Origin of the sequence: Lentzea sp. NPDC058436, from assembly GCF_042721515.1 — a bacterium.
Classification (GTDB): domain Bacteria; phylum Actinomycetota; class Actinomycetes; order Mycobacteriales; family Pseudonocardiaceae; genus Lentzea.
In genome coordinates this window covers 1-109,282 of sequence record NZ_JBHXLF010000020.1, presented here as the reverse complement: position 1 = coordinate 109,282, position 109,282 = coordinate 1, and the positions used below count along the sequence as shown (strand labels likewise).

General features: G+C 69.2%; 124 protein-coding genes and 2 tRNA genes (1 of these 126 cut by a window edge). 50 read left to right on the top strand and 76 right to left on the bottom strand.

Annotation, left to right across the window (positions count from 1 at the left end; genetic code table 11):
* Positions 1–267 carry the final stretch of an SAM-dependent methyltransferase gene (locus ACFWN2_RS38705; protein WP_382435534.1) on the top strand. It extends 537 nt beyond the left edge of the window, so the window shows 267 of its 804 coding nt (coding positions 538–804); the start codon falls outside the window, past its left edge; it ends in the stop codon at positions 265–267.
* 55 nt (positions 268–322) lie between these two features.
* A complete protein-coding gene (locus tag ACFWN2_RS38700; RefSeq protein WP_382435533.1) occupies positions 323–2,296 on the top strand; it encodes a putative bifunctional diguanylate cyclase/phosphodiesterase in 1,974 nt (657 codons plus the stop codon).
* Here the strand turns inward: ACFWN2_RS38700 and ACFWN2_RS38695 are convergent.
* The 6 genes from ACFWN2_RS38695 to ACFWN2_RS38670 all read right to left on the bottom strand — a co-directional run bounded on the left by ACFWN2_RS38695 (position 2,262) and on the right by ACFWN2_RS38670 (position 8,537).
* A complete protein-coding gene (locus ACFWN2_RS38695; protein ID WP_382435532.1) occupies positions 2,262–3,620 on the bottom strand; it encodes an NAD(P)(+) transhydrogenase (Re/Si-specific) subunit beta in 1,359 nt (452 codons plus the stop codon). The genes ACFWN2_RS38700 and ACFWN2_RS38695 overlap by 35 nt on opposite strands.
* A complete protein-coding gene (locus tag ACFWN2_RS38690) occupies positions 3,617–3,883 on the bottom strand; it encodes an NAD(P) transhydrogenase subunit alpha (RefSeq protein WP_053737731.1) in 267 nt (88 codons plus the stop codon). The genes ACFWN2_RS38695 and ACFWN2_RS38690 overlap by 4 nt, the downstream gene beginning before the upstream one ends.
* The gene (locus ACFWN2_RS38685) at positions 3,880–4,977 is read right to left on the bottom strand and encodes an NAD(P) transhydrogenase subunit alpha (RefSeq protein ID WP_382435531.1); all 1,098 of its coding nucleotides are present in this window, start codon (positions 4,975–4,977) and stop codon (positions 3,880–3,882) included. Before ACFWN2_RS38685 ends, ACFWN2_RS38690 begins: the two co-directional genes overlap by 4 nt.
* A 39-nt stretch (positions 4,978–5,016) precedes the next feature.
* Entirely contained in the window at positions 5,017–6,078 is a 1,062-nt protein-coding gene (locus ACFWN2_RS38680) for an APC family permease (protein WP_382435556.1), read from the bottom strand.
* 30 nt (positions 6,079–6,108) lie between these two features.
* Positions 6,109–7,284, bottom strand: coding sequence for a nitric oxide synthase oxygenase (locus ACFWN2_RS38675; RefSeq protein WP_382435530.1), 1,176 nt, complete (start codon positions 7,282–7,284; stop codon positions 6,109–6,111).
* A 182-nt stretch (positions 7,285–7,466) separates the two neighbouring features.
* Positions 7,467–8,537: an FAD-dependent monooxygenase gene (locus ACFWN2_RS38670; protein WP_382435529.1), complete on the bottom strand. Its 1,071-nt coding sequence runs from the start codon at positions 8,535–8,537 to the stop codon at positions 7,467–7,469.
* Positions 8,538–8,608: 71 nt separating this feature from the next.
* Here ACFWN2_RS38670 and ACFWN2_RS38665 point away from each other — a divergent pair, with 71 nt between their 5' ends.
* The 4 genes from ACFWN2_RS38665 (at position 8,609) to ACFWN2_RS38650 (ending at position 12,241) form a co-directional block, all read left to right on the top strand.
* Positions 8,609–9,145, top strand: coding sequence for a TetR/AcrR family transcriptional regulator (locus tag ACFWN2_RS38665; protein ID WP_382435528.1), 537 nt, complete (start codon positions 8,609–8,611; stop codon positions 9,143–9,145).
* Between the two features lie 125 nt (positions 9,146–9,270).
* Positions 9,271–10,848, top strand: a complete 1,578-nt coding sequence (locus ACFWN2_RS38660; protein WP_382435527.1) for an ABC-F family ATP-binding cassette domain-containing protein — start codon at positions 9,271–9,273, stop codon at positions 10,846–10,848.
* On the top strand, positions 10,845–12,053 hold the full coding sequence (locus tag ACFWN2_RS38655; protein ID WP_382435526.1) for a cytochrome P450: 1,209 nt from the start codon (positions 10,845–10,847) through the stop codon (positions 12,051–12,053). Before ACFWN2_RS38660 ends, ACFWN2_RS38655 begins: the two co-directional genes overlap by 4 nt.
* Entirely contained in the window at positions 12,050–12,241 is a 192-nt protein-coding gene (locus tag ACFWN2_RS38650) for a ferredoxin (RefSeq protein ID WP_382435525.1), read from the top strand. The genes ACFWN2_RS38655 and ACFWN2_RS38650 overlap by 4 nt, the downstream gene beginning before the upstream one ends.
* Before the next feature lie 53 nt (positions 12,242–12,294).
* On the opposite strand, the gene ACFWN2_RS38645 is transcribed toward ACFWN2_RS38650, so the two are convergent.
* Positions 12,295–15,222 (bottom strand): BTAD domain-containing putative transcriptional regulator, encoded by a 2,928-nt coding sequence (locus ACFWN2_RS38645; RefSeq protein ID WP_382435524.1) that lies wholly within the window; start codon positions 15,220–15,222, stop codon positions 12,295–12,297.
* A 73-nt stretch (positions 15,223–15,295) separates the two neighbouring features.
* Between ACFWN2_RS38645 and ACFWN2_RS38640 the strand changes: the two genes are divergently transcribed.
* Positions 15,296–15,733, top strand: coding sequence for a hypothetical protein (locus ACFWN2_RS38640; protein ID WP_382435523.1), 438 nt, complete (start codon positions 15,296–15,298; stop codon positions 15,731–15,733).
* A 109-nt stretch (positions 15,734–15,842) separates the two neighbouring features.
* Here the strand turns inward: ACFWN2_RS38640 and ACFWN2_RS38635 are convergent, their stop codons facing one another.
* From ACFWN2_RS38635 to ACFWN2_RS38610, 6 genes are all read right to left on the bottom strand, one after another.
* Positions 15,843–16,802 (bottom strand): transcriptional regulator, encoded by a 960-nt coding sequence (locus ACFWN2_RS38635; RefSeq protein WP_382435522.1) that lies wholly within the window; start codon positions 16,800–16,802, stop codon positions 15,843–15,845.
* A gap of 276 nt (positions 16,803–17,078) precedes the next feature.
* Positions 17,079–17,273 (bottom strand): ferredoxin, encoded by a 195-nt coding sequence (locus tag ACFWN2_RS38630; RefSeq protein WP_382435521.1) that lies wholly within the window; start codon positions 17,271–17,273, stop codon positions 17,079–17,081.
* A gap of 1 nt (position 17,274) precedes the next feature.
* The gene (locus tag ACFWN2_RS38625) at positions 17,275–18,468 is read right to left on the bottom strand and encodes a cytochrome P450 (RefSeq protein WP_382435520.1); all 1,194 of its coding nucleotides are present in this window, start codon (positions 18,466–18,468) and stop codon (positions 17,275–17,277) included.
* 77 nt (positions 18,469–18,545) lie between these two features.
* Positions 18,546–19,109, bottom strand: coding sequence for a TetR/AcrR family transcriptional regulator (locus ACFWN2_RS38620; protein WP_382435519.1), 564 nt, complete (start codon positions 19,107–19,109; stop codon positions 18,546–18,548).
* A 16-nt stretch (positions 19,110–19,125) separates the two neighbouring features.
* Positions 19,126–21,009 (bottom strand): bifunctional polysaccharide deacetylase/glycosyltransferase family 2 protein, encoded by a 1,884-nt coding sequence (locus ACFWN2_RS38615; protein WP_382435518.1) that lies wholly within the window; start codon positions 21,007–21,009, stop codon positions 19,126–19,128.
* Positions 21,010–21,091: 82 nt separating this feature from the next.
* A complete protein-coding gene (locus ACFWN2_RS38610; protein WP_382435517.1) occupies positions 21,092–21,511 on the bottom strand; it encodes a DUF6542 domain-containing protein in 420 nt (139 codons plus the stop codon).
* A gap of 33 nt (positions 21,512–21,544) precedes the next feature.
* Between ACFWN2_RS38610 and ACFWN2_RS38605 the strand changes: the two genes are divergently transcribed.
* Positions 21,545–22,603: an LCP family protein gene (locus ACFWN2_RS38605; RefSeq protein ID WP_382435516.1), complete on the top strand. Its 1,059-nt coding sequence runs from the start codon at positions 21,545–21,547 to the stop codon at positions 22,601–22,603.
* A 7-nt stretch (positions 22,604–22,610) separates the two neighbouring features.
* On the opposite strand, the gene ACFWN2_RS38600 is transcribed toward ACFWN2_RS38605, so the two are convergent.
* A complete protein-coding gene (locus ACFWN2_RS38600) occupies positions 22,611–24,842 on the bottom strand; it encodes an ATP-binding protein (protein WP_382435515.1) in 2,232 nt (743 codons plus the stop codon).
* 190 nt (positions 24,843–25,032) lie between these two features.
* On the opposite strand from ACFWN2_RS38600, the gene ACFWN2_RS38595 reads away from it, so the two are divergent.
* On the top strand, positions 25,033–25,809 hold the full coding sequence (locus ACFWN2_RS38595) for a hypothetical protein (RefSeq protein ID WP_382435514.1): 777 nt from the start codon (positions 25,033–25,035) through the stop codon (positions 25,807–25,809).
* A 15-nt stretch (positions 25,810–25,824) separates the two neighbouring features.
* On the opposite strand, the gene ACFWN2_RS38590 is transcribed toward ACFWN2_RS38595, so the two are convergent.
* Positions 25,825–26,184, bottom strand: coding sequence for a hypothetical protein (locus ACFWN2_RS38590; RefSeq protein ID WP_382435513.1), 360 nt, complete (start codon positions 26,182–26,184; stop codon positions 25,825–25,827).
* 155 nt (positions 26,185–26,339) lie between these two features.
* Here ACFWN2_RS38590 and ACFWN2_RS38585 point away from each other — a divergent pair, with 155 nt between their 5' ends.
* From ACFWN2_RS38585 to ACFWN2_RS38570, 4 genes are all read left to right on the top strand, one after another.
* Complete coding sequence (locus ACFWN2_RS38585; protein WP_382435512.1) at positions 26,340–27,212, top strand: hypothetical protein; 873 nt, start codon at positions 26,340–26,342, stop codon at positions 27,210–27,212.
* 80 nt (positions 27,213–27,292) lie between these two features.
* Positions 27,293–27,655: a hypothetical protein gene (locus ACFWN2_RS38580; RefSeq protein WP_382435511.1), complete on the top strand. Its 363-nt coding sequence runs from the start codon at positions 27,293–27,295 to the stop codon at positions 27,653–27,655.
* A gap of 132 nt (positions 27,656–27,787) precedes the next feature.
* On the top strand, positions 27,788–28,459 hold the full coding sequence (locus tag ACFWN2_RS38575; protein ID WP_382435510.1) for a response regulator transcription factor: 672 nt from the start codon (positions 27,788–27,790) through the stop codon (positions 28,457–28,459).
* Positions 28,456–29,751, top strand: coding sequence for a histidine kinase dimerization/phospho-acceptor domain-containing protein (locus ACFWN2_RS38570; RefSeq protein WP_382435509.1), 1,296 nt, complete (start codon positions 28,456–28,458; stop codon positions 29,749–29,751). The genes ACFWN2_RS38575 and ACFWN2_RS38570 overlap by 4 nt, the downstream gene beginning before the upstream one ends.
* 36 nt (positions 29,752–29,787) lie before the next feature.
* On the opposite strand, the gene ACFWN2_RS38565 is transcribed toward ACFWN2_RS38570, so the two are convergent.
* Both ACFWN2_RS38565 and ACFWN2_RS38560 read right to left on the bottom strand, forming a co-directional pair.
* Entirely contained in the window at positions 29,788–30,648 is an 861-nt protein-coding gene (locus ACFWN2_RS38565) for an exodeoxyribonuclease III (protein ID WP_382435508.1), read from the bottom strand.
* A 24-nt stretch (positions 30,649–30,672) separates the two neighbouring features.
* Complete coding sequence (locus ACFWN2_RS38560) at positions 30,673–31,815, bottom strand: MFS transporter (protein ID WP_382435507.1); 1,143 nt, start codon at positions 31,813–31,815, stop codon at positions 30,673–30,675.
* A 48-nt stretch (positions 31,816–31,863) separates the two neighbouring features.
* Between ACFWN2_RS38560 and ACFWN2_RS38555 the strand changes: the two genes are divergently transcribed.
* Complete coding sequence (locus tag ACFWN2_RS38555; protein ID WP_382435506.1) at positions 31,864–32,595, top strand: AraC family transcriptional regulator; 732 nt, start codon at positions 31,864–31,866, stop codon at positions 32,593–32,595.
* Here ACFWN2_RS38555 and ACFWN2_RS38550 read toward each other — a convergent pair.
* Entirely contained in the window at positions 32,592–33,287 is a 696-nt protein-coding gene (locus ACFWN2_RS38550) for an SDR family NAD(P)-dependent oxidoreductase (RefSeq protein ID WP_382435505.1), read from the bottom strand. The genes ACFWN2_RS38555 and ACFWN2_RS38550 overlap by 4 nt on opposite strands.
* A gap of 111 nt (positions 33,288–33,398) precedes the next feature.
* On the opposite strand from ACFWN2_RS38550, the gene ACFWN2_RS38545 reads away from it, so the two are divergent.
* Positions 33,399–33,953 (top strand): TetR/AcrR family transcriptional regulator, encoded by a 555-nt coding sequence (locus ACFWN2_RS38545; protein ID WP_382435504.1) that lies wholly within the window; start codon positions 33,399–33,401, stop codon positions 33,951–33,953.
* Positions 33,954–34,355: 402 nt separating this feature from the next.
* On the opposite strand, the gene ACFWN2_RS38540 is transcribed toward ACFWN2_RS38545, so the two are convergent.
* Entirely contained in the window at positions 34,356–35,087 is a 732-nt protein-coding gene (locus ACFWN2_RS38540) for a hypothetical protein (RefSeq protein ID WP_382435503.1), read from the bottom strand.
* A 174-nt stretch (positions 35,088–35,261) separates the two neighbouring features.
* Here ACFWN2_RS38540 and ACFWN2_RS38535 point away from each other — a divergent pair, with 174 nt between their 5' ends.
* Positions 35,262–35,951 (top strand): hypothetical protein, encoded by a 690-nt coding sequence (locus ACFWN2_RS38535; RefSeq protein WP_382435502.1) that lies wholly within the window; start codon positions 35,262–35,264, stop codon positions 35,949–35,951.
* Positions 35,952–35,974: 23 nt separating this feature from the next.
* On the opposite strand, the gene ACFWN2_RS38530 is transcribed toward ACFWN2_RS38535, so the two are convergent.
* Positions 35,975–36,052 (bottom strand) — tRNA-Ile (locus ACFWN2_RS38530).
* A 108-nt stretch (positions 36,053–36,160) separates the two neighbouring features.
* On the opposite strand from ACFWN2_RS38530, the gene ACFWN2_RS38525 reads away from it, so the two are divergent.
* A complete protein-coding gene (locus ACFWN2_RS38525; protein WP_382435501.1) occupies positions 36,161–36,622 on the top strand; it encodes a GNAT family N-acetyltransferase in 462 nt (153 codons plus the stop codon).
* Here the strand turns inward: ACFWN2_RS38525 and ACFWN2_RS38520 are convergent.
* Together ACFWN2_RS38520 and ACFWN2_RS38515 are read right to left on the bottom strand one after the other, a co-directional pair.
* Entirely contained in the window at positions 36,577–37,437 is an 861-nt protein-coding gene (locus ACFWN2_RS38520; protein WP_382435500.1) for an oxygenase MpaB family protein, read from the bottom strand. The genes ACFWN2_RS38525 and ACFWN2_RS38520 overlap by 46 nt on opposite strands.
* A gap of 96 nt (positions 37,438–37,533) precedes the next feature.
* Positions 37,534–37,609 (bottom strand) — tRNA-Asn (locus tag ACFWN2_RS38515).
* A 142-nt stretch (positions 37,610–37,751) separates the two neighbouring features.
* Between ACFWN2_RS38515 and ACFWN2_RS38510 the strand changes: the two genes are divergently transcribed.
* Positions 37,752–38,033 (top strand): hypothetical protein, encoded by a 282-nt coding sequence (locus ACFWN2_RS38510; protein ID WP_382435499.1) that lies wholly within the window; start codon positions 37,752–37,754, stop codon positions 38,031–38,033.
* A 6-nt stretch (positions 38,034–38,039) separates the two neighbouring features.
* Here ACFWN2_RS38510 and ACFWN2_RS38505 read toward each other — a convergent pair whose 3' ends face one another.
* The 3 genes from ACFWN2_RS38505 to dnaG are packed head-to-tail and all read right to left on the bottom strand — an operon-like array spanning position 38,040 to position 41,195.
* The gene (locus ACFWN2_RS38505; protein WP_382435498.1) at positions 38,040–38,780 is read right to left on the bottom strand and encodes a trans-aconitate 2-methyltransferase; all 741 of its coding nucleotides are present in this window, start codon (positions 38,778–38,780) and stop codon (positions 38,040–38,042) included.
* A 25-nt stretch (positions 38,781–38,805) separates the two neighbouring features.
* Positions 38,806–39,306, bottom strand: a complete 501-nt coding sequence (locus tag ACFWN2_RS38500) for a hypothetical protein (protein WP_382435497.1) — start codon at positions 39,304–39,306, stop codon at positions 38,806–38,808.
* Positions 39,306–41,195 (bottom strand): DNA primase, encoded by a 1,890-nt coding sequence (dnaG, locus tag ACFWN2_RS38495; RefSeq protein WP_382435496.1) that lies wholly within the window; start codon positions 41,193–41,195, stop codon positions 39,306–39,308. Before dnaG ends, ACFWN2_RS38500 begins: the two co-directional genes overlap by 1 nt.
* A 35-nt stretch (positions 41,196–41,230) precedes the next feature.
* On the opposite strand from dnaG, the gene ACFWN2_RS38490 reads away from it, so the two are divergent.
* A complete protein-coding gene (locus ACFWN2_RS38490; RefSeq protein ID WP_382435495.1) occupies positions 41,231–42,091 on the top strand; it encodes a sigma-70 family RNA polymerase sigma factor in 861 nt (286 codons plus the stop codon).
* Between the two features lie 3 nt (positions 42,092–42,094).
* Here the strand turns inward: ACFWN2_RS38490 and ACFWN2_RS38485 are convergent, their stop codons facing one another.
* Both ACFWN2_RS38485 and ACFWN2_RS38480 read right to left on the bottom strand, forming a co-directional pair.
* Positions 42,095–42,907, bottom strand: coding sequence for a class I SAM-dependent methyltransferase (locus ACFWN2_RS38485; RefSeq protein ID WP_382435494.1), 813 nt, complete (start codon positions 42,905–42,907; stop codon positions 42,095–42,097).
* A 4-nt stretch (positions 42,908–42,911) separates the two neighbouring features.
* A complete protein-coding gene (locus tag ACFWN2_RS38480; protein ID WP_382435493.1) occupies positions 42,912–43,469 on the bottom strand; it encodes a carboxymuconolactone decarboxylase family protein in 558 nt (185 codons plus the stop codon).
* An 82-nt stretch (positions 43,470–43,551) separates the two neighbouring features.
* On the opposite strand from ACFWN2_RS38480, the gene ACFWN2_RS38475 reads away from it, so the two are divergent.
* A complete protein-coding gene (locus ACFWN2_RS38475; RefSeq protein ID WP_157512840.1) occupies positions 43,552–43,728 on the top strand; it encodes a hypothetical protein in 177 nt (58 codons plus the stop codon).
* Here ACFWN2_RS38475 and ACFWN2_RS38470 read toward each other — a convergent pair.
* The 4 genes from ACFWN2_RS38470 to ACFWN2_RS38455 form a co-directional block, all read right to left on the bottom strand.
* Complete coding sequence (locus tag ACFWN2_RS38470) at positions 43,725–44,243, bottom strand: Scr1 family TA system antitoxin-like transcriptional regulator (RefSeq protein WP_382435492.1); 519 nt, start codon at positions 44,241–44,243, stop codon at positions 43,725–43,727. The two genes, ACFWN2_RS38475 and ACFWN2_RS38470, sit on opposite strands and share 4 nt — an antisense overlap.
* 69 nt (positions 44,244–44,312) lie before the next feature.
* Entirely contained in the window at positions 44,313–45,320 is a 1,008-nt protein-coding gene (locus ACFWN2_RS38465; protein WP_382435491.1) for a serpin family protein, read from the bottom strand.
* A 238-nt stretch (positions 45,321–45,558) separates the two neighbouring features.
* Positions 45,559–46,797: a deoxyguanosinetriphosphate triphosphohydrolase gene (locus tag ACFWN2_RS38460; RefSeq protein WP_382435490.1), complete on the bottom strand. Its 1,239-nt coding sequence runs from the start codon at positions 46,795–46,797 to the stop codon at positions 45,559–45,561.
* Positions 46,797–47,462: a YdcF family protein gene (locus ACFWN2_RS38455; RefSeq protein WP_382435489.1), complete on the bottom strand. Its 666-nt coding sequence runs from the start codon at positions 47,460–47,462 to the stop codon at positions 46,797–46,799. Before ACFWN2_RS38455 ends, ACFWN2_RS38460 begins: the two co-directional genes overlap by 1 nt.
* Positions 47,463–47,522: 60 nt before the next feature.
* Between ACFWN2_RS38455 and ACFWN2_RS38450 the strand changes: the two genes are divergently transcribed.
* Positions 47,523–48,254, top strand: a complete 732-nt coding sequence (locus ACFWN2_RS38450; protein WP_382435488.1) for a Type 1 glutamine amidotransferase-like domain-containing protein — start codon at positions 47,523–47,525, stop codon at positions 48,252–48,254.
* Positions 48,255–48,477: 223 nt separating this feature from the next.
* Positions 48,478–49,158, top strand: a complete 681-nt coding sequence (locus ACFWN2_RS38445; protein ID WP_382435487.1) for a serine hydrolase — start codon at positions 48,478–48,480, stop codon at positions 49,156–49,158.
* On the opposite strand, the gene ACFWN2_RS38440 is transcribed toward ACFWN2_RS38445, so the two are convergent.
* From ACFWN2_RS38440 to ACFWN2_RS38415, 6 genes are all read right to left on the bottom strand, one after another.
* Entirely contained in the window at positions 49,103–49,963 is an 861-nt protein-coding gene (locus ACFWN2_RS38440) for a hypothetical protein (protein WP_382435486.1), read from the bottom strand. The two genes, ACFWN2_RS38445 and ACFWN2_RS38440, sit on opposite strands and share 56 nt — an antisense overlap.
* Positions 49,964–49,999: 36 nt before the next feature.
* Complete coding sequence (locus ACFWN2_RS38435) at positions 50,000–50,503, bottom strand: hypothetical protein (protein ID WP_382435485.1); 504 nt, start codon at positions 50,501–50,503, stop codon at positions 50,000–50,002.
* Entirely contained in the window at positions 50,503–51,270 is a 768-nt protein-coding gene (locus ACFWN2_RS38430; RefSeq protein ID WP_382435484.1) for a hypothetical protein, read from the bottom strand. Before ACFWN2_RS38430 ends, ACFWN2_RS38435 begins: the two co-directional genes overlap by 1 nt.
* Entirely contained in the window at positions 51,267–51,590 is a 324-nt protein-coding gene (locus tag ACFWN2_RS38425; RefSeq protein ID WP_382435483.1) for a hypothetical protein, read from the bottom strand. The genes ACFWN2_RS38430 and ACFWN2_RS38425 overlap by 4 nt, the downstream gene beginning before the upstream one ends.
* Positions 51,587–52,285 carry a hypothetical protein gene (locus tag ACFWN2_RS38420; RefSeq protein ID WP_382435482.1) on the bottom strand — a complete coding sequence of 233 codons (699 nt, stop codon included), beginning with the start codon at positions 52,283–52,285 and terminating at the stop codon, positions 51,587–51,589. Before ACFWN2_RS38420 ends, ACFWN2_RS38425 begins: the two co-directional genes overlap by 4 nt.
* Positions 52,286–52,361: 76 nt before the next feature.
* Entirely contained in the window at positions 52,362–53,747 is a 1,386-nt protein-coding gene (locus ACFWN2_RS38415; RefSeq protein ID WP_382435555.1) for a glycine--tRNA ligase, read from the bottom strand.
* Positions 53,748–53,840: 93 nt separating this feature from the next.
* Here ACFWN2_RS38415 and ACFWN2_RS38410 point away from each other — a divergent pair, with 93 nt between their 5' ends.
* Positions 53,841–54,515, top strand: a complete 675-nt coding sequence (locus ACFWN2_RS38410) for a tetratricopeptide repeat protein (RefSeq protein WP_382435481.1) — start codon at positions 53,841–53,843, stop codon at positions 54,513–54,515.
* On the opposite strand, the gene ACFWN2_RS38405 is transcribed toward ACFWN2_RS38410, so the two are convergent.
* Positions 54,499–54,876, bottom strand: a complete 378-nt coding sequence (locus ACFWN2_RS38405) for an antibiotic biosynthesis monooxygenase family protein (RefSeq protein ID WP_382435480.1) — start codon at positions 54,874–54,876, stop codon at positions 54,499–54,501. The two genes, ACFWN2_RS38410 and ACFWN2_RS38405, sit on opposite strands and share 17 nt — an antisense overlap.
* Before the next feature lie 17 nt (positions 54,877–54,893).
* Here ACFWN2_RS38405 and ACFWN2_RS38400 point away from each other — a divergent pair, with 17 nt between their 5' ends.
* Genes ACFWN2_RS38400 through ACFWN2_RS38390 form a run of 3 tightly spaced genes read left to right on the top strand, consistent with a single transcriptional unit; the run spans position 54,894 to position 55,929 of the window.
* Positions 54,894–55,172, top strand: coding sequence for a hypothetical protein (locus ACFWN2_RS38400; RefSeq protein ID WP_382435479.1), 279 nt, complete (start codon positions 54,894–54,896; stop codon positions 55,170–55,172).
* An 11-nt stretch (positions 55,173–55,183) separates the two neighbouring features.
* Positions 55,184–55,534, top strand: coding sequence for an ArsR/SmtB family transcription factor (locus ACFWN2_RS38395; protein ID WP_382435478.1), 351 nt, complete (start codon positions 55,184–55,186; stop codon positions 55,532–55,534).
* Positions 55,531–55,929, top strand: a complete 399-nt coding sequence (locus ACFWN2_RS38390) for a Fur family transcriptional regulator (RefSeq protein ID WP_382435477.1) — start codon at positions 55,531–55,533, stop codon at positions 55,927–55,929. Before ACFWN2_RS38395 ends, ACFWN2_RS38390 begins: the two co-directional genes overlap by 4 nt.
* On the opposite strand, the gene ACFWN2_RS38385 is transcribed toward ACFWN2_RS38390, so the two are convergent.
* The 11 genes from ACFWN2_RS38385 to ACFWN2_RS38335 all read right to left on the bottom strand — a co-directional run bounded on the left by ACFWN2_RS38385 (position 55,930) and on the right by ACFWN2_RS38335 (position 64,412).
* Positions 55,930–56,634, bottom strand: coding sequence for a TIGR03943 family putative permease subunit (locus tag ACFWN2_RS38385; RefSeq protein WP_382435476.1), 705 nt, complete (start codon positions 56,632–56,634; stop codon positions 55,930–55,932).
* Entirely contained in the window at positions 56,631–57,641 is a 1,011-nt protein-coding gene (locus ACFWN2_RS38380) for a permease (RefSeq protein ID WP_382435475.1), read from the bottom strand. The genes ACFWN2_RS38385 and ACFWN2_RS38380 overlap by 4 nt, the downstream gene beginning before the upstream one ends.
* A complete protein-coding gene (locus ACFWN2_RS38375) occupies positions 57,638–58,063 on the bottom strand; it encodes a hypothetical protein (RefSeq protein ID WP_382435474.1) in 426 nt (141 codons plus the stop codon). The genes ACFWN2_RS38380 and ACFWN2_RS38375 overlap by 4 nt, the downstream gene beginning before the upstream one ends.
* A 23-nt stretch (positions 58,064–58,086) precedes the next feature.
* Positions 58,087–58,488, bottom strand: coding sequence for a YbjN domain-containing protein (locus ACFWN2_RS38370; RefSeq protein ID WP_382435473.1), 402 nt, complete (start codon positions 58,486–58,488; stop codon positions 58,087–58,089).
* Positions 58,485–59,309 carry an isoprenyl transferase gene (locus ACFWN2_RS38365; RefSeq protein ID WP_382435472.1) on the bottom strand — a complete coding sequence of 275 codons (825 nt, stop codon included), beginning with the start codon at positions 59,307–59,309 and terminating at the stop codon, positions 58,485–58,487. The genes ACFWN2_RS38370 and ACFWN2_RS38365 overlap by 4 nt, the downstream gene beginning before the upstream one ends.
* Positions 59,310–59,356: 47 nt before the next feature.
* Positions 59,357–60,109, bottom strand: a complete 753-nt coding sequence (gene recO / locus ACFWN2_RS38360; protein ID WP_382435471.1) for a DNA repair protein RecO — start codon at positions 60,107–60,109, stop codon at positions 59,357–59,359.
* A gap of 163 nt (positions 60,110–60,272) precedes the next feature.
* Positions 60,273–61,169, bottom strand: coding sequence for a GTPase Era (gene era / locus ACFWN2_RS38355; RefSeq protein ID WP_382435470.1), 897 nt, complete (start codon positions 61,167–61,169; stop codon positions 60,273–60,275).
* 23 nt (positions 61,170–61,192) lie between these two features.
* Positions 61,193–61,525, bottom strand: coding sequence for a cytidine deaminase (locus ACFWN2_RS38350; RefSeq protein ID WP_382435469.1), 333 nt, complete (start codon positions 61,523–61,525; stop codon positions 61,193–61,195).
* A complete protein-coding gene (locus tag ACFWN2_RS38345; protein WP_382435468.1) occupies positions 61,518–62,807 on the bottom strand; it encodes a hemolysin family protein in 1,290 nt (429 codons plus the stop codon). Before ACFWN2_RS38345 ends, ACFWN2_RS38350 begins: the two co-directional genes overlap by 8 nt.
* A gap of 4 nt (positions 62,808–62,811) precedes the next feature.
* On the bottom strand, positions 62,812–63,357 hold the full coding sequence (gene ybeY / locus ACFWN2_RS38340; protein WP_382435467.1) for an rRNA maturation RNase YbeY: 546 nt from the start codon (positions 63,355–63,357) through the stop codon (positions 62,812–62,814).
* Positions 63,358–63,362: 5 nt separating this feature from the next.
* Positions 63,363–64,412: a PhoH family protein gene (locus ACFWN2_RS38335; protein WP_382435466.1), complete on the bottom strand. Its 1,050-nt coding sequence runs from the start codon at positions 64,410–64,412 to the stop codon at positions 63,363–63,365.
* Between the two features lie 145 nt (positions 64,413–64,557).
* On the opposite strand from ACFWN2_RS38335, the gene ACFWN2_RS38330 reads away from it, so the two are divergent.
* Both ACFWN2_RS38330 and ACFWN2_RS38325 read left to right on the top strand, forming a co-directional pair.
* Positions 64,558–65,307, top strand: coding sequence for a GNAT family N-acetyltransferase (locus tag ACFWN2_RS38330; RefSeq protein WP_382435465.1), 750 nt, complete (start codon positions 64,558–64,560; stop codon positions 65,305–65,307).
* 14 nt (positions 65,308–65,321) lie between these two features.
* Positions 65,322–66,104: a GNAT family N-acetyltransferase gene (locus tag ACFWN2_RS38325; RefSeq protein ID WP_382435464.1), complete on the top strand. Its 783-nt coding sequence runs from the start codon at positions 65,322–65,324 to the stop codon at positions 66,102–66,104.
* Positions 66,105–66,142: 38 nt separating this feature from the next.
* Here the strand turns inward: ACFWN2_RS38325 and ACFWN2_RS38320 are convergent, their stop codons facing one another.
* The 6 genes from ACFWN2_RS38320 to hrcA form a co-directional block, all read right to left on the bottom strand.
* On the bottom strand, positions 66,143–66,460 hold the full coding sequence (locus ACFWN2_RS38320; protein WP_382435463.1) for a histidine triad nucleotide-binding protein: 318 nt from the start codon (positions 66,458–66,460) through the stop codon (positions 66,143–66,145).
* An 8-nt stretch (positions 66,461–66,468) separates the two neighbouring features.
* Positions 66,469–67,059, bottom strand: a complete 591-nt coding sequence (locus ACFWN2_RS38315; protein ID WP_382435462.1) for a TetR/AcrR family transcriptional regulator — start codon at positions 67,057–67,059, stop codon at positions 66,469–66,471.
* A gap of 9 nt (positions 67,060–67,068) precedes the next feature.
* The gene (locus ACFWN2_RS38310) at positions 67,069–67,725 is read right to left on the bottom strand and encodes an alpha/beta hydrolase (RefSeq protein WP_382435461.1); all 657 of its coding nucleotides are present in this window, start codon (positions 67,723–67,725) and stop codon (positions 67,069–67,071) included.
* Between the two features lie 684 nt (positions 67,726–68,409).
* Positions 68,410–69,141, bottom strand: coding sequence for a 16S rRNA (uracil(1498)-N(3))-methyltransferase (locus tag ACFWN2_RS38305; protein WP_382435460.1), 732 nt, complete (start codon positions 69,139–69,141; stop codon positions 68,410–68,412).
* Entirely contained in the window at positions 69,138–70,286 is a 1,149-nt protein-coding gene (gene dnaJ, locus ACFWN2_RS38300; protein ID WP_382435554.1) for a molecular chaperone DnaJ, read from the bottom strand. Before dnaJ ends, ACFWN2_RS38305 begins: the two co-directional genes overlap by 4 nt.
* Positions 70,287–70,329: 43 nt before the next feature.
* Positions 70,330–71,352, bottom strand: coding sequence for a heat-inducible transcriptional repressor HrcA (gene hrcA, locus ACFWN2_RS38295; protein ID WP_382435459.1), 1,023 nt, complete (start codon positions 71,350–71,352; stop codon positions 70,330–70,332).
* A gap of 124 nt (positions 71,353–71,476) precedes the next feature.
* Here hrcA and ACFWN2_RS38290 point away from each other — a divergent pair, with 124 nt between their 5' ends.
* Positions 71,477–71,692, top strand: a complete 216-nt coding sequence (locus tag ACFWN2_RS38290; protein WP_382435458.1) for a hypothetical protein — start codon at positions 71,477–71,479, stop codon at positions 71,690–71,692.
* Between the two features lies 1 nt (position 71,693).
* Here ACFWN2_RS38290 and hemW read toward each other — a convergent pair whose 3' ends face one another.
* Positions 71,694–72,902, bottom strand: a complete 1,209-nt coding sequence (gene hemW / locus ACFWN2_RS38285) for a radical SAM family heme chaperone HemW (RefSeq protein ID WP_382435457.1) — start codon at positions 72,900–72,902, stop codon at positions 71,694–71,696.
* 369 nt (positions 72,903–73,271) lie between these two features.
* Between hemW and ACFWN2_RS38280 the strand changes: the two genes are divergently transcribed.
* The 12 genes from ACFWN2_RS38280 (at position 73,272) to ACFWN2_RS38225 (ending at position 83,106) form a co-directional block, all read left to right on the top strand.
* Positions 73,272–74,951: a nitrite/sulfite reductase gene (locus ACFWN2_RS38280; RefSeq protein WP_382435456.1), complete on the top strand. Its 1,680-nt coding sequence runs from the start codon at positions 73,272–73,274 to the stop codon at positions 74,949–74,951.
* Positions 74,948–75,106 (top strand): hypothetical protein, encoded by a 159-nt coding sequence (locus ACFWN2_RS38275; protein ID WP_030472080.1) that lies wholly within the window; start codon positions 74,948–74,950, stop codon positions 75,104–75,106. The genes ACFWN2_RS38280 and ACFWN2_RS38275 overlap by 4 nt, the downstream gene beginning before the upstream one ends.
* Entirely contained in the window at positions 75,103–75,798 is a 696-nt protein-coding gene (locus ACFWN2_RS38270) for a phosphoadenylyl-sulfate reductase (protein WP_382435455.1), read from the top strand. The genes ACFWN2_RS38275 and ACFWN2_RS38270 overlap by 4 nt, the downstream gene beginning before the upstream one ends.
* On the top strand, positions 75,795–76,694 hold the full coding sequence (gene cysD, locus ACFWN2_RS38265; protein WP_382435454.1) for a sulfate adenylyltransferase subunit CysD: 900 nt from the start codon (positions 75,795–75,797) through the stop codon (positions 76,692–76,694). The genes ACFWN2_RS38270 and cysD overlap by 4 nt, the downstream gene beginning before the upstream one ends.
* Entirely contained in the window at positions 76,695–78,038 is a 1,344-nt protein-coding gene (locus ACFWN2_RS38260; RefSeq protein WP_382435453.1) for a sulfate adenylyltransferase subunit 1, read from the top strand.
* Positions 78,039–78,052: 14 nt separating this feature from the next.
* Positions 78,053–79,102, top strand: a complete 1,050-nt coding sequence (locus tag ACFWN2_RS38255; protein ID WP_382435452.1) for an ABC transporter substrate-binding protein — start codon at positions 78,053–78,055, stop codon at positions 79,100–79,102.
* A gap of 28 nt (positions 79,103–79,130) precedes the next feature.
* Complete coding sequence (locus tag ACFWN2_RS38250) at positions 79,131–79,907, top strand: ABC transporter ATP-binding protein (protein WP_382435451.1); 777 nt, start codon at positions 79,131–79,133, stop codon at positions 79,905–79,907.
* A complete protein-coding gene (locus tag ACFWN2_RS38245) occupies positions 79,891–80,763 on the top strand; it encodes an ABC transporter permease (RefSeq protein ID WP_382435450.1) in 873 nt (290 codons plus the stop codon). Before ACFWN2_RS38250 ends, ACFWN2_RS38245 begins: the two co-directional genes overlap by 17 nt.
* Positions 80,760–81,455, top strand: a complete 696-nt coding sequence (locus tag ACFWN2_RS38240) for a sirohydrochlorin chelatase (RefSeq protein ID WP_382435449.1) — start codon at positions 80,760–80,762, stop codon at positions 81,453–81,455. The genes ACFWN2_RS38245 and ACFWN2_RS38240 overlap by 4 nt, the downstream gene beginning before the upstream one ends.
* Before the next feature lie 63 nt (positions 81,456–81,518).
* Positions 81,519–81,974 (top strand): hypothetical protein, encoded by a 456-nt coding sequence (locus ACFWN2_RS38235; RefSeq protein WP_382435448.1) that lies wholly within the window; start codon positions 81,519–81,521, stop codon positions 81,972–81,974.
* An 18-nt stretch (positions 81,975–81,992) separates the two neighbouring features.
* The gene (locus ACFWN2_RS38230; RefSeq protein ID WP_382435447.1) at positions 81,993–82,226 is read left to right on the top strand and encodes a hypothetical protein; all 234 of its coding nucleotides are present in this window, start codon (positions 81,993–81,995) and stop codon (positions 82,224–82,226) included.
* Positions 82,227–82,491: 265 nt separating this feature from the next.
* Positions 82,492–83,106 carry a cyclase gene (locus ACFWN2_RS38225; protein WP_382435446.1) on the top strand — a complete coding sequence of 205 codons (615 nt, stop codon included), beginning with the start codon at positions 82,492–82,494 and terminating at the stop codon, positions 83,104–83,106.
* Between the two features lie 29 nt (positions 83,107–83,135).
* On the opposite strand, the gene ACFWN2_RS38220 is transcribed toward ACFWN2_RS38225, so the two are convergent.
* Both ACFWN2_RS38220 and ACFWN2_RS38215 read right to left on the bottom strand, forming a co-directional pair.
* Entirely contained in the window at positions 83,136–83,570 is a 435-nt protein-coding gene (locus ACFWN2_RS38220; protein WP_382435445.1) for a MarR family winged helix-turn-helix transcriptional regulator, read from the bottom strand.
* Positions 83,557–84,171: a DJ-1/PfpI family protein gene (locus ACFWN2_RS38215; RefSeq protein ID WP_382435444.1), complete on the bottom strand. Its 615-nt coding sequence runs from the start codon at positions 84,169–84,171 to the stop codon at positions 83,557–83,559. The genes ACFWN2_RS38220 and ACFWN2_RS38215 overlap by 14 nt, the downstream gene beginning before the upstream one ends.
* A gap of 62 nt (positions 84,172–84,233) precedes the next feature.
* Between ACFWN2_RS38215 and ACFWN2_RS38210 the strand changes: the two genes are divergently transcribed.
* Complete coding sequence (locus ACFWN2_RS38210) at positions 84,234–85,004, top strand: enoyl-CoA hydratase family protein (RefSeq protein WP_382435443.1); 771 nt, start codon at positions 84,234–84,236, stop codon at positions 85,002–85,004.
* Between the two features lie 12 nt (positions 85,005–85,016).
* On the opposite strand, the gene ACFWN2_RS38205 is transcribed toward ACFWN2_RS38210, so the two are convergent.
* Genes ACFWN2_RS38205 through ACFWN2_RS38190 form a run of 4 tightly spaced genes read right to left on the bottom strand, consistent with a single transcriptional unit; the run spans position 85,017 to position 86,407 of the window.
* Complete coding sequence (locus ACFWN2_RS38205; protein ID WP_382435442.1) at positions 85,017–85,433, bottom strand: hypothetical protein; 417 nt, start codon at positions 85,431–85,433, stop codon at positions 85,017–85,019.
* Between the two features lie 43 nt (positions 85,434–85,476).
* Positions 85,477–85,740, bottom strand: a complete 264-nt coding sequence (locus ACFWN2_RS38200; protein ID WP_382435441.1) for a barstar family protein — start codon at positions 85,738–85,740, stop codon at positions 85,477–85,479.
* Positions 85,737–86,192: a ribonuclease domain-containing protein gene (locus tag ACFWN2_RS38195; RefSeq protein ID WP_382435440.1), complete on the bottom strand. Its 456-nt coding sequence runs from the start codon at positions 86,190–86,192 to the stop codon at positions 85,737–85,739. Before ACFWN2_RS38195 ends, ACFWN2_RS38200 begins: the two co-directional genes overlap by 4 nt.
* The gene (locus ACFWN2_RS38190) at positions 86,189–86,407 is read right to left on the bottom strand and encodes a hypothetical protein (protein ID WP_089922297.1); all 219 of its coding nucleotides are present in this window, start codon (positions 86,405–86,407) and stop codon (positions 86,189–86,191) included. Before ACFWN2_RS38190 ends, ACFWN2_RS38195 begins: the two co-directional genes overlap by 4 nt.
* 70 nt (positions 86,408–86,477) lie before the next feature.
* Between ACFWN2_RS38190 and ACFWN2_RS38185 the strand changes: the two genes are divergently transcribed.
* Complete coding sequence (locus ACFWN2_RS38185; RefSeq protein WP_382435439.1) at positions 86,478–87,446, top strand: zinc-binding dehydrogenase; 969 nt, start codon at positions 86,478–86,480, stop codon at positions 87,444–87,446.
* 61 nt (positions 87,447–87,507) lie between these two features.
* Positions 87,508–88,926 (top strand): amino acid permease, encoded by a 1,419-nt coding sequence (locus tag ACFWN2_RS38180; protein WP_382435553.1) that lies wholly within the window; start codon positions 87,508–87,510, stop codon positions 88,924–88,926.
* Here ACFWN2_RS38180 and ACFWN2_RS38175 read toward each other — a convergent pair.
* The 4 genes from ACFWN2_RS38175 to ACFWN2_RS38160 form a co-directional block, all read right to left on the bottom strand.
* Positions 88,901–90,430: a DUF885 domain-containing protein gene (locus tag ACFWN2_RS38175; RefSeq protein WP_382435438.1), complete on the bottom strand. Its 1,530-nt coding sequence runs from the start codon at positions 90,428–90,430 to the stop codon at positions 88,901–88,903. The genes ACFWN2_RS38180 and ACFWN2_RS38175 overlap by 26 nt on opposite strands.
* Positions 90,430–91,953, bottom strand: coding sequence for a DUF885 domain-containing protein (locus ACFWN2_RS38170; RefSeq protein WP_382435437.1), 1,524 nt, complete (start codon positions 91,951–91,953; stop codon positions 90,430–90,432). The genes ACFWN2_RS38175 and ACFWN2_RS38170 overlap by 1 nt, the downstream gene beginning before the upstream one ends.
* A 10-nt stretch (positions 91,954–91,963) precedes the next feature.
* A complete protein-coding gene (locus tag ACFWN2_RS38165; protein ID WP_382435436.1) occupies positions 91,964–93,010 on the bottom strand; it encodes a nitronate monooxygenase in 1,047 nt (348 codons plus the stop codon).
* Between the two features lie 117 nt (positions 93,011–93,127).
* Positions 93,128–94,594: a chitinase gene (locus ACFWN2_RS38160; protein ID WP_382435435.1), complete on the bottom strand. Its 1,467-nt coding sequence runs from the start codon at positions 94,592–94,594 to the stop codon at positions 93,128–93,130.
* Between the two features lie 99 nt (positions 94,595–94,693).
* Here ACFWN2_RS38160 and ACFWN2_RS38155 point away from each other — a divergent pair, with 99 nt between their 5' ends.
* On the top strand, positions 94,694–95,125 hold the full coding sequence (locus ACFWN2_RS38155; protein ID WP_382435434.1) for a phosphohydrolase: 432 nt from the start codon (positions 94,694–94,696) through the stop codon (positions 95,123–95,125).
* 74 nt (positions 95,126–95,199) lie between these two features.
* The gene (locus ACFWN2_RS38150) at positions 95,200–95,427 is read left to right on the top strand and encodes a hypothetical protein (protein WP_382435433.1); all 228 of its coding nucleotides are present in this window, start codon (positions 95,200–95,202) and stop codon (positions 95,425–95,427) included.
* Between the two features lie 53 nt (positions 95,428–95,480).
* Here ACFWN2_RS38150 and ACFWN2_RS38145 read toward each other — a convergent pair whose 3' ends face one another.
* Both ACFWN2_RS38145 and ACFWN2_RS38140 read right to left on the bottom strand, forming a co-directional pair.
* A complete protein-coding gene (locus ACFWN2_RS38145) occupies positions 95,481–96,092 on the bottom strand; it encodes a class I SAM-dependent methyltransferase (protein WP_382435432.1) in 612 nt (203 codons plus the stop codon).
* A 38-nt stretch (positions 96,093–96,130) separates the two neighbouring features.
* Positions 96,131–96,592 (bottom strand): winged helix-turn-helix transcriptional regulator, encoded by a 462-nt coding sequence (locus ACFWN2_RS38140; RefSeq protein WP_382435431.1) that lies wholly within the window; start codon positions 96,590–96,592, stop codon positions 96,131–96,133.
* 90 nt (positions 96,593–96,682) lie between these two features.
* On the opposite strand from ACFWN2_RS38140, the gene ACFWN2_RS38135 reads away from it, so the two are divergent.
* Both ACFWN2_RS38135 and ACFWN2_RS38130 read left to right on the top strand, forming a co-directional pair.
* On the top strand, positions 96,683–97,273 hold the full coding sequence (locus ACFWN2_RS38135) for a dihydrofolate reductase family protein (protein ID WP_382435430.1): 591 nt from the start codon (positions 96,683–96,685) through the stop codon (positions 97,271–97,273).
* Positions 97,270–97,647, top strand: coding sequence for a PPOX class F420-dependent oxidoreductase (locus tag ACFWN2_RS38130; RefSeq protein ID WP_382435429.1), 378 nt, complete (start codon positions 97,270–97,272; stop codon positions 97,645–97,647). Before ACFWN2_RS38135 ends, ACFWN2_RS38130 begins: the two co-directional genes overlap by 4 nt.
* A gap of 9 nt (positions 97,648–97,656) precedes the next feature.
* Here the strand turns inward: ACFWN2_RS38130 and ACFWN2_RS38125 are convergent, their stop codons facing one another.
* The 3 genes from ACFWN2_RS38125 to lepA form a co-directional block, all read right to left on the bottom strand.
* Positions 97,657–99,342 carry a hypothetical protein gene (locus ACFWN2_RS38125; RefSeq protein ID WP_382435428.1) on the bottom strand — a complete coding sequence of 562 codons (1,686 nt, stop codon included), beginning with the start codon at positions 99,340–99,342 and terminating at the stop codon, positions 97,657–97,659.
* 100 nt (positions 99,343–99,442) lie between these two features.
* Positions 99,443–99,979, bottom strand: coding sequence for an EF-hand domain-containing protein (locus tag ACFWN2_RS38120; protein WP_382435427.1), 537 nt, complete (start codon positions 99,977–99,979; stop codon positions 99,443–99,445).
* Between the two features lie 59 nt (positions 99,980–100,038).
* Positions 100,039–101,874 carry a translation elongation factor 4 gene (gene lepA / locus ACFWN2_RS38115; protein WP_382435426.1) on the bottom strand — a complete coding sequence of 612 codons (1,836 nt, stop codon included), beginning with the start codon at positions 101,872–101,874 and terminating at the stop codon, positions 100,039–100,041.
* A gap of 89 nt (positions 101,875–101,963) precedes the next feature.
* Here lepA and ACFWN2_RS38110 point away from each other — a divergent pair, with 89 nt between their 5' ends.
* The gene (locus tag ACFWN2_RS38110) at positions 101,964–102,386 is read left to right on the top strand and encodes a type II toxin-antitoxin system PemK/MazF family toxin (protein WP_382435552.1); all 423 of its coding nucleotides are present in this window, start codon (positions 101,964–101,966) and stop codon (positions 102,384–102,386) included.
* On the opposite strand, the gene ACFWN2_RS38105 is transcribed toward ACFWN2_RS38110, so the two are convergent.
* The 5 genes from ACFWN2_RS38105 to ACFWN2_RS38085 all read right to left on the bottom strand — a co-directional run bounded on the left by ACFWN2_RS38105 (position 102,371) and on the right by ACFWN2_RS38085 (position 106,869).
* The gene (locus ACFWN2_RS38105; protein ID WP_382435425.1) at positions 102,371–102,547 is read right to left on the bottom strand and encodes a DUF397 domain-containing protein; all 177 of its coding nucleotides are present in this window, start codon (positions 102,545–102,547) and stop codon (positions 102,371–102,373) included. The two genes, ACFWN2_RS38110 and ACFWN2_RS38105, sit on opposite strands and share 16 nt — an antisense overlap.
* On the bottom strand, positions 102,522–103,367 hold the full coding sequence (locus ACFWN2_RS38100; RefSeq protein WP_382435424.1) for a helix-turn-helix domain-containing protein: 846 nt from the start codon (positions 103,365–103,367) through the stop codon (positions 102,522–102,524). Before ACFWN2_RS38100 ends, ACFWN2_RS38105 begins: the two co-directional genes overlap by 26 nt.
* 64 nt (positions 103,368–103,431) lie before the next feature.
* On the bottom strand, positions 103,432–104,274 hold the full coding sequence (locus ACFWN2_RS38095; protein ID WP_382435423.1) for a transglutaminase domain-containing protein: 843 nt from the start codon (positions 104,272–104,274) through the stop codon (positions 103,432–103,434).
* 2 nt (positions 104,275–104,276) lie between these two features.
* A complete protein-coding gene (locus ACFWN2_RS38090; protein ID WP_382435422.1) occupies positions 104,277–105,224 on the bottom strand; it encodes an alpha-E domain-containing protein in 948 nt (315 codons plus the stop codon).
* Between the two features lie 13 nt (positions 105,225–105,237).
* Entirely contained in the window at positions 105,238–106,869 is a 1,632-nt protein-coding gene (locus ACFWN2_RS38085; protein WP_382435421.1) for a circularly permuted type 2 ATP-grasp protein, read from the bottom strand.
* 99 nt (positions 106,870–106,968) lie between these two features.
* On the opposite strand from ACFWN2_RS38085, the gene ACFWN2_RS38080 reads away from it, so the two are divergent.
* Complete coding sequence (locus tag ACFWN2_RS38080) at positions 106,969–109,155, top strand: P-loop NTPase fold protein (RefSeq protein WP_382435420.1); 2,187 nt, start codon at positions 106,969–106,971, stop codon at positions 109,153–109,155.
* Positions 109,156–109,282 lie beyond the last annotated feature (127 nt).

Genomic DNA, 109,282 nt, shown 5'->3' with positions numbered 1-109,282 from the left:
GACGCCGTGCCCGCGGGCAGCTACCTCGCGGTCTCGCAGTTCACCCAGGACCTGCAGCCCGAGGAGATGGCCGGGGTCGTCGAGGTCATGAAGAAGAGCCAGAACCCGATGTACCCGCGCACGAGGAGCGAGATCGAGGCGCTCTTCGACGGGTTCGAACTGGAGGAGCCCGGCATCGTGCCGACGCCGCTGTGGCGGCCCGAAGGCGCGAACATCGACGACCCGGACAAAGCGGGCATCTACGCCGCGGTCGGCCGCAAGGTGTAGCGCGGCCTGTCGTTATTGGCCGCGCGGCGGTGAATCCGTACGCTCTGTGAACAGGATGGAACTTCCGGAGCTCGCCGCCCGCTGGATGAACGCGTTGACGTCGACCGCGTACATCCCGCTTTCCCACGCCGAAATCGAGCAGTCACTGCTCGACTCGCTGCGCGATCTGCCGGAGTCACCCGAATCGGTCGCCTATCGATTGGTGTCACTGCACGCGACCGGACCCGACTCGTTGCGTGCCACGATCGAGGTCCTTTCGCCCACGTTCGAACTACCTCTGCTGGCCAGGCTCAGCTCCGCGTACGCGCAGGCCATGCGGACGGACGCGTTCGACCAGCAGGAGCAGATCAAGGTCGCGATCGTGCGCGCGAAGCAGCGGGTCGAGCGCACGCTCAAGGTCAGCCAGGCCCGGTTCCAGGAGGTGTTCGACTCCGCCGCGCTCGGCATCGCGATCACCGACCTGGAGGGCCGGTGCGTCGAGGCGAACGACAAGCTCGCCGAGATCGTGGGGCTCGACTCCGGCTCCGACCTCACCGACCGCGACCTGCGCGACTTCTACCACCCCGAGGACCTGGCCGCCCTCGGCTCCTCGTACCGCAAGGTCAGCGAGGGGCACCTCGACAGGTTCCGCGACCAGCGCAAGCTCATCCGCGCGGACGGCGAGCCCGTGTGGGTTCAGCTCGTCGTCTCGGTCCTGCGCGACGCGGACGGCCGCCCGACGCACCACGTGACGATGGTCGACGACATCAGCGAGCTGCACCTGTTGCAACGCAGCCTCGACCACCAGTTGCTGCACGACTCGCTGACCGGCCTGTCGAACCGCCAGCACTTCGTCTCCCAGGTTGAACGGCAGCTCGACGGCACCCCGATCACTCTGTACCACCTGGGGCTGGACGCGTTCTCGGTCGTCAACAACGGCCTGGGCCACGAGACGGGCGACAAGCTCCTCAAGATCGTCGCGGCACGTCTGGGCAAGCTCGCCGCCGAGAAGAACGCCGTGGTGGCGCGGATCGGCGGCGACGAGTTCGCGTTGATCACGGTCGGCGACAACGTCACGTCCACCGTCGAGGAGATCCAGGAGACCCTCGCCGAACCGACCTTCGTGGACGACCACGGCATCGCGCTGTCGGCCAGCATCGGCGTGGTGGACCGGCCTCCGGCGTTCGCGACCGCCGCCGAACTGATGCGCTGCGCCAACGCCGCCCTGCGCCAGGCGAAAGCGCGCGGCAAGCGGCAGTGGGCGTTGCACGACCCGCACGACGACGCCCGCCGCCGCGGCAAGTACGCGCTGGCCGCGTCCATGCCGGGCGCGTGGGAGCACGGTGAGATCGAGATCGTCTACGCGCCGGTGCACGACCTGGCGACCCGCGAGGTGCTCGGCGCCGTCGCCCGCCTGCACTGGGACGACCTGAGCCACAACGACACCATGGCGCTGGCGGACTCGACGGGCCTGTCGCTGCCGATCGGCAGGTGGTTGCTGCGCGAGGCGTGCGCTCAGGCCGCGAGATGGGTCGAGGAGTTCGGTGACGGGGCGCCCACGCTGCACATCGCGTTGGGCGCCTTGCAGTCCCGCGACGAGGACCTGGTCGCGGACGTCAAACGGGCCCTGGACGAAACGGGTCTGCCGCCGGAACGGCTGCGGATCGCACTCGACATCTCGTCGGTGCTCGCCGGCGACGACAACGCCCTGGTGCTGCACGACAGCGGCATCGTCGTGGCGCTGGACGGCTTCCGCGGCGGCCACGACGAGCTGGCCGTGCTGACCGAGGTGCCGGTCCGCTCGGTGATCACCCGCGCACCCGCGCCGAGCCCGGACTCTCCGCTGCACCAGGCGATGCGCGCCCTGATCACGACGGTGCACGGCCTCGGCGTGCGGTTCGCCGTCGACGAGGTGCACACCCTCACCGACGCCGGCCACTGGCGGCAGGCCGGCGCGGACGGCGGCATCGGCCTGCTGCCCGCCCTGACCGCCGCCGAGGTGACCGACCTGCTCGCTACAGCTGCTTCACCGCCGCCAGAAGCTTCGTGAGCGAGTCCTTCGCGTCCCCGAACAGCAGCGTCGTCTTCGGGTTGTAGAGCAGCTCGTTGTCCACGCCCGCGAACCCGGGCCGCATCGACCGCTTCATGAACACCACGGACTTCGCGCGGTCCACGTCGAAGATCGGCATGCCGTAGATAGGACTGGCGGGCTCGTCGCGTGCGCCGGGGTTCACCACGTCGTTGGCGCCGACCACCACGGCCACGTCGACCGACGTGATGCCGGGGTTGACGTCGTCGAGCTCCTTGAGCTGCTCGTACGGCACGTCGGCCTCGGCCAGCAACACGTTCATGTGCCCCGGCATCCGCCCCGCGACGGGGTGGATCCCGTACGCCACCGCCACTCCGCGCTTCTCCAGCGTCGACACCAGCTCCCGCACCGCGTGCTGCGCCTGCGCGACGGCAAGCCCGTACCCCGGCACGACGACCACGTTGTTCGCGTACCCCAGCAGGATCGCGACGTCCTCGACCGTGCCGGACTTGACCGTCCGCTGCTCTTCCCCTTGCGCGACAACGGCAGTCGCCTTGAACGCGCCGAACAGGATGTTCGCGAGCGACCGCCCCATCGCCTGCGCCATCAACCGCGTGAGGATGGTGCCGGACGCGCCGACGAGCGTGCCCGCGACGATCAGCAGCGTGTTCGCCAGCACGTACCCGGACGCCGCGACCGCGAGACCGGTGAACGCGTTGAGCAACGAGATCGCGATCGGCACGTCCGCACCGCCGACCGGCAGCACGAACAGGACGCCCAACGCGAGCCCGACCGCCGCCAGCAACCACAGCAGGAACCCGTTCGGCACCGCCATCGTCAACGCGCACAAGGCAACCGACGACACACCGGCCGCGATCGCCAGCTGCTGACCGGCCGGGAGGAGCACCGGACGGGTCGTCATGAGCTCCTGCAACTTGAGGAACGTGACCACCGAGCCGGAGAAGCTGACCGAACCGATCAGCACCGTCAGCACGGTCGCGAGCCGGAACATCACGGTCGTGTCCGGCACCGCGAAGAACTCCGCCAGCGCCACGAGTGCGGCGGCCGCGCCACCGACTCCGTTGAACAGCGCCACCATCTGCGGGATGGCCGTCATCTTCACCGACCGCGCGGCCGGGATGCCCACGGCCACACCGAGTGCGATGGCGATGAGGATCCACAGTCCGTTGTGGACGACACCGTGCAGGTACGCGGTGACTACGGCGACCAGCATGCCGAACGCGCCGATGAAGTTGCCGTAGCGCGCGTACTTGGGCGAGCTCAGGCCTTTCAGCGCCAGGACGAAGCACACCGACGCGACGAGGTACATCAGCTGGACCGTCATCGCTTGAACATCTCCAGCATCCGGTCCGTCACCACGAACCCGCCGACGACGTTGACCGTGGCCAGGAAGACCGCGAGCAACCCGAGAACCAGCTCCAGCGTGCTCTCCGCGGACCCGGTGATCAGGATCGCGCCGACCAGGATGACGCCGTGGATGGCGTTGGCGCCGGACATCAGGGGCGTGTGCAGGATCGTGGACACCTTCGAGACCACCTCGAAGCCCACGAACACGGCCAGCACGAAGATCGTCAGCAGATCGATCACGGTGACTCCTTGCGGATCTGACCGTCGTGGGTGAGGCAGCAGCCGTCGAGCACCTCGTCGGTGAGGTCCGGCGACACCGACCCGTCCGCGATCATCAGCTTGAGCAGGTTCAGGACGTTGCGCGAGTACAGCCGGCTCGCGTGCACCGGCATGGACGACGGCAGGTTCAGCGCGCCGTGCACCAGCACGTCGCCGACCCAGGTCTCCTGTCCCGCAACGGATCCGGCGTAGTTGCCGCCGGACTCCGCTGCCAGGTCGACCAGCACGGAGCCGGGTGTCATGGCCTTGAGCATGTCGGTGGTGACGAGCACCGGGGCCTTGCGGCCGGGGATGGCGGCCGTGGTGATCACGACGTCGGACGCGGCCACGTGCTCGCCGATGAGTTCTCGCTGGCGTTCCAGGAACTCCTCGGACTGCACGGACGCGTAGACGCCGGACTGGGTCTCCAGGTCGAGTTCGAGGAACTTCGCGCCCAGGCTGCGGACCTCCTCCCCCGCCGCCTTGCGCACGTCGTAGGCCTCGACGACGGCGCCCAGACGACGGGCGGTCGCGATGGCCTGCAGGCCCGCCACTCCGGCTCCCAGCACGAGCACCTTGGCCGGCGGCACGGTGCCGGCGGCGGTGGTGAACATCGGCAGGAAGCGCGGTAGTCGTTCGGCGGCGACGAGGACGGCCCGGTAGCCCGCCACCAGCGCCTGGGACGACAGGGCGTCCGCGGTCTGGGCACGGGTCACGCGGGGCAGCAGGTCGAAGCTGAACGACGTCACCCGGCGGTCGCGGTAGACCTCCAGCAGGTCCCGTTCGGCCTGGGGCTGCAGGAAGCTGATCGTGACGGCACCGGGTTTCAGCGCCGAGGCCTGGTCGATGGTCAACGGCTGCACGGACACGACGACATCGGATTCCGATGTCGGGTCCTCGGGCGTCACGGTCGCCCCGGCCGCTCGGTAGGCGGCGTCGAGGGCGTGGGCGTGGCGCCCAGCGCCTTCCTGTACGTGCACGGTCAGTCCAGCGTCGACCAGCGACGACACCGTTTCCGGTACGCAGGCGACTCGGCGCTCGGCGGGCCGCGACTCTGCGGGGGTTCCCACTTTCACCGTACGCACGTTACGCGATCAAAGGTGACCTGGGCCACATCACAGTTGCCAGAGCACCGCACCGGCGAGCGTCAGGCACCCTGCCAGCCCAACCGCGGGCACAAGCCGCTTACCGAGCGTCCACGCGCTGGCGTTGGCGATCGCGTAGTAGAGCAGCACGCAGAACGAGCTGAACACGATCGCGCGAGTGACGTCGACGGTGAGCACCAGTCCGACCGCGACGAGCCCGGTCGCGACCTCGGCCCAGCGCAGGTCGGCCAGGAACCCCGGCAGCCTGCGGTCGCGCGCCATCGCCAGCGCGGTCCGGCTCACGCCCAGCTGCAACGAGAGCAGCGACCCCAGAGCGGCCAGGCAGGCGGCCACGCGAATCACGGGCGCGAGCGAAGGCGAGACGTCCGCCAACGTCGACACGGCCAGCGAACTGCCCAGCGCACCCAGAGCCACCACCGCCACGACGGCGTACGCGACCAGCGTGATCGCCAGTGAGATGACCACGGCGCGTGGAATCGTGCGTGCGGGTTCGCGCACCTCCTCTCCTAGCGTCGCGATGCGCGCGTAGCCGGCGAACGCGAAGAACAGCAGCGCGGCGGCGGGAAGGATTCCTGCGGGCAGGAACTCCGCCGGCTGCACGGCCTCGCGAGCCGTCACGGACGTGAGAACGAGCACGAGCAGCACGACAACGACGATGGCTCGGGTGACCAGTGCGGACTTCTGGACACCGGTCAGGTTCAGCGCGGTCAGCGCCACGATCGCCGCCACCGCAACGGGTTTCGGCGCACCGGCGTACAAACCGACCGTCAACGCCATGGCCGCGCACGACGCCGTCTTGCCGAGCACGAACGCCCACCCGGCCAGGTCACCCCACAGGCGCCCGAGCCGTTCGCGGCCGTAGACGTACGTGCCACCGGACTGCGGATAACGCGCGGCCAGCCAGGCGCTCGACAACGCGTTGCAGCAGGCGATCACCCCCGCGATCACGAGGGACACGAGCAACGCGGACCCGGCCGCGGCGGCGGCCGGGGCGAGCACCGCGAACACTCCGGCGCCGATCATCGAGCCGAGCCCGACGAACACGGCGTCGGTCAGCGAAAGACTTCTGATCAACCGCACACGGCTCAGTGTGCAGCCAAATCAATGCGATACAGGGCAACCCGAGGGCTTCGAAGCGGGGAAGAAGTTCGGCAGCAGTTCATCGGTGTCGTAGTACCGGTGGTAGACCGGTGTCAGCCCGCCCGACACGGGTGGCACGATCCACGACCAGTCCGCGGGGCACGAACGGCCGGCGGCCTCCTCCTTCTCCAGGTGTGTCAGGAACCTCTGCGACTCCGTGTGGTGGTCCGTGATCGTGACCCCGGCCTCCGCGAACGAGTGCAGGACGGCGCGGTTGAGCTCCACCAGGGCTCGATCGCGCCACAACGTCGCCTCCGACGACATGTCCAGGCCCATTCGCTTGGCGAGGTACGGCAGCAGGTCGTAGCGGTCCGAGTCGGCCAGGTTGCGGGCGCCGATCTCGGTGCCCATGTACCAGCCGTTGAACGGCGCCGACGGGTAGTCGATGCCGCCGATGCGCAGGCGCATGTTGCTGATCGCGGGTACGGCGTGCCACTTCACGCCGAGCTTGCCGAGCCACGGGAAGTCGGGGTGCGACAACGACACTTCGAGCACGTCGTCGGCGGCGATCTCGACGAGCGCGGGCTCCTGGCCCTGGCAGTTCACCATGAGCGGCAGCACGTCGAACGGGCCGCGCGTGGCCGGGGGCTTCCAGCCGCGCTTCAGCGCGAGCTCGGTCAGGGCGAGGTTGCGCGCGTCGCCGAGCACTCCGCCGTCGGCACCGCGGTAGGCGGCGTAGCGGATGATCTGCTCGTTGACGATCTGCGGCGCGTGCGTGCCGGGCTCGGCGGGGGCGTAGACCGTGATGACGGGCCGGATCTTGCCCTTGTTCGTGGCCACGCGGAGGTGTTCGACGCAGTCCTGCGCCACGTCGGCGGGAGCGGACACCTCGCGCTGGTCGCGCACTTTCAAGCTCCGCCAGTACAAGCGGCCGATGCAGCGCGAGCTGTTGCGCCAGGCCACGCGGGCGCCGAAGGTCAGTTCCTCGGTCGTGTGGCGGTAGGTGCCGGTCGCGGCGATCTCCGCGTGCACCTCGGCGAGCCTGTCCTCGACGGGACCGAGCTCGGGGTGTTCGGTGTGGTGCTGGCGGACGAAGTCCTCAGCCTCGGCGATGTCGATCTCGCCGGTGATCTCGACCTGCGCCGGGGGAAGCGCCGTCAGGGAACGGGGCAACACGTCAGTCGGGACGGGGGTCATGGCGAGGCACCGTAGTTGCGCTTTCGTGTAGGAGGAACCGCCTGTCGCGCTACGCCATCTGGATCACTGGACCGCGTCCGACACGCTCAGCAGTTACTTGATCCTACAACTGGGTGACAAAGGGCGCGACAAAGGGTGGTTCTTGACCGTTATCAGGCCGAAATCAAACATTGACCAGTGATTCAGTTCACCGCGGGATTCGACCCGTTCGAGTGAACTTGAGGAACCTCCCACGCCGAGAAGCGCGTCATCCCCTGAATTGCCAAGGAGGGTGGCACCACGCGGAACGCGAAGTTCCGCAGCGCCAAGGCGATCGGCGACCGCATCTCGATCCCGAACTTCCCCGCCATGCGCGAACCCTTCCACACGGACTGCGTGCGCGGCCTGCGCAAAGCGTCGTACCGCGCGAGATCACCGTTGCACAGAGCCAATGTCACGGCGTCCTCCAACGCCATGCACGCTCCCTGCCCGAGGTACGGCGTCATCGCGTGCGCCGCGTCGCCGAGCAACGCCACCCGGCCTTTCACGAACGTGGGCAGCAACGGCAACTGGTGGATGTCGTGCCGGATCACGTCGGCGGTCGTGCGAACCAGTTCCGGCAACGGGTCGTGCCAGCCGGCGAACAGCGCGACGGGGTCCAGGTCGGCTTGGGCGGGCGCCACCTTCGCGACGTACCAGCACACCCTGCCGTCGCCGAGCGGCAGGATCCCGGCTTCACCTCCGGGACCGAGCGTCTGCGAGATCGGCAGGTCGTAGGGTCCCGGCGCCACTCCACGCCACGCCGTGGCGCCCGCGTACACCGGCCCCGGCGCGTCCGGCAGCAGTTCGGCGCGCAGGCGGCTGTTGATGCCGTCCGCCGCCACCACTAGGTCCGCGTCCAGGTCCTCGGCGCTGGTCACCTCGACGTCGTTGAAGAGGACCTCGGACGGCAGCGCGCGCAGCAGGACGCCGTGCAGGTCGGCGCGGTGCATCGCGATCACCTTCTCCTGCCCCACGTCCGGCAGGTGCACGAGCCAGCGCCCGTCCTCGGCCCGCACGCCACCCGACACGCGCGGCGTGCCGAGCCGCCGGATCTCGTCGTCGAGGCCCATCCACTCCAGCGCGCGCATCGCGTTCGGCATGACGCCCACACCGGCGCCGATCTCGCCGAACGCGGCCGCGCGCTCGTGGACCTCGACCTCCCAGCCGACGCGCCGCAACGACACCGCCGCCGCCAGCCCGCCGATGCCGCCGCCCACCACGATCGCCTTCATCGCTTCCTCCTCTACAGGTGTAGAGGAATCTACACCTGTAGACTACGGATGTAGAGAGATTGGGACCACAGGTGCGCAGAGACGTCATCACCGACGCCGCGATCAAGCTCGTCGCCGAACAGGGCATGCGCGGGCTCACCCACCGCGCGGTCGACCGCCGGGCGGGTCTGCCGGAGGGCTCCACCAGCGCGTACTTCCGCACGCGCAAGGCGCTGGTCGAGGGGTTCGTGGAGCGGCTGGCCGACCAGGAACGACTGGACGTGGCGCCCGATCCGGACGACGTCGCCGGCAGCATCGCGAAGACGCTCGACAGCTGGCTCGTGGAACGCGACCGCACGCTCGCCCGGTACGCGGCGATGCTGGAGGCCACGCACCACCCCGAGCTGAAGTCGATCCTGGTCCACTCGCCGCGCGAGCAGGCCACCGCGCTCGCGAGGATGCTCGGCCACGCCGATCCCGAACGGGCGGGCGCGCACTTCACGGCGTTCCTGGAGGGCCTGCTCTTCTACCGGCTGGTCGGCGGCGGCAGCACGGTCGGGCCGGAACCGGGCACCCCGGAAAGCCTGCTGGACCTGAGGAACGCCGTCGAAAAGGCGTTGCGACCGTAGGTACCGTGGGTTTCATGGGATTCGGGTACGGGGTCTTCTACCTCTGATCAAGGACGTGTGCCTCACCGCAACACGTCCTGATTTCGCGTACCCGAAAGAAGATCCCCGTGCGTTCGCATGTTCATTTGACGACCCAAGATCTGACCAGGGGTTATGAGGCCGGACCCGTCGTCGACGGCATCTCGCTGACGGTCTCCGCGGGCCAGCGCCTCGGCGTCATCGGCGAGAACGGCCGCGGCAAGACCACGCTGCTCCGCCTGCTGTCCGAGGACCTGGTGCCGGACCAGGGAACTGTCACCCGGCACGGTTCGTTGAGCCTCGTACGACAGGAAATGCCGTTCCACGAAGGCGAAACGGTGGGAGACCTGCTGTCCGAGGCGCTGCGCGAGAGCCGTCAGGCACTGTCCGAACTGGACAGTGCGGCGGAGCCCTTCGACGGCGAGCGGTACGAGAAGGCACTGGCCCACGCCGAGAACATCGAGGCCTGGGACGCCGAACGGCGTGCGGACATCGCTCTCAAGGCCCTCGACGCCGACCACTCGCGTTCGGCGAGGCTGTCCGAGCTCAGCGTGGGTCAGCGCTACCGCGTCCGGCTGGCGTGCCTGCTCGCCGAACGCGCCGACGTCCTGCTGCTGGACGAACCGACCAACCACCTCGACGCGGGCGCGCTGGCGTTCCTGACCGAACGCCTCAAGCAACACCACGGCGTCGTCGTGCTCGTGAGCCACGACCGCACGTTGCTGGACGACGTCTGCACCCACCTGCTCGACCTCGACCCGACGCCGGACGGCGAGGTGCGCCTGCACGGCGGCGGTTACCGGGCGTTCAAGGAGGCCAAGCGCGCCGAACGGCAGCGGTGGGAGCAGCGGTTCTCCCAGGAGGAGGCCGAGCACGACGAGCTGGCCGACAGGGTGGAGCGCGCCCAGTCCCGGCTGCAGGACGGCTGGCGGCCGCCGAAGGGCGCGTTCAAGCACAAGCGCAGCACGCGCGCGGCGAACAAGATGCGCAACGTCGCCCGCAGGCTGGAGGAGCTGGACGACCAGCGCGTCGACGCTCCCCCGCCGCCGTTGCGCTTCACCCCGCCGGAGTTGGAGGCGAGCGGCGACCTGCTGCACGCCACCCCGCTCGCGGTACCGGGCAGGCTCTCGCTCACCGAGCCGATCTCGCTGAGCGCGGGCGAGAAACTGCTGGTCACCGGCCCGAACGGGGCCGGCAAGTCGACGTTGCTGAACGTGCTGGCTGGCCGCGTCACGCCGGCGCACGGCACGGTGCACCACGTCGGCCGCGTCGCCCTGCTGGCGCAGGAGTCCGCGTTCGAGAACGAGGACGCCACCGCGAGGCAGCTGTGCCCGCGGGTGGCCGAACTCGGTCTGCTCACCGGAAAGGACCTGGACCGGCCGGTCGGACGCCTGTCGACCGGCCAGCGCAGGCGCCTGGAGCTGGCGGTGCTGCTGAGCGGCTCCCCGCACGTCCTGCTGCTCGACGAACCGACCAACCACCTGTCGATCGCCCTGGTCGACGAGCTGACCGAGGCGCTGCGCGAGACCCGTGCGGCGGTGGCCGTCGCGACCCACGACCGGCAGATGCGGACAGATTTCGGCTCGTGGCGGTCCGTCACCCTGAATTCATCTTCACGAAGTAATGAAACTTCTGTAGCTTCGGAAGTAGGTCTTCTGCCGAGCACTGGGAGGTGTGCGAGATGACCGAACTGATCTCCGACAAGCTGCCCACGACGCGTACGAACCCGTTCGACCCGCCGCCCGAGATCGCACAAATCCGGGAGCGGGCCACCGTCAGCAGGCTGAAGTTCGCCGACGGGCACCTCGGCTGGCTCGTCACCGGCCACCACCAGGTGCGCGAGGTGCTGGGGAGCCCCAAGTTCACGAACGACCCCGGCGAGCACCACCTGCTGGAGGTGCGGTTCCAGGGCGAGGCGCCGAAGGAGAAGCGCAAGATCAAGCCCGGCATGTTCCTGAACCAGGACCCGCCGGACCACACCCGGTTGCGCAGGATGCTGCAGGGCCAGTTCACGGTCCGGCGGATGAACCAGCTGTCCGAGTGGATCGGCACCATCGTCGACGACCAGCTCAAGCACCTCAGGTCGTTCGACGGCAAGGCCGACCTGGTGCAGGAGTTCGCGCTTCCGGTGCCGTCACTGGTGATCTGCGCGCTGCTCGGCGTCGACTACGACGAGCGGCACAGGTTCCAGGAGGACACGGCGACGCTGCTGAGCCTGAACTCGACGTTCGACGAGGCCATGGCCGCTATGGCGCGCATCGAGGAGTTCATGCGCGAGCTGGTCGTCCGGAAGAAGGAGAACCCGGGCGACGACATGATCAGCGACCTGATCGCCACCGGTGAGCCGACCGACGAGGAGGCGTCGAACATGGCGCTGCTCCTCCTGCTGGCCGGGCACGAGACCACGGCGAACATGCTGGGCATCGGCACGTTCACGCTCCTGCAGCACCCGGACCAGCTCAAGATCCTGCGCGACGAGCCGGAGGTGATCGACAACGCCGTCGAGGAGCTGATGCGGTACCTGTCGATCATCCACTTCGGACCGGTGCGCACCGCGACCGAGGACGTGGAGATCGACGGCCACCTCATCAAGGCGGGCGACACGGTCGTCATGCACGTGCCCGGCGCCAACCGCGACCCGGAGAAGTTCCCCGGCAACCCCGAGGAACTGGACCTGCGCCGCCCGGCCACCGGCCACGTCGCGTTCGGCCACGGCATCCACCAGTGCCTGGGCCAGCAGCTGGCGCGCATCGAGATGCGGATCGCGTTCGCCAAGCTGTTCCAGGAGTTCCCGGACCTCCGCCTCGACATCGCCCCCGAGGAGGTGCCGCTGCGCACCGACATGGGCATCTACGGGGTCCACGCGCTGCCAGTAGCGTGGTCGTCATGAAGATCTCGGTCGACCAGACGAAGTGCTGCGGTTCGGGGATGTGCGTGCTGACGGACCCGGACCTCTTCGACCAGAACGACGAGGACGGCACGGTCGTGCTGCTCGAAGAACACCCGGACGCCGCCCACGAGGCGTCCGCGAAGGAAGCCGCGAACCTCTGCCCGGCAGGGGCGATCACGGTCAGCTAGTCCGTGTTGAGCCGCCAGGCGACACCCGTGCCCCGTCGCCTGGCACCAACGCGTTACGAGGTGGCCATCCGCAACTCGTCCACCTCGGCCTGGAACCCGGCGGCGGTCAGCGCCTCCTCGGCCTGCCGCCAGTGCTCGCGCGCCTCCTCGGCACGCCCGGCCCGCTCCAGGGCGTTGCCCAGCACCCGCAACGACCGCCCGAACTCCGGCGGCGACCCCATCTCGCGGGCCTGTTCCAGTGCGAGCGACGCCAGTCGCAGCGCCTCGTCGGCGGACGTCGCCAGGCCGGACCGCAGGCGCCACACCCAGATGCGGCCCTGCCGGTCGTCGTGCTCCTCGAAGAACTCCCAGGCCTGCCGCAGCTGCTCCTCGGCGAGCGAGTCCGATCCGGAGCGCACGAGCGTGTCCGCGAGGAACAGCCGGATGTTGGCCGCCAGGTCCGGGTCGCCGAGCTTCTGCGCGGCGGCCAGTGACGACCGCAGGAACGCGGCGGACTCGTCCAGCTCGCCGGTGAACTGGTGCAGCCGCCCCAGTTCCAGCGTCGCCATCAGCTCGCTCTGCTGGTCACCCAGCTGTGCGGCGACGCGCCGGGCCCGTTCCAGGTAGTCCCTGGCGGACGTCAGCCCGCCGGCGCGCCGTTCGATCGCCCCGAGCGAGCACAGCACCTCGATCTCGCCGTGCGGGTTCGACGAGGCCACGAACCGGGTCATGGCCTCACGATGTGCCTCACGGGCTTCCGAGGACCGGCCGCCCCATTCGTGCATCCACCCCATGCCGTACCAGGCGTAGGCCTCGCCCCAGACGTCGCCGGCCGCGGCGAACCCCTCCCGCGCTGCCTGGAAGTCGGCGGAGGCGGCGGCGTAGTCGTGCAGCCGGGCCCGCAGGATTCCCCTCTGCTGGAACAACATCGGCCGCCGGGCGGGCGGCGCGCACGACAGCGCCAGCGCGTTGATCTGCTCCCAGTCGTCGAACCGGGCCCGCAGGTCGCAGAACGCGGCCGAGCGGACGGCCAGCTCGGCGGCCAGAGAACCCAGTCCCAGCGCGGCCGCCTGCGTGATCACGGCGTGGACGTTCTGCCACTCGGCGTCGAACCAGTCGGCGGCGTCACCGAGGTCGAAGCGCTCCAGCGCCAGGGGTTCCAGCCGGACGCCCTGGTGCGGCAGCTCGACGTCGGCCCGTGTCGCGAGGTCGAGCCACTGCTCGAACAGCCCGCGCAGCGCCACGGCCGGGTCCTCCGTGGCGGCCTCACGACCGTAGGCGCGCAACAGGTCGTGCAGCCGGTAACGCACCTGCCCCACCGCGTCGCGTCCCGCGTAGTCGACCAGCCGGGCGTCGACCAGCGCCTCGACGTGGTCCTCCGCGTCGTCGAGGTCCAGGCCCAGCAACGGGGACGCCGTCCACGCCGGGAAGTCCGGCGTGTCCACCAGCGACAACAACCGGAACGCGATCCGGTGCGACTCGTCCAGCCCGTCGTAGGACAGCGCCAGGGAGGCGCGGACGTCGAGGTCTCCCACCGACAGCTCGTCGAACCGGCGGCGCGAATCGGACAGCCGGCCGGCGAGCTTCGAGAGCTGCCAATGCGGGCGCGCCACCAGCCGGGCCGCCGCCACGCGCAACGCCAGCGGCAGCTTGCCGCAGTAGGCCACGATCTCCTGCGCCGCACCGGGTTCGGCGGCACACCGGGCCTCACCGACAGCGGCCCGCAGCAACGCCAGCGCATCCGCGGAGGGCAACACGTCCAACGGCACGACGTGCGCCGCTTCCAGTCCGGCGAGGGCGGCCCGTGACGTCACCAGAGCGGCACCGGAGGTCGTGCCGGGCAGCAACGGCCGCACCTGGGCCTCGTTCACCGCGTTGTCCAGCACGACGAGGATCTTCCGGTCCGACAACAGGTCCCGGTACAGGTCGACGCGATCCTCCACAGTGGACGGAATCGCACCACCGGAGACGCCCAGGCCGCGCAGCAACCGGTCCAGCGCGGCAGCGGGTTCGACGGGCTTCTGCTCACCACCGCGCAGGTTCAGGTACAGCTGCCCGTCCGGGAACGCGTCGCGGACGGCGTGAGCGCAGTGCACGGCCAGGGAGGTCTTGCCCACGCCACCGGACCCGGTGATCGTCCACGTGCCGCCGGCGCGCAACCCGGCGGTCAGCCGCGTGACCTCGTCGGCACGTCCGGAGAAGTCCCCGACCGCGGGCGGCAGCCACGACGGTCCGGACTGGACGGCGGCGACCGGCGCGGAGGAGCCCGCCAGCACCTCCATGTGCAGGGCGCGCAGCTCGGCGTTCGGGTCGATGCCGAGCTCGTCGGCGAGCACGTCGCTCGCGCGGCGGAACACGTCCAGCGCCTGCGCCTGCTGACCGGTGCGGTGCAGGGCGAGCATCAGCTGGTACCAGAACCGTTCGCGCAGCGGGTGTTCCGCGACGAGCGAGCGCAGCTCGTCGACGATCTGGTCGTGCCTGCCCAGGTTCAGCTCGGCGTCGTTGCGGCGTTCCAGGACCTCCCAGCGCTGTTCGTTCAGGCGCTGCACGTCGGTCTGCTCCATCCGCAGCGACGAGACCTGGTCCAGCGCGGGCCCGCGCCACAACGCCGCCGCCTCGCCGAGAAGACGGGCCTCCGTCTCCAGGTCGGGCGCGCGGCGGGCCTCGGCGCGCAACCGCTGGAACGTCAGCAGGTCGAGCTGGTCGTCGTCCAGGTGGATCGAGTAGCCGGTCGGCCACGTGCGGACCAGTTTGCGGTCCGCCAGGTCGTCCAGCGACTGTCGCAACCGCATCACGTACGTCTGCAGAGTCGCGCGCGCCGAGCCCGACGGCTCCTCACCCCAGAGATGTTCCATCAGCTCGTACGACGAAACCGGAGCGTTGGCCTTCATCAGCAGCGCGGCGAGCAGCACGCGCTGCTTGGCCGACCGCAGCTCCACCACCCGACCCGAGTCGCTGACCTGCAACGATCCCAGAACCCCGAACCCCCACCGCCGTTGCATGTGCCCGATCCTAACCAGCCGGTAACCACAGGTGTCAGCGAAATGTCAGCGGCCGTCGTGATGCTCACAGCCCATGAAGAGGACAACGCTGATCGCCGCCGCCGCGTTGCTCCTGGGTCTCGTCACGTCCGGACAGGCACAGGCCGAGAGCGCTCCCGGCTGCGGACCGGTGACCCAGATCGGCAGCACCGGCTACATCGGCGACAACGGCCAGAAGTGGGCGTCGATCAAGCAGTTCAAGGGCTGCGGCAAGAACTGGGCCTACATCTACACGTGGTCGAGCGTCCACAGCGCGGGTGCTCCCTACACCCCTGAGCTCGTCCTCATCGAGCAGTGGAACTCCAAGGACGCGCGCGAGCCGTACGGACGCGTGGGCCTGAAGAAGGGCAGCTACCGCAAGCAGGAGCTGTGGTCCGGCGGTACGAGCACCCTGGGCGACTGCACCTCCGCGTACGCCGAGTGGAACTCGGGAGCCATGACCTACCGGGCGCGCACCGACATCCGCTGCTGACCCACCAGACGGGAGCGGCGTCCTGGCCCCCAGCTGGGCGCCGCTCCTCCCAGGACGGTGCCGCCGGGGTCCGAAGCCCAAACCTCTCCTCGGGCCCTGGCGACGCCTCTCAGGCCGCACCCCTCGACGCCGTCATGAACTTCCCCAGACGTGACGCCAGCTCGTCCGCGGCCTCGTTGCCCCGCAACCGTTCCGCTTCCTGCTTCAACGGCCGCATGCGGTCGCGCGTGCGCGCCGAACGGATGGTGCCGGACATCTCGATCGCCTGCGCCCCGATCTCGCGGGCCTGTTCGGCCTCGTTCTGCACCAGGTAGTTCATCGCCAGCGCGGCCAGCCGGAACGACTGGCTGCGCGACGCGTCCTCGCCCTCCGAGGAGATCGCCCTGGTGAGCAAGGGGATCGCCGACCGCGCGTACTTCACGTCGCAGGTGCGCGCGAGCTCGGTGTGCACCATGCCGCCGATCGACACCAGGTCGGCGAAGTCGAAGAACCGCGCCCACGGCGGCGCGTCCTCGGCCACGGACCGTTCGAACTCGTCCTGGGCGCGCGCGAACTGGCGCAGCGCCTGCCTTTCCGCGCCCATCTTCGCGAACGCCCACGCCTCGTTGGCGTGCAGGATCGACACGGCCAGCGTCGACCCGCTGGCCTGCGCGATCGGCAGTCCTCGCTGGAACGACGCCAACGCGTCCTCGGCCAGTTCGTAGTGCAGGTGCACGCGGCCCATCCGGTAGTGGATGTTCGCCTGCAACGCGCTGTTGCCCGACGCGCGCGCGAGGCCCATCGCGCGGCCGAAGTGCAGGTGTGCCGACTCCAGCAGTCCCATGTCGAACGACGCCCAGCCGGCCAGGTTGTGCAGGTCCGCGATGGCCACCTGGAGCCGTTCCACCACCTGGCCGGGCGGTCCGGTGTCGAGCAGCGGGTTGGCCCACTTCAGCAACGCGACGCAGGCGTCCCGGCAGGCCCCGCCGCCGTATTCGTAGTCGAGCGCCCGGAGCGCACTCGTCAGGGTTTCGACGTGCCGCACGTCGGTCTTGTCCACGCGAGCGGGAAATGCGTCTGCGTTGAACATAGGTAGACCCTCCTGACGTGCTCAGCGCACCCGTGGCACGGGTACCCAAGGCACACAGCCGGCACTCACCCCGCCGACACCATCCCGCTGTCGGACCTGGTCGGGAAGGGTCTTTCGACTCTCCCCGCGCACGTCGGCGCGGCCACCACAACGCCGTGGTGGCCGCGCCTACGATTTCGGACGGCGATGGTGATCGGAAAGCGGCCATCGAGGTGTCAGGGAAATCGAGCTGAATCAATTCCCTGTGACGGCGGCTCACCGAAACGGCCGAACACGTCACTCTTCCAGGGTCACCACCTGGGCGGGACACCTGTCCACCGCGTCACGAACGCCCGGCAGCAGGTCGGCGGGCGGTTCGGCGATCAGCACGAGACCGAGCCCGTCGTCGTCGGACTGGTCGAACACGTCCGGCGCGGCGAGCACGCACTGGCCCGACCCGATGCACTTCGCCCGGTCTATCCGGACCGTCATGTCACCACACCACCGGGATCTCGGCGGCACCGTAGGTGATCATGTCGTTGCGGTACCTCAGCTCCGTGACGGGCACGGCAGGACGCAGGTTCGGGAACCGTTCGAAGAGCGTCCGCAACCCGATCTGCAGCTCGGCGCGAGCCAGGTTGGCGCCGAGGCACTGGTGCGGCCCGAACCCGAAGCCCAGGTGGGACACGGCGTCGCGCTCCAGGTCGAGCTCGTCGGCGCGCGGGCAGAGCGCCTCGTCGAGGTTCGCCATGAGCGACACGCTCACCCACTCCCCCGCCCTGATCAGCACGCCGTCGACCTCGACGTCCTCGGTCGCGCGGCGGAGGAGACCGGCGCCGCCGAGGTGGCCGACGGTGTAGCGCAGGAGCTCCTCGACCACGACGTCCGCACGGCTCGGGTCGCGCTGGAGGATCTCCAGCTGGTCGGGCTTCTCGAACAGGTGCAGCGTGAACAGGCCGAGGAAGTTGGACGTGGTCTCGTGCCCGGCCGCGAGCAGGCCGATGCAGAGGAAGATCAGCTCGTCCATGCTGAAGTCGGTGTCGTTGGCCATCAGGCCGATCATGTCGTCGTTCGTGCCGGCGGCCTTCTTCGCCGCGACGATCGGCGTGAGCACCTCGGCGAGCTTGGTGGCGTGCGCGAGGTACTCGTCCTTCGAGCCGTTCTTGCCGAACAGGTCGCCGGCCGTGGCCTGGAACAGCTCCTGGTGCTCCGGCGGCACGCCCAGCAGTTCGGCGATCACCAGCGACGGCAGCGGCAGGCACAGCGACGTGACCAGGTCCGCCGGCGCGCCCTTGGCCTCCATGGCGTCGAGGTGCTCGTCGACGATCTGCTGGATCCGCGGGCGCAGCTCGTTCATGCGCTTGACCATGAAGCCGCGCGAGAGAGGGCGCCGCAACCGCATGTGCTCGGGCCCGTCGATCCCGTTGATGTTGCCCGGCTGGTCGGGGTCGAGCACGGCCTCGCCGGAGTCGGTGCGCATCTCCGGCTGGCCGCCCTTGCGGGTGCTGAACCGCGGGTCGGACAGCACCTGCCGGACGCCGGCGTAACTGGACACGACCCAGGCCTCGACGCCGTTGGGCCAGAGCATCCTCACCGGCCCGTCGCCCACGGCCTCCTGGAAGCCGACAGGCGGCTGGAGCGGGTGGTCGCGGTCCTGGTGGACCGGGCAGACAGCAGCTTCAGTCACGGGAGTCCCCTCAATAGAACAAATCTGTTCTTTTGAAACCATGACCGAACGTAGCGGAGGAACTACGGATTGACGAGTTATTTGGCCCGAAAGGTCCCGATCAAGGGTCTCAACAGGCCGTCGACGATGGCCTCGACCACGCCCCGTTCCTCGGACCTCAGCACGAACGTCGAGATCAGCGCGGTGATGAGGACGTCGGCGTCGAGGCTCTCCGGCAGTTCGCCGCGCTCCTTCGCCCGGTCGACGGCGACCCGCAGGTGCTCCGTGTAGGCGCGGTCGACGTGCTCCTCCCGCAGGCACGCGAGGTCGGCGTCCTGGCGGCTGCCTTCGAGCAGCCCGAGGAAGATCCCGGCGGTGTCGAACGGCTGGGGCTCGCCCCACGCCCGCATGATCTGGCGGACGTCCTCGGCAAACGTCCCCTCGTCCGGCTGCGCGAGCCGCGGCAGGTTCGCCTTCAGCGCGTCGGTGATCAGCCGCGCCTTCGACGGCCAGCGCTGGTAGAGGCTCGCCTTGCTCGCACGCGCCCTGCTCGCCACGAGGTCCATGTTGAACCGCGCGTAGCCGACCTCGGCCAGCACGGTGAGCACGGCGGCGAAGACCTCCTGCTGACGCGCCGGTGCGTCCAGCGGCGTGCGACCCAACCTCGCCTCCTGTGGATCAGGTGACGTGCACCGTACCGGGGGCGTCCAGGAGCCGGCCCGTGCGCCGCACCGACATCCAGCGCAGCTGCGTGCCGTGCAACGCCGTGACCAACGACTGGATCACCACGACGTACATCAGCTGCCGGTACACGACCTGCTGCAGCGGATAGGCCCACAACGGCCTGAGCGACTCGCCGTCGAGCCGCAGCGCGTAGCCCGCGCTCGCCGTCTGGATCAGCAGGAACACCGTCCACACGACCAGCGCGAGGGGTGCGTCCGCGACGAGGAACCCGTACAGCACGAAGAGGTCCATCACCGGTGCGAGCAACGGCAGCAGCAGGTGGAACGCCAGCAGGTAGAGGATGCCGAACCGGCCCATCGGTCCCTTCTCCACCAGCGCGCGGCGGTGCTTCCACATCGCCTGGAAGGTGCCGTAGGACCAGCGGTAGCGCTGCCGGAACAGGCCGTGGACGCTGACCGGTGCCTCGGTCCACGCCTTGGCCTCCGGGCGGTAGGCGACCCGCCAGCCCGCGCGCGTGACGGCCATCGTGAGGTCCGTGTCCTCGGCAAGCGTGTCGTCGCTGACGCCGCCGACGTCGTCGAGCGCCTCCCTGCGGAACGCCCCGACCGCGCCCGGCACGGTCGGGATGCAGCGCAGCGCGTGCAGGATCTGCCGGTCCAGGTTGGACCCCGCGCAGTACTCCAGGTGCTGCCAGCGCCCGAGCAGGCCCTGCCGGTTGCCGACCTTGGCGTTGCCGGACACCGCGCCGACGTCGTCGTCCGCGAACGGCTGGACGAGCTGGCCGACGGTGTCAGGTTCGAAGATCGTGTCGCCGTCCACCAGCACCAGCAGGTCGTGGCTCGCCTCGCGGACACCGGCGTTCAGCGCCGCCGGCTTGCCCTGGTTGGTCTGCCTGATCACGGTGACGCCGGGCAGGTCCAGCTCCTCGGCGACCTCCGCGGTGCCGTCGGTCGAGCCGTCGTCGACGACGATCACCTCGACGTCCGCGAGGTGGTTGTTCGCGGCGATGGAGGTGACGGTGGCGGCGATGTTCAGCGCCTCGTTGTACGCGGGGACGACCACCGAGACCGGCGGCGCGAACCACGGCGGCGGTTCCTGCTCCCGGCGCAGGCGGCGGTCGGTGTGCGCGAGGCCGAGCTGCATGAGGGTGCGCAGCAGGCCGAGCAGGGCGGCGATCCCGATGGCCGTGCCGAACACCGCGAGCACGATGCCGCCGTTGCGCTGCGACCACGTGGTGACCGCGCCGGTGAACCGCTCGCGCGCCGACGCCGGGACCGGTTGTTCGTCGCTGACCAGCACGAACCGGTAGCCGCGTTCCTTTGCGAGCTCGCGGACGATGTCGCCGCCGATGCTGCCGTCGTCGTGCAGCCGGACGACGCCTTTCTTCTCCTGCAACGACATCCGCACCAGCGTGCCCATGTCCTGGTGCTCGCGGTCGCCGCTGTCGACCTCCTCCGGAGCGCCGACCAGTCGCGTGTGGACGCCCAGCGCGTCGGCGAGCGCCGCCTGGGCCAGTGCGACGTTCAGCGGGTCGGCGAGGTCGCCCTCGGCGCGGAACCCGTCGAGACCGATCCGGTGTCCCTCGGCGACGACCCTGCGTGCCACGTCCGGATGGCGGGTGACCTGGGCGCCGGTGACGTAGAAGGTCGCCTTGATGCCCGCCCTGTCCAGCCTCTCCAGGGTGCGCGGCGTCCACTTCGGGTCGGGGCCGCCGTGGAACGCCAGCGCGAGCGTGCCTTCCGGCAACTCGTGGCGTTCCCCCGTCTGCCGCACGGGTTCCGGCCTGATCGCCGCGTAGGCGTGGAACGAGACCACGCACATCAGCACGAGCAACCCGAGCAGGATGGAGATCCAGTGCAACCGGGGCGTGCGCTTCACCACGCTCCCAGCAGCGTGCCACCGACGGCGGCGACGAACACGATCAGTCCACTCGCGACGGTCCAGCTGACCAGCCTGGCCGCTACCCGTCTACCGCCGGTTCTGTCGACGAAGACCTGCATTTCCTTCTTCCCCCAATGAAAACGCGGACGGCCGCGACCACCAGTGCCACGCCGACCGCCGCCGCCATCCACGGAAACCCGTGCACGAGCCACGGGACCGCGTCCGCGCCAAACTCCCTGCTGCTCCCCCAGAGGCCGAGCCTCTTCGACTGCCGTTCCCAGGCGGCGTTGCCCACCGCGACGACGACGAAGACGAGAGGTGGCGCCGGTGCCACCGTCCACAGACCCACGAGCCGGACCAGCGAGGAGGCGACGAGCGCGCCGCCCACGAGCCACACGCCGAACGCCCACCCCAGGTCGTCGCCGCCTGCCCAGACCCCCGTCTGCGTGAACACCGCCAGCATCGCGACCGCGGCGAGACTGGGCAGTTGAACCCCCATGGCGCATAGGATAATTCAGGGGGTGTCCTGTTCATGCAAGCACGTGGTGCCGGTGTCTTCCTCGTCCTGACGCGCACCGCGTGGGTGACTCTGAGCGCGGTCCTGCTCGTCACCTCGGCGGTCGCCTGGTCGACCGTGTCCGCGGTCGCGACGGGCGTCGAGCGGTCGTACGCGATCACCGCCGACACGCCCCGTTCGGAGTCGGGCCGCAACGTCCTGGTCATGGGCCTCACGACCAGGCTCGACCTGCACGGCGAACCGCTGCCCGACGACGTGCTGCGGCGCATGCAGGCGGGCGAGAGCGACCGCGGCGGCTACAACGCGAACACGCTGATCCTGTTGCACATCCCGGAAACCGGGCCGGCCGTGGCGATGTCCGTGCCCCGCGACAACCTCGTCCCGCTGTCGTCGGGCGGCGAAGGCAAGATCAAGGAGGCGTACGGCCGGGCCAAGATCGTCGAGGAGGACCGGCTGCGCGCGGCCGGCACGCACGACAAGCGCGAGCTGGAACGTGCCGGACGTGAGGCGGGCCGCAGGGCTCAGGTGCGGACCGTGTCGGCGTTCCTGAACCAGCCGATCGACCACCTCGTGGAGATCTCGCTGATCGGGTTCTTCCACATCGCCGAGGGCCTCGGCGGCGTGGACGTGTGCCTGCGCCACCCGACGAAGGACCCGTTGTCCGGCGCGGACTTCCCGGCCGGGCCGCAGCACCTCGACGCCGCCCAGGCGCTGTCGTTCGTGCGGCAGCGGCACGGCTTGAAGGACGGCGACCTGGGCAGGACGCGGCGGCAGCAGGCGTTCCTGTCGGCCGTGACGAAGCGGCTGCGGGGCGCGGACGTCACCGCCGTGCAGGCGATGATCGACATGGCGAAGCAGGACGTCGTGCTGGACGCGGGGTTCGACCTCGTGGAGTTCGCCGCGACCCTGCCTGCCGAGGTGCGGTTCGACACGCTGCCGATCGAGGGCGGCGCGCACCTGGGCGGGCTCGACGTGAACAAGGTCGACCAGGCCAAGGTGCGCGCGAAGGTGACCGAACTGGCGACCGCGCCGCCTCCCCCGCCGCCCGACGACGGCATCCCGTGCGTGGACTGACGCGCCCTCAGTTGCGGCGCTGCGTCACCCACGTGGCGATCTGCGCGCGGGACGTGAACCCGAGCTTCTGCAGGATCCGCTCCACGTGCCCCTCCGCGGTCCGCCGCGCGATCACCAGCCTGGCCGCGATCTCCTTGTTCGACATGCCACCGGCGATCAGGTCGGCGACCTGCTGCTCCCGCCGCGTCAACGGGGTCAGCGTCGCGGCCGGCGCGGCCTCCCTCTCCTGCTCCTCGCCGATGGCGAACGCGATGGCGTCGTCCAGTTCGAGGTCCATGCCCTTGCGGAACACCGCGCGGAACTCCTGCTCGCCCAGCGCGGACACCACCGCCGACTCGCACTCGCCGTGCGGCGCGCCGAAGTACCGCGACCCGAACATGGGGTAGCCGACCGACTGCCAGATCTCGTTGGTGGCGCCGAGCAACGTCGCCGCGCGGCTCGCGTTGCCCTGCGAGGCGGCGATCCAGGCCAGGATCTCGATCGAGAGCACGATGCCCAGCAGGTCGTGGAACGTGCGCTTGACCCGCAGGCACTCGCGGCCGAGCCGGTCGGCGCCCGCCAGGTCGCCGCTCACCCACGCGCACAGCGCCAGCACCCAGATCGCGTACGCCTGCGCCCACTTCTCGCCGTGCTCCTCGCCGACGGCCTTGGCCTCGACGCAGAGCCGTTCGGCGGCGGCGAAGTCGTGCCGGAACGTCGCCGAGATCGCGAGCTCGATGCCGGCGAGCATGGTGTGGCTGTTGACGGTGCCCTGGCTGCGGTACAGCCGCATGGCCTCCTCGAACATGCGGTCGGCGAGTTCCAGGTCGTCGCCGATCAGGTGGGTGCAGGCGATGCGGTGGGTCGAGTAGGCGAGCGCGGACGCGTCACCGGACTCGACGGCGTACCCGCGGCACTCGTCCAGCATCGCGGTCGCCGCGGACAGGTCGCCCTGCAACGTCGAGACGTAGCCGTTGACCCACAACGCCTTGGCCCGCAGCGGACCCGGTTTCGCGCTCGCCACCGCGCGGTCGAGCCAGTGGCGGCCCTCGCCGAGCATGCCGCAGCCCGCCCAGTAGAACCACAGGGTGCTCGCCAGGTGCACGCAGTGGTCGCCGTCGCTGTCGAAGCAGAAGTCCAGCGCACACCGCAGATTTCCCTGTTCCAGGCGCGTGAGCCTGAAGATCTGCGGCTGGGCGGGCCCGAACCACTCCTGTTCCCGCCGCTCGGCCCAGTCGATGTAGTGGTCGCGGTGCCGTTCCCGCACGACCTGTTCGCGTCCTGCGTCGCGCAGCTTCCCCAGGCCGTACTGGCGCAGCGGCTCCAGCAGCCGGAACCGCGTGCCGGACGGGTGCTTCTCGGACACCACGACCGACTTGTCGACCAGGCCCATCAGCGAGTGCAGGACCTGTTCCGGCTCGACGCCGTCACCGGAGCAGACCCGTTCCGCCGCCTCCAGGTCGAACGTGCCGGCGAACACCGACGCCCGCGCCCACAGGATCTGCTCGGGCCGCGTGCACAGGTGGAAGCTCCAGTCCACCGCGGCGTGCAACGTCTGGTGCCGGGGGTCGCCGCCGCGCTTGCCGTCGCCCAGCACCCGGAAGGTGTTGTCCAATCTGGACAACAAGTGGTCAAGGCTCAGCACGCGCAGGCGCACCGCGGCCAGTTCGATGGCCAGCGGGATCCCTCCGAGCAGGGTGCAGATCTGGCTGACCTCGTCGTGGTTGCGCGCGTCGAGGACGAATCCGGGTTCGACGGCGGCGGCCCGTTCGGCGAACAGCGCCAGCGCCGGGTCCCGCGGCAGGGGCATCACCTGCCAGAGGTGTTCGCCGTCGACACCGAGCCGTTCCCTGCTCGTGACGAGCACGCGCAGGCCGGGAACGCCGCGCAGCAGCACGTCCACGAGGCCGGCGGTCGCCGAGACGACGTGCTCGCAGTTGTCCAGAACCATCAGCATCTGGCGGTCGCGCAGGTGTTCCACCAGGACGGTGCGGTGCATCCGGACCGTGTCGTCGTGCACGCCCAGCTGCTCCAGGACCGTGTGCACGACCAGGTCCGGGTCGGTGACGCCGCCCAGCTCGACGACCCACACGCCGTCGCGGAACGCCCTGCTCGTGCCGGTCGCAGCACGCAACGCCAGCCGCGTCTTGCCGACGCCACCGACACCCGTCAGAGTGACGAGGCGCGACTCGGACAGCAGCCTCCTGACTTCGGCGACGTCGTGCTTGCGGTCGACGAAAGTAGTTGTGTCGGCAGGCAAATTGCCTTTGCGACCTGGGGAAAGCGAACCGCCCACAGCGGCACCCTAGGTCTGCCCGATCTCCCGCTGCAACGCGGTCCCCCGGAGGTACCAACGCCGAAAGACGGGTAGTTACCCCCTAGGGCGCACGCGGTCACGTCTTCAGGCTTGGAGGATTAGGGGGAGGCGCCTTGCGTGAGGGGACGGGATCATGGCCGGTGACAGCCTCGATGTCGACGTGCGGGAGCTGAACGGCGTACTCGTCGTCCGGTTCAGCGGGCGACTCGACTGGGCGACGTACATGCGCGTGCAGGACGTGCTGCTCGACTGCGCCACCAAGGAGCTCGTCGGCGTGGTGGTGGAGCTGGACGAACTGGTCGCCGAGTCCCCCGCACTGCTCGTCGTGTTCGACGTCGTGTGGCTGTCGGCGGCACGCTGGCCGGGCATCTCGCTGAGCCTCGTGGTCAGCGACCACCGGCTGCGGTCCACGCTGGAGTCGCGCGGGCTGCCCCGGCACATCCCGATGCACTCGACGACCGCGGCCGCGGTGGCCGCCGTGGTGCGGCACAAGCACGAGGACAGGGTCGACGCGCCGCTGCCGACGTGCCGCTGCCTGCCGCACGTGGCCGAGCGGATCACCGAACGCGCCTGCGAGCGGTGGGGCGTCCAGTCGATGCTCGACGTCGCGCCGCAGATCGCCGTCGAACTCGTCTCGCACATCGAGGACGACAGCCCTCTCTCGTTGCTGCTGCGCATGCGTGGCGACAAGTTGTCCGTTGCCGTGCGCACGACCGCACGCTTCGACCTCAGGCAGTGGCACATCATGCGGCGCAACATCGCGTCCATCGCCGTCTGCAACTTCACGATGGGCGAGACACCGGCCGGAGGCGGCCGGCACATCATCTGGGCGTTGCTCGACGTGCCGGAGGACAGCCAGCGGCCCCCGAGCTACCTCCCGGAGGCCGCCGTCTTCACCCACCAGGCTTAAGTCTTCCGGGTCGTTCTACTGAGCGTGCATCGCCGCGATGCTGGTGCGGCACGCCCGCACCACTTGGCGGTTGGCCGCCGTGTCCGGCGTGCCCGTGCCGCATCCCGGACACGAGAGGTGCGCGGTCGTCTCGTCCACGAACACCTCCAGTGGGCGGCGGCACGGACGGCACCAGCGGTGCCCGGTCAGGGGTACGACGTGGTCGGGTGAAGCCACGCACAGGTGCAACCAGCAGCGATGCAGGCCGCACGTCACCCGTGCGTGGGGGTCGAGGCCGAGCTCCTCCGCCAGATCTTCGGCGCCCAGCACCGCAGTGAGAGTCGTGTCCTCGGCTTCGGAGGAGGTCACCAGCCGCAGATGCGCGCGTCGCCTCATAACCAAGAATCTTGCGCCGTCAACTTGTTGAGGTATACCCGGATTAATACCTGTTGAATCACAGCTTGCCTTCGATTCCGTGCCGCGCGGAATGGCTACACGGCGGGCCGGGAACGTCCTACGCTCGGATTCCACCGGTGCAGAGGGGTGCCCTCATGGCGGATCCCGCGTACTTCCCTCCACCACACTCCTCGCGCATCGGCATCAGCGACGTGGAGCAGCTGGAGGCGCAGACCCGTTCGCTGCGTTCCGTGGACTACCAGCACGGAGGCGGGGCGTGCCGTGACGCCGTCGTCGTGCGGATCTACTGGGCGCAGCAGCTCCTGGCGGCAGAGGCCTCCGACTCCGTGCGGGCGCGGCTGCTGTCCGCCGTGGCGGACCTGCACAACCTGGCCGGGTGGACGTCGTTCGACAGCGGTCAGATCGGGGCGGCGTACCACCATTTCGACCGTGCGCTGGATTTCGCACGCCACGACGAAGAGCTGACGACCAACATCGTTTATCGGCGTGGGCGCGTGCATCTGCATCACGGCGCACCGGGCGATGCGCTGGCCTACTTCCAGAGAGGCGCCTTCGCACCGTTGGCGTCGAGCATCATGTACGTGAACGAGGCGTGGGCGTATGCCCGTCAGGCGCGTTCCGTCGAGGCGTTGCGTGCGCTGGGCAGGGCGCAGGACTCGTTCGCGTCGGCCGACCGGGCGCACGTGCCGGACTGGGCGCGGTTCCACGACGAGACCGACCTCGCCGCGATGGCCGGCACGATCCACACCGAGCTCGGCGACACCCGCTCGGCGATTCCGGCGCTGCTGACGGCGATCTCCGCGTTCGGGCCGGACATGGCGCGCAGCGGGACGTTCTGCCTGATCTCGCTGGCCTCGTGCCACTTCCTCGACGGCGACCTCGACGAGGGGCAGGCCGTCGGGAGGCGGGCGGTGTGCGCGGCGGAGGAGCTGCGGTCGGAACGGGTGTGGGACCGGATGCGGCCGATGCTGCAGGCGGCGGCCACGCGCGGGGTCGTCCTGCGCTGAGACGCCGGCGGGTTGATCTTTGCAGAACCCGAACATTCGGCGGACCGTCCTCTGATCGTGGGCGGTCATCGTTCTGTGCCATGAACATTTCGCGAATCGGCGGGCTGGTGCTGGGGATGTTGCTGCTGGGCGCGGGTACCGCGTCGGCGCAGGAACCGATCACGATCAGCCCCGAGAAGGTGCAGAAGATCTGCTCGGAGCGGGTGCCGCGGGTGGAGGCGAAGGTCAAGGCGCTGACCGACAGGATCAACGGCGGTCCGGAGACCCTGGGCTCGAAGAAGTGGATCGAGCAGAAGGCCGCCGACGCCCGCAAGAACGGCAACACGGCCCGCGCCGACGTGCTGGACGCGCGCCTGAAGCTCCGCGACGCGCAGCTCGTGAAGGTCACCAAGGCGGGCGAGCGGGTCGGCAAGTTCAAGACCGAGCACTGCGGGTCCAAGTGAGGTGGGCCGCCGCGGTGGTCCTGCTGTTCGCGCTGACGGCGTGCCGGAGCGAGGAGCCGCCACCGGACCTCGATGATGTGGAAGCGACACTGAACAGCATCGAGTCGGACCTCAACCAGCCGGGGTGAACGCGTGGAACGTGGCCTGGTGCTCGTCGTGGAGGACGAACCGGCGATCGCCGAGCTGGTCGCGCTGTACCTGCGGCGCGACGGCTTCGGCGTGCACCTGGAGTCCTCGGGGGACGCGGCACTGGCCGCGGTCCGCTCGCTCTCGCCGGTGGCCGTCGTGCTGGACGTCGGCCTGCCCGTGCTGAACGGCATCGAGGTCTGCCGGGCCATGCGCGCCGCCGGCGACTGGACGCCCGTGCTGTTCGTGACGGCCCGCGACGACGAGGTGGACCGCCTGCTCGGGTTGGAGCTCGGCGCCGACGACTACATCACCAAGCCCTTCAGTCCACGCGAACTCGCACTACGCGTGCGCACGGTGCTACGCCGCTCCTCGGGTCCTGTGTCAGACGTTCTGCAGGTGGGTTCCGTACGGCTCGATGTCGGCGAACGGCGTGCTTTCGCCAGTGGCGAGGAGGTGGCGTTGACGTCGACGGAGTTCGGACTGCTCTCGTACCTGATGAAGAACCCGCGTCAGGTGTTCTCGCGAGAGCAGCTCCTGTCGGCCGTGTGGGGCTACTCGTCCATGGCGGGCACACGGACCGTTGACGTTCATATAGCCCAGCTGCGCGCCAAGTTCGGTGCGTCGAGTCCGATCCGGACCGTGCGCGGCGTCGGCTACTCGGCGGACGCGCCGTGAACCTCACCGGCCGGATCGCGTTGGTGTGCCTGGGAGTCGCGTTCGTGGCCGTGCTCGTCGCCGGCTTCGTGTCGATCCGCCTCGTCCTGTCGACCTCGCAGCAGGTGAGCCGCGAGTTCCTGCGCTCCCAGGCCGACGTCGTGGCGGGCCAGATCTCGAACAACAGGGTCGAGCAGATCCTGGAGGGCCAGGGCATCGCGATCGTCCGCATCACCGCGGCGGGCGACGTGACGGGCCAGGACCGGGCGGCCGTCCGCGCGGTCCGGTCCGTCGACTACCGCAAGGTGCTGTCGGGGTCTGCCGTGTCCGGGGAGAGCGGCCGTCTGAACGTGGAGGCCCGTCCGTCGGGGGCGGGCGGCTTCGCCCTGGTGCAGCAGACCGAGACCAGCGGCACCTACCGCAAGCTGGTCCGCAACATCCTCTTCGCCCTGGGCGTGGGCCTCCTCGTCGCCGCGCTGGCAGGCCTCGCCCTGGGCTCGTTCCTGTCCCGTCCGCTGCGCCGGGTCGCGTCGGTCGCCCACTCGATGAGCACGGGCCGCCGCGACCTGCGCGTCCCCGTCTCGGGCACCTCCGAGCTCGCCGAGGTGAGCCTCGCGGTCAACTCTCTCGCGGACGCGTTGCAGCACAGCGAATCCCGTCAACGCGACTTCCTGCTCTCCGTCTCCCACGAGCTGCGCACTCCCCTCACCGCCGTGACGGGCTTCGCCGAGTCCCTCGCGGACGGCGTCGTCTCGGGTGAGCAGGTGGCCCCGGTCGGCACGGTGATCCTGGACGAGGCGCGGCGCCTGGACCGCCTGGTCACCGACCTGCTGGACCTGGCCCGCCTGGGCGCCGACGACTTCCGCCTGGACATGGCGCCCGTGTCCCTGGAACCGGTGGTCCGCTCGGCCGCCGAGGTGTGGCACGCCCGCTGCCACGCCCGTGGAGTGACGTTCTCTCTCGATGTGTCGTCTTCGCTCGTGGTGCACGCCGACCCGAGGCGGTTGAGGCAGGTCATCGACGGTCTGATGGAGAACGCCCTGCGCGTCACCCCGGCCGGACGCCCTGTCGTGCTCGCGTTGTCGTCGGTGCTGGAGGTGCGTGACGGCGGTCCCGGCCTGGCCGCCGAGGACTACCCGGTGGCGTTCGACCGCGGGGTGCTGCACGCGCGGTACCAGGACTCGCGGCCGGTCGGGACCGGCGTGGGGCTCGCGCTGGTGCACGGGCTGGTGACGCGGATGGGCGGGACGATCGTGGCGGGGCCGGCGGCGGAGGGTGGAGCGGCGTTCACCGTGACGCTGCCACCGGCCTAGCGGCTCGCGCCGACCGCAGCTCACTCCACCCGCGGTTCACTTCGACTGCGGCAGCTTGACCTTCTTCTTCGCGCCCGGCGACGAGGGCGGCGGCACGACGGGCCCGATGTCCCCGTCCGGCGCTTCGTCCAGGTCCACGATCACCGGCGCGTGGTCGCTCGGCCCGGTGCCCTTGCGCGCGTGCCGGTCGATCCACGCGGCTTCCGCCCGTCCCGCGACGGAGTCGGACGCGAGGATCAGGTCGATTCGCATCCCGAGGTCGCGGTGGAACATGCCGGCGCGGTAGTCCCAGTAGCTGAAGATCCGCTCGTTCGGCCACCTCTCGCGCACGACGTCGTGGAACCCCAACGCCTCGATGGCCTGCAACGCGGCGCGTTCGGGTTCGGTGACGTGGGTGTGGCCGACGTAGGCGGCGGGGTCGAACACGTCGGCGTCGGCCGGGGCGATGTTGATGTCGCCGCACACCAGCGCGTCCGCGGGCCCGGCCTCCAGGACGTCGCGCAACGCGGCCAGCCATTCGAGCTTGTACTTGTAGTGGTCCGAGTCGGGCTCACGGCCGTTCGGCACGTACAGCGAGTGGACGCGCACGCCGCCGCACGTCGCCGCTACGGCACGTGCCTCGACGTGCGGGAAGCCCGGTGCGCCGGCGACGCCGACCGCGACGTCCTCCAGGCCCACGCGGGAGAGGATCGCCACCCCGTTCCACTGCGTCTCGCCGAACAGCGCGACCTCGTAACCGCGTTCCTCCAACGATTCTGCGAGCAGCGCGGTGAAGGCGTCGTCGGCCAGCTTGGTCTCCTGCAGGCAGACGACGTCCGGCTGCCGCTGGTCCAGCCACGGCAGGAGCCTCGGCACGCGCTGCTTGACGGAGTTCACGTTCCAGGTCGCCACTCGCACGCCGTCAACCGTAGTCACCGGTGCTCAAACCCGCATCGAGGGCGAGCGCAGGCCGCGTGCCGCCACCCACGCGACGACGGGCATCAACACCAGGCACAGCAGGCCCCACTGGAGGTTCGTGGCGCCCGCGACCGCGCCGACCACCGGTGAGCCCAGCCCGCCGACGCTGACCGCGAGCCCCAGCGTGACGCCGCTGGCGGTGCCGAGCCGGTTGGGCAGGTAGTCCTGGCCGAGGGTGACGTGCAGCGAGAACGGCACGTACAACGACACGGCGGTAAGCGCCACCATCACGTACACCGCGGGACCGGGCACCAACGCGACGCCCGCGACGGCGGGAATCGCCACGGCGTAGGACACCCGCAGCACGCGGACGCGTCCGAACCGCCCTGCCAGCACACCACCGAGCAACGTGCTCGCGGCACCGGCTCCGAACAGCACGACCAGCGCCGCCGCACCGGCCGCCGGGCCACCTCCGACGCGTGAGGTCACCCAGATCGCGAGGAACGTGCCGAGCCCGAACGTCACCACCGACCGCGCGACGATCACCACGGTCAGCCTGCTGAACTGGCCCCAGTCGTCGGTGCCGGCCCGCACCCCGGCACCACCCGCGGCGCCGTGCACCCCGCGCAACGCGACCGTCGTGCACGCGCCTCCCACCAGCGCGGGAACGGCCAGCAGCGGACTCCACGCCAGCCCGCCGAACGTCAGCACCGGCGTGACGAGCACCGGCCCCAGCGCGAACCCGACGTTGCCGCCGACCGAGAACCAGCTCATGCCGACGTGGCTGTCCTGGGCGACGCGCCGCGCCAGCCGGGCGGCCTCCGGGTGGTACGCGGCGACGCCGAGGCCGGACAACGCGATCGCGAGCCACGTCACCAGGTACGAGTCGCTCAGCCCGGAGAGCCCGATGCCGACACCCGCGAGCGTCATGCCCAGCGGCACCAGCCACGGCATGGGTCGCCGGTCGGTCAGCCACCCGAACAGCGGCTGCACGACCGACGACAGCAGCGTCGCGGCGACCGTGATGCCCGCCACCGCGAGGTAGCTGTACCCGCGTTCCAGCACGAGGAACGGCACGACGGCCGGCACCGCGCCCTGGTAGAGGTCGTCGACCGCGTGCCCGGCGACCAGGACCGCCATCCGCCGGCGAGAGGTGTTCACGCTCATGATCGTGGCCCCGCCCACGCGTTCGCGATTCCGATATTCTGCCGATGTATGTCGAATTCCCGCCACCTGCCCGCGGCCCCGACCACGAGCCGCGACCTGGCAGCCGCCAGTGGTGTCACCGCGCACTGGCACGACGAGCACCAGATCGTCTACGCCAGCCGCGGCGTCGTGGCCGTGCACACGGAGGCATCACGCTGGATAGCGCCCGCGCACCGTGCGTTGTGGATTCCGTCCGGCGCCGTGCACTCACATCGCGCGTACGGCGTCACACGGCTGCACTTCCTCGGACTCACGCAGAACCCGTTGAAGCTCCACGAACCGACGGCGCTCGCCGTCTCCCCTCTGCTGCGTGAGCTGCTGATCGCCTACACGGAGCTGGACGACCGAGAAACCCCTGCGGGCAAACGAATGCGCTCGGTCCTGCTCGACCAGCTCGCCACCGCGTCCGAACAACCGGTGCGCGTCCCCGCCGCCCGCGACCCCCGGCTCGCGGCCGTCTGCGCGACGCTCGAGACCGACCCCTCGGACACACGCGGTCTCGAAGCGCTCGGCCGTGCCGCCGGCGCGAGCGGCAGGACGCTGACCAGGCTGTTCCGCGACGAGATGGGCATGACCTTCCCCCAATGGCGCACGCAGTTGCGGCTCTACCACGCCCTGCGCCTGCTCTCGGAGGGTCAGCCCGTCACCACCGTGGCCCTGCGGTGCGGCTTCGCCACCGCCAGCGCGTTCATCGACGTGTTCCGCCGCTCGCTCGGCCACACCCCCGGTTCGTACCTCTAGAGAACGCTGAACACCTCCTCCGCGCGGTCCCGCTTCACGAACATCTGCCACGCGACGTCCGCGATGGCGTCGGGATCCAGGGTCCGCACCTCGCCGAACCGCTCGGGATGCGCCAGCACGGCCTGGTGGATGTCGCCGCGTTCGACGAGACCACCGATGGTGAGCGTGCCCGCGTACACGCCCTTCTCGGCGAGCGCCGCGTTGAGCGTGACCGCGTAGTTCCTCAGCGCCGCACCGGAAAGCGCCAGCGCGCCGAGCATCGGCATCGGCCGCACCGCGCTCAGCCCACCGGCGAACAGCAGGCCGCCTCCGCGTTCGACCACCGCCGGCAGCACGTGCTGAACGACGTCGACGGCCGGGTACAACCACTCCATCGCGGCACGCGCGTCAGCGGACGTCGTCACCGTGATGTCCTCCGGCGCCTCGCGCAGATCCGTGGCGCCGGGCCCGTAGTAGACGACGTCCACCGGCCCGATCGAGTCCAATGTGGACAACAGCTGCCCCCGGACGCGCACGTCCACCGCGAACGCCCGCGCCTTCACCCCCGCCTCGGCCAGCTCCGCCAAGTAGCCCTCGTGCCGCGTGGTGCCGCGGGAGATCAGTGCAACTTCGTAACCCTCACGCCCGAACCGGTGCGCGATGGACATGCCGAGCCCGGGACCGACCCCGAGCACAACCGCCGTGCGAGACATGGGTTCCACCCTCCAGAACGCTAATTCGAGGCAACCCTCGACTTACGTCCGCCGACGCTACCACAGAACTTGAGGGCACCCTCGACTTAACGCCCGAGTAGGATTCCGCGCATGGTCACCGCGTCGAGGCCCCTGCGTGCGGACGCGGCACGCAACAGGGACAAGCTGCTGGCAGCGGCCGCGGAACTGTTCGCGGAGCGCGGCCTCGACGTACCCCTGGAACACATCGCCCGCAGGGCCGAGGTCAGCATCGGCACGCTGTACAAGCACTTCCCGACCCGCGACGACTTCGTGGCGCAGATCTTCCCGCAGCGCCTGGCGGCACTGGACGTCATCGGCGAGAAGGCGATGGCCGAACCGGACCCGTGGCAGGCCTTCGCCGGCTACCTGGACGACCTCTACGCGCTGCAGGCAGAGGACCGGGGCCTCAACGACGTGCTCGTGCGCGACCTGCCGAACGCCCCCGAGGTGGTCTCGGCCTGCCACCGCGGCGTGGGCCACGTCCAGGTCCTGATCACCCGCGCGCTCGACGCCGGCGTGCTGCGGGCCGACTTCTCGATCACCGACATGGCCACGCTGACCAGGGCGATGGCCCAGGTGATCCGCGACTCCCCCGACCAGTGGCGGCGCTTCCTGTCGATCTACGTCGAGGGCCTGCGCGCATAAAGGTGGGGCCCCGGACATGTCCAGTCCGGGGCCCCGTTTGTCCGCCCATTTGCGCACACCAGCGACGTTTAAGAGTCGGATCAGTCCTTAGGTCGCCGCGCTCTTCCGTTGAGCTACGGCCGCATGGTCAGAGCGGCCAGAGGGATTCGAACCCCCACCTCGGCGAGTCTTGTCCGGTCTCGGGTGATCTGGCGTTCGGCGGTAATGCTGATTCTGGAGCGAGAGTCTGAGCTTGATCCCGGCTGCCTCTGCCGCTTGGGCTATCCCGGCGCGTGTGCCGGGAGAGGGATTCGAACCCCCACTTTTCACCGAGTGGTTCAGGCTGACGTTTCAGTTTCAGCTTTCGCGCTCCCTATGTCGGGAACGCACCCCCCGCGCTCCAGCAGGGGGAGTCTGTGGACGCTAGCGGAACAGGTAGTCGAAGACCACGCTGCCCACGCGCTCGTCGGTGATCTCCATGTTGTTGGCTTCCTCGCGGGCGAACTTCACCGCGTGCTGCAGCTTCTCCACGCGGTCGACGAGCTCGTTGACCCGCCGGGCCGGCAGCGCGCCGGAGAACTTCACGGTGTTCCAGTACCCCACCGGGATGTCCTCGTAGTACACCTCGACCTGCGCCGGGTGCTTCTCCGTCGCCTCGGCCTTGACGTGGTTGCGCGGCACCTTCTTGGTGCGGATCGTCCGGACCTGCTCGGTGCGCCAGTAGTCGGCGGACTCGTCGAAGTTCCAGTCCTCCGCCGCGTCCAGCAACGGCAGCTTCTTCACGAAGGTGTGCAGGTCGGTCAGCTGCTTCTCAAGAAACAGCAGGTACGACACGGGCACGTCGCGCAGCAACGTCTGCCCGTCCACCACCACGTCGGCCTTCGCGACGCAGTTCGCCCAGTCCTTGGTCGCCGTGACGTCGAACAGCCGGGTCATCACGGCCGCCGTCTTGCGCAGCACGTCCTCGGCCTTGATCTGCACGCGCGTGGACTCCGGCGGCAGCACCTCGCCGTCCTCGTCCTTCGGCTGGTACGTCCGGGAGATGCCGGCCAGCAGCGCGGGCTTCTGCAACCCGTGGTGCGCGTCGGTGAGGTCCCGGAGCGTGCCCCCTTTGACGCTCTTCTCCACCGCGATGATCTGGTTCAGCTTCGTCATGCCGCACCCCCCTTGGTTTTCGGGCACAGTACTCAGCGAACAGCCGTGCCCGCACGCGATTTCGAGCGACTCCCCCGCTCTTTTGTCCTGCGACTGCTTCAGCAGTGAAACTTTTGAGCCACCGCAGGCGATAGGCAGACACAGCACCTGCCCGTCTCTGAAGGGGCCGCAATCATGAATGTTGTGCGTCGTGCCGGCGGCATCTGGTACTTCATCGTGGTGATCGCGAGCGCTGGCCTCTTCGCCGCCGTGCCCTTCGCGCACGCCGCGCACCGTCTGCGGAAACGGTCGCTCTGGCAGTGGACAGCACTCTACGCGATAGCTTCGATCGCATTGGTGCTGCTCATGCCGTCCTCACAAGGTCAGCCGGCTGCATCCACCACAGACTTGCGCAGCTCAATCGGTGGCCTCGCCGTCATCGTGCTCATCGTGGCGGCATGCATCCAACTCAGTGGCATCAGGCGAGAGGTGTACGGACTTCCCCAGCCCGTCAGGCCACCTGTGCAGCCGCAGCAACCGTGGGCCGCAGACCCCGCCGTCACCACGGCACTGATGTGGCGAGCCAGGCGAGAAGAAGCTCGCGGAATCGTCGCGCGTGATCCGGCACTCGCACGTGACCTCCGGATCGGCCGGCCGGACCTGCCGCGGCAGTACGACGACGGCGGTCTGGTGGACATCAACACCGCGCCGCCGTCAGTCATCGCGCATCACTGCGGCCTGGACGAGCGGGCGGTCAGGCAGATCGAGCGGGCACGCAGCCAGCGGCCGCTGCCTTTCCAGTCGGTCGACGAGCTGCTCGTCTTCGCTGAACTGGACGTCAGCGTGTGGGATCTGATCCGCGAACGTGCGGTCGTCTACGTCTGAAACCCGATTTGTGCTCACACAGGTGGTGGGGCAGGTGGGGCTCGAACCCACGACCTGACGGATTATGAGTCCGCTGCTCTGACCAGCTGAGCTACTGCCCCCTCGCCACCGCGGGTCCCCCGACCCGCGGACACTGCGTGGTGGAGGATACCGATCACGCCGAACGGCCCTTGCGCACCCCCGTGGCGAGCGACACATAGGCTGGACACGTGCGTTTGACCCTCCGCGACTTCACCCCGGCGGACGAGCCGGAGGTGCTGGCGCTGTTCGCCGACTGCGACGACTGGTTCCAGGCCGCGACGGGCCATCCGTCCGGGCCCGGTGACGTGCAGAGCCTCTTCTACGCGTTGCCGGAGGGCGCCTCGTTCGAGCAGAAGCGCCTGCTGGTGGCGCAGGCGCAGGACATGATCGGGTTCGTGGACCTCGTGGTCGGGCATCCGGCGGCGGACGAGGCGAGCGTCCGGTTCTTCCTGGTGCCCAGGGACCTGCGCCGGTGGGGCATCGGGCGGGAGATGGCGAAGGCGCTCGCCGAACGCTTCCCCGAGGTGCGGCGCGTGCACGTCCCGCTCGACGACTTCAAGCCCGGCAACGAGTTCCTGAAGGCGCTGGGCTTCGTGCTCAACGGTCAGCGGGCCGTGCTGGAGCTCGCGCCCAGGTCCGACGGCCGGTAGCCGCGCGGGTAGCCGGGGTAGGTCCGGTTGCGGGTGTTCGTGAGCTTCAACTCGCGGCGCACCGGCATCCGGCGGACCACGAAAGCCCTCAGCCGCAACGCTTGGCGGCCAAGAGCGCCCACCCAGGACGGTGGGGCCGTGAAGCCGAACGCGCGCACCATCGCCGGGTCCAGCATCGCGACCACGGCCCGTGCCACGGCCGGGCGTGCGAGCGACGGGTACCACGAGCAGAACAGGTCCAGCGTGTACTGGCCGATGCGGCGGTTCGACGGCGCGAACACGAAGTGCTCCTGCTCGTAGGCAGTCTTGAACGCGAGGAACTCGTCGTAGCCCGCCGGGATCTCGCGAATCCCCATACGTGCGCCGACCGCGCGGTAGAAGTGGAACCCCGCCAGCCGCTCGTTGTCCGTCAGCGGCCGCCAGCCGTGGTGCGAAAGCCACTCGATCGGGTCATAGATGAACGTCGACAGCACGTAGAGCATGTCGTCGTTCGAGATGTCGTAACGGCCGTGCTGGCGGTTGACGACGCGCAGCGCCTCACGTCCGCGCGGTGAGTCGTAGCCGTGCTCCACGAGCTCGGCCATCAGGACCGCCGTGTCGTCGTAGCGCTTCTGCGGACGGCGTTCGAACTCGCCGGTGCGTTCGAGCAGGCCCGAGATCGTCGGCACGCAGTACGTGCGGAACAGCGCCATCTCCAACGACTTCTGGTAGTCCCAGGGGAACTCCAGGCCGGCGGAGATCCGCATGATCTCCTCGTGGTCGGTGACCGGGTCCAGCGAGGAGATGCGGCGGAGGTTCGCGAAGCGGGCGGCCATGCACCCAACCTGACCCAAGCGCACCCGAAGCGAAAGACCCAGACGGTGGACGCGGCACAGCAAAAGACCCCAGTCCGTGGACTAGGGTCCGAGCGGTGGCTCCCCCAACTGGACTCGAACCAGTAACCCTGCGATTAACAGTCGCATGCTCTGCCAATTGAGCTATGGGGGAATGTTCTGTTGTTCTGCCTGTCAGGCTTGGTTCCTCCTGACAGTGGGTAACTCTACATGAGTCGCGAAAGGGGTTTTGCAAGCACCCCCCACTTTGCGATCAAACAGCCTCTGACCAGGCACGATGCGAGAGGAGACGCCACATGAAGGGCATCTTGGTCGGTGCGGCGATCGGCTACGTGCTCGGCGCGAAGGCCGGACGGGCGCGTTACGACCAGATCGTGCGCCTCTGGAACCGCTTCACCGCGAACCCGACGGTGCGCAAGACGGCGGCCCAGGCCAAGGACAAGGCTTTCGAAGCGGCGGTCCACGCCAAGGACCTGGCCGCGGACGCTGCGGAAAAGGCAGCTGAGAAGGCTCCGTGGCGCCATCAGGAGGAGACGAACGGCAAGGCCTTCACTCCTCCCGCGACGCCGCGGGCGTGACAGGCCTCACACCTGGGCCACCGCGAAGATCCGCCTGAAGGGGAACCAAGTGGTGCCGTCGGCTCGCTGCGGGTACGCCTCGCGCAGCCGCGGCGCCAGTTCCGCGACGTAGGCCTCCCAGTCCGTTGAGGACAGAGCCGCCCGCACGGGCCGCAGAGCCGTGCCTTTCACCCATTCGAGCACCGGGTCCTCACCGGACATCCGCTGCACGTACGTCGTCTCCCAGACGTCCACAGTGGAGCAGAAACCGAGCAGGTCCGCGTACTCCACCGGAGCCAGAACGGGCTGCTCAGCACGGAAGACGTGCGCCAGCCCCTCCCCCGCCACCTCGCGGATCAACCGGTGCGAGGGGTCCGCGTAGTTGCCGGGCACCTGGAACGCGAGCCACGCGCCCGGTGCCAGCGCCGACACCCAGGAAGACACGATCGAGGGATGCGAAGGCACCCACTGCAGCACCGCGTTGGACACCACGACGTCGGTGTCCGGCAACGGTTCCCACGTGGTCACGTCGTCCACACGGGCGTCGACGCCGGCCTCCCGTGCCGCCTCGACCATCTCCGGCGACGAGTCGAACGCCTCGACCACGGCCGAAGGCCACCGCTCGGACAGCGACAGGGTCAGGTTGCCGGGCCCGCAGCCCACGTCCACCACACGACGGGGTGAATCTGCTCGCACGCGTCCGACAAGTTCGTAGAACGGCCTCGCCCGTTGATCGGCGAAGGCCAGGTACTGCGCCGGATCCCACATGCCAACTAACAGTACACGCGTACTGCTAGCCCGCAAGCTTCGAGGCGAACGGCGCCACGGCCTCGCGAACGGCCGCCAGGTCCACGCCGGCGTCTCCGCGTGCCTGCCACACGACCCCGTCGCGACCGGGGATCTTGCGCTGCAGGATCCACACGCCCGGCGACTCGACGCGCTCGCGGTGCCGGATCGACCCCTCCACGCGCTGGCTGATCGCGCGCATCACACGCTGCGGGTCGTCGAGCGCGAACCGGTGCGCGGGAAGGTCTTCGAGCAGCACGACGGGCCCCTCAGCAGAAGCTTCGGCAGCCTCCACGAGACGCAGCGCGCCCTCCCACTTCGCCTTGCTGACCAGGTGCCAGCCGATCCGCCGCGGCGACTCCCCCGGCACCCACAGCCCGAGCGACGTCACCACGAGGTGCCCGCCGCCCGTCACCGCCGCGTGCGCGATCACGGTCTCGTCCTGCTCCAGCGAGCCGGTGAACCCGTCCGGCGCACCGTCGCCGAACAACCGTCGGAACAACCCCACTACAGCACTCCAGCGCTCTGCTGCAGGAGCGCCTTGCGGTACTCCTCCAGGGCCACCAGGTCGCCCCACAGCGCCCGGTACTCGTCGGCGTCCTTGATCGGCGACAGCCGCCGCAGCCGTGACTTCACGTCCTCGACCTGCTTGCCGACCTGGACCTCCTGCAGCCGCGCGATCACCATCGACACGTAGCGGAACTCGTCGTTCTGCTTGACGGCCAACGGTTCCACCGCGAGCTCGGTCAGCACGGACCGCACCGACGCGTGCGAGCACGCCTGCGAGATCGCCTCCAGGTACGCCGAGCCGGCGAGCCCGCAGGACGCGCCACCGGCGTCGCGGATCGCCCGGTGCAGCGCCACGTACGCGGGGTCCGTGAACGACTCGTCCGGCAGCGAGTCGTACAGCGGGCCCGCGTACTCCGGCAGCCGCAGCGCGATCTTGAGCACCTCGCGCTCGGGGATCAGGCGGGGGTCGCGCGGGTTCGGCCGGGCGGGGCCGTCGACCTCGACGCCCAGCGCGATCTGGTTCGGGTCGACCCTCTGGGCGGTGGCGACCGGCGTCTTGCCCCCGGACACCTGACGCACCCGGCGCACGACCATCGCCTCGTCGTCCCAGCCCACCCACCAGGCCAGCCGCGTCGCGTACCCGTCCCGCTTGGCCCTGTCCTTGATCTGCCCGACGAACGGCACCATCTTCTTCAGCGCCTCGACGCGGCCGTCCACCGAGTCGAGGTCGTACGCCTTGAGCTGGGCCTTGATCGCGAACTCGATCAACGGGATGCGCCGCGCCACCAGGTCGCGCACCGCCACGTCGCCCTTGGCCTGCCGCAGCTCGCACGGGTCCATGCCGTCCGGCGCGACCGCGATGTAGGTCTGCGCGGAGAAGTGCTGCTCCCCCTCGAACGCCTTGAGCGCGGCCTTCTGGCCCGCCTCGTCGCCGTCGAAGGTGAAGATGACCTCGCCGTTCACGTCGTCGTCGATCAGCAGCCTGCGCAGCACGTTCATGTGGTCCGTGCCGAACGCCGTGCCGCAGGACGCGACCGCCGTCGGCACGCCGGCGAGGTGCATCGCCATCACGTCGGTGTAGCCCTCGACGATGACCGCCTGCTTGCGCTTCGCGATCTCGCGCTTGGCCTGGTCGAGGCCGAACAGCACCTGCGACTTCTTGTAGATCATCGACTCGCTGGTGTTGAGGTACTTCGCCTGGATCGGGTCGTCGTCGAAGATCCGCCGCGCGCCGAACCCGACGACGTCGCCGCTGATCTCCTTGATCGGCCACAGCAGCCGCCGGTGGAACCGGTCGATCGGCCCTTGGCGGCCCTCCTTGGTGAGCTGCGACTTGATCAGCTCCTGCAGCTCGAACCCGCGGCCGAGCAGATGCTTCGTCAGCTTGTCCCAGCCGCCGGGCGCGAACCCGCAGCCGAACTGGCGTGCGGCGGCCTCGTCGAACCCGCGCTCGGCCAGGAACTCGCGCGCCTGCTGCGCCTCCGGCGTCGCGAGCTGCTCGGCGTAGTACTCGGCGGCGGCCTTGTGCGCCTCGATGAGCCTGCTGCGCGTACCGCGGTCGCGCTGGATCGTGGCGCCGCCGCCCTCGTACACGAGCTGGATGCCCGCCCGGTCCGCGAGCCGCTCGACGGCCTCCACGAACGACAGGTGCTCGACCTTCATCACGAAGGCGATCACGTCGCCGCCCTCGCCGCAGCCGAAGCAGTGGAACGTGCCGTGCGACGGGCGCACGTTGAACGACGGCGACTTCTCGTCGTGGAACGGGCACAACCCCTTGAGGGCGCCTCCACCGGCACGCTTCAGCGAAACCTGGTCACCGACGACCTCGTCGATGCGGCTGCGCTCACGCACCAACGCGATGTCGCTCTCTCTGATGCGTCCTGCCACGTCCCCGAGTCTAATCCCCTGGCAAACTGCCGATCGTGACCACCGCCGACGTCTTCGCACTCCACCGGACGCACCTGATCGGCGTCGCGTACCGCCTGACCGGCAGCTTCGCCGACGCGGAGGACGCCGTGCAGGAGGCGTGGCCCCGGTTCGCGAAGGCGGAGGGCGTGCTGGACGCGCGCGGCTGGCTCACGACCGTGGTGAGCCGCATCTGCCTCGACAGGCTGCGTTCCGCCGCCGTGCGCCGCGAGACGTACGTGGGCTCGTGGCTGCCGGAACCGCTGCTCACGACCGGTGAGGACGACCCGCTGGCGAGCGTGGTGCAGGCCGACGGCGTCCGGATGGCCGCGCTGGTCGTGCTCGACCGGCTCACTCCCGACCAGCGCGTCGCGTTCGTGCTGCACGACGCGTTCTCGTTGCCGTTCAACGAGATCGCCGATGTGCTGCAGGTCTCAGAAGCCGCGGCGCGCAAGCACGCCTCCCGCGCCCGCAAGGCCGTCGCGGACGCCGAACCGCCGCCCCGCGCCGCGCTGGCCGAGCAGCAGGAGGTGCTGGAGAAGTTCCTGCGGGCCATGGCGAGCGGGGACATCGACAGCGTGCTCGCGCTGCTGCACCCGGACGCGGTCATGATCGGCGACGGTGGCGGCAAGGTCCGCACGGCGGTCAACACGGTCGCCGGCGCGGACAAGGTCGCCCGCTTCTTCCTCGGCCTCATGCGCAAGTACGGCTACCCGGAGGAGCACCGGCCGGCGTTCGTCAACGGCGACATCGGCGTGCTCATGCCCGCGTACGGCGAGGTGACGGCGCGCGTGACGGCGTTCACCGTGCACGAGGGCAAGGTCAGCGCGATCTACGACATCGCTAACCCGGACAAGCTCGCGCACGTCGCCTTCTGACGGTCACCAGCGCATCCGCAGGAGCTTGCCGACGTCGCGGAGCTTCGGGATCGCGCTGACCACCTTCATCTGGATCTGACCGGACCTGGGCAACGCGTCCAGGTGCGGCAGGTCCACGCTGCGCCAGGCGTCCACAGTGGTCAGTCCGGGGCGCAGCGCCTCGATCTCGCGCGGATCGTCGACGCCCCAGTGCAGGGTCGCGCCCGCGTTGCGCACGGCGGGCACGAACCTCTGCAGCTTGATCCCCCACGACCCGTAGACGTCGAACAGCAGCTCGCCGCTGTCGAACCGGCTCGTGATCCGGCTGATCAACGCGTGCCCCTCGGCCTGCGTGAGGTACATCGCCAGCCCTTCGAAGACCGCGACGACCGGTCCTCCGGCCGGCACCTCGGCGAGCCACGCGTCCTCGGTGACCGACGACGCGACGAGCCGGTAGTCGCCTTGGGGTTCGGGCAAGAGCTTGTGCCGCAACGCGACGACGTCCGGCATGTCGACGTCGACCCACCGCACGGTGTCCGGCCGTTCGATCCGGTGCGCGCGGGTGTCCAGGCCGCAGGCCAGGTGCAGCACCGTGCAGGACGGGTTGTTCTTGAGGAAGTCGCGCGTCCAGTCGTCGAGCACCCTGCCGCGGATGGCGACGCCGACCGCGCTGGTCGTGTTCATCCCCGTCTTGCCGAAGTCGTAGTCGATGCGGTCGACGGCGCGCCTGGCCTCGTCGTCGTGCAGCACGGACGTGGGCCGCTCGCTGTCGAGGGCCCGTCCGTACAGCGTGGCGAGCATGGTCTCCTGCGCACCCGTGAGTGCGATCTTCTCCACGCCCCTAGTTTGTCGGCACGCGGCAGGCGTCGCCAGAGGTGAACCCCTGGTCCCTGATGTCGAACGCGCTGTTGAACCGTGCCCGCTGGTTCTCCAGCGCGATCTGGTAGGTCAGCGCGACGAGTTCCTTGCGCCCCAGCAGCTTCTCCAGCTCGGCGACCTGCTCGTCGGTGACGGTGACCGGCGTGTCCGTCATCGCGTCGGCGTACGCGAGCGCCTTGCGTTCGAGGTCGGTGAACAGCGGAGAGGTGGCGTATGAGTCGATGTGCTTGAGGCGTTCGATGTCGAGCCCGCCGTGCTTCATCAGCATGGCGCCGAAGTCGACGCACCACGAGCAGCCGAGCTGCACCGCGGTCCGGTAGACGCACAGCTCGAACAACGGCCCGTGGATCGCCTTCTTGACCGCCAGCTCGTGCCTGCCGCTCGCCATCAGCAGCTTCGGGTGGTGCGCCATCACCGTGACGGGCTCCGGCACGGCCCCGAACTCGCGCCGAGCGAACCAGTACACGGCCTTGAGCAGCAGTCCCGCGTCCTTCTTGGCAACTCCGTTGATCCTCGTCATGCCCACTGGACGACGCAGCGCAGCGGAACGTGACACCTTTGGGTGACTGGGGCGCGAGGCGGTACACCCATAAGGTCCCTGCATGAGCAACGACTTCGTGCTGGACATCGACCACGAGTCGGCCGGCCTGCTGGCGGGAACGCTGCTGGCAGGCGACTCGTGCGCGGTCCCGGTGCGACACCAGAACGTCAAACTGCTGCTGTGCGCGCTGCCGGGCGAGGACGGGATGCGCCTGTTCCTGCGCCGCAACACGCCTTAGCGGTCGTAGACGGCCACGTACTCCATGAGCACGTCGCGCGACCGTTCGTTGTCGAGCGCGACGGCGTGCATGCGCTGGAAGATCTGCACCGCCCGCTCCACGGTCGCGGCGTCGCTGGCGAGCGTCCAGTTCGCGAGGTAGACCAGCGGCGGCTCGTGTTCGTACTGGATGAGGGCGTAGTCGAGGCCGACCGCCGCCGCCCCGCCCGCGCTGGCCGGCACGATCCGGATCGACGGCGCGTGGAACAGCAGGTGCAGGACCTGGTCCTCCATCAGGCGGTCCCCGCCGACGACGGTGCGCAGCGCGTACTCGTGGATGAAGAACACGCACTGCGGCAGCACGCCGTCGGACTGCAGCTCGGGCGTCGGCGCGACGCCCAGCGCCCTGGCCAGCGCCTTCGCGTAGCACTCGGTTCTGAGCAGAACGGGAATGGTGACGCCGCTGAAGCAGGTGATTCGCGTGGCGCCCGCCGCGGCGAGCACGACGAGTTGTTCGCCGGCACCGTGCTGGGTCATGCGCAGAACGGTAAGCCCATGATCATGATCTCGCCGTACGAAACACTCCCCCATCAGGGCGGCGCACGGTCACGGACGGGCGACCTGCGCGAGGAAGTAGATCGCGCCGGACCGCGCGTGCCTGACCGCGAGCAGGAACGGCCGGTCGACCGTCACCACGACCGGGTCCACCGGGATCTCGATCGACACCGTCCGGAACGTGACGGCGGTGGCCGCCGCGCCTTCGAGGCCCTCCTCGTCGAGCCGCAGCACGGCCTCGTGGACCACGTCGTCCACGAACATCCGCTCGTCCGGGGAGAGGCCGGAGAAGTCGGCGTCGCGCGCGAACATGCGCTCGACCCCGAGTTGCCGCAACGTGTTCTTGAGGTTGAACTTGGCCCGTACGTCCACTTTGGGCAGTGAGAGTTCGAGCCGGGTGAAGTCCCGCGCGGTGAACGCGGACGCGGGCAGCGGCTGCTCCAGCGACTCGTCCGGCAGCAGGACCACGGTCTCGACGCCCGAGTCCGCGGGCAGCACGATCGTCTGCCAGCCGTCGTGGCGGGCGTAGCGGAACTTCTCCGTCACCTTCATCGTCGGCACGTCCACGTCACCGCCGGGCGCGTGGAACGGCTTCGGCGCGGTCTCCCAGTTCGAGAACGGGTTCAGCCAGCCGACCTTGAGGTACAGGGCGTTCACGATGATCGCGGCGGCGTCGGCGGGCGGCGCGTCCGTCAGCAGCTCGGGGATGAGACCGCGGGTGGTCTCGGCGACGTCGGTGTTGACGAGCTTGCGGACCGTCGCCGGGTCGGAGAACGCCGTGCGGCGCACCGAACCGGCCAGCGAGAAGTCCTCGTTCAGCGTCAGGTCGTCGTCGGCCCACAGCGTGTTCGCGACGGCGAGTTCGGGCACGTCGAGGGCGTCCGAGGCGTCGAAGCCCTTCAGCAGGCCGTCGAGCTCGGCGCGGGTCTCGCTGCGGGCGGCCTCCTGGGTGAGCGCGAGCGCGCTGGCCACCGAGAACGGCGACCAGCACGCGTTCGAGGACGGATCAGGTACGGCGACGCGGTGCAGGTTCAGGGCGAAGTCGGCCTGATCGGTCACAGGTTCTCCCTAGTGGCGTGGGTCTGGCAGTGCCATCACGATCGGATCGTCCGGGACGGGCCGCTCCCCCGCTCCTCCCATTGGCCCGGAAGGCTTGGGGTGACGGGGTTCGCGCACACCGGCCGAACCGTCGTCGTCCCCCTGGTCGTCGAAGCCCATGGGCACGGCTTCCCTGCTCGGTCTTCGCCACGGCCATGGTCGGCCTGGCGGTCTCGATTCGTCCGCCATGCCCTCGAAGCTACGCCGATGCGCGGTGCCAGGCCACGGCCTGCGCGTCGGTGAGCAGCGCGACCTGGTCGATGACGACGCGAAGCCGTGCGGCGTAAGAGGAAGCGGCCTCGAACACCGGCCGGAACGCGGGGTCGAGCAGCTCGGGGCGCTCCAGCAGGCGGCCGGCGAGCTCGCTGATCAGGTCGCGTTGCTTCGCCTGCATGGCGAGGCGCGCGGGGTCGCTCATCACGTACCGGACGGCCATGGCCTTGAGCAGCGCCACCTCCGCCGCGACCTGGCTCGGGACCTCCAGCGCCGCGTCGTACCTCGTCAGCGTGCCGTCGCCGTGCACGGCGCGGGTCGCGGTGACGGCCGCGGAGGCGAACCGGCCGACCAGTTCGCTGGTGAGGTTCTTCAACGCCACCTGCGCGCCGAGCGAGCCGTCGTACTCGTGGTCGGCCCAGTACGCGATCACCGGCAGCTTCAGCAGCTCCTCGGCGGTGGCCTCCAGCGTCGCGACGGACTCGTCGGAGAACGTCTTCGCGGCGAGCGAGGCGATGGCGGCGCGTTCGTCGGCCCTGGCCAGCGCGCCGAGGCTGATGCGGTGGGCCAGGACGCCGTCCTCGACGTCGTGCACGGAGTACGCCACGTCGTCGGACCAGTCCATCACCTGCGCCTCGATGCACCTCGCCCGTTCCGGTGCGCCGGAACGCATCCACCCGAACACTTCGAGGTCGTCGTCGTACACGCCGAACTTCACCATGCCGGGCGTGCGCTGCCACGGGTACTTCGTCGACGCGTCGAGCACGGCGCGCGTGAGGTTCAGGCCGTGCGCGGTCTTCGGTTCGAGGCGCGCGAGGATGCGGAACGTCTGCGCGTTGCCCTCGAAGCCACCGCACGGGCCGGCGAGCTCGTTGAGCGCCCTCTCGCCGTTGTGCCCGAACGGCGGGTGCCCGATGTCGTGCGCGAGGCCGGCCGTGTCGACGATGTCCGGGTCGCAGCCCAGTTCCTCGCCGATGCCGCGGCCGATCTGCGCGACCTCCAGCGAGTGCGTCAGGCGCGTGCGCGGCACACCGGTGACCTCGGAGCCCTCACCGGGGCCGACGACCTGGGTCTTGCCCGCCAGCCTGCGCAACGCCGCGGAGTGCAGCACGCGGGCGCGGTCACGGGAGAACGGTGTGCGCTTCTCGGTGCGGGCACCCGGCAGCGCGGCGCTCTTGGGGTCTTCGGAGAGCAGGCGCTCCGCGTCGTGGCCGGTGTATCCCATCACCCGATTTTAGGGAGTTTCAGCTCGTCGAACACGCCGGCGTGGGCCTTCATCAAGCGGTAGTAGAGCAACGCTCCGGTCTCGCGCTTGATGTAGAACCACTGCGTTTCCCGCGTCTGCACGTTCGGGCCGCTCCTGGTCGGCGACGTCCACGCCCGCAGACCGGCGTCCTCGGCCATCGTGCGGGCGCGCAGCGAGTGCCACGGATCGCTGACGATCACGGCGGTCTTCAGGTCGCGTTCCTTCGCGACCGACGCGACGGCCCGCAACGAGCCGAGCGTGTCCGCGCCCTCGCCGACCTGCAGCACCCTGTCCTCCGGCACACCGCGCTTGACCAGCCAGAGCTTGCCGACCTGGCCCTCGGTGAAGTTGTCACCGGGCTGGCGGCCGCCGGTCGTGGCGATGTAGCTGACGACGCCCTCCTCGTAGAGGCCGAGCGCGTGCTCCAGGCGTGCCGCGAGCACGTCGGACGGGACGCCGTTGTACTGCGCGGCGCCGAGCACGATCGCCATGTCGGCCTTCGTCCAGTCGTCCACGCGCGCGACCTGCCACACGCGGAACGCCGTGCCGCCGCCGACGAGCACGCCGACGACCAGCGCCCCGAAGACGAGGCGCAACACGATCCGGCGAATTCTCGCGAAGGGCTTGAGGGGCGTGGTCCGCACACCCAGCATGGTTCCAGACCGCGCGCAAGTCGCGTTGACGCCCCTGCGAGGATCATCATCATGCCTGCTGAGCAGCCCACCATCCTCGCCACCTCCGGAGGATTGCGTCCTGGGCACCGCACCCTCGTCGAGTTCAACAAGCTGATCCACTTCGCGCTGGACCTGTCCGGCGTGGAGGGCCGCGCGCCGCGCCTGTGCCACGTCGGGACAGCCGGAGGCGACCAGCGGACGGCGAACGCGAACATGACAGAGGCCGGCAGGGTCGCGGGCGTCGACGTGTCGGTGCTGAACCTCTTCACGATGCCGCCGACCGACGACCTGGAGGACTACGTGCTGTCCCACGACGTCGTCTGGGTGGGCGGCGGCTCGGTGGCGAACCTGCTCGCGGTGTGGGAGGTGCACGGCCTCGGCGCCGTCTTCCGCAAGGCGTGGGAGGCGGGCGTGGTGCTCAGCGGCGTCTCGGCGGGCTCGATCTGCTGGCACGCGGGCGGCGCGACGGACTCGTTCGGCCCGGACCTCCGGATCGTCACCAACGGCCTGGGCTTCCTGCCCTACGGCAACGGCGTGCACTACGACTCCGAGGAGCAGCGCCGCCCGAAGATCCACGAGGCGGTGGCCGCCGGAGTGCTGCCGAAGACGTACTGCACCGACGACGGCGTCGGCGTGCTGTACCGGGGCACCGAGTTCGCCGAGGCCGTGACGGAACGGGCGGGCTCGGGCGCATACCTCGTGGTCAGGGACGATTCTTCAGGAACCGCACAGGAGGAAAAGCTCGACACCAGGGCCTTGTGACGCGGACCTTGGAAGTGTGCGCTGGGCTCTGATCGTTCTCCTCGTGGCGGCGGTGTTCGCCATCCCGGACGCATCGCCGTGCCTCGCGCACGGCAAGCGCTCAGCCGACATCTCGCGCGGTCCCGATATATTGGATACCGGCGACGCCGATATATCGCATACCAGTCCTGATACATCGGATACTGGCTCGCCCTCGGCGATATCCAGTATGTCGGCGGCTGATATGTCGGATATCGCCGCAGCCGGCGGCGCGTCCGACGTCGGCGTCGCGATCCTCGACCTCAAGTCAGGTCAGACGGTTTCGGCACAGGGCGACCAGCCGTTCTACTCCGCGTCGCTCGCGAAGCTGATCCTCGCCTTCGACGCGCTGCGGCAGCCGTTGTCCGCCGAGGACCAGGACCTGATCAACCGCGCGCTGAGCGCGAGCGACGACAACGCCATGGACGTGCTGTGGACGAGGTTCGACGGCATGGGCGCCATCGGCCGCGTCGCCGTCGAAGCGGGCCTTACAGGTACTCACGCTCCTGACGACCCCTCGCAGTGGGGAGAGGTCGTCATCACCGCGAACGACATGGTGCGGCTCTACCAGCACGTCCTCGCCTCGCCGCAGCGCGACGCGGTCGTCGCGGCGCTGTCGTCCGCCCCCGCGACCGCCGCCGACGGCTTCGACCAGGCGTTCGGCCTGCTCGGCGTCACCGGCGCCTACGCCAAGCAGGGCTGGATGTACTACCTGCCGAGCTACGTCTACCTGCACAGCGCGGGAGTGCTCGACGACCGCTACGCCGTCGCCGTCCTCACGACGAGCCCGACCGGCAACTGGACCGCGGCGAGGGAGTCGATCAACGCCGTCACGACGGCCGTCCTCGCGAAGCTGGGCGCCACGGCCGGTCCCACTCGCCCGTGAACTCGCGCACCACGAGGTTCGCGCCCACGAGCAACACGATCGCCCCGAAGACCAACGCCCCGAACAACATCCCCGACGAACCACCGATGGACGCGAGCTTCGCCGCCGCGTACCCGGCCGCGGCGGGAACGACGATGTACGCGCCGACGTTGCGCCGCCGCGCCGAGTAGACGTCCGTCACCCGCGCCAGCGACAACCCCAGCACCACCGGCGTCAGCGTCACCACCAGACCGAACACTTCGAGAAACACCCACTGCGACGGCGATATGAACGCCAACGCCACCACGGCGATCGACAGCACAGCGCCGGCGACGACCAGCAGGGTCCCCAGCGCCCTGATCCGCGACGCCAGCGCGGGCGCGGCGGAGTCCGGCACGAGCGGCCCGAACTCACCGACGACGACCCGGTGCACGGCCAGGCTGCTCCGCAGCGCGAGCACCAGAGCGGTCACCACCGGCACCGCCAGCACCAGTACGACCCCCAGCGCGAGCGCGCCCGGCTCGCCCACGGGCTCGACCCCGGACGCGAACCAGTAGAAGGGGAAGAAGAGCGCCAGCGCGGTCCCTTCCAGCACCACGAACACATGCCGCAACCGGGCAGCCGCCGCGGCGTCGACGACCCGCGTCGCCACCAGCCCGCCCGCGAGCACGCAAAGGCACACCAACCCGCCGCTCGCCGCCGTGGCCACGAGCACGGGCGGGTTCCCCGTCTCGGCCACCGCGGCGACGACCACGACCCACACCACCAGGCCCGCGCCCGCCACCGCCCGCGCCACCCCGCGCCTGCGGAACTGCTCCCCCGTCACGCCCTTTTACACGCGCAAACGCGGAGGAATGTTGCCTCAGCCGACCCGCAGCACCCTGCGCGCGGTGAAGAACGCGACGCCGCCGAGCACGACGAGCAGCCCCAGCACCGCGAGGTAGACGGCCGACCCGGCGGTGAACGGCACCGGCCGCTCAGCGTTGTTCAACGTCATCACCTCGCAGAACCACGCGGCCAGCGCGCAGAAGATCGCCGCGCCCCACCACACCCCGAGCAACCGCCGGGCCAGCCGCGCCCCGTTCACGTCGACGTACTCACCTCGCGCGCGGGACCGGGCGGTCGCGAGGCTCAGGCCGGACAAGAACCCCCAGAACGCGCCGATCCCCGCCATCATCACGCCGATCACGTTGAGCGGGTTGTGCGAGGTCGGCAGGTTCAGACCGACGGCGACGAGCACGATCCCGAACACGAGCGCCATGCCGATGAGAGGCAACCCCGTCAACGCCAGTCGCGTCCGGATCCGTTCGACGCGCGCGGCGGGCACCCACACCCACTGCGGTGGCGGCCCCTGGCCCACGATCATCAATTGTCGATCTTCCAGTCCGAACCGTCGCCGTCGGTGACGCTGGCGTCGCTCATGTCCGCGGTGTTCGGCATGGTCCACTCACGACCGATGTCGTGGATCTTCTGCACGATCGCGTTCTGCTCGGTCTCGATCGTGTTGGTGTGCGACTCCAGCGCCATGATCGTGGCGCCGATGATGCCGATCGCCACGGCGAGCCCGCCCGCGATGGCCGCGACGGCGGCCGGCGTGCCGACGACCGTGCAGGCCGCCGCGATCGCACCCACCGCCGCCACGACGAACGTCGCCAGCGCGACGCCCATCGCGATCCAGAAGGCGTCGATCGAGTTCGCGAGGCTGTTGAGGGACGCGCGCATCTGGTTCGCGACGTCCTTCACCTGGTTCAGGCCCTGCGACTGCGGCGGCACCGTGGCCGTGTAGGCGCGAGCGGCCCTGCCCTCCCACTCGACGTTCGTGCGCATCTTTTCGAGCGTGATCGTGCCCGCGATGTCACCGAGCTTGTTGCCGACCTGCTCGACCCACCCCGTGCCGACCTGCCGGAGCCGGTCCGAGTCACCCGGCTGTTCGAAGAGCTGGTTCACCCGCTCCCAGAACTCGGCAATCCTCACGTTGACGACCCGGATGCCGTCCTGGACCTTCTCGATCACCCACTTCAACGGAGCGGGAACCCAGCTCAGCGTCGAGTTGATCACGTCGAAGAACCGGCGGATCGCGCGGTCGATCTCGTCGGCGTTGCCCTTGGCCTGCACGACCAGTGGATTGGTCACCTGATCTCCCCCGTGAGCCGGTTCATCGCGTGGAGGTTCGCGGCTTCTTCGCGCGCGTAGGTGTCGGCGGCGGCGAGCAGGCTGTCGCCGAGGCCGTTGAACGCCGTCATCGCCTGGCGCAGCATGTCTTCGAGCACGATCCGGCCGTTCTCGTACGTGCGGTCGAGGCCGCGGTCGACCGCCCACATGGACACGTCGTGGCCGGTCAGCGTCAGTCCGCCGATGGCGCTCTGGGGCGCCTGCACGTTGTCCGAGGCCCTCAACCAGAGGCCTGCGTCCGCCTGCAGCGCATCCAGTGCTTTCAGCACCACGTCGCTCATGCCAGCCCCACCTTCCGCAGCAGCTTCGCCGGATCGCTCGCCAGCGCCTGGAGCTCCGCGATGGCGGACCCCGTCGGCTGTGTGGCGGGAGTACCTCGGTCGCGCAGCGCGCGCAGGACCTCGGCGAGTTCGCCCTCGATCTCGGGATTGGGCGCGGCGTGCGCCCACCGGTCGTCGATCTCGAAGCGGACGACCTGACCGGACTGCGCGATGCCGCGGACGTGACCACCGCGGCTCTCGGCCCGCACGGGCGCGTTCACCGCCTGGTCCAGGCCGGCGGTGAACACGGCGAGCTCGGCGTTCACGGCGGCGAACAGCCGTTCCGCGTCAGCACGGGTGAGTGGCGTCTCGTCCACCGCCGCACTCCCCGGTGCGGGCTCGGCGGCCGTCAGATCTCCTTGCGACTCGACGGAACGGGACAACGCCCGCATGGTCGCGTTGTTCGCCGCGTCGAGCACGGCTCCGTCCAACGCGCGTTGGTCGATGCTGTCGCGCCACCGGTCGGCCAGTCTGACGGCGCGCACCCGGCCGTCGAACTCGACGAGCACCGAGACCGCGCCACTCGCGTCGACGCCGACACAGGCGTCCGCGTCGTCCTGCCGAGGTGGGGCGGGCGGCGGCGCGGCGCGCCGTCCAGCCTCGTACTCCCAGTCCTCGGCTTCCTCGAACCCCCACCTGCGGTTGTCCTCGACCACCCCGGCACCCCCTGCACGCTGTGATTGATCGACTTCACAGCGTAGCAGCGGATGCGGCTGAACGGAGCAGTTCGGACTAACAGCCGATCAGGCGCGCGGCCAGGTACGACTCCAGCTGGTCCATCGCCACGCGCTCCTGCGACATCGTGTCGCGCTCGCGCACCGTCACGGCGAGGTCGGTGAGCGTGTCGAAGTCGACCGTCACGCAGAACGGCGTGCCGATCTCGTCCTGGCGGCGGTAGCGGCGGCCGATGGCGCCGGCGTCGTCGAAGTCGACGTTCCAGTTGCGGCGCAGGGCCGTCGCGAGGTCGCGGGCCTTGGGCGACAGGTCCGCGTTGCGCGACAACGGGAGCACCGCGACCTTGACCGGTGCGAGACGGCGGTCGAGCTTCAGCACGACGCGCTTGTCCACGCCGCCCTTGGCGTTCGGGGCCTCGTCCTCGGTGTAGGCCTCCAGCAGGAACGCCATCATCGGGCGGCCGACACCGGCCGCCGGTTCGATGACGAACGGCTTGAAGCGCGAGTTCGTCGCCTGGTCGAAGTACGACAGGTCGACGCCCGAGTGGTTCGAGTGCGTGGTGAGGTCGAAGTCGGTGCGGTTCGCGATGCCCTCGAGCTCGCCCCACTCCTGGCCGCCGAACTGGAAGCGGTACTCGACGTCGACCGTCCGCTTCGAGTAGTGCGACAGCTTTTCCTTCGGGTGCTCGTAGTGACGCAGGTTCTCCTTCGAGATGCCCAGGTCCGTGTACCAGCGGGTGCGCTCGTCGATCCAGTACTGGTGCCACTCTTCGTCCGTGCCCGGCTCGACGAAGAACTCCATCTCCATCTGCTCGAACTCGCGGGTGCGGAAGATGAAGTTGCCCGGCGTGATCTCGTTGCGGAACGACTTGCCGATCTGGCCGATGCCGAACGGCGGCTTCTTGCGCGACGTCGTCTGCACGTTCAGGAAGTTCGTGAAGATGCCCTGCGCGGTCTCGGGGCGCAGGTAGTGCAGGCCCTCCTCGGTCTCGATCGGACCGAGGTGCGTCTTGAGCAGGCCGTTGAACATCTTCGGCTCGGTGTAGGAGCCGCGCACGCCGCAGTTGGGGCACGGCACGTCGGAGACGTCGCCCTCGGCGACCTCCTTGCCGGTGCGCTCCGCGTACTCCTCCGACAGCGTGTCCGCGCGGAACCGCTTGTGGCACGACTCGCACTCGACGAGCGGGTCGACGAACGCCTCGACGTGACCGGAGGCGACCCACACGTCACGCGGCAGGATGACCGACGAGTCCAGGCCCACGACGTCCTCGCGGCCGCGGACCATGAAGTTCCACCACTGGCGCTTGATGTTGTCCTTGAGCTCGACGCCGAGAGGTCCGTAGTCCCACGCAGAGCGGGTACCGCCGTAGATCTCCCCGCACGGGTAGACGAACCCCCTGCGCTTGCAGAGGCTGACAACGGTCTCGATGCGATCGGCGGGCAAGGGGAACTCCATCGGGGGAATGCGAATCGGGGGCTCAAGCCTAGCCCGTCACGTTGAGCCCCGAACGGGCGACCGGAGCCTTACCCTGCACGAATGGAAGACCGGCTGCGAGAGCTGTGGGACTTCGCCGACCTGGACGGCACCGAGGCCAGGTTCCGCGCGTTCCTGGGTGACGTGGAGACCGACGACGAGCGCGCGGAGGTGCTGACCCAGCTCGCCCGCGTCGAGGGCCTGCGCGAGGACTTCGCCGCGGGTCACCGTCTCCTGGACGAGGCGGAGACGCTCGTCGCGCCCGACTCGACGGGCAGGATGCGGGCGTTGCTCGAACGCGGCAGGCTGCACCGCTCCGGCGGCGACCCCGAGGCCGCGCAGCCGCTGTTCGTGGCGGCGTTCATCCTGGCCAAGACCCGCGGTGACCTGTCGCTCGCGGTCGACGCCGCGCACATGGCGTCGCTGGTCGACGACCCCGAGAAGTGGACGAAGCAGGGCCTGGAGATCGTCGTCGCGAACCCGGGACTGGTGCGCTGGCTCGGCCCGCTGCACAACAACCTCGGCTGGTTCTACTTCGAGAACGGCCGCTTCGACGAGGCGCTGGAGGCGTTCGAGAAGACGCCCGAGGCGTACGCGGAGAGCGGCAAGGCCAAGACGCTGCACGCGCTGGGCCGCACCGAGGAGGCCGCGGCGGCCGCGCGCAGGGCCCTCGAACTCCTCCCCCACGACTCGCAGGAGGAGTGGGTCAAGGAGATGGAAGCTATCGCCGCGGGTTAGACGGCCCGGCAGCCTCGCCGAGCCGCACCGTGAACGCGTCCTCGGCGAGCACGCTGGTGTGCGTCTCGACCTGGCCGTCAGCGCTGGTCAGCGTCGGCTCGTACATCGCGGGCTCGTCGGTCAGCGCCTCGGACAGCAGCGGGATGACGTGTTCGCGCACGGGGAACGGCGACATCGCGCGCCGGTAGGCCACCACGGACTCGAACTCGACGGTCAGCACCCAGCGGTCGTCCTCGTCGGTCGACCTGGCCAGCGTGCCCCGGCGGCACCCCGGCTGGGCCGTCAGCAGCGCCAGCGCCTGCTCGACGCGCGCGGTGAACGTCTCGGGGTCGGACACGCGGAAGCGGCACACCAGCAGCACGGTGCAAGGATGGCACGGTGACCTCCAAGCGCCCTCTCCTGCCCGGCGACGGCCCGCTCGCGCGCGTGCGCCCCGTCGTGGCGTTCGTGCTCGTGCTCGGTCTGTTCATCACCGGCGTGCTCGTGGGCGGCACCCTCGGCGCGGTGCTGCTCGGCGTGCTGATCCTGGGCGCCGGAGTGCTGCTGGCAGCCACCTGGAAGGTTCTTTCCCCAGCTCAACGCACATTGCGCGTGGTGGTCCTGCTGGTACTGCTCGTCATCACCGTAGAATTGGTTCTGAAAATCCCTACCAGGTGAGGTGCGCCGCCATGACCGTCCAGTTGCACGGCGAGCACTCCCCCGAACGCGAGGCGCCCGCGCCCGCGCCGTCCCGCTCCGCGCACACCCTCGCCGAGGCCGGCGACCTGCTGCGCGCGCTGGCCGCGCCGGTCCGCATCGCGATCGTGCTGCAGCTGCGCGAGCACGACCGCTGCGTGCACGAGCTGGTCGAGGCGCTGGGAGTCGCGCAGCCGCTGATCAGTCAGCACCTGCGGGTGCTGAAGTCGGCGGGCGTGGTGCACGGCGAGAGGCACGGCCGTGAGGTCGTGTACCGGTTGGTGGACGAACATCTGGCGCACATCGTGGTGGACGCTGTGACGCACGTCGAGGAGAAGTTGTGACCGGACTGAGGTCCACCAAGCAGCGCACCGCTGTGTCGAACCTGCTCGACCAGCTCGACGAGTTCCGCAGCGCCCAGGAGCTGCACGAGGAGCTGCGCCGCCGCGGCGAGGGCATCGGCCTGACCACGGTCTATCGCACCCTGCAGTCCCTCGCGGACGCAGGCCAGGTGGACGTCCTGCGCACCGACTCGGGCGAGGCGATCTACCGCCGTTGCTCGGCGCACCACCACCATCACCTCGTGTGCCGCCATTGCGGCCGCACGGTCGAGGTGGAGGGCCCCGCCGTCGAGAAGTGGGCTGACCGCGTTGCCGCCGAGAACGGCTTCTCCGAGGTCAGCCACACCGTCGAGATCTTCGGAACGTGCGCGGAGTGCACGGCCAAGGGCCTGAAGTAGTCAGCTCTCGTAGGGTTCGACCGGTTCGGCCACGGGCGTGAACGACTCCACGGTGAAGCTCGGCACCCACGAGTTCTTCTCGCTGGCCGACTTCGGCACGACCTGACCGGTCACCTCGACCCACTGCTCGTCGGGCAGCGACGGCACGTCCCCGGTCACCCTGACCTTCAACGGCCGCGCGTCGGCGGCACAGCAGGAGATCGCGAGCCGCGCGACGTACGTCTCGCCCTCCGCGCGCAGCAGGAACCCGGTCAGCTTCACCCGGCGGCCGTCCAGCGTCCCGGACTCGTCCCACGCCGTGCGCGTGACGAACTCCGTCATGGACAGCGGGATGACGTCCCCGGACGGCAGCTCGCCGAGCAGGTTGCGGGAGCGCTGCGTCTGGTTCGTGTCGGCGGCCGAGTTCACGACGTCGCCGCCCAGCGCGGGCGGTGAGATCAGGAAGACCGCCAGCACCGGCAGCAGCATCAGCCACGTCGAGCGCGACGAGTGCGAGTGCTCGTGGCCGTCCTCGGAGACGGCCTTGCCGCGCCGGATGTCCCGGATGATCGCGAACAGCGCCAGGCCGATCATGATCACGCCGGCCGCGATCAGCAGCGGCAGCAGGCTCTTCTGGACGTACCTGAGGTACAGCCCGGAGAAGCTGATCTTCAGCAGCGCCCCGCCGAGCAGGACCAGCAGGATGTTCTGGGTTTCGCGCCTCACAGCAGCACCACTCCCGACACGACCGCGCACAGGATCGCCACCACGAAGGTGGCGGGTGCGAAGCGGAAGGCGAAGGACTTGCCGAACGCACCGGCCTGCAGCGCGATCAGCTTCACGTCGACGGCCGGGCCGACGACTAGGAACACCAAGCGGGGCAACAGGGGCAGCGCGGAGAACGCGACGGCCACGAACGCGTCGGCCTCCGAGCACAGCGCCAGGATGACCGCGAGGAACGCCATGACGATCACGCCGAGCACGATCTGGCCGCCGAGCGTCTGCATCCACGCGACCGGCACGAAGGTCTTGAACGCCGCCGCGAACAGCCCGCCCAGCACCAGGAACCCGCCGGCGTCCACGAGGTCGTGCCGCGCGCTCTCGGCGAACACCGACCACTTGTTCTGCCCGGAGTGGTCACCCATGCGCGCCAGCGCGCGTTCGGCGATCCACTCCATCTTGCCGAAGCGCACCCACAGCCAGCCCATGACCATCGCCGTCAGCAGCGATCCCACGAACCGCGCGACGACCATCATCGGGGTGTCGTTGAACGCCACGGCGGTCGACACCAGCACGATCGGGTTCACGGCGGGCGCGGCCAGCAGGAACGTCAGCGCAACGGCCGGGGCGACGCCCTGTTGCATCAGCCGCCGCGCGACCGGCACCGAGGCGCACTCACAGCCCGGCAGAGCGATGCCCGCGACACCGGCGACGGGCACGGCCAGCGAGGTCTTGGACGGCAGCAGCTTGCGCAGGGCCGAGGCCGGCACGAACGCCGCGATGGCGCCCGAGATCAGCACGCCCAGCACGAGGAACGGCATCGCCTGCACGCAGATCGCCACGAACACGGTCGACGCCGTGCGCAGCTTCGGCACGTCGAGCAGGTCGACGAGCCGAGATTGGAAGAGCAGTGCGAGAACGAGGATCCCGCACAGCACCTCCAACGACGTGATCTTCAGCCGAGGCGGGCCTGAGCGCCGCTTCGGCGAGCGGATCTCGCCGGTGATCGTCACTCCGAGTCCAGGTCCAGGAGCCGGCGGTACGTGCGCGCCATGCCTTCGCGGATCTCCTCCGGCGACGGCGGCTCGTCGAACTCGGCGTCCTCCTCGACGAGCTCGTCGTCGTCGAAGTCGACGGGCGTGCCGTTGACGGTCTCCTCGTCGTCGGCCTCTTCTTCGAGGGCTGCCTCGCGGAGCTCCTCGATGGTGGCGGAGACGTCCTCGGCGCTCAGTGCGGGCAGCATCGGCTTCACGATGGCCAGCACACCGCCCTCGGCGTCGTCGAGCGCCACGGCCTCGGCCAGCGCGACGGCGTGGTCGCGCTCGTACGGGCCGCAGATGAACGAGTCCCATTCGTCGCCGCCCGAGGGCTCGAACGTGACGGTCCAGGGGAACTCGTTGACGTCCGAGTCCTCTTCCGGCTCGTAAATGATCACGCCACCCATCGAAGGGTCCTTTCTCAAGAAAAGCGGGAGAGGAGCTCGCCGCGCACCTGCGACGCGGTCGAGACGACCAGCATGAGCAGCGTGCTCAACGGTTCGGGCTTGAGGCCGTCCGCGGGGAACGCGTAGCGCAGCATCACGTCCGTGCCACCGCGTTCGGACGAGATGACGCCGAGCGTGCCGAACAGGCCCTGACCGGCGCGTTCGGCGACCCACACGGCCGCGTCACCGGGCAGGTCCCACGCGACCACGACGGTCAGCGAGAGCACGGTCAGCCCTTCGGCCAGCTCCATGCCCTGCACCGCGCACGGCACGTCGCCGTGGCGGAAGCTCAGCGCGCCGTCGTCGTCCACGGAGACGTCGTGGAACAGCTCCAACGCCTTGCGCGCGGCCTCCAGGGCCTCACCACTCGCGTTCACGACGACGCCACCTCCTCACCGGGCTTGTCGACGGCGCCACCGAAGCGGCGGTCGCGGCCGGCGAACTTCTCGGCGGCACGCCACAGGTCGCGGCGGTCGAAGTCGGGCCACAGGATGTCCTGGTAGACCATCTCGGCGTACGCGGACTGCCACAGCAGGAAGTTCGAGATCCGCTGCTCACCGGACGGCCTGATGAACAGGTCGACGTCGGGCATCTCCGGCTTGTACAGGTACTTCGCGAGCGTGCGCTCGTCGACCTTGTCCGGGTTGATCTTCCCGGCGGCGACCAGGCGCGCGACCTCGCGGGCGGCGTCACCGATCTCCGCGCGCCCGCCGTAGTTCACGCACATGACGAGGTTCAGCACGTCGTTCTCGGCCGTGCGGACCTCGGCCTCCTGCAGCTGCTTGATCACGCTGCCCCACAGGCGCGGCGACCGGCCGGCCCAGTGGATGCGGACGCCCATCTCGTCGAGCTCGTCGGTGCGGCGCGCGATCACGTCGCGGTTGAAGTTCATGAGGAAGCGGACCTCTTCGGGGCTGCGCTTCCAGTTCTCGGTGGAGAAGGCGTAGAGCGACAGCCACTTCACGCCCAGCTCGATGGAGCCCTTCGCGACGTCGAGCACGACCTGCTCACCGCGCTTGTGGCCCTCGACCCGCGACAGCCCGCGCTGGTTAGCCCAACGGCCGTTGCCGTCCATCACGATCGCGATGTGCTGGGGCACCAGGTCGAGCGGGATGTCCGGGGGCGTCGCACCGGACTCGTGCGGCTCCGGCGGGCGCGGGACGCGCTTCTCACGCTCGGAGCGGCGACGACGCAGCATTGTGCTGAGCTTCCTTTCGCGAAAACCGTTGTCGGGTAGGCGCCACATTAGCCGTCCGCCGGCTGTGCCTTTCGCTCGACCAACGGCAACGAACGCAGCTGCCGTTCGAGGTGCCACTGCAGATGTGCCGCGACCAGGCCACTCGCGTCCCGGCGGGCGATGGCCGGGATCTCGTCGACCACGGTCCACTGCCCGTGCAGCAACGCCGACAGCAACGTCAGCGTGTCCTGGGAGGGCGACGAGGACCCGGCGGGACGGCAGTTCGGGCAGCACGAGCCGCCCGCCTGGATGCTGAACGCCCGGTGCGGACCGGGATCGCCGCACTTCGCGCACTCGTTCACCGCCGGCGCCCACCCGGCGAACGCCATCGCACGCATGAGGAACGCGTCCAGCAACAACGACGGGTCACGCTCCCCCGTCGACAACGCCTTCAACGCCCCGGCCACGAGCATGTACAGCCGCAGGGCCGGTTCGCCCTCCTCGGCCGCGAGGCGGTCCGCGGTCTCGGCGATCGCGCACGCCGCCGTGTAGCGCTGGTAGTCGCTCACGATCCCCACGCCGAACGCGTCCAGCGTCTGCACCTGCGTGATGATGTCGAGCGTTCGGCCGGGGTAGAACTGCACGTCGACGTGGCAGAACGGCTCCAGCCGAGCACCGAACTTCGACGACGTCTTGCGCACGCCCTTGGCCACGGCGCGGAGCTTGCCGTGGCGCTGGGTCAGGAAGGTGATGATCCGGTCCGCTTCACCGAGCTTCTGCACGCGAAGCACGACTCCGGTGTCGCGGTACAGGTTGGCCATAGTGCCGTGACCTCCGGTCTTTGCCTCGTGTTTCGACGTTCAGACGGTCGCATCGCGGTGCCGGCCCCGCGCCCTCATATCGGGCATGTGGGGGCGCGGGGCCGGTGCCGTGAGGTGGCCTGCTGGGCGCCGGAAGACGCGGTGAAGATCGGAGGTCACGGCACTAGAACCCCAGGCGGCGCAGCTGCTTCGGGTCCCGCTGCCAGTCCTTGGCGATCTTGATGTGCAGGTCCAGGTACACCCGGCTGCCCAGCAGGCGTTCGATCTGCTTGCGGGCCTCCATGCCGACCTGCTTGAGCCGCTCGCCCCGGTGCCCCAGGATGATCGCCTTCTGCGACGGCCGCTCCACGAACACGAACGCGTGGATGTCGATCAGGTCCTTGCGGCCCTCGCGCGGCGCCATCTCCTCCACCACCACGGCGATGGAGTGCGGCAGCTCGTCACGCACGCCTTCGAGCGCGGCCTCGCGGATGAGCTCGGCGACCAGCGTCTGCTCGGGCTCGTCGGTCAGGTCGCCGTCCGGGAACAGCTGCGGGCCCTCGGGGAGCTTCTGCAGCAGCAGGTCGCTCAGCTTGTCGACCTGGAACCCGTCGACCGCGGAGACCGGGATGATCTCCGCGAACTCCATGACCTTCTGCAACGCGAGCAGCTGCTCCATCACCTGCTGCTGCGACACCAGGTCCGTCTTCGTGACGATGCCCAGCACCGGCGTGCGCTTCGCGACCTTCTCCAGCTCGGCGGCGATGAACTTGTCACCGGGGCCGACCTTCTGGTCGGCGGGCACGCAGAAGCCGACCACGTCGACCTCCGACCACGTCTCGCGCACCAGGTCGTTCAGGCGCTGGCCGAGCAGCGTGCGCGGCCGGTGCAGACCGGGCGTGTCGACCAGCACGAGCTGGCCGTCCTCGCGGTGCACGATGCCGCGGATCGTGTGACGGGTCGTCTGCGGCTTGCTGGACGTGATGGCGACCTTCGTGCCCACCAGAGCGTTCGTCAGCGTCGACTTCCCTGCGTTCGGGCGGCCGACGAAGCACGCGAACCCGGAGCGGTAACCATCCATCCGCCCATTGTCGCTCAACCCGCTCAGCGGACTTCCTTGACCTCTCCGGACGCGTCTGCTCGCAGCACCGGACCGGTCTGCGTCAGGTCGCGCACGGCCTGCACGGACACGTCGTCGAGCCCGTCCGCGTCCGTCACCACGGCCGCGGCTTCGAGGCCCAGGGCACCGCTCGACACGGCAGCGGCCACCGCGGCCTGCAACGCCGACAGCTTCAACGACGGCAACGCCACCGTGGACGCGTTGTACGTGCGGCCGTCGAGGTCGCGCACGGCCGCACCCTCCGCGGCGCCGTTACGAGCGCGCACGGACCGTGCGAGCGTCACGAGCTTGGCGTCCTCGGGATCGATGTCAGTCATCTTCTTCCGTCTCCTTCTGAACAGGACGCACGAGCACAGTGGTCACGCGGATGCGGCCGCGTTCGTCCTTGCCGCCCTCCGCCCGCATGCGCAGGCCCGCGATCTCGGCCTCGGTACCCGGCAGCGGCACGCGCCCGAGCCGTTGCGCGAGCAGGCCGCCGACGGTCTCCACCTCGTGGTCGTCGAGCTCGGTGCCGAACAACGCGTCGAGGTCGTCCACCGGCAGCCGCGCGCTGACCCGCACCGCGCCGTCGTCCAGGTGCTCGACCGGCGGGCGGTCGTCGGTGTCGGACTCGTCGGTGATCTCGCCGACGATCTCCTCGAGGATGTCCTCGATGGTCAGCAGGCCCGCGGTGCCGCCGTACTCGTCCACGACGATCGCCATGTGCCTGCGCGACACCTGCATCTCGCGCAGCAGGTCCGCGATGGGCTTCGAGTCGGGGATGAAGCTCATCGGCCGCATCAGCTCGGAGACGCTCTTCGGGTCCTCGTCCTCGGCGAGCGTGGCCCGCATCATGTCCTTGAGGTTCACCACGCCGAGCACGTCGTCCACGCTCTCGCCGATCACCGGCACGCGGGTGTAGCCCGTGCGCAACGACAGCGCGAGCGCCTGCCGCAACGACTTGGACTGCTCGATCCACACGATCTCGGTGCGCGGCACCATGACCTCGCGCGTGATCGTGTCCCCCAGTTCGAACACCGAGTGGATCATCTCGCGCTCGCCCTCGTCCACGACGCCGCGTTCCTGCGCCATGTCGACGAGCTCGCGCAGCTCGACCTCGGAGCTGAATGGACCCTCGCGGAAGCCCTTACCAGGGGTGATGGCGTTACCGACGAGGATCAGCAGCTTGCTCAACGGCCCGAGCACGCGCCCGAGCTGCCGGACCGTGCCCGCGGCGAGCAGGCTCACGGCGTACGGGTGCTGACGGCCGAGCGTGCGCGGTCCAACGCCGACGAGGACGTACGACACGACGAGCATGCTCAGGCACGAGTACAGGACGGCGACCCAGTCCTGTTCCACGTAGTCCAGGAACACCGTCGTGACCAGCACCGCCGCCGACATCTCGCACGCGAGGCGCAGCAGCAGCAAGAGGTTGACGTGCCGCGGCCGGTCGTTGAGGACCTGCAACAACTGCCCGGTGCCCCAGCGCCCCTGCCGTTGCAGGGACTCCACCCGTGCGCGTGACACGGTGCCGAGAGCGGCATCCACACACGCGAACAGGCCGGCGGCAAGCACGAGCAGAACGGCCAGCACGATCACACTGGCAGGGTTCGCGCTCATCGCGTCAGGCTTCTTCGTTCTTCTCGTCGAGGCCGACCGCGCCGAGCACCTTGTCGTCGGTGCTGCGCTGGTGAGCGGCCCTCTCGGCGTCGTCGCGCGCCGTGCGGAAGTCCGCGAGGATGCGGTTCTGCAACGTGAACATCTCACGTTCCTCGGCGGGCTCGGCGTGGTCGTAGCCGAGCAGGTGCAGCACGCCGTGCACGGTCAGCAGGTGCAGCTCGTCCAGCAGGCTGTGGCCCGCCTTCTTGGCCTGGTCCTTGGCGAACGCGGGGCACAGCACGATGTCCCCGAGCAGCGCGGGCCCGAGGCCTGCCGCGTCGGGACGGCGCGCGGAGTCCAGCTCGTCCATGGGGAAGGCCATGACGTCCGTCGGACCCGGCAGGTCCATCCAGCGCTCGTGCAGGTCGGCCATCACGTCCAGCTCCACGAGCAGGACGGACAGCTCGGCCAGCGGGCTCACGCCCATGCGGTCCAGCGCGAAGCGGGCGGCGGAGACGATGGAACCCTCGTCGACTCCGACACCCGACTCGTTGGCGATCTCGATGCTCACGGCGCCTATCGTCCTCGCCGCTGGTTACCCCGCCGTGCACCGGGTCCGTGGTGCTGCGTGTTCTGGTCCAGGACGTCCTGCTGGACATGCCACTTGTCGTACGCGTCGACGATGTCGCCGACCAGGCGGTGGCGGACCACGTCCTGGCTGGTCAGCTCCGAGAAGTGCACGTCCTCGACGCCGTCGAGGATGTCCCGCACGACCCGCAGGCCGCTGCGCTGGCCGCCGGGGAGGTCGACCTGGGTCGTGTCGCCCGTCACCACCATCTTGGAGCCGAAGCCCAGCCGGGTGAGGAACATCTTCATCTGCTCTGGCGTCGTGTTCTGCGCCTCGTCGAGGATGATGAACGCGTCGTTCAACGACCGGCCGCGCATGAACGCGAGCGGTGCGACCTCGATCGTGCCCGCCTGCGTGAGGCGCGGGATCGACTCCGGGTCGACCATGTCGTGCAGCGCGTCGTAGAGCGGGCGCAGGTACGGGTCGATCTTCTCGTACAGCGTGCCGGGCAGGTAGCCCAGGCGCTCGCCCGCCTCGACGGCCGGGCGGGTCAGGATGATGCGGTTGACCTGCTTGTTCTGCAGCGCCTGCACGGCCTTGGCCATGGCGAGGTAGGTCTTGCCGGTGCCGGCGGGGCCGATGCCGAACACGATGGTGTTCTTGTCGATCGCGTCGACGTAGTGCTTCTGGTTCAGCGTCTTCGGCCTGATCGTGCGACCGCGGCGGCTGACGATGTCGAGGCTGAGGACCTCGGCGGGCGACTCGACGTCGTTCGCGCTGAGCATCGCGACGGTGCGGCGGACGCTGTTCTGGTCGATCGGCTGGCCGCGGCCCGCGAGGGTGATGAGCTCCGAGAAGACGCGCTCGGCGAAGGCCACGTCGGCGGGGTCGCCGGACAAGGTGATCTCGTTCCCGCGCACGTGCACGTCGGCGTCGAGCAGTTCCTCCGCGAGCCGGAGGTTCTCGTCACGCGACCCGAGCAGCGTGAGCACCGCACCTTCCGGTACGGCGAACCGGGACTGACCTTCCTTGTTGTTCTGCTGTGTTTCGTCGGCCACGTGGCCCCGGCCTGCTTCCTGTCGCTCGGATCTGGTGCCGTCGATGCTAGTCCGGCCGAAAATGAGTGGCTACCGGATTGCTCACCGTGTGTGCTCGGGAGCTGTGGAGATCCGCAGGCTTGGCGTCGAGGACGTACCCGAGTGCATGAAGCTCATCACGGACCGCGGTTGGACGTGGCCGCCGGCGCAGTGGGAGATGATGCTCGCCCTCGGTCCGGGGTACGGCGCGTTCGACTCGTCCGGGCTGCTCGGCACGGCGCTGACGACGCCTTATCCCGAGATGCAGGCGATCAGCGGCGTTCTGGTCGCGTCCTGGGCGGAACGTCGCGGGATCGGGACACAACTGATGTCCAATATATTGGATATCAGTCCTTCGGTCCTGTACGCGACGGCGATGGGCGAGCCGCTCTACGCGCGGCTCGGCTTTCACCCCGTCGGGGAGACCGCCGACTTCCACGGCGTGTTCACCGGCGACGCCCCCGGCGTGACGCGGGAGGCGACACCCGCCGACGCGACGGCACTCGCGGAGCTCGACCGCGAGGTCAGCGGCTACACCCGGCCGGCGCTGTGGGACCGGCTGCTCGCGCCGTCGTCGCCGTACGCCGTGCTGATGTCGGACGACGGCGTCGTCGCCACCCGCCCGAACCCCGGCGGGGTCACGATCGGTCCGCTGATCGCCCCCACCGCCGAGGCCGCCTGCGAGCTGGTCGCGGACATGGCGGCCGGCGCCGGCGACGTCCGGGTCGACACCGACGACGCCGACGTGGCCGCGTTCCTGCTGGGGCAGGGGTTCGAGAAGCGCGCCGGCGGCTGCAGGTTGATGGTGCGGGGCGCCGCGGACGTGCCGGGCGACCGCTCGCGCTACTTCGCTCCGGCCTCGCACGCACTCGGATGACTGGGGAGTCTGTGTTGGAACTGCGACGACTCGAACTGGACGACATCCCCGCGTGCTCCGACCTGGCGGAAAGCCGGTCGTGGCCGCGTGAGGAGAAGAAGTGGGAGTTCCTGCTCACGCACGGCGAGGGCTGGGGACTGTTCGACGCGGAAGGCCTCGTCGGCACGACGATCGTGACGCGCTACCCGGAGCTGGCGTCGATCAGCATGGTGCTGGTCGCCGAACGCGCCGCGCGTCAGGGCCACGCCCGCCGGCTGGTGTCCCATGTACTGGATACGGGTGTGTCGACGTTGTTCGCGACGGACATGGGCCGCCCGCTCTACGAGCAGCTGGGCTTCCGCGCCGTCGGCTTCACCGACATCCACGCGGGCACGTTCACGGGCGAGGCAGCTGATATATCGCATATCGCCACCGCCGCCGACCTCGACGACGTCGTCGCGCTCGACACCAAGGTCACCGGCATCACGCGGCCGTACCTGTGGGAGTTCCTGCTCGCCAACGGAACGATCCGGATCTCCGGCCACGGCGTCGCGGGCACGTGGCAGGTCCGCGACCAGCGGATGCTCATCGGCCCGATCATCGCGGACACCTCCGCCGACACGTGCGCGCTCATCGCCGACTGCGCGGCCGGCGTCGCCAGCGTGCGCGTCGACGTGCACGACCCGGAGGTGATCGCGTTCGTCCGCGCGCACGGCCTGGAGTCGTGGGGCGCTCCCACGTGGATGGTCCGGGGCGCCGAGAAGCTGCCCGGCGACCGTGCCCGCTACCGCGCTCCCCTGCTGCAGGCCCTGGGGTAGAGGGCTCCGGACTGAAACGCGCGGCCTGATAACCGGAGTTAGAGCCTCTCACCACCGAGAAGGTGCAGGTGGGCGTGGAAGACCTCCTGGCCGCTGTCCGGTCCGGTGTTGAACAGCAGGCGGTAGCCCGTCTCGGCGACACCCTCGGCGTCGGCGACCTCCTTGGCCGCGGCGAAGAGGTCGCCGAGCTGGTCGCCGTTCAGGTCGACGGCGTTCGGCACGTGCTCGCGCGGGATGAGCAGCACGTGCACGCGGGCCTTGGGCTGGATGTCGCGGAACGCGAGCGTCGTCTTGGTCTCGTGGACGATCGTCGCGGGGATCTCACCGTCGACGATCCGGCAGAACAGGCAGGACATGCCCCAAGCTAAACAAAGAGCGCGTCGAGCTGCTGGTCGACGGCCTCGACCATGTCGGCGGCGGTGAGCTCGTCGGGCCCGAGCCCGTGGTGGATGTTGAGCCCGTCGACCAGCGCGATGAGCCGCCGCGCGGCCGTCAGCGGCACGACGCCGTCCCGCAGTTCACCGGCTTCCTGCGCGGCCACGAGAACGCGTGAGATCCCGTCGTACAGCTCGCGCGTGCCGAGTCGCTCCAGCTCGTGCAGCGAGGGCTCGACCATGGCCCGCGGCAGGAACGACAGCAGCACCGCGGCCTCGATCCGGCGGTCGTCGTCCAGCGCCAGCATCTCGTGCGCGAACGACCGCAGCACCTCCCGGTTGCCGGCGGCGGTGTCGATCTTCTCCAGCCGGCCGATGAACCGCCGGTACGCGAGTTCCATCGCGAACCCCAGCAGCGCGTCCTGCGTCGGGAAGTAGTGGCGAAGCGACCCGCTCGACCACCCGGACTCGGCGGCGACGGCACGGACGGACGCGTGGTCTATCCCGTCCCGCCGCACGATGCGCCACACCGCCTCGGCTAGCTCACGGCGGCGTTCCTCGTGGTCGACAACCTTCGGCACCGGCCCTTTCTAGCAGTCGCGCGCAAGCGTGCGGACAGCCGTCTGGCACCGCTCCCAGGCCACCGTGCCCGGCGTGATCACGTCCATGTGCCCGGCCCCTTCCACGACGACGAGCTCGGCCTGCGGCTCGGCGGCGCAGAACCCGATCGACTGCTCGACGGGCACGTCCTCGTCCCGATCGCCGTGCACGCAGATCACCGGCTTCCCGATGGGCACCAACGCCGCAGGCGAGGCCTCCGCGAACTGCTCCTCGCCACACAGCTCCAACGCCCGAGGCGTGATGTGCCGCGTGAAGTCCAGCACCGCGGCCTGAGCGACGGCCCCGGCCACACGAGCACTCCGCTTGGCCGCCCAGACAGCAAGGTGCCCACCAGCGCTGTGCCCGAGAGTCACCACGGGCCCGATATCAACGGCCTCGATGGCGGCGAGCACGTCCTCACCCGTCTGCGGCCACCCACCGCCGCCGCCGAGCCGCCGGTACTCGACGTTCCAGACGGCAAAGCCGTCACCCACGAGCACCTCGGCGAGCGGCTGTCCGAGCTCCAGGCCATACCGCTGATGCCAAAAACCACCGTGAATGACGACAACGGCACCCTGCGCTACGCCGTCAGGAAGGTAAAGCTCGCCGAACTGACTGGGATGGTCACCGTAAGCAATTCGCTGCACACGCAGAACTTACGACACCACCAAGAATTAACAAGAAAACGCCACAACCAGCCAGACAAGAACACCAGCCACCCAGCCGCACACACGACACATCAACCACACACGATGACGACCCCACAACAGAGCGAATGCACCCAACGCCGAGCGAGCACCCACGACAACAAGGGCACACCCAAGCCAACGAGCACACGATGACAAGGCCACGACGGGCCAGCACTCGACGATGAGGCCACAACCACGCCAACACACCTGACGATGAGGCCACGCACCGAATGGCGAGGTCACGCCAAGGCCGACGCCGGATGGGCCGCCAACGCCGAAGGCGAGGCGGCCGGGGGTCCGGGGGCGAAGCCCGCCGGCTGGGGTTTGGGGGCTCGGCCCCCAAAAACAGGCAAACTTCGCCGACAGGCGAGGCGCCGAAGGCGCCGAGCAGCCAAGGGCAAAAGAAGTTTGGAGGCGCCTCGCGGTCCGAAGCCTGGGGGTCGCTTCGCCGCGAGGCGCCGACGCCGGACCGAGGGGGGAGGTGTCCGGCGAGTCCTTTGGTCAGAAGAGCCTATTCGTCTACTCCGTTTCCGGATAGACCAATCAGCCCCTCTGCAAACCAGGGTAACCCCATCGGCCTGCGATTCGCTACAACTTCCGTCAAGCCAATCCATCCGATGTTCATCTCGGTAGTGATCGGGGTCACCAGCGCGCGGTGAGCACCCCGAGCGCACCAAGAGCAACCGCGGCGGCGGTGGATGCACGCAGAACGGTTGGGCCCAATCGGACGATCCGTGCACCCGATGATCGCAACGCGTCGAGTTCCTCGGGCGTGATGCCGCCTTCTGGACCGACTACGAGCAGCACGTCTCCGGATTCCGGCAGCGGGACGTCGGCGAGGCGTTCGGTAGCGCTCTCATGCAACACGAGGGTGAGCGCCGACGACGACACGCGATGAGAGAGCTGGGTCGTGCTCACGGGTTCGTCGACGACCGGCACTCGTGAACGGCGTGCCTGCTTGGCCGCCTCGCGGACCGTGGAACGCCAGCGCCCCAACGCTTTCGCGCCGCGCGGCCCGTCCTCCCACTTCGTGATGCACCGGGCGGCGCGCCACGGCACGACACCGTCCACTCCGGCCTCGGTGGCCAGTTCGACGGCGAGCTCACCGCGGTCACCCTTCACCAACGCCTGGGCGAGCACGACGCGCGGTGCCGGCTCCGGTTCGACCCAGCGTTCGACCACGCGCACCGACAGCGCGTCACGTTCGACCGCCACCACGGAACACCGCACCTGGGCTCCGGACCCGTCCGACAGCACGAGTTCCTCGCCCACGCGCAGGCGCTTGACCGTGGCGGCGTGGCGGCCTTCCGGGCCGTCGAGCACGAACTCCTCGCCCGAGGGCAGCGCCTCGACGAGGAAGACGGGCAGGGTCACCGGTGGCCGCGTGAGGCGCGCAGGCGGGAGAACAGCCCGCCGCCGCCCTTGCCGTTGTGCGACAGCGAGGGCTCGCTCTCGCCGCGCATCTCGGCCAGTTCGCGCAGCAGCGCGGACTGGGCGGCGTCGAGCTTGGTCGGCACGACGACTTCGAGGTGCACGTGCAGGTCGCCACGGCCGTCGACGCGCCCGGTGGAACGCAGCTTCGGCATGCCGCGGCCGGTCATGACCAGCTGCGTGCCGGGCTGCGTGCCGGGGTCGATCTGCAGCTCTTCCTCGCCGTCGAGCGTCTTCAACGGCAGCGTGGCGCCCAGAGCGGCCGTCGTCATCGGGATCTGCACGATGCAGTGCAGGTCGGAGCCGTCGCGTTCGAAGATCTCGTGCGGGTGCTCCTCGACCTCGACGTAGAGGTCGCCGGCCGGGCCGCCACCGGGGCCGACCTCGCCCTGGCCCGCGAGGCGCACGCGCATGCCCTCGGCGACACCGGCGGGGATGTTCACCGAGATCGTGCGGCGCGACCGCGTGCGGCCGTCACCGGCGCACTGCTGGCACGGGTCGGGGATGACCTCGCCGTAGCCGCGGCACACGGGGCACGGACGGGACGTCACGACCTGGCCGAGGAACGAGCGCTGCACGGACTGGACCTCGCCGCGGCCGTGGCAGGTGTCGCACTGGACGGGCTTGGAGTTGTTCTGGGTGCCCGCGCCGTGGCAGCGGTCGCACAGGATCGCGGTGTCGACCGTCAGCTCGCGCGTGGCGCCGGCCGCGCACTCCTCCAGCGTCATGTCGAGCCGGATCAGCGCGTCGGAACCGGGCTGCACGCGGCTTCGCGGGCCGCGGCCACCACCGGACTGCGCACCGAAGAAGGCGTCCATGATGTCGCCGAGACCGAAGCCCGCGAACGGGTCACCGCCACCGCGGCCACCGCCGCCGGAGTCGAGCGGGTCGCCACCCAGGTCGACGACGCGGCGCTTCTCGGGGTTCGACAACACCTCGTAGGCGGCCGTCACCTCCTTGAAGCGGGCCTCCTCGTTGGGATTGACGTCCGGGTGCAGCTGCCTGGCGAGCTTGCGGTAGGCGCGCTTGATCTCATCCTGTGTCGCGGTCTGCGAGACACCGAGGATGCCGTAGTAATCCCTGGCCACCTTGTTCGCTTTCATGTTCATCAACTACTGCAAGTACGTGTGGTCAACGACCGGTCAGGATCTCACCGACGTAGTTGGCAACCGCGCGCACGGCCGCCATGGTCCCGGGGTAGTCCATGCGCGTCGGTCCGACGACGCCGAGGCCCCCGAGCGGGTTGTCCCGGCTGCCGTAGCCGATGGACACCACGGAAGTGCTGCGCATCTCAGCGGCCTCGTTCTCCTCGCCGATCCGCACCAGCACGCGACCGGGGTCACGTGAGGCGGCCAGCAGCTTGAGCACGACGACCTGCTCCTCCAACGCCTCGAGCACCTGCCGCAGCGAGCCCGGGAAGTCGGTGATGTTGCGCGTGAGGTTCGCGGTACCGCCGAGCACCAGCCGTTCCTCGGGGTGCTCCACCAACGTCTCGATGAGCACAGTAGCGACTCGCAGCATCGGGTCGCGCAGGTTCGACGGAACCTCGTCCGGCAACTCGGCGACCTTGGCGCTCGCGTCGGCCAGCCGCTGCCCGGCCATCGCCTGGTTCAGCACACCGCGCAACTGGGCCGTGTGCTCCTCGCTGATGACGTCCCCGAGCTCGACGATCCGCTGGTCGACCCGCCCCGTGTCCGTGATCAGCACCAGCATCAGCCGCGACGGCGTGATCGGCAGCACCTCCAGGTGACGCACCGCCGCACGCGACAACGTGGGCACCTGGATCACCGCCACCTGCCGCGTCAGCTGCGCGAGCAACCGGACGCTGCGGCGCATCACGTCGTCGAGGTCGAGCGCCCCGTCGAGGAAGCTGCGGATCGCCCGCTTCTCGGCCTGCGAGAGCGGCTTGATCTCGCTCAGCTTGTCGACGAAGAGCCGATACCCCTTGTCCGTGGGCACGCGCCCGGCACTGGTGTGCGGCTGGGCGATGTACCCGTCGTCCTCCAGGGCGGCCATGTCGTTGCGCACGGTCGCACTGGAGACACCCAGGTTGTGCCGCTCGACCAGGGCTTTCGAACCGACGGGCTCCTGGTTGGACACGTAGTCGGCGACGATGGCGCGCAGCACCTCGAACCGACGCTCATCGGCGTTCATCGCTGTTCACCTCCGTGTCCCGTGTCCCCGAGTTTACCCAGCCGGTCTGGGACACCGTGCCCCGTCTGAAGTCGTGCTCCATCAGGGCTCTGTTTTTGTCGGTGGTGCTCGCTAGGGTCCAAACGTGGGGAACGTGGTGTGGCTCAGGCCACCTGATGAGGAAGGTCCCGAACCGGGGAGACCGTGCCTGGTCCACAGCGAGGACGAGTGGTGGGAGGGCACCGTCGTCTGGGAGGAGGCTCGCAGGCAGGACGGGTTGTGGTGGGGCACGGCGACCTACCGCAAGCGCGGGGAGCAGATCGTCGAGGTGCACAGCCAGCACGACCTGCGCGCCCGCTGAGTCAGGGCAGCAGGCGCCGCACGACGGCGTCGGCCAGCAGGCGGCCCCGGTCGGTCAGCACGCACCGGTCGTCCAACGGCTCTAGCAGACCGTCGGCGATCGCCTGCTTGGCTTCCTCGCGCCCTTCGGAGTCCAGCACGTCGAGAGGGAGTCCTTCGGCCAGGCGGAGTTCCAGCAGCACCCGTTCAACTCGCTGGTCCTCGGCCGACAGGATCTCGCGGCCCGCTGCCGGTGAGGCGCCAGAGGCGAGCAGGGACGAGTAGCGGGCCGGGTGCTTCACGTTCCAGAAGCGCACGCCGCCGATGTGGCTGTGCGCGCCGGGGCCGAAGCCCCACCAGTCGGCACCCCGCCAGTACAGGACGTTGTGGCGGCACTGGGCTTCCGCAGAAGTCGCCCAGTTCGACACCTCGTACCAGGAGAAGCCGGCGCCCGAGAGAACCGAGTCGACCATCTCGTACGACGACGCGAGGACGTCGTCGTCGGGCATGGGCAGGTCGCCACGGCGGATGCGGCGGGCCAGGCCGGTGCCGTCCTCCACGATCAACGCGTACGCGGACACGTGGTCGACACCGGCATCGAGCACGGCGTCTAGCGAGGAGGCCAGGTCGGAGGGGCGCTCCCCCGGCGTGCCGTAGATCAGGTCCAGGTTCACGTGCTCGAACCCCGCCGCACGCGCCTCACGGGCGGCTTCGCCTGGACGGCCGGGCGTGTGTTTGCGGTCCAGCACGGCCAGAACGTGCCGTGCGGCCGACTGCATGCCCAGCGACACACGCGTGTAGCCGGCCTCACGGATACCCTCGAAGAACGAAAAAGAGGTCGACTCGGGGTTCGACTCCGTCGTCACCTCGGCGCCGGGGGCCAGGCCGAACGACTGGCGCACGGCGTCCAGCACGTCGGAAAGACCCGAAGCGCCCAGCAGAGAAGGCGTTCCACCGCCGACGAACACGGTTTCGGCCGGAGGCGCGGTCCCCAGCACCGAGGCGGCGAGGTCCAGTTCGCGGCGCAGGCCCTCCAGCCACGACTCGGGCGACGCGGAGGTGCCGAGCTCGCCGGGCGTGTAGGTGTTGAAGTCGCAGTAGCCGCAGCGGGTCGCGCAGAACGGCACGTGCACGTAGATGCCGAAGGGGCGCGAGCCGATGCCGGCCAGGGAGGACGCGGGAAGCGAACCGTCGGCGGGTGCGGGCTCGCCTTCGGGCAGAGCGGAGGGCATGCCCACCAGTGTCCCCTACAGCCCGAACGGCGGTGCACAGCCAGCGGATGTGTCTGTCTGTGACAGAGATATTACTGAGTGAAACCAGCCTAGGATGTCAACTTCTCCTCGTCAATCCCAGCATTCGGTTGGCGGTGGACCACGCACTGGACTGCATGCACACTGAGGACATGCATTCGACTGGAGTCCGCCTCGTGGCCCGCCGCCACGTCGACTTCCGTCGTGTCTCCAGCGCGATGTGCCGTCGTTCGGCATGACCGCGCGCTGATTTGTTCCCGTCAGCGCCCGGCGCGCTGACGACGCCCCCACCACGAGCACCTCCGGGCTTCTTCACGCGCACCGAGCGCCTCGAAACCCCGGAGGATGGCGATGGCCACGCCGCAGACGTCACCGCGTGCCAAGCAGCGTCGCGGCGAGGGGCAGTGGGCACTCGGATACCGAGAGCCGCTGAACCCCAACGAGCGGAGCAAGAAGGACGACAACCCGCTCAACGTCCGCGCCCGCATCGAGAACATCTACGCCCACGGCGGTTTCGACTCGATCGACCCGGCCGACCTGCGCGGACGTTTCCGCTGGTACGGCCTCTACACCCAGCGCAAGCCCGGCATCGACGGCGGCCGCACGGCCACGTTGGAGCCCGAAGAGCTGGACGACGAGTTCTTCATGATGCGCGTCCGCAGCGACGGCGGTGCGCTCACCACGGAGCAGCTGACGGTCCTCGGCGAGATCTCGCAGACCTACGCCCGCGACACGGCGGACATCACCGACCGCCAGAACATCCAGTACCACTGGATCCGGGTCGAGGACGTTCCCACGATCTGGCAGAAGCTCGAAGCCGTCGGCCTCACGACGATGGAGGCGTGCGGCGACAGCCCGCGCGTCATCCTCGGCTCGCCGGTCGCGGGCATCTCGCAGGACGAGATCATCAACGGGCAGCCGGCGATCGACACGATCCTCGACCGCTACATCGGTGACCCGCGCTTCTCGAACCTGCCGCGCAAGTTCAAGACCGCCATCTCCGGCCTGCAGGACGTCGCGCACGAGATCCACGACATCGCGTTCGTCGGCGTGAACCACCCCGAGCACGGCCCCGGCTTCGACCTCTGGGTCGGCGGCGGTCTGTCCACGAACCCCATGCTGGGCAAGCGGTTGGGCGCCTGGGTGCCGCTCGACGAGGTGCCGGACGTGTGGGAGGCGGTCATCTCCGTCTTCCGCGACTACGGCTACCGCCGCCTGCGCCACCGCGCGCGCATCAAGTTCCTCGTCGCCGACTGGGGCCCGGAGAAGTTCCGCCAGGTCGTCGAGGACGAGTACCTGGGTCGCAAGATGATCGACGGCCCGGCGCCGGAGACCCTGGACCAGCAGCTCGACCACATCGGCGTGCACAAGCAGAAGGACGGCCTGTTCTACGTCGGCGCCGCGCCCGTCGCCGGACGCGTGTCGGGCTCGATCCTCGTCGAGGTCGCGAAGTTCGCGGAACGGGCCGGGTCGAACCGCGTCCGCTTCACGCCGCAGCAGAAGATCATCGTGCTGGACGTGCCCGAGGCCGAGATCCCGACGCTCAAGAGCGACCTCGCGAAGCTCGGCCTGCAGGTCGACCCGTCGCCGTGGCGCCGCGGGATCATGGCCTGCACCGGCATCGAGTTCTGCAAGCTCGCGATCGTCGAGACCAAGGCCCGCGCGCTCGACCTCGTCACGCAGCTCGAAGCGAACCTGAAGGACGTCGTCGACGGCGTCACGGCGCCGATCACCGTGCACATCAACGGCTGCCCCAACTCCTGCGCCCGCATCCAGACCGCGGACATCGGGCTGAAGGGCCAGATCGTCACGGACGCCGAGGGCAACCAGGTCGAGGGCTTCCAGGTGCACCTCGGCGGCGGCCTCGGCCTCGACGCCGGGTTCGGCCGGAAGCTGCGCGGCCACAAGGTGACCGCGAACGAGCTGCCCGAGTACGTCGAGCGCGTGGTGCGCAACTTCGTGGCCCAGCGCGAGACCGACGAGCGGTTCGCGCAGTGGGTCGGCCGCGCGGAGGAGGGGTCGCTGCGATGAGCGAACGCGCGACGCCGTTCTACTGCCCCTACTGCGGCGACGAGGACCTCCGTCCGCAAGAGGAACCCAGCTACGCGTGGCTGTGCACCGGGTGCCGCCGCGTCTTCAAGGTCTCGTTCGTCGGGCTCAACCTGCCGCAGGAGGTGAAGAAGTGAGCGATCTCAAGGAAGACCTCAAGATCGTCGCCGACGCGGCCGAGCAGGAGTTGAAGGACGCGAGCCCCGAAGAGGCGCTGGAGTGGGTCGCGCGGACGTTCGGCGACAGCTACATCGTCGCGTCGAACATGCAGGACGCCGTGCTGATCGACCTCGCAGCCAAGGTGAAGCCGAACTTCGACGTGCTGTTCCTGGAGACGGGCTACCACTTCCCGGAGACCATCGGCGTGCGCGACGCCGTCGGGGTCGTCTACCCGGACGTGCACGTCGTGAACGCGGCTGCCGAGCAGTCGGTGGAGGACCAGGAACGCGAGTTCGGGCTGCTGTACCAGTCGGACCCGGCCACCTGCTGCAACCTGCGCAAGGTCGTGCCGCTGCGCCGCGAGCTGGCGAAGTACGACGCGTGGGTCACCGGCGTGCGTCGCGTGGACGCCCCGACCAGGGCGAACACGCCGATCGTGCAGTGGGACGAGCGCAACGGCCTGGTGAAGATCAACCCGATCGCTCCGTGGAGCGACGAGGAGTTCAACGCCTACATCAGCGAGAAGGGCATCCTCGAAAACCTGTTGGTGCAGGAGGGATATCCCTCCATCGGCTGTCTCCCGTGCACCGCCAAGCCGCTGCCGGGCGAGGACGCGCGCAGCGGCCGGTGGGCCGGTCAGTCGAAGACGGAATGTGGGTTGCACGGATGACTCTTGCACTGGACACGTTGGGGCGCCTCGAATCCGAGGCGATCCACATCTTCCGCGAGGTCGCGGGCGAGTTCGACCGGCCGGTGATCCTCTTCTCCGGCGGCAAGGACTCGACGCTGCTGCTGCACCTCGCGATCAAGGCGTTCTACCCGGCGCCGGTGCCGTTCCCGCTGCTGCACGTCGACACCGGGCACAACTTCGACGAGGTCATCGAGTTCCGCGACCGCGTCGTCGCGCAGCACGGCCTGCGCCTGGAGGTCGCGAAGGTCCAGGACTGGATCGACGACGGCCGCCTCGAAGAGCGCCCGGACGGCACGCGCAACCCGTTGCAGACCGTGCCTCTGCTGGACTCCATCACGCAGCACAAGTTCGACGCGGTCTTCGGCGGCGGACGCCGGGACGAGGAACGCGCCCGCGCCAAGGAGCGGATCTTCAGCCTGCGCACGGCGTTCGGCCAGTGGGACCCGAAGCGCCAGCGCCCTGAGCTGTGGAACCTCTACAACGGCCGCCACCGCGCCGGTGAGCACGTCCGCGTGTTCCCGCTGTCCAACTGGACCGAGCTCGACGTCTGGAACTACATCGAGCGCGAGGGCATCGAGCTGCCGGACATCTACTACTCGCACCAGCGCGACGTGTTCCTGCGCGACGGCATGTGGCTCGCCGAGGGCCCGTGGGGCACCGTGCGCGAGGGCGAAACGTTGCTGCGCAAGACAGTTCGCTACCGCACGGTCGGCGACGGCTCCTGCACGGGCGCCGTCGAGTCCGACGCCGCCGACATCCACGCGGTGATCGCCGAGGTCTCCGCGTCACGACTGACCGAGCGCGGCGCCACGCGTGCCGACGACCGGCTGTCCGAGGCCGCCATGGAAGACCGCAAGCGGGAGGGCTACTTCTAAATGAGCGACCTGTTGAGGCTGGCTACCGCAGGCAGCGTGGACGACGGAAAGTCCACGCTCGTCGGCAGGTTGCTCTACGACACCAAGTCCGTGCTCGCGGACACGCTCGACGCCGTCCACCGGGCGAGCGCCGACCGCGGTCTCACGACGCCGGACCTGTCGTTGCTGGTCGACGGCCTGCGTTCGGAACGCGAGCAGGGCATCACCATCGACGTGGCGTACCGGTACTTCGCGACGCCCAAGCGGTCGTTCGTGCTCGCGGACACCCCCGGCCACGTGCAGTACACCCGCAACACCGTCACCGGCGCCTCCACCGCGCAGCTCGCGGTCCTGCTGGTCGACGCGCGCAAGGGCGTCATCGAGCAGACCCGGCGCCACGCGGCGGTTCTCGCGCTGCTCGGCGTGCCGAGGCTGGTCCTGGCGGTCAACAAGATCGACCTCGTGGACTACGACGAGGTGACGTTCTCCCGCATCGCCAAGGAGTTCACCGCGCACGCCACGGCTCTCGGCTACACCGAGGACGCGGTCGTCGAGATCCCGGTGTCGGCGCTGGCCGGGGACAACGTTGTGGAGAAGTCGGCGAACACGCCCTGGTACGAGGGCCCGACCCTGTTGGAGCACCTGGAGACCGTGCCGGTCGAGCCCGACCCGCACGACGCCCCGTTCCGCTTCCCGGTGCAGTACGTGATCCGCCCGCGCACGGCAGAGCACCTCGACTACCGGGGGTACGCCGGTCTGGTCGCGGCCGGCACGGTCAAGCCGGGCGACGAGATCGTGGTCCTCCCGTCGGGGCGGCGCTCGACGGTGACGAAGATCGACACGGCGGACGGCGAACTGGCGGAGGCGGCGGCCGGCCAGTCCGTGACGTTGTTGCTGGCGGACGACATCGACATCTCCCGCGGCGACCTGATCTCGGTGGCGGGCAACGAGCCCAACGTCACCGACGAGCTGGACGCCACCCTCTGCTGGCTCGCGGAGAAGCCTCTGCGCGCCGGCGCCCGAGTCCTCGTCAAGCACGGCACGCGCACCGTGCAGGCGATGGTCACCGACCTGCGCGACCGCTTCGACGAGCAGAAACTGTCCAGCGTGGACAGCCCCAGTTCGTTGGAGCTCAACGAGATCGGCCGAGTGGCTCTGCGTCTCGCGGAGCCGGTTCCACTGGACGACTACAGCTTCAGCCGGCGCACCGGGTCCTTCCTGGTGATCGACGCGAGTGATGGTTCCACTCTCGCCGCCGGGCTGGTCGGGGCTCCGCTGCCGTTGCTTGAGAACGGCGTGGAGAGCTGTACCGGGGGTAGCACCGCTACCCCTGACAACCACGCCCTTGTCTCCCCCGGTCCCTGAAAGGCCTCTTCCCCGTGAATCTCAAGCCCGCCATCGCCGTCACACTGATCGCACTGACAGCCCTGTCCGGTTGCAGCCGCGCAGGTACCTCTGAGACTCCCGCCGCCGAGTCCAAGGGCGCCGCCGCCGAGGTCCGCCTCGGCTACTTCCCGAACATCACCCACGCCGCCGCGCTGATCGGCGTCGAAAAGGGCCTGTACGCGAAGGAACTCGGCAACACCAAGCTGACGACGCAGACGTTCAACGCGGGCCCCGACGAGGTGAACGCCCTGCTGGGCGAGTCCCTCGACATCGCCTACATCGGCTCCGGACCGGCCATCAACGCCTACGCGAAGTCCAAGGGCGAGGCCGTGAAGCTCATCGCGGGCGCCACCTCGGGCGGTGCGCAGCTCGTGGTGAAGCCGGAGATCAACTCGATCGAGGACCTCAAGGGCAAGGTCGTCGCCACGCCGCAGCTCGCGAACACGCAGGACGTGTCGCTGAAGAAGTACCTGGCGGAGAAGAACCTCACCGGCCAGGTCACCGTGCAGAACGTGGAGAACGCCGCGTCGCTCGACCTGTTCAAGAAGGGCGACATCCAGGCCGCGTGGGCGCCGCAGCCGTGGTCGGCGCGCATCGTCAACGAGGGTGGCGGCAAGGTGCTGCTCGACGAGAAGACGCTGTGGGAGGGCGGGGCGTTCCCGACCACCGTCGTCATCGTGCGCACGAAGTTCCTGCAGGAGCACCCGGAGACGGTCGAGGCCGTGCTGAAGGGCCACGTCGCCGCCATCGACTGGGCGAAGGCGAACAAGGACGAGGCCAAGCAGGCCGCGAACGCCGCGCTGGAGAAGCTCACGTCCAAGAAGCTCGGCGACAAGATCCTCGACGCCGCGTGGGACAACATCGAGCTCACGACCGACGCGCAGGCCAAGCACTTCCCGCAGCTCGCGAAGGACGCCGTGACGGCGGGCGTGGCCAAGGAGGCCGCGAACGTCGCCGGGTACGCCGACTTCACGTTGCTGAACAAGGTCCTGCAGGCGCAGGGCAAGCCGCAGGTCCAAGCAGCTGGCCTGGACAAGAAGTAGCACTTTCTGACGCGAGGGAAGGCACACCATGACCGCCACGCTCGAAAACGCTCTTCTGTCCACCGCGGACACCGCCGTCGAACTGTCCGGCGTCCGCAAGGTCTTCGGCCACGGCAGTTCGGCCGTGGTGGCGCTCGACGGGGTGGACCTCAAGGTCAAGCCCGGCGAGTTCGTGTGTCTTCTCGGCGCGTCCGGCTGCGGCAAGAGCACGCTGCTCAACATCGTCGCGGGCCTCGACGGCGCGACGTCCGGTGAGCTGCAGATCAACACCTCCCGCCCGGCCGTGATGTTCCAGGAGCCCGCTCTGATGCCGTGGCTGACCGCGTCGCGCAACGTCGAACTGGCGTTGCGCTTCGCCGGCGTCGGCCGCGTGGCTCGCAAGCGCCGTGCGTTGGAACTGCTCGAACTGGTGCGGCTGGGCGACGTCGCGGACAAGCGTCCGCACGAGCTCTCCGGCGGCATGCGTCAGCGCGTGGCCCTGGCCCGCGCGCTGGCGTCCACCACCGTGTCCGCGGACGGCGCTCCCGCACTCCTGCTGATGGACGAGCCGTTCGCGGCGTTGGACGCCATCACGCGCGACGTGCTGCAGAGCGAACTGCTGCGCGTGTGGGAGACCACGAACACCGCGATCATCTTCGTCACCCACGACGTGCGCGAGGCCGTGCGACTCGGCCAGCGCGTCGTGCTGCTGTCCTCCCGCCCCGGCCGCGTCGTGCGCGAGTGGGATGTGCGCGACTCCTCGTCCGAGGTCCTCGACGAGATCAACACCCATCTGCGAGAGGTCATCAGTGGCCACGCCTCCTGACACGCTCGACAAGGTCGGCGCCGGCCTCGACGCGCTCGATGTGCCCGCGGAGGCGCACAAGCCGCCGTTCTGGCGCCGGTTCCTGAAGACGGGCGTGCCACCGCTCATCGCCTTCGCGCTGCTCCTGGGCGTGTGGCAGGCGTTGTGGGCGTCGGCCCTGCTGCCCGAGTTCCAGCTGCCGGCGCCGGTCAACGTGTGGAACGAGCTCGTCCGGTCGATCTCCTCCGGCGAGGCGTTCGGCATCCTGTGGACATCGCTGCACCGCGCGGTGCTCGGGTTCCTCGCGGCCGTGCTGATCGCGACGCCGCTCGGCCTGCTCGTCGCCAAGGTGCGGGTGGTGCGCGCGGCGATCGGCTCGTTGCTGACCGGCCTGCAGTCACTTCCTTCGGTGGCCTGGGTTCCGGCCGCGATCCTCTGGTTCGGCGTGACGCCGTCCACGATCTACTTCGTGGTGCTGATGGGCTCCGTCCCGTCCATCGCGAACGGGCTCGTCGCGGGCATCGACCAGATCCCGCCGCTGCTGCCCCGCGTGGGACGCGCGTTGGGCGCCGGCCGCCTGGCCTCGGCCCGCCACATCCTGCTGCCGGCCGCGCTGCCCGGTTACCTGGCGGGCCTGAAGCAGGGCTGGGCGTTCTCGTGGCGTTCGCTGATGGCGGCGGAGATCATCGCGACCTCCCCGCAGCTCGGCGTCGGCCTCGGCCAGTACCTGCACAACGGTTCGTCGCTGAACGACATCAACATGGTGATCGCCGCGATCTTCCTGATCCTGCTGGTGGGCATCGGCATCGAACTGCTGCTGTTCCGCCCGCTGGAGCGCGCCGTGCTGCGGGCCCGCGGCCTGACGGGGGCGCTGTGATCCCCCTGATCGCCGTCGCGCACGGCAGCCGCGACCCCCGTTCGGCCGCGTCGATCCACGCCCTGCTGGACGTCGTGCGGTCGTTGCGACCCGAGCTCGACGTGCGCGGGTGCTTCCTCGACCTGTGCGCGCCTCGTCTCGGTGACGTGCTGCGCGGACCTTCGGTCGTCGTACCTTTGTTGCTGGGCAAGGCTTATCACGCCCGCGTGGACGTGCCGGCCGCCGTCGCCGAGTCGCGGGTGCCCGCCGTGGTGACGCCCGTGCTGGGCCCGGACCCCCGGCTGGAGTCCGCCGCACTGCGACGGCTGTCCGAGGCCGGAGTCTCGTTCGGTGACAGGTCTTTGGGCGTGGTGCTGGCCGGCGCCGGCTCCTCGCACGCACCCGCGAACGAGGCCGTGGCGCACGTGGCCAGGCGCTGGGCCCGTGAGTCGGGGTGGGCCGGGGTGGAGGCGGCGTTCGCGTCGATCGCCTCGCCCACCGTGCCCGAGGCGGTCGAGCGGTTGAAGGCGCGCGGTGCTTCGCGGATCGCGGTGGCGTCTTGGTTCCTGGCGCCGGGGCTGTTGCCGGACAAGGTGGCGTCGCTGGCTCCCGGTGCCGTGGTGGCGCGGCCGTTGGGCGACGACGTGGAGGTCGCGCAGTTGGTGCTGGACCGGTACGACGAGGCGTTGGTGCGGCAGACGGTGGCTGCCTAGCGATTCGCCCCCGGTGGCGCGCCTCGGCGTGGTACCAACTGCCCGACGACACCGGGGGGCTGCGTGCACGACGATCCACACGGGTTCGACCACAGCGTTCGGGACGGCATTGTCGACGGCAGCGCCGATGACGGCCACGGCGGTTACCCGCCCTACCCGCGGTCACGTGACCGGCACGAATACCGCAGGTACCACCACGACGTGTCCGGGGCGCCGTCGTGGGTGAAGGTGCTGCTGTGGACGGGTGCTCTGCTTGCGGTAGCGGGCATGGGGGTCATCGTGTTCGGCTTGCTCGACGGGCCCGAGCCGGTGAGCACGCCGCTGACGCCCGCGTTCCCGACCGCCGAGCTGCCACCTGGGTTTCCTGCTGAGGCGCTCCCGCCCGCGGGCTTCCCCGGACAACCCTCACCTCCGAGCGTCGGAGGCCCGAACCTGGCGCCGGGGTTCGGGCTGTTCTTCGTGGGGTTCGTGCTGACGGCGATCGGCGCGCTGGGGCACAGCACCTCCCGACGTCGCTGAGGTTTTGGTTGCCGACGTGTGCACCTCAAGACCGAGAAACCCGCTCGACGCAAGCTGATCGCAGACAGGCTCGTGATCGGCACCCGGACCAAGGCCCACGACGACGGACTGGTGTACGAGCACATCCAGTCGTCCTCCGAGCCCGCACTGTGGATCAGCGACGCGCTCGCGTGGTGCCACGGGGCGGGAGGCGACTGGAAGCGGCGGATCGCACCTGTCACAGGGGCTGTCGTCGACCTGGGCCAGCTCTAGAAAGCGCGAAGCCCAGGCAGCGACCGTCCGGACGCGCACCTGGGCTCACTTCCTCCACCTAGCGGCAGAGGCTCTGCGACAACCCTAGCACATTTGACCCCAACCGCTGCACCGCGCCACTTTCGGCCGCCGCCACAAGATCGAACAAGCAGCGCCGTTCGGCCGATGTGAACTGTGAACCGTTGACGTGAAACCTACTCATGAGTAGGCAGATGGTTACGCCGCGTGCTGGAGATGTCCCTCGTCCACTCATCGGGGAGAGGTCATGAAGCTAGCCGCAATCGCAGCAGCCGCACTGGTTCCGATGCTCATGTTCGCCACCACCGCGTCAGCCGAAGCACCGCAGACCATCACCTACAAGCTCCGCGCGAGTGCCGCCGGGCAGTCGTCGGACTTCACGCTCGACCAGGGTGTCGACGCGTCGGCACCGGCCACCGCCGCGCCCGGCAGTGCCGTCGCGGTCACCATCGACCCCGCGCCCAACACCATCCCGTCCGAGGCGGGCGGCCGTCAGGTGCGGGAGATCAAGGGACTCGCGCTGAAACTGCCGGTGCCGGCCAACTCGACGTTCGCCTCGGCGAGCCTCGCGGGCGGGGCCGGGCTGGGTGGCACGCCGACGATCGCCTTGCAGGGCAACGACGTCGTGCTGAGCGTGCCCGGTCCGATCAAGGGTGGCGCGAACTTCGAGCTGCCGACCGTCACGATCAACCTGACGGCGGGCGGGTCCGGGACGATCTCCGCGAAGCTGGGCGGCACCAGCTACGACGCTCCCGGTCTCACCTTCACCGCGGTCGTCACGGTGTTCGGGTTCCCGATCGACGCCGCCGCGAAGGGCTACCCGGACCCGAACCCCGTGCTGACCACGACCACGATCGGCTAGAACCCTGATGCCCCAACCCCTGCCGGGCATCAGGACGTAGCCGCGACCAGAGCGGTCATGGTGGCGAGCGTGGTGCGCAGGTCTTCGAGCGAGACCTGCGCACCGACGCGGTTCGCCCACTCGTACTGCGCCTCCCGCAGCCGTTCCACGGCGGCGAATCCCTCGGCCGTGGGGCGGATCAGCTTCGCGCGGGCATGTGCCGGGTTCGGCAGGTACTCCGCCAAACCCTTGTCCACCAACAGGTCCGCGATCCGCTGCACGGACTGGCGGGCCAGGCCCATCTCGCGCGCCACGCCCGACACCGACAACGGCTCGCGCAGCACGGCACCGAGCACCTGCCACCACGCCGCGGTCAGGCCGACCGGCTTCGTCATCACCTCCGCCGCGTCGAGGAACGCCCCGTACAGGCGGAACGTCCTCATCACGACGTCGGTGAGCACGTCACCCGACTCACTCCTGGACACTCGCCACCAGCTTCCCGAACGCCTCGACCGAGTCCACGCGGTTGAACTCGTACCAAGCGTCCAAAGTCCTGGGGGAGAACGTCTCCAGCTCCGCCAGCACCTCGCGCGCGAACTCCAGCGACGACGCACCGCCCGCCGTGATCACGCCGTCAGCGCGCACGACCCGTTCCTCGCGGTAGAACGACGCACCGCCGTAGGAACCAAGTCCCCCGAGGAAGTTCGACGTGTGCGGCACGTCGTCGAGCAGCCCTTCGGCCGCCAGCGCGACCGTCGCGCCGCAGATCGCCGCGATCGGCTTGCCGGCCTCGCGAAACGTCCGCGCGAGCTTGCCGAACGCCGCGAGCGAACCGGACTCCCAGCCGTCACCGCCCGGCATGACGAGCATCGCCGCGTCGTCCACGACCACGTCCGCCAGAGCGACGTCCGGCAGCATCCGCACGCCGCCGACCGTGCGGATCGGGTCGGCGGTCAGCGCGACCGTCCGGATCTGGTACCGCCCGGGCTGCTGCTGGAACTGCTGCAGGCTCACCTGCGCGGCCACGTGCCCGTACTCCCAGTCCGCCATCTGGTCGGACAGAACGAGGTACACCGTCTGCGTCATGACAGCAGACTGTCATAGTTGACAGCATGCTGTCAACGTGACCGAGCGTTAAGGTCAGCGGCATGGCAGACGAGCTGGTCCACTACGAGGTGCGGCGTGGCATCGCGACGATCACGCTGGACTCCCCCCACAACCGCAACGCGCTGTCGTCGCAGCTGCGCCGGGAGCTCAAGGAGCACCTGGGCACGGCGGCGAAGGACGACGGCGTGCGCGTGGTCGTGCTGACCCACACGGGCCCGGTGTTCTGCTCCGGCATGGACCTCAAGGAGGCCGCCGGCGCGAGCGCGGGTGACCAGGGCGTCAACGAGTTCCCCGCGATCCTCGAACAGCTCTGGACCAGCCCGAAGCCGGTCGTCGCCGCCCTCAACGGACCGGCGCGCGCGGGTGGCGTCGGCATCGTGGCGGCGTGCGACATCGCGATCGCGGACGCCAAGGCGACGTTCGCGTTCAGCGAGGTCAGGATCGGCGTCGTGCCGGCCGTCATCTCGGTGACGGTGCTGCCGCGGCTGCTCCCCCGCCAGGCCCACGAGCTGTTCCTCACCGGCGAGACGTTCGACGCCCAGCGCGCCAAGGAGATCGGCCTGCTGAACGCCGCCACGGACGACGTCGAGGCCGAGGTCCGCCGCTACACGGACATGCTCGCGCTCGGCGCCCCTAACGCCCTGGCCGCCACCAAGGAGATGCTGCGGCAGGAACGGTCCACGAACCTCGGCGAGGTCTTCGCGGACATGCTGGAGCTCTCAGCGCAGCACTTCGGCGGACCCGAGGGCCAGGAGGGCATCACCGCGTTCCGCGAGAAGCGCAAGCCGTCCTGGGTGCCCGCCGAAGACTGATCCAGCGCGGGACTAGAACCAGCCGGTGCACTCGATCCGGCCCTGAGACGACCCGCAGGCGCGCATCAGCCTGCCGTCGTTCTTGAACGCGTCGGTGAACTTCGCGGTGCCCGAGTCGATCCTGGTGTACCCGAGGAAGCCCTCGTGCCCGTCGGCCGAGGGCTCCTTGCGGTCGGTCCAGATCTCCTCGCCCGGCGTGCCGTGGGAGATGCGGCCCCACGCGCACTTGGACTCGTTCGACGCCCGCAGCTCGACCACGCGGCCGTTCACCATCGTCACGGGGTTGTCGCCGTCGAGCGTCTCGAACGGCGTGAAGGCCTTCTCCTGCGAGCAGTCCGGGTCTCCGGCGAACGACACGGCCGGACACAGCACCAGCACCACCGCGACGACGCCGAGCACCGAGCTCAGGCGGCGGAATTGCGTTCCCATGGAATGGCACTGTCCACTCCGGACGCCGAAACCGCAGCGCGGATCACCGTTCCGTGCGAATCACGCGCACTTTCCGGTCACCTGATTCGGCGGTCTGCTTCACGGCGTCACGCAGCACGTCGAGGACCGAGGAGTCCAGGTCCATGGGCACGACCAGCACGTACTCACCTGCGGGAAGCCACGAGAGATCGGTCAGGCTGTCGTACAACGCGTCGAGGTTCTGCCCGAACCACGAAGGGAAGTCGAGCGCGGAGGCAATGGCCGAGATCGCCGCGGACTTCTCCGAAACGAGAATGTGCCGTTTCATTTCTTCACGTCCACGACGACGAACGACGAATAGTGGTCGCCGGTGTAGAAGACTTCCTTTTCCGACCCGGTGACGATCCGCCGCGCACCGCGGTCGGGACTGCCCGGCGTCGGCACCGTGTACTCCTTGTAGTACCCGGAGTTCTTGGCGGGCAGCCGCTTCTCCCGGTTCTGGAACGTCACGCCGTCGTTGCGCGGGTACGGGAACGGCCCGTCCGCCTCGATCAGCTTCCACGTCTTCGCGGCCTCGGCGGGCAGCTTCGACAGCGCCTGCACGTCCATGCCGGACGCCGATCCGGGCACGGCGCCCGCCTGCGCCCCGGACGACGGCGCCGAAGACGACGACGTCGGCGGCGCGGGGTCCGAGGCGGTGGTGTCCTTGACGAACCACCCGATCACGACCAGAGCGATGAGCCCGACCAGTGCGACGGTCAGGCGACGACCAGGACTCACGCGGCGACCTTCTCCGTCTCGGGCTCCGGGTCGGGCTCGGGAGCGCCGACGGACGCCGGGTTGTTCGCACCCCAGTCAGCGACCCTGTCGATCAGCCGCGCGACGCCCAGGCACAGGGGCAACACCACGATCATCACGACGGGGAACTGCACGGCGACGGGCAGCTGCACGACCCACAGCTCGACCCCGTCCCACCACTGCACCAGCCAGTCCACGACCCCGAGAGTAGTCGCGTGACCCGTGTCACGGCATTTGGCCACGATCCAGGTGGGTATGTTGCGAACCATGTTCGCCGTTTACGCAGCAGAACCCAGTCCTGAGAACCCGCTGGCCTCGCTCCGCGTGGGCGAGCGCCCCGAGCCCGAGGTGCCCGCGGGGTGGGTGCGCGTCGCGGTGAAGGCGGCCAGCCTCAACATGCACGACCTGTGGACGTTGCGCGGTGTCGGCATCAAGGCCGAGCAGTTCCCGATGATCCTCGGCTGCGACGGCGCCGGTGTGCTCGACGACGGCACCGAGGTGGTGCTGCACTCCGTCATCGGCGACCCGGGCTGGGACGGCGACGAGACCCTCGACCCGAAGCGCACGCTGCTCACCGAGAAGCACCAGGGCACGTTCGCCGACTACGTCACGGTTCCGGCCCGCAACGCGCTGCCCAAGCCCGCCGGGCTGTCGTTCGCCGAGGGTGCCTGCATGGGCACGGCGTGGCTCACGGCGTACCGGATGTTGTTCGTGAAGTCCGGCCTGCGCCCCGGCCAGACGATGCTCGTGCAGGGCGCCTCGGGCGGTGTGTCGACCGCGCTGATCCAGCTCGGCCGCGCCGCCGGGTTCCGCGTGTGGGTCACGGGCCGCACGGAGGAGAAGCGCGCGCTGGCGTCCAGCCTTGGCGCGCACGAGACGTTCGAGTCCGGCGCCCGGCTGCCCGAACGGGTCGACGCGGTGTTCGAGACCGTCGGCAAGGCCACCTGGTCGCACTCCATGAAGGCGCTCAAGCCCGGCGGCATCGTCGTCATCTCCGGCGCGACGTCCGGTGACGCGTCCGCGGCCGAGCTCCAGCGGCTGTTCTTCCTGCAGCTGCGCGTGGTCGGCTCGACGATGGGCACGCGCGAGGAACTGGGCGACCTGATGCGGTTCTGCGCGCTGAACGACCTCAGGCCGCAGATCGGCGCCGAGCTCAAGTTCGAGGACGCCGAGCAGGGCCTCAAGGCGATGCTCGACGGCGACACCGCGGGCAAGATCGTGCTGACCCGCTCGTAGAAAAGGCACAAAACGCCCTTCTGGCCAGCGGTGTCACCTGAACCGCGTGACAGTGGTCCTCATGACCACGCAGGGCGTTTTCAGGCGCAAGCCCATAGAACAGATCGCCGAGGACAAAGGCGACGGGCTCACCAGAACGTTGGGCCTGTGGCAACTGACGGCCATCGGCATCGGTGGCATCATCGGCGCCGGCATCTTCTCGCTGGCCGGCGCCGTCGCGAACAAGACGGCGGGACCGGCCGTGCTGGTCTCGTTCCTCATCGCCGGTGTCGCGAGCGCGGCGGCGGCGTTCTCGTACGCGGAGTTCGCCGGGCTGATCCCCAAGGCGGGCAGCGCCTACACCTACGGGTACGCGGTGCTGGGCGAGATCGTCGGCTGGTTCATCGGCTGGGACCTGCTGCTGGAGTACACCGCGATCGTGGCGGTGGTCGCGATCGGCATCTCGGGCTACTTCACCGAACTGCTGAGCCTGCTCGACATCCACCTGCCGCAGTGGATGCTGGGCGCGCCGGGCACGGAGACGGGTGACGTCGCCGCGGGCACGTACAAGGTGAACCTGTTCGCCGTGCTGCTGTGCCTGCTCATCGCGTTCGTGCTCAACATGGGCATGAAGAACGCCGCACGGTTCGAGACCACGTTGGTGTACCTGAAGATCGCGGTCGTGGCGCTCGTCATCGTCGTCGGCGCGTTCCACATCAACACCGACAACTACAACCCGTTCTTCCCGTTCGGCATCTCGGGTGCCCTCACGGGTGCGGCGACGGTGTTCTTCGCGGTGTTCGGCTACGACGCGATGTCGACGGCGGCCGAGGAGTCCAAGGACTCGCAACGGCACATGCCGAAGGCGATCCTCTACTCCCTCGCCGTGTCGATGGTGCTGTACGTGCTGGCCTGCCTCGTGCTGACGGGCATGGTGAACTACAAGGACGTCGACTCGGAGTCCGCGTTCGCCACGGCGTTCGCCGACGTCGGCCTGCCCGTGCTCGGCATCGTCATCAGCGTCGGCGCGATCCTCGGCATCACGACGGTGCTCTTCACGTTCCTGCTGGGCGCGACCCGCGTCGGCTACTCGATGAGCCGCGACGGCCTGCTGCCGCAGTGGTTCGCGAAGTCGCACCCGGTGAAGCGCGTCCCGTCGCGCATCACCTGGGTGCTGGGCATCGCCTCCGCGGTCATCGCCGGTTTCCTGCCGATCGCGGAGGCCGCCGAGCTCACCAACATCGGCATCCTGCTGGCGTTCGTCGTCGTGTGCGTCGCCGTGATCGTGTTGCGCTACAAGCAGCCCGACCTGCCCAGGACCTTCAAGACCCCTGGCATGCCGGTGGTGCCGGTCATCGGCGTGATCTTCTCGATCTGGCTGATCACGTTCCTCAACCCGGAGACCTGGCTGCGGTTCGCGGTCTGGTTCGTGATCGGCCTGGTCATCTACCTCGCCTACTCGAAGCGGCACTCCGTCATGGAGCGTCAGTCCAGGAAGTGACGATCTGGTCGAGGGTGGAGAGCGGCACCGCGCCGCTCCCCACCACCAGGTCGTGGAACGCGCGGACGTCGAACCGGTCCCCGAGCTTCGTCTCGGCCTCGCCGCGGATGCGCTGGATCTCCAGGCGCCCCACCATGTACGCGAGCGCCTGACCGGGCGTCTCGATGTACCGGTCGATCTCGGCGTGGATCTCCGGCTCGGTCATGACCGTGTTCTCCCGCAGGTAGTCGACGGCCTGCTGCCGCGACCACCCGAACGCGTGCAGGCCGGTGTCGACCACGAGCCGCCCGGCCCGCATCGCGTCGAGGCCCAGCATGCCGATGCGCTGCTCGTCGGACGAGTACAGGCCCATCTCGTCCGCGAGGCGCTCGGTGTAGAGACCCCAGCCCTCCAGGTACGCCTCGATGAACGCGTACTTGCGCACGTTGTGCAGCTCGGTCTCGGACGCGATCGTGAACTGGTAGTGGTGGCCCGGCACTGCCTCGTGGAACGCCGTCACCTCCGACAGCGTGCGGCTGCGTTCGGTGGCGCCCAACGGGTTCAGCCAGTACGTGCCGGGACGGCTGCGGTCGGCGGACGCGGGCTGGTAGAACGCGATCGCCGACGTGCGCTGCTCCTCCTCGGGCACGAGCAGCACCCGGCAGCCGATGCCGGGCATGCGGCCGAACCACTTCGGCGCCTCGGCCTCCGCGCGGGCGATCGCCTCGACGGCGTTGTCGAGCATCTGCTCTTCGCTGTCCCACAACAGTTCCGTGCGCAGCCGCCGGAAGATCTCCGGCACGCTCGACGTGCCCCACAGCCGCGAGCCGATCTCCGCGTACTCCTCGCGCAGCGAGGCGATGACGTCGAGACCCAGGCGGTGCAGCTCGTCGGGCGTGCGGGAGGTCGTGGTGTAGTTGCGGACCAGGTTCGCGTAGTTCTGTTCGCCCTCGGGCAGCCAGCAGAGTCCGGCCTTCTCGTCGGAACGCCCGTCCTCGACGGCCGCCAGCACGTCGCGGAACCCGGCCACGGCGGTGCGGATGTCGTCCGAGTGCGTGCCCTCCCACTCCTGCGCGGGCAGCGCGAGGAACGCGTCCATGCGCTGCACACCGGTCTCCAGGTGGCGGCTCAACGGGCGCCGGTCGGAGTCGCGGACCCGTGCGGCGGCCTGCTCGATGTAGCGCGGGAACTTGTCGAGGCGCTGCGACACGTCCAGCTTCGACGCGATCATGAGCAGGCTGTTCACCGGCGAGCTCATGGACGCGACGCTGTGCTCGACGAGCCTCGCGTCGATGCGGTCGACGATCGCCCGACCCTGCTGCTTGATCACCGCGAGCGTGACGGCGTCCTCGGTGTCGTCCGTCTCGGCCCTGTCGACGAGCGCGGCGATCCGGTCCCGGTCGGCCTTCTGGCCTTCCCAGCTCAGTTCACCGAGCTCGTCGCTCTTGCCCGGCACCCCCAGCAGCGCCGCCTGCAGCGGCGAGTGGTCCATGAGCGCTTGGAACATGTCGTCAGCGAGTGACATCAGGCCCTCCGGGACCAGTCGGAAACGAGTGAGCCGAGTGTGGGCAACGGCACGACGCCGTTCTCCAGCACCAGGTCGTGGAAAGCCTTGACGTCGAACCGGTCGCCCATCGCGGACCGGGCCTCCTCGCGCACGCGCTGGATCTCCAGGCGCCCCACCATGTACGCGAGCGCCTGCGCCGGCGCCTCGATGTACCGGTCGACCTCGGAGCCGATCTCCGAGTCGTCCATCGCGGTGTTCTCGCGCAGGTAGTCGACGGCGCGCTGCCGGGACCAGCCGAGCGCGTGCAGGCCCGTGTCGACCACGAGACGGCCGGCGCGCATCGCGTCGAGCCCCAGCATGCCCAGGCGTGCCTCGTCGGACGTGTAGAGGCCCATCTCGTCGGCGAGGCGTTCGGTGTAGAGGCCCCAGCCCTCGATGTAGGAGTCGACGAACGCGTACTTGCGCACGTTGTGCAGCTCGGTCTCGGCGGCGATCGAGAGCTGGAAGTGGTGACCGGGAACGGCTTCGTGGAACGCCGTCACCTGCGAGACCGTGCGGCTGCGTCCGGTGGCGTTCAACGGGTTCACGAAGTACGTGCCGGGACGGGAACCGTCGAGAGCGGCGTCCTCGTAGTACGCGAACGCGGCGTTGTGCCGGTCGACCTCCGGGACGAACTTGATCTCGCACCGCGCCTTCGGCAGCCGCCCGAACCAGTTCGGAGCCTCGGCCTCGGCCCGCGCGACCGCCGCAACGGCGTCAACGAGCATCTCGTCCTCGTTGTCCCACAACAGGTCCGTGCGCAGCCGCTGGAAGATCTCGCGGACGTCGCCGACGCCCCAGACCCGTGACCCGATCTCCGCGTACTCCTCGTGCAGCCCGGCCATCAGGTCGAGCCCGAGCCGGTGCAGCTCGGCGGGGCTGTAGGACGCGGTCGTGTAGTCGCGGACGAGCCTGCGGTAGTTCTCCTCGCCGTCGGGCAGCCAGCACAGACCGGCGTGCTCGTCGTCACGGCCGGGCAGCCCCAGCAGGACCTCGCGGTACCGGGCGAACGCCGGACGCAGGTCCGCGTCGCCCTCCCACTCCTGCCGAGGCGAGGCGAGGAACCGTTCGACGTACGCGGCACCGTTCTCGGCGTGCCGGCGCAACGGCCTGCGGTCGGTGTCGACCAACCGCTGCCCCGCCTGCTCCAGCAGCCGCGGGACGAGGTGCCGCCGCCGTGAGAAGTCGATCTGGGAGGTGGCCCTGAGCATGCTCGCGACCGGCGCGTTCGCCCCGCGCGACACCGAGTGCTCGACCAGCCGCGCGTCGATGCACGTGATGATCGACTCGGCCTGGTGGCGGATCACGTCCCGCGAGACCTGGTCCTCGTCGCTGCCGTCGAGACGCCCGAGGATGCCGGTCAGCCGCTGCCGCAACGCCTGGTGACCGCCGACGCTGACGTCGTCGAGCCTGTCGTCCCAGCCGGGAACGCCGACGAGCGTGGCGAACAGCGGGTTCCAGTCCATCATCGCCTGGAACATCTCATCGGAGAGCGAGGTCACGCCCTCCTTCTTAGCCGCGACGGAACCGCTCTGCCAAGGTGTTGATCGTTTCCGTGAGCTCGGTCCCGATCCGAGTCACGATCGCGCCTGCCGGTTCCGCCGTGGCGATCGGGTACGTGGTGCCCGCCCAGAGCGACATGACCTCGACCTCGCCGGACGCGCGCACCGGCTTCGTGAGGTGGTGCACGTTCGGGTAGGCGGCGGGCGCGTGCGGGCCCTGCTCGATCAGGAACCTGTTCACCAGGCCGCGAGCGGGCCGTCCGCTGAACGCCCGCGTCAGCGCCGTGCGCCGGGCTCCTTCGGCGAGCGCTTCCCGTTGCGCCGCATTGGTTCCCGCCTCCGGGCAACCGAGGAACGCGGTGCCGAGCTGCGCCGCGACGGCCCCCGCCGCCAGCACCGCGGCGACGTCGGCGCCGGTCACGAGGCCACCGGTCGCGATCACCGGCAGGCTGACGGCGTTCTTCACGAGCCGGATCGCCGCGAGGGTGCCGTAGAGCTCACCGCCGCCGGGCGAGATGCCGTCGTCGGCGAACGTGCCGCGGTGGCCGCCCGCGTCCGACCCCTGCACGCACACGACGTCCGCGCCAATCTGCTGCGCCTGACGCGCCTCGCTCGGAGTGGTGACCGTCACGACGATCGTCGAGCCGGCCGCCTTGAGCCGCTGGACGTCGTCCACGTCGGGCAGGCCGAAGGTGAACGACACCACGGGCACCCGCAGCGCCAGCACGAGCTCGAGCTTCGCCGCGTAGTTGTCGTCGTCCCAGCGCGGGTCGCCGGGAGCGGTACCGACCTTCTCGGCGTAGGACGCGACCCGCAGCACGTAGGACGAGATGTCCGCTGTCGACCGCGTACCGGGCACGAACAGGTTGACCCCGAACGGCTTGCTGGTCAGCTCGCTCGTGCGCACGATCTTCTCGGCGAGCTGCTCGACGGTGACGTAGCCCGCTGCCAGGAACCCGAACCCGCCTGCCTCGTTCACCGCGGCGACCAGTTCGGGGGTGGAGGGGCCACCTGCCATGGGCGCGGCGATCACGGGCACGGCCAGCGTGTGGAACATGAGCACAACCTAGTGCGATCGGACGTGGAATGCCTGGTGGAAGCCTGTGTGTTTGCCGACTCAAGAACCGCGACGGCGCCACGTCCACTGTGGACGTGGCGCCGGCCGTTCCATCATCTAGGGCAGGGAGTCCAGATGAGGGGCGACTGTGTTCGCGAACTGCCAGTTGTTCGAGGCGTCCCAGTTGATCGACCACGTCATGGCGCCGCGGATGGACGGCCAGGTCGTGCTCGGCTTGAACGTCCCGCAGTTGGTGCCGCGGGCGAGGCAGCTGAGCGCGTTGTTGACGTTGGACGGCGACTGGTAACCGCCACCGGCACCGGACGGCGACGCGGGCAGGCCGAGGCCCACCTGGTCGGCGCGCAGGCCGGACTGCAACTGGATGCACGCGAGCGCGGTCAGGAAGTTGACCGTGCCCTGGCCGTAGACCTGCTGGTCGCAGCCGAGCATCGTGCCGGAGTTGTAGTACTGCATGTTGACGATCGTCAGGATGTCCTTGGTGGCCAGCGCCAGCTTGAAGTACTCGGCGTTGACGTTCTGCATGTCGATCGTCTGCGGCGCCATCGTGATGACCTTGCCGCCACCGGCGTGGATGTCGCGCAGCGCCTGGCCCATGTACTGGGCGTTGACGCCGTTCTCCAGGTCGATGTCGACGCCGTCGAAGCCGTACGACGAGATCAGGCTCTTGACGCTGTTGGAGAAGTTCGTGGCCGCGGTGCCGTTGCCGACGCTGATCGTGCCCTTCTCACCGCCGACGGAGATGATCACCTTCTGGCCGCGGATCTGCACGGTCCTGATGTCCGCGCGGAACTGCGCGTCGGTGTAGCCGCCGAGCTGGCTGCTCAGGCCGGGGTCGAGGTTGAACGCGACCTGGCCCTGCACCGCCGTGGCGTCGGCGAACGACACCGCGATGATGTCGTAGGTGGTGGGGACGTCGGCGAGCTTCAGAGCGCGCGCACCGTTGTAGAAGTTCTGCCAGTAGCCCGTCAGGACGTGCTTGGGCAGACCGGTGTTCGGCGGGTTGCCGGTCGTTGTGGTGGTAGTCGTGGTCGTAGTGGTGGTGGTCGACGTCGTGGTGCTCGTGGTCGTCGGCGGCGTGCCGGGACCGTCGAGGTTCACGTCGTCGGCGTAGTAGGCGGGCTGGCCGTACCAGCCGTGCAGGTAGATCGTGACGCTGCTGGCGCCGCCGGAGTTGAAGTCGAGGCTGAGCTGGCTGAAGCCGCTCGTACCGGGCGTCCAGGTGTTCTTCTCCACGCCACCGGTGACGCCGAGGTAGACGTAGCTGCCCTGCACCCACGCGGACAGCTTGTAGGCCGTGTTCGGTTGCACCGAAACGGTTTGCTGGCACCGCGCGTTGCTCTGGCCGACGGGGGCGCCCTGCAACGCGTACGTGCCGGTGCGCTTGGTGCTGTTGGTGACGCTCGTGCCCTCGGTGCAGGTCCAGCCGCTGAGGTTGCCGGCCTCGAAGCCGCTGTTGGCGGCGAGGTTCGCGGCGGCGGCACTGCCGTTGATCACCAACACCAGACCGGCGCAGGCGAACAGCGCGGACAGCAGCGCTATCGCTGCCCGTCTGGTTTTGGACATGGTCCACCTCCACACACTCATGCGGCGACCATGTTGTGAGTGGACTAAAAATGGACTAGACCACTGCGGTTGGTCAAGCCCTGGTTTAGCTTGATGCCCGTGTTCACCCTCGAAGACGCCATCGCGATCGCCACTTCCGCGCACGAAGGGCAGGTCGACAAGTCGGGCCGGCCGTACATCGGACACCCGTTGCGGGTCATGGGATCCGTGACCGGAGAGCACGAGAAGATGGCCGCCGTGCTGCACGACGTCATCGAGGACACCCCGGTGACGGCTTCGGACCTGCTGGCGCGCGGCTGCCCCGCCGTCGTCGTCGAGGCGGTGGTGGCGCTGTCACACCTCCCTGACGAACCGCAGGAGGACTACCTGCGGCGCGTGGCGGCGAACCCGTTGGCACTCTCCGTGAAGCACGCGGACATCGGCGACAACACCTCGCCCGCCCGCATGGCCCAGTTGGACGACGCCACGCGCGAGCGTTTGCAGGCCAAGTACGCCCGCGCGCTCGGGTTGCTCGCCTCCTACGTGAGGTAGCTCGCCTTCTTCATCGGTACAGGTCGCTTGAACAGGGTGTATTATCGAAACGTAACCAAGATTGGAAGGACACGATGACCCGCCACGACCTGTCCGTGAAGTCCCTGCGTTCGAGCCTGGCCACGCGCCGCGCGGCTCGTGTGAAGCGTCAGAGCCTGGAACGGCAGTTGGCCAGCTACACCACGGAGAGCGACCGACTGGAACTGGACGCCATCCTCTCGCGCCACACCGCGGAGGAGACCGGCGAGCTCCGTTCGATCATCAACCGCCAGGCCATGGACCGCCTCCTGCGGACCGCCTGACGAACATCACCAAGGCCACCCCGGCAACGCCGCCGAGGGTGGCCTTCGCGTTTCTAGAACAACCTCTTGAGCGTCAGGACGTTGTCCTTGCGCATCTCCTGCTGCCCCTCGGGTCCCATGAGCGGCCGCTCCACCACCTCGTCGGTGATGACGATCCAGTTGTCCTTGAGCTGCAGGTGGTCGAGCACGTCCTTGGTCGTCGGGAAGTAGTAGTCCTGGTGCTCAGACCACGACGGCGCCCCGGCGTGCCCGCCGACGACGAGGTGTCCACCCGGCGCGACGGCCTGCGAGGCCTTCTTCAGGATGCTGTTGCGCTCCCCGTCCTCCTCGACCGGCGAGTGCAGGAACTGGGCGCTCACCAGGTCGTACAGGCCGTCGGGGAACGTGACCTTGAGATCGTGCCGCTCCACCGAGATCTCGACGCCGGCGTCGTACGCGTGCTTGAGCGCGCGGTCCAGCGCGACCTGCGACACGTCCACGCCCAGCACCCGCCAGCCCCGCTTGGCGAGCCACACGGCGTCGCCACCCTCCGCGCACCCGATGTCGAGCGCGCTGCCGGGCGTGAGCCGCTCGACCTCGCGCACCAGCAACGGGTTCGGGTTGCCGGACCAGACCTGGTCCCGCTCCGAGTAGAAGGTCTCCCAGAACTCCTGCGCTGTCGTCATGGTTCTCACGATGCGCCCGCTCGTGCCGGATCGGCAAACTACGTTGCCGTTCCAGCAACGCCAGGTCCGGGCAGCAGATCGACGTCCCCCGCCCGCATCGGCTCACCGCAGTGGTCGCACCGCAGTTCGACGTCCGAGATCTCCCCGCACGCGTGGTGCCGGTAGAGCACGGGCGGCCCCGCCTCCCCCGCGAGCCACCGGTCGCCCCACCCCTTCATGACCATCAGCAGGTCGATCAGCTCGACACCCCTGACCGTCAGCACGTACTCGTAGCGCGGCCTCTGGTCGTACGGCCGGCGTTCCAGAACTCCTTGCTCCACCAGGTGGTTGAGCCGTTCGGTCAACACCTTGCGCGAGATCCCGAGGTCGGCCTGGAGCTGCTCGAACCGGTTCATCCCGACCCACACGTCCCGCAGGATCAGCGGCGTCCAGGGCTCTCCGACGACGTCGAGCGTGCGCGCGATCGAACACGCCATCCCGCTGAAGCTGGTCCGCTGCATGACCCGACTCTACCAACTCGGGGTTCCCTAAAGGAACTAACACCTGCTACGGTCACAGCGTCTCCTAAAGGAACTCAGAGAGGACGAGCGATGAGCAAGGTGATCAGCGCCCACGCGGTGTCGGTCGACGGCTACATCACGGGACGCGACTCCCGCCCAGGTCACGGCCTCGGCGATGGCGGCGTGCTGTTCGACTGGTACTTCAACGGCACCGTCCCCAGCACGGTGTTCGACGGCTTCAAGCTGAGCGAGGCCAGCGCACCCCTCTTCGACTCCCTCGCGGCACGGGTGGGCGCGATCGTCGCCGGCCGCAAGACCTACGAGGACTCCGAACGGTTCGGCGGCGGCAGCCCGGTCCCGAACGCACGAGCCGTGGTCCTGAGCCACACGCAGATCCCGACGCTCACCGAGAACCAGACCCCGGCCACGTCGATCGAGTCCGCCATCACCGCGGCCCGAGAACTGGCCGACGGCCGCGACGTCGGCCTCATGGGCGGAGGCGTCCTGGCCTCGGCACTCCAGGCCGGGCTCGTCGACGAGATCGTGCTGCACCAGGTGCCCGTGCTGCTCGGCGCCGGCCGCCCGTTCTTCCAGGAGCTGCCGGACCACGTACGCCTCGACCTGGTCGAGGCCGTCCCGGCCCCCGGCGTGACCCACCTCCGTTACGAGGTGCGGCGATGAACCCCGAACTGCGCGAGGTGCTCGACGGCACCCCGATCGCCCACCTGGCAACGGTTCTGCCCGACGGCGCACCGCACTCGGTGCCGCTGTGGATCGGCACGCACGGCGACCACATCGCGATCCTCACCGGCCCGGCGTCGCAGAAGGCCCGCAACCTGCGCCGCGACCCGCGGGTGGCGATCTCCCTGACGCCGCCGGACAACCCGTTCCACCCGGTGGTCCTGCGCGGCCGCGTCGTCGAGTGGCTCGACGGCGACGCGGCGTGGGAGATCATCGACTCGATCGCCCAGAAGTACATCGGCGTGCCCTACGAACGCGACCAGGAACGCGTCGTCGCGTTGATCGAGCCGCTGAAGCAGCAGGTCGGGATGTAGCCCCCAGGTCTAGGCGTGGCTGTTGGGCACGTGCTTGTGAGGTCCGAAGTAACCGATGTGGACCTTGCCGCGCTCCCGTGACGACACGAAGTAGATGCGTGGCGAGAGCTGCCCGCCGCCCTGCGCCACCTTGATGTGCGCCTGCATGAACACCTTGCCGGACGGATCGTGCTCGACGTCCACGGGGAAGATCCGCTTGGCGACGAACTTCTTGTTCCTCAACAACGTCTCGCTCTCCGCCATCGAGAGCTTCTTCGACGTCGCCGTCCACGCGTGCGGATGTCCCGACTTCTCGCACCACGTCCAGAACGACCCCGGATCCTCAGGCCCGCTCAGCGCCTCACCGTAGGCGTGCAGGGCTCGGAACGCTCGCCACGACGTCTGTCCCCAGGCGCGCGCGTTCACGGCGTTGTCGAGATCCTTGAGATCAACGCAGGCGGCTTCCGGAAAGCTCAGGTGGTCCGCGAGCAGGTCCCGTGCCAGCCAGGCCGCGGTGCTCGGTGAGTCGGCGAGATCGGAGTGGTCGTCGGAATCCAGGTCCCCGATTTCCAGTTCGTCCGCGGAGGCGCCGTTGTTCATCAACGCCATCCGCTTCCAGGCGACGCCCAACTCCCGGCGCAGCCGGTTGTTCTCCTCCTCCAGCGTCTGCTGCTCCTCGATCGCGTCGCGGTACAGCTGGTCGAGGTCGGCCAGCCGGAAGGCCAGGTTCTCGCTCTCGGCGATGGCCAGGCCGAGCATCTCCCGATCCTCGGCCGACCCTCCCGACCTGGCCGCCTCCAGGAGAGCGGCGGCGTGCTCGTAGGTGCCGGCAGGTCGCCGCGTACCCGCGCGCAACGCGATCGCACGACTGATCTGCGCACCCGCGCTCTGATAGCGCAGATACCGCGCCGCCACCGTGTACCGGTGCTTCCAGCTGTCACCCAGCGCGGGGTCCGCACCGGGTTGGTAGACGCGGAACGCACCGTCCCGGACGACGTAGTCCTCGCCGAGGATCTCCTTGAACGCGACCGCCGAGACGTCGTCGAGAAGGCAGACCTGCGCCAGGCCGGCGTTGATCGAGACCGCCCGCTCCACCGACTTCGCGTAAGCGTCCGCGACCGAGAAGGCGGGAGGTGCCCACTGCAGTTCGAAGTCCGCGGGCAGCGGAGCGAAGACCACCACCGGTAGGTCCCTGTCCAGAGCCGTGACGATCTCGGCCAGTTCCTCCGCACCGGACTCGCCCCGGTAGGTGATCGGCGCGCCGGACAGGGGCACACAACGGCGCCGCGCGGTCCTGCTCCCGGACAGCAACGTCCGCACGAACCTGGGCGCGGCGACCGTCACGTGGTCGAGCGAGTCGTGGGCAACCGCGTCGACGTCGACCCAGATCCAGTCACCGGGCCCGCCCAGCTCCTCGGCGAGAGCGGGACCGGACCAGTGACGGACCGTCGTCGTCCACCTGGTGCCGTCGTCGTAGGTCTCCACGAGCGAGAACCGGAAGGCCGAGACGACAGGCCCGTCCGCGTCCTCCCCGTTCTCCACCCTGACGCGGAACGCACCGTCCGCGCTGTCTGCGGCGGCGAGCCCCAGCTCGCCCCTGGTCTTGAAGTCCACCCATTCCGCCAGCGCACTGGTCAGGCGGTCGGACACGCCCTCGTCGGCGTCGCTCCACATCCCCCGATAGACGATCGCCACGATCTCCACCTCGACTCTCACCCGCAACAACTCTGCGAGTGGGTAATCGAGTTCACGCTCCGCAACGCATCACGTGTTATCGAAACGTTCGGCACGGAACTACCGGGAGGACACGGGTGGCTCAGCCGAGCAGCGGGATGTCCAGCCGCCCGTAGTGGAACTCGCGCACGGCGATCACGAGCTCGTCCACCGTCAACGAACCATCACCGTCGAGGTCGATCCGGTCGAACGCCGCGTCGGAGTCGGCGTCGCTCAACCCGACTGCCGACCCGAGCCACCGCCGCAGCTCCACCCTGCTCACCAACCCGTCGCGGTCGGTGTCGCACAGGTCGGCGATCGCGGCGATGGCGGGCCGCAGCAACGAGTCGAACCCTTCGTCACCGCGGCCGAACATCAGGTCCTTGTTCGCCGCCAGGTACTGCTGCTGGTTCATCGCGCCGCTGGGCCCGACGCCGGCGGCCTCGGCCTGACGCCGGTGGAGCTCGATCAACGCCTCCATGACCGCGCGACCACGCCCGCTGTTCAGGCTCTCGCCGAACGCCGCGACGATCCGCCGAGCCTCGGCCTCGTAGTCGCTGCGGTCGATCATGCCGTCACTGTTGGCGTCCCACTTCTGGAAGCGGCGCACGTCGTTCTCATGGCTCACAACTGAGGTCATGGCCATCGACGTTAGGCAACGGCCAGGGACGCCAACAGTCGCTCGAACAGCTGAAAAACCTACTTCTTGCCCTTCGGCTCATCGGTGGACAGCGCGGCGACGAAGGCCTCCTGCGGCACCTCGACCCTGCCGACCATCTTCATGCGCTTCTTGCCTTCCTTCTGCTTCTCGAGCAGCTTGCGCTTGCGGGTGATGTCACCGCCGTAGCACTTGGCCAGCACGTCCTTGCGGATGGCGCGGATCGTCTCGCGGGCGATCACGCGGGCACCGATCGCGGCCTGGATCGGCACCTCGAACTGCTGCCTGGGGATGAGCTCACGCAGACGGGTCGCCATGCGCGTGCCGTACGCGTAGGCGTAGTCCTTGTGCACGATCGCGCTGAACGCGTCGACCGTCTCACCCTGCAGCAGGATGTCGACCTTGACGAGCTCCGCGTCCTGCTCGCCGGACTCTTCGTAGTCCAGCGACGCGTAACCGCGGGTGCGCGACTTCAGCGAGTCGAAGAAGTCGAAGATGATCTCACCGAGCGGCATCGTGTAACGCAGCTCGACGCGGTCCTCGGACAGGTAGTCCATGCCGCCGAGCTGGCCGCGCTTGCCCTGGCAGAGCTCCATGATCGCGCCGATGTAGTCCGACGGCGCGATGATCGTGCACTTGGTGACGGGCTCGTAGACCTCGGCGCGCTTGCCCTCCGGCCAGTCGGACGGGTTCGTCACGACGTGCTCGGTGCCGTCCTCCATCACGACGCGGTACACGACGTTCGGGGCCGTCGAGATGAGGTCGAGGCCGTACTCGCGCTCCAGGCGGTCGCGCGTGATCTCCAGGTGCAGCAGGCCGAGGAAGCCGCAGCGGAACCCGAAGCCCAGCGCCGCCGACGTCTCCGGCTCGTACGTCAGCGCGGCGTCGTTGAGCTGCAGCTTGTCGAGCGCCTCGCGCAGCTCCGGGTAGTCCGAGCCGTCGACCGGGTACAGGCCCGAGTAGACCATCGGACGCGGCTCGCGGTAGCCGGCCAGCGGCTCCGTGGCGCCCTTGCGCTCCGACGTGACCGTGTCGCCGACCTTGGACTGGCGCACGTCCTTCACGCCGGTGATCAGGTAACCCACCTCGCCGACACCGAGGCCCTGCGACGGCTTCGGCTCCGGCGAGACGATGCCGACTTCGAGGATCTCGTGCGTCGCGCCGGTCGACATCATCTTGATGCGCTCGCGCGGCGTGATCTTGCCGTCCACCACGCGGATGTACGTGACGACGCCGCGGTAGGTGTCGTAGACCGAGTCGAAGATCATCGCGCGGGCCGGGGCGTCGGCCGCACCGACGGGCGGCGGAACCTTCCGCACGACCTCGTCGAGCAGCGCCTCGACACCGAGACCCGTCTTCGCAGAGACCCGCAGCACCTCCTCCGGCTCGCAGCCGACGATGTGCGCGATCTCCTTCGAGTACTTGTCAGGGTCCGCGGCGGGCAGGTCGATCTTGTTCAGCACCGGGATGATGGTGAGGTCGTTCTCCATCGCCAGGTACAGGTTCGCGAGCGTCTGCGCCTCGATGCCCTGCGCGGCGTCCACCAGCAGCACGGCGCCCTCACAGGCCTCCAGCGCGCGGGACACCTCGTAGGTGAAGTCGACGTGGCCAGGCGTGTCGATCATGTGCAGGACGTGGTCCTGCCCTTCGAGCTGCCACGGCAGGCGCACGTTCTGCGCCTTGATGGTGATACCGCGCTCGCGCTCGATGTCCATCCGGTCGAGGTACTGAGCACGCATCGCCCGCGCGTCGACCACGCCGGTGAGCTGCAGCATGCGGTCGGCCAGCGTGGACTTGCCGTGGTCGATGTGCGCGATGATGCAGAAGTTCCGGATGAGCTCCGGCGGCGTGAAGGTCGTGTCGGCGAACGTGGTCAAGGCAGTCCTCAACAGGAAATCGGACGGGTGTCCCCTTATGGTCCCATAGTGGCCGGCGTGCTCTGCACCACTAGGGTGCGTCCGTGCAGATGAACGGTGAGGACCCCCGCCCGGCCAAGGGCGCGGTGCGTGAGATTTTCGACGCGGCCAAGGCCGCGAAGCTGGACTACTCGCCCACGATGGACGGCGACGCCGACCCCGGCGAGGTCGTCTGGGCATGGGTGCCGTTCGAGGAGGACGACTCCCGCGGCAAGGACCGCCCGCTGCTGGTCGTGGGCCACGCCAACGGCGACCTGGTCGCGCTGATGCTCTCCTCGAAGGAGCCCCGCGACGACTACCTGGAACTGGGCGCGGGCGCCTGGGACCGCGAGGGCAGGCCCTCGTACCTGCGCCTCGACCGCGTCTTCGCCCTCGACTCGGACGACGACATCCGCCGCGAGGGCGCCGTGCTGGCCCCCGCAGCCTTCGGTGAGGTCGTCGACGCCCTACGCGAACGTCACGGCTGGCGCTGAACGAACGCACGCCACGCGGGTGCGCTGAACCTCAGCGTGCCCGCGTCGGCGTTCTTCGAGTCACGAACCCGCACGTCGCGGCTGAACGCCACCTCAACGCACTCGCCTTCTTCTGTTGCGTCGCTGTAGCTGCTCTTACGCCAGACGCGGTCCTCGGCCATGGAAGTCCTCTCGCGGTGGGCTGACGTACTCCGCCAGCTTGCTCCGCGATTGTCCCGCATCCAGCGCGACCGCATCCAGGTGCTCGAAGAGGAGCCGGGTCCTCGCGATGGCCGCCGGATCCTGCACGAACACCTTCGCGAGGTCCGTCTCACCGAACGCGACCGGCAAGGACTTCTCGTACTCCCACAGCACGCATCCAGACGACGGAATCACGATGTGCGCCGGAACGATCCGGATGCGGTGCCCCTCGAACAGCAGGCGTGCGTACTGGTCCTCCATGATCCGCTCGTCGCCGACCTGCTGCCTCAGCGCCAGCTCGTGGATGTAGAACAGGCAGTCCGGCCCGTCGTGCCGCCGCAGGATCGCCTGGCGGTCCATGCGGATCTGCACAGCCTTGGGAATCCGCTCCTCCGCAACGAACCCGCCCAGCCGGTAGAACGCGTCGGCGTAGTCCTCCGTCTGCACCAACCCCGGCAGGGATCGTGCCGCGAAACTCGTGAGCTTCTCGGCCGTGGCCTCGGCGAAGGCAACCGTCCGCAGGTTCCCCGACACCTGCACGATGTACTCGTCGAACGCGTTCTTGTAGCGGAGGCGGAACTCTTCGAAGAAGTCGGCGTCCTTCCCGCACGCGGTCAGGAACTGGACGAGGTCGATCTCGCTCGCCCGTGCCTTCCCGCGCTCGATGTTGGACATCTTGCTCGGGTCCCAGCCCAGCCGGACGGCCATCGCCCGGCCACCCAGGTCGGTGCAGGACTCCCGCAGCCGACGCAGTTCGTCCCCTAGGTCCCGGCTGTACGCAGTGGATGTGATGACGCTCATAAGCCGAAGCTAGGGATTGAAGCCGCTCCAAAGAAGGGCCTCATTCGGGTGAAAACAATGGCACCTACGCAAGCCGTGTGATGTCCACGGTGACCTCAAGCGCCTCCGCCGCCCCACCCGAATAAATCCCCTTCAACGGCGCCACGTCCGCATAATCCCGTCCGAGCGCCACCCAGATGTGCCGGGGCCCGACCGGGATCGCGTTCGTGGGGTCGTACCCCCACCACCCGCCGGTCCACGCCTCGATCCACGCGTGCGACTCGCCGCGCACGGTCTCGCGCAGCGCGCCCTCCTTCTTGGTGTGGAGGTAGCCGGAGACGTACCGCGACGGGATTCCCATGCCGCGCAACAACACCAGCGTCAGGTGCGCGAAATCCTGGCAGACGCCCTTGCGTTCGTGCCACGCGTCCACGGCCGAGCTGTGCACGCCGGTCGAGCCCGGCTGGTAGATCAGCTGCTCCCACACCCACTGCGAGGCGGCCAGCACGGCCTCGGACGGCGTGTTGCCCTTCTTGAGCTCGCGCGCCTTCGCCATCAGCTCGCGGTGGCGCGGCGTGTAGCGCGTGGGTTCGAGGAACTCCGTGTAGCGGTCGATGATGTTCTCTTCTTTGAGGTCGGCCCACGTGCCCGTGGTCACCGGCTCGATCTCCGCGCTCGTCTCCACCACCGACGACGCGACGACCTGCAGTTCCTTGTGCGGCGCGTGGAGGTCGAACGACGTGACCTCCGTGCCCCAGTAGTCCGTGTACCGGTACGCACGGGTCGCAGGGGTGGTCTCGACGCGTGAGACGACCACGTTCTGTTTGCGGTCACCACGCGGTGTCAGCCGTGCCTCGTTGTACGACTGCACCACCGGTGCCTCGTACCGATAACCCGTCGTGTGCACGACACGCACTCGCCAGCTCATGGTCAGCCCACCTCGGTGTTCGTCCAGGCGACCCACGGCGCCGTGTGGAAGTACTGCAGCGACACGGCTTCACCGACGTCACGCACGGTCTTCTGCAGTGCGGCAAGGCGTTTCGGCAGGTCGGGCAACAGGTCGTGAGGCCGCAGGAACTCCAGTTCACTGCGTGCCTGGCCGAGCAACCGCAACGCCTCCGCGCGCGCACCGACGCGCACGGACGGTTGGTTCTCCAACTGCTCCAAGCACGACTCGGCTTGCCTCAGCGCGTGGAACACCGACCGCGGGAAGAGCCTGTCCAACAACAGGAACTGCACCACCCTCGACGCGTCCAACGCACCGCGGTACGTCCTCAGGTACGTGTCGTGTGCACCGGCCGAACGGAGAACCGTGACCCAACCGGGAGACGACGCCTTGTCCCCGACGTGGGCGAGCAACAGCCGCACGATCATGTCGACGCGCTCGACCGACCGTCCCAGCACGAGGTAGCGCCACCCGTCGTCCCGCGACATCGTGGAGTCCGCCAGGCCGGCGAACATCGCCGCCCGTTCCTCCACGAAGCTGAAGAACGCGTGAGGCCCCATCGCACGCGCGTAGGTCTGCCGTTCGGCGACGGCGTTCCACATCGCGTTGAGGCACTCCCACATCTCGGTCGACACGACCTCACGAGCACCACGCGTGTTCTCGCGCGCGCTGTTGACCGACGCGACGATGGAGGCGGGGTTGTCCTGGTTGTACGCCACCAGTTCCGTCAGCGACCACACGTCGAACTGGTCGGCCCCGTCCGGCGGTGTGATCCCCAGGACCGTGAGCAACCGCCGTGACGCGGCGTCCGGGTCGACGGTCGCGTCCTCCAGCAACTGGTGGACCGAGACGTCCAGGATGCGCGAGGTGTCGTCGGCCCGTTCGACGTATCGGCCGATCCAGTACAGCGACTCCGCGTTGCGTGCCAGCATTTCGCGCGCCTCCTTACTGCTGCTGTTGTTGCTGTTGCTGGGAACTGGTCAGCTCGGGCCCCTGCTCGGCGGCCGCGGCCTCCATCTCGGACGGTCCGGCGAGCCCTGGCTCGGCCAGTTCCCGTTCCTGCGTGGACGACTTCGCCGCCAGCACCCACGTGTCCTTGGACCCGCCGCCCTGCGAGGAGTTGACGACGAGACTGCCCTCCGGCAACGCGACGCGCGTCAGCCCGCCCGGCAGCACGAAGATGAAGTTGCCGTCGTTGACCGCGAACGGCCGCAGGTCCACGTGCCGCGGCACCAGCCTGTCGCCGACCTTCGTGGGCACCGTGCTCAACTGCACGACGGGCTGCGCGATCCACCCGCGCGGATTGCTCCTGATGCGTTTGCGCAACGAGTTCAGCTGCTTCGCGGTCGCGTCCGGCCCGAACACGATCCCGTACCCACCGGACCCCTCGACGGGCTTCACCACGAGCTCGTCGAGCCGGTCGAGCACGTGCGCCCGCTCGTCCTGCAGCCAGCACCGGAACGTGTCCACGTTGGGCAGCAACGGCTTCTCGCCGAGGTAGTACTGCACGATCTCCGGCAGGTACGTGTAGACGAGCTTGTCGTCCGCCACCCCGTTGCCGACAGCGTTGGCCACCACGACGTTGCCGGCCCGCGCCGCGTTCACCAGCCCGGCGATGCCCAGCACCGAGTCGGGCCGGAAGTGCACCGGATCGAGGAAGTCGTCGTCGATGCGCCGGTAGATGACGTCGACCTGCCGCTCACCCTCGGTGGTCCTCAGGTACACGAAGTTGTCGCGGCAGAACAGGTCCCGGCCCTCGACCAACTCCACACCCATCTGCCGCGCCAACAGCGAGTGCTCGAAGTAGGCGGAGTTCGCCAGCCCAGGCGTCAGCACGACAACGTTCGGATCGGCCGCGTTGGGCGCAGCAGCGTTCCTCAAAGCCCTGAGCAGATGCACCGCGTAGTCACCCACCGCGCGCACGCGATGCCGTGCGAACAGATCGGGGAACACGCGCGCCATCGTCCGCCGGTTCTCCATGACGTACGAGACACCCGACGGGCACCGCAGGTTGTCCTCAAGAACCCGGAACGTGCCCTGCTCGTCCCGCACCAGGTCCACACCCGACACGTGGATGCGCACCCCGTTGGGAGGAATGATCCCGCTCGCCTCACGGTGGAAGTGCTCGCACGACGTAATGAGACGCCGCGGCAACACTCCATCCCGAACGATCTGCGCGTCGCCGTAGATGTCCGCGAGGAACATCTCCAACGCCCGTACGCGCTGAACGATGCCTTTTTCGAGCTTCGACCACTCGCTCGCGGTGATGATCCGAGGGATCAGATCAAGCGGAAAAGGCCGCTCCTGCCCGCTCAGCGAGAACGTGATCCCTTGGTCGACAAAGGCCCGCCCCAACGCCTCACTGCGCGCGTTCAGGTCGTTGACCTGCGACGGAGCCACCGACTCGTACAGCGCGCGGTACGCGGACCGCACCCCGTTGTCCGTGGAGAACATCTCGTCGTAGGCGCCGGCATGAGGCCGTGCGGGATCCAGATAGCCGTTGAACAGCTCACCGAGCCTCGGCGCGGTGACTGTGCGGCTGCGGCGCAGTCCTGAGGTGCGGGCTCGGTGGTCCATGGTCCACATCTTCACCCCACCTGCGCCGATTTAGCACTAGTCCGACCGGACAAGAAACTTCCCGGAAACGAAACCCGGCCTTTGGTAGACCTTGCAGGCGTGACCTCAGCCGAGCCGCAGCGGATGGAACTCGAACGCACGATCGAGTTCGAACGACCGATCACCGGCTTCTCGATGGACTTCGATCCGGCGATCCGCGAGATCACTGTCCACTTCGAGAGGGGCCCCGCGGCGGTGGTCGACCTGGACACCGGCGATCGCGGGGCACTCACCCCTGAAGTCCTCGGAAGCACACCCCGCGGCCCGCGGCGTGCTCTCGCCGCCTCGGACGTCTCGATCGAGGCGGCGGGCAACGACATCGTCCTGTTCTGGAGTTCCGGCGAGGTTCGTCGGCTGACCGGGCACGGCACCGCTGTCGCCGCGCTGGACTGGTTCCCCGCCTCGGGTTCCCCGCTGCTGCTGTCGGGAAGCGAGGGCGGGTCGATCCGGTTGTGGAGCCCGCGCACCGGTGAGCTGGTCAGTCAGAGCCAGCCGTGCAGGGTCTCTGTCCTCCTCGTCTTCACCGGCCGGGACGGGCGGCCCCGCATCGCGTCGGGTGGCCGCACCGGGAAGCTGCGCGTGTGGAACCCGCGGCTGCCGTGGACGCCGCTGACCGGGCTGGTGTCGACCCACGGGTTCAGCGACCGCGTGGCGCAGCAGGACCTGCTCGACCGCGGCACGCTGGTGAACGCGCTCTCCGCCATGCTCCAGCCGAGAGACTCGGACGGACCTACCGTGATCACGGTCGAAGGCGCGTGGGGTTCGGGCAAGAGCACGCTGCTGGAACTCGTCAGGATCAGGCTGACCCCGCCTCCTCTCAAGGTGCGGAGAGGGTGGAGGCTCACCGTGTTCGGCGCGGACCGCCTGCTGTGGCATCCGCGTGCGCGCTCGAAGCCGAAGCCTCCGAACCTCTCGTGGACGAGGCCCGTGGTCGTGTCGTTCAACCCGTGGCGGCACCAGTCGAGCGAGCAGGTCTGGGCCGGCCTCGCGAGGGCGGTGACGGAGGCGGCCGAGTCGGTGATCATGCCGCACCAAAACTCCCGCGAGCGGTACTGGTTCACCCGCAACGCCTCGCGCGTCGACCGCCGGCACCTCCAGCGCCAGCTGAGGCGGCGCACGCTCTCGCCCTTCCTGTCGCTGGCCGCACTGGGGTTCGGGCTGTCGGTGCTGAACGCCCTGACCAACCTGAAGTTCGGCTGGGCGTGGTGGGTGACCGCCGGTCTGGCGTCCGCCGGAGTGCTGCACACGGCGTTGAGGTACCTGTTCGCCAGGGCGTCGGCGTTCCTGCCAGGCGAGCTGTTCGCCGGGCCGGTCGTCAGCAACGCGTTCGCCGGTGCCACAACGGATCCGTTGATCCGTGACCCTTACTACAACGCCCGCGCCGGCTACCTCTACCTCGTGCAGCACGACGTGGAGGCGTTGGTGAAGGACGTCGCGGCCGCCCAGCACGAGCTGGTCCTGTTGATCGACGACCTGGACCGCTGCACGCCCCGCACCACGGCTCAGGTGTTCGAGGCGATCAACGTGTTCCTGTCGGACGACTTCCCCGCCACGAAGTTCGTGCTGGGTCTCGACACGACGGTCGTGGCCGCGCACGTCGACAACGCCTACAAGGAGCTCGCCGACGCGAGGATCGTGACGCATCCGGACGATCCGAGTCCTGGGTGGACGTTCCTGCGCAAGCTCGTCCAGCTGCCGGTGCGGCTGCCGCGCACGACGGCGGACAGCGTCGACCAGGTGCTGCTGTCCCAGCTCGGGCCGGTACCTCAGGAGGAGGAAACCGCCCTACCTGAGGACATCGACGCACCGCCCTTGTTCTCCATGGCCGAGATAGCCACCCTGGGCAAGTTGGACAAGGCCGTCATCGCGATCGAGCGACACCCGGAGGTGCGCGAACACCTGCGACGCCGCCTCCGGGCCCAGCCCGAGCAGTCGGTGCGCGAGGAGAAGCGGCTGCTGAACGTGTGGCAGTTCTACCTGCGCATGCACGGCACAGTGGATGTGGAAGAAGCCGGCCACCTCGTCGCCGTCGCCGAGATCGCCACGCGCTGGCCGGCCTATCTGCACCGGACGCGAGGTGGCTGGCAGGACCTGGCGGACGCCGTGGACGACGACTTCCAGTGGGGCGCGACGATCGCGCGGCTCGGGTTCACCTATTCGGACAGCCGACCCGCGGCGAGCCTGCGTGAACTGCTGCGCGACTGCGATGCGCAAGCGGTAGCGGTGCTGGCGAACAGGTTGTTCTAGGCACGAAAAAAGCCCTGCGGGGAGCGCTCAAATGGCGCTCGACCCGCAGGGCAAATTAAGTTCGGCGGCGACCTACTCTCCCACACCGTAACCAGTGCAGTACCATCGGCGCAGAAGGGCTTAACTA

Bases quoted from the DNA above. Each gene is read 5' to 3' on its own strand.
- ACFWN2_RS38700 (WP_382435533.1), top strand. From the start codon at position 323: ATGGAACTTCCGGAGCTCGCCGCCCGCTGGATGAACGCGTTGACGTCG.
- ACFWN2_RS38695 (WP_382435532.1), bottom strand. From the start codon at position 3,620: ATGACGGTCCAGCTGATGTACCTCGTCGCGTCGGTGTGCTTCGTCCTG.
- ACFWN2_RS38675 (WP_382435530.1), bottom strand. From the start codon at position 7,284: ATGACCCCCGTCCCGACTGACGTGTTGCCCCGTTCCCTGACGGCGCTT.
- ACFWN2_RS38670 (WP_382435529.1), bottom strand. From the start codon at position 8,537: ATGAAGGCGATCGTGGTGGGCGGCGGCATCGGCGGGCTGGCGGCGGCG.
- ACFWN2_RS38655 (WP_382435526.1), top strand. From the start codon at position 10,845: ATGACCGAACTGATCTCCGACAAGCTGCCCACGACGCGTACGAACCCG.
- ACFWN2_RS38650 (WP_382435525.1), top strand. From the start codon at position 12,050: ATGAAGATCTCGGTCGACCAGACGAAGTGCTGCGGTTCGGGGATGTGC.
- ACFWN2_RS38645 (WP_382435524.1), bottom strand. From the start codon at position 15,222: ATGCAACGGCGGTGGGGGTTCGGGGTTCTGGGATCGTTGCAGGTCAGC.
- ACFWN2_RS38640 (WP_382435523.1), top strand. From the start codon at position 15,296: ATGAAGAGGACAACGCTGATCGCCGCCGCCGCGTTGCTCCTGGGTCTC.
- ACFWN2_RS38635 (WP_382435522.1), bottom strand. From the start codon at position 16,802: ATGTTCAACGCAGACGCATTTCCCGCTCGCGTGGACAAGACCGACGTG.
- ACFWN2_RS38630 (WP_382435521.1), bottom strand. From the start codon at position 17,273: ATGACGGTCCGGATAGACCGGGCGAAGTGCATCGGGTCGGGCCAGTGC.
- ACFWN2_RS38610 (WP_382435517.1), bottom strand. From the start codon at position 21,511: ATGGGGGTTCAACTGCCCAGTCTCGCCGCGGTCGCGATGCTGGCGGTG.
- ACFWN2_RS38605 (WP_382435516.1), top strand. From the start codon at position 21,545: ATGCAAGCACGTGGTGCCGGTGTCTTCCTCGTCCTGACGCGCACCGCG.
- ACFWN2_RS38595 (WP_382435514.1), top strand. From the start codon at position 25,033: ATGGCCGGTGACAGCCTCGATGTCGACGTGCGGGAGCTGAACGGCGTA.
- ACFWN2_RS38590 (WP_382435513.1), bottom strand. From the start codon at position 26,184: ATGAGGCGACGCGCGCATCTGCGGCTGGTGACCTCCTCCGAAGCCGAG.
- ACFWN2_RS38585 (WP_382435512.1), top strand. From the start codon at position 26,340: ATGGCGGATCCCGCGTACTTCCCTCCACCACACTCCTCGCGCATCGGC.
- ACFWN2_RS38580 (WP_382435511.1), top strand. From the start codon at position 27,293: ATGAACATTTCGCGAATCGGCGGGCTGGTGCTGGGGATGTTGCTGCTG.
- ACFWN2_RS38560 (WP_382435507.1), bottom strand. From the start codon at position 31,815: ATGAGCGTGAACACCTCTCGCCGGCGGATGGCGGTCCTGGTCGCCGGG.
- ACFWN2_RS38555 (WP_382435506.1), top strand. From the start codon at position 31,864: ATGTCGAATTCCCGCCACCTGCCCGCGGCCCCGACCACGAGCCGCGAC.
- ACFWN2_RS38550 (WP_382435505.1), bottom strand. From the start codon at position 33,287: ATGTCTCGCACGGCGGTTGTGCTCGGGGTCGGTCCCGGGCTCGGCATG.
- ACFWN2_RS38545 (WP_382435504.1), top strand. From the start codon at position 33,399: ATGGTCACCGCGTCGAGGCCCCTGCGTGCGGACGCGGCACGCAACAGG.
- ACFWN2_RS38540 (WP_382435503.1), bottom strand. From the start codon at position 35,087: ATGACGAAGCTGAACCAGATCATCGCGGTGGAGAAGAGCGTCAAAGGG.
- ACFWN2_RS38535 (WP_382435502.1), top strand. From the start codon at position 35,262: ATGAATGTTGTGCGTCGTGCCGGCGGCATCTGGTACTTCATCGTGGTG.
- ACFWN2_RS38520 (WP_382435500.1), bottom strand. From the start codon at position 37,437: ATGGCCGCCCGCTTCGCGAACCTCCGCCGCATCTCCTCGCTGGACCCG.
- ACFWN2_RS38510 (WP_382435499.1), top strand. From the start codon at position 37,752: ATGAAGGGCATCTTGGTCGGTGCGGCGATCGGCTACGTGCTCGGCGCG.
- ACFWN2_RS38505 (WP_382435498.1), bottom strand. From the start codon at position 38,780: ATGTGGGATCCGGCGCAGTACCTGGCCTTCGCCGATCAACGGGCGAGG.
- ACFWN2_RS38480 (WP_382435493.1), bottom strand. From the start codon at position 43,469: ATGACGAGGATCAACGGAGTTGCCAAGAAGGACGCGGGACTGCTGCTC.
- ACFWN2_RS38475 (WP_157512840.1), top strand. From the start codon at position 43,552: ATGAGCAACGACTTCGTGCTGGACATCGACCACGAGTCGGCCGGCCTG.
- ACFWN2_RS38470 (WP_382435492.1), bottom strand. From the start codon at position 44,243: ATGACCCAGCACGGTGCCGGCGAACAACTCGTCGTGCTCGCCGCGGCG.
- ACFWN2_RS38460 (WP_382435490.1), bottom strand. From the start codon at position 46,797: ATGGGATACACCGGCCACGACGCGGAGCGCCTGCTCTCCGAAGACCCC.
- ACFWN2_RS38450 (WP_382435488.1), top strand. From the start codon at position 47,523: ATGCCTGCTGAGCAGCCCACCATCCTCGCCACCTCCGGAGGATTGCGT.
- ACFWN2_RS38445 (WP_382435487.1), top strand. From the start codon at position 48,478: ATGTCGGATATCGCCGCAGCCGGCGGCGCGTCCGACGTCGGCGTCGCG.
- ACFWN2_RS38435 (WP_382435485.1), bottom strand. From the start codon at position 50,503: ATGATCGTGGGCCAGGGGCCGCCACCGCAGTGGGTGTGGGTGCCCGCC.
- ACFWN2_RS38425 (WP_382435483.1), bottom strand. From the start codon at position 51,590: ATGAGCGACGTGGTGCTGAAAGCACTGGATGCGCTGCAGGCGGACGCA.
- ACFWN2_RS38410 (WP_382435481.1), top strand. From the start codon at position 53,841: ATGGAAGACCGGCTGCGAGAGCTGTGGGACTTCGCCGACCTGGACGGC.
- ACFWN2_RS38395 (WP_382435478.1), top strand. From the start codon at position 55,184: ATGACCGTCCAGTTGCACGGCGAGCACTCCCCCGAACGCGAGGCGCCC.
- ACFWN2_RS38365 (WP_382435472.1), bottom strand. From the start codon at position 59,309: ATGCTGCGTCGTCGCCGCTCCGAGCGTGAGAAGCGCGTCCCGCGCCCG.
- recO (WP_382435471.1), bottom strand. From the start codon at position 60,109: ATGGCCAACCTGTACCGCGACACCGGAGTCGTGCTTCGCGTGCAGAAG.
- era (WP_382435470.1), bottom strand. From the start codon at position 61,169: ATGGATGGTTACCGCTCCGGGTTCGCGTGCTTCGTCGGCCGCCCGAAC.
- ACFWN2_RS38350 (WP_382435469.1), bottom strand. From the start codon at position 61,525: ATGACTGACATCGATCCCGAGGACGCCAAGCTCGTGACGCTCGCACGG.
- ACFWN2_RS38345 (WP_382435468.1), bottom strand. From the start codon at position 62,807: ATGAGCGCGAACCCTGCCAGTGTGATCGTGCTGGCCGTTCTGCTCGTG.
- ACFWN2_RS38330 (WP_382435465.1), top strand. From the start codon at position 64,558: ATGAAGCTCATCACGGACCGCGGTTGGACGTGGCCGCCGGCGCAGTGG.
- ACFWN2_RS38320 (WP_382435463.1), bottom strand. From the start codon at position 66,460: ATGTCCTGCCTGTTCTGCCGGATCGTCGACGGTGAGATCCCCGCGACG.
- hrcA (WP_382435459.1), bottom strand. From the start codon at position 71,352: ATGAACGCCGATGAGCGTCGGTTCGAGGTGCTGCGCGCCATCGTCGCC.
- hemW (WP_382435457.1), bottom strand. From the start codon at position 72,902: ATGCCCTCCGCTCTGCCCGAAGGCGAGCCCGCACCCGCCGACGGTTCG.
- ACFWN2_RS38280 (WP_382435456.1), top strand. From the start codon at position 73,272: ATGGCCACGCCGCAGACGTCACCGCGTGCCAAGCAGCGTCGCGGCGAG.
- ACFWN2_RS38275 (WP_030472080.1), top strand. From the start codon at position 74,948: ATGAGCGAACGCGCGACGCCGTTCTACTGCCCCTACTGCGGCGACGAG.
- cysD (WP_382435454.1), top strand. From the start codon at position 75,795: ATGACTCTTGCACTGGACACGTTGGGGCGCCTCGAATCCGAGGCGATC.
- ACFWN2_RS38260 (WP_382435453.1), top strand. From the start codon at position 76,695: ATGAGCGACCTGTTGAGGCTGGCTACCGCAGGCAGCGTGGACGACGGA.
- ACFWN2_RS38250 (WP_382435451.1), top strand. From the start codon at position 79,131: ATGACCGCCACGCTCGAAAACGCTCTTCTGTCCACCGCGGACACCGCC.
- ACFWN2_RS38225 (WP_382435446.1), top strand. From the start codon at position 82,492: ATGAAGCTAGCCGCAATCGCAGCAGCCGCACTGGTTCCGATGCTCATG.
- ACFWN2_RS38215 (WP_382435444.1), bottom strand. From the start codon at position 84,171: ATGACGCAGACGGTGTACCTCGTTCTGTCCGACCAGATGGCGGACTGG.
- ACFWN2_RS38210 (WP_382435443.1), top strand. From the start codon at position 84,234: ATGGCAGACGAGCTGGTCCACTACGAGGTGCGGCGTGGCATCGCGACG.
- ACFWN2_RS38205 (WP_382435442.1), bottom strand. From the start codon at position 85,433: ATGGGAACGCAATTCCGCCGCCTGAGCTCGGTGCTCGGCGTCGTCGCG.
- ACFWN2_RS38200 (WP_382435441.1), bottom strand. From the start codon at position 85,740: ATGAAACGGCACATTCTCGTTTCGGAGAAGTCCGCGGCGATCTCGGCC.
- ACFWN2_RS38185 (WP_382435439.1), top strand. From the start codon at position 86,478: ATGTTCGCCGTTTACGCAGCAGAACCCAGTCCTGAGAACCCGCTGGCC.
- ACFWN2_RS38180 (WP_382435553.1), top strand. From the start codon at position 87,508: ATGACCACGCAGGGCGTTTTCAGGCGCAAGCCCATAGAACAGATCGCC.
- ACFWN2_RS38175 (WP_382435438.1), bottom strand. From the start codon at position 90,430: ATGTCACTCGCTGACGACATGTTCCAAGCGCTCATGGACCACTCGCCG.
- ACFWN2_RS38165 (WP_382435436.1), bottom strand. From the start codon at position 93,010: ATGTTCCACACGCTGGCCGTGCCCGTGATCGCCGCGCCCATGGCAGGT.
- ACFWN2_RS38160 (WP_382435435.1), bottom strand. From the start codon at position 94,594: ATGTCCAAAACCAGACGGGCAGCGATAGCGCTGCTGTCCGCGCTGTTC.
- ACFWN2_RS38150 (WP_382435433.1), top strand. From the start codon at position 95,200: ATGACCCGCCACGACCTGTCCGTGAAGTCCCTGCGTTCGAGCCTGGCC.
- ACFWN2_RS38145 (WP_382435432.1), bottom strand. From the start codon at position 96,092: ATGACGACAGCGCAGGAGTTCTGGGAGACCTTCTACTCGGAGCGGGAC.
- ACFWN2_RS38140 (WP_382435431.1), bottom strand. From the start codon at position 96,592: ATGCAGCGGACCAGCTTCAGCGGGATGGCGTGTTCGATCGCGCGCACG.
- ACFWN2_RS38135 (WP_382435430.1), top strand. From the start codon at position 96,683: ATGAGCAAGGTGATCAGCGCCCACGCGGTGTCGGTCGACGGCTACATC.
- ACFWN2_RS38130 (WP_382435429.1), top strand. From the start codon at position 97,270: ATGAACCCCGAACTGCGCGAGGTGCTCGACGGCACCCCGATCGCCCAC.
- ACFWN2_RS38120 (WP_382435427.1), bottom strand. From the start codon at position 99,979: ATGACCTCAGTTGTGAGCCATGAGAACGACGTGCGCCGCTTCCAGAAG.
- ACFWN2_RS38110 (WP_382435552.1), top strand. From the start codon at position 101,964: ATGAACGGTGAGGACCCCCGCCCGGCCAAGGGCGCGGTGCGTGAGATT.
- ACFWN2_RS38105 (WP_382435425.1), bottom strand. From the start codon at position 102,547: ATGGCCGAGGACCGCGTCTGGCGTAAGAGCAGCTACAGCGACGCAACA.
- ACFWN2_RS38100 (WP_382435424.1), bottom strand. From the start codon at position 103,367: ATGAGCGTCATCACATCCACTGCGTACAGCCGGGACCTAGGGGACGAA.
- ACFWN2_RS38095 (WP_382435423.1), bottom strand. From the start codon at position 104,274: ATGAGCTGGCGAGTGCGTGTCGTGCACACGACGGGTTATCGGTACGAG.
- ACFWN2_RS38090 (WP_382435422.1), bottom strand. From the start codon at position 105,224: ATGCTGGCACGCAACGCGGAGTCGCTGTACTGGATCGGCCGATACGTC.
- ACFWN2_RS38085 (WP_382435421.1), bottom strand. From the start codon at position 106,869: ATGGACCACCGAGCCCGCACCTCAGGACTGCGCCGCAGCCGCACAGTC.